Annotated in this window: 107 protein-coding genes (2 of these 107 running past the window's edge); 54 read left to right on the top strand and 53 right to left on the bottom strand. The window is 66.5% G+C overall.

Annotated elements, in window-relative coordinates:
* The 3 genes from A4F85_RS21420 to A4F85_RS21410 all read right to left on the bottom strand — a co-directional run.
* Nucleotides 1–910, bottom strand: the 5' portion of a protein-coding gene (locus A4F85_RS21420; protein ID WP_063327663.1) for a phospholipase A. Its footprint begins 311 nt before the window's first position; only the first 910 of its 1,221 coding nucleotides appear in the window; its start codon is at nt 908–910; its stop codon lies beyond the left edge, outside the window.
* A gap of 88 nt (nt 911–998) precedes the next feature.
* Complete coding sequence (locus tag A4F85_RS21415) at nt 999–1,487, bottom strand: hypothetical protein (protein ID WP_063327662.1); 489 nt, start codon at nt 1,485–1,487, stop codon at nt 999–1,001.
* Nucleotides 1,488–1,504: 17 nt separating this feature from the next.
* Nucleotides 1,505–3,574 (bottom strand): ATP-dependent helicase, encoded by a 2,070-nt coding sequence (locus tag A4F85_RS21410; protein WP_043780446.1) that lies wholly within the window; start codon nt 3,572–3,574, stop codon nt 1,505–1,507.
* Nucleotides 3,575–3,855: 281 nt separating this feature from the next.
* On the opposite strand from A4F85_RS21410, the gene A4F85_RS21405 reads away from it, so the two are divergent.
* The 9 genes from A4F85_RS21405 to A4F85_RS21365 all read left to right on the top strand — a co-directional run bounded on the left by A4F85_RS21405 (nt 3,856) and on the right by A4F85_RS21365 (nt 11,106).
* Nucleotides 3,856–4,602 carry a hypothetical protein gene (locus A4F85_RS21405; RefSeq protein ID WP_063327661.1) on the top strand — a complete coding sequence of 249 codons (747 nt, stop codon included), beginning with the start codon at nt 3,856–3,858 and terminating at the stop codon, nt 4,600–4,602.
* The gene (locus tag A4F85_RS21400; protein WP_013800311.1) at nt 4,599–5,162 is read left to right on the top strand and encodes a GTP-binding protein; all 564 of its coding nucleotides are present in this window, start codon (nt 4,599–4,601) and stop codon (nt 5,160–5,162) included. Before A4F85_RS21405 ends, A4F85_RS21400 begins: the two co-directional genes overlap by 4 nt.
* On the top strand, nt 5,159–5,560 hold the full coding sequence (locus tag A4F85_RS21395) for a roadblock/LC7 domain-containing protein (protein ID WP_012202489.1): 402 nt from the start codon (nt 5,159–5,161) through the stop codon (nt 5,558–5,560). Before A4F85_RS21400 ends, A4F85_RS21395 begins: the two co-directional genes overlap by 4 nt.
* A gap of 98 nt (nt 5,561–5,658) precedes the next feature.
* Nucleotides 5,659–6,018 carry a hypothetical protein gene (locus A4F85_RS21390; RefSeq protein WP_012202490.1) on the top strand — a complete coding sequence of 120 codons (360 nt, stop codon included), beginning with the start codon at nt 5,659–5,661 and terminating at the stop codon, nt 6,016–6,018.
* 128 nt (nt 6,019–6,146) lie between these two features.
* Complete coding sequence (locus A4F85_RS21385) at nt 6,147–7,097, top strand: AEC family transporter (protein WP_063327660.1); 951 nt, start codon at nt 6,147–6,149, stop codon at nt 7,095–7,097.
* Between the two features lie 100 nt (nt 7,098–7,197).
* A complete protein-coding gene (locus tag A4F85_RS21380; RefSeq protein ID WP_063327659.1) occupies nt 7,198–8,817 on the top strand; it encodes a glycosyltransferase family 39 protein in 1,620 nt (539 codons plus the stop codon).
* A complete protein-coding gene (locus A4F85_RS21375; protein ID WP_012202493.1) occupies nt 8,814–9,818 on the top strand; it encodes a glycosyltransferase family 2 protein in 1,005 nt (334 codons plus the stop codon). Before A4F85_RS21380 ends, A4F85_RS21375 begins: the two co-directional genes overlap by 4 nt.
* Nucleotides 9,819–9,820: 2 nt before the next feature.
* On the top strand, nt 9,821–10,243 hold the full coding sequence (locus A4F85_RS21370) for a GtrA family protein (RefSeq protein WP_063327658.1): 423 nt from the start codon (nt 9,821–9,823) through the stop codon (nt 10,241–10,243).
* On the top strand, nt 10,240–11,106 hold the full coding sequence (locus A4F85_RS21365) for a ChbG/HpnK family deacetylase (protein ID WP_063327657.1): 867 nt from the start codon (nt 10,240–10,242) through the stop codon (nt 11,104–11,106). Before A4F85_RS21370 ends, A4F85_RS21365 begins: the two co-directional genes overlap by 4 nt.
* Nucleotides 11,107–11,282: 176 nt before the next feature.
* Here A4F85_RS21365 and A4F85_RS21360 read toward each other — a convergent pair whose 3' ends face one another.
* From A4F85_RS21360 to hemE, 3 genes are all read right to left on the bottom strand, one after another.
* Nucleotides 11,283–12,419 carry an asparaginase gene (locus A4F85_RS21360; protein ID WP_043824343.1) on the bottom strand — a complete coding sequence of 379 codons (1,137 nt, stop codon included), beginning with the start codon at nt 12,417–12,419 and terminating at the stop codon, nt 11,283–11,285.
* Nucleotides 12,420–12,642: 223 nt separating this feature from the next.
* Nucleotides 12,643–14,832 (bottom strand): replication restart helicase PriA, encoded by a 2,190-nt coding sequence (priA, locus tag A4F85_RS21355; protein WP_063327656.1) that lies wholly within the window; start codon nt 14,830–14,832, stop codon nt 12,643–12,645.
* Nucleotides 14,833–15,356: 524 nt separating this feature from the next.
* Complete coding sequence (gene hemE / locus A4F85_RS21350; protein ID WP_013800317.1) at nt 15,357–16,469, bottom strand: uroporphyrinogen decarboxylase; 1,113 nt, start codon at nt 16,467–16,469, stop codon at nt 15,357–15,359.
* Between the two features lie 177 nt (nt 16,470–16,646).
* Between hemE and A4F85_RS21345 the strand changes: the two genes are divergently transcribed.
* The 9 genes from A4F85_RS21345 to A4F85_RS21305 all read left to right on the top strand — a co-directional run bounded on the left by A4F85_RS21345 (nt 16,647) and on the right by A4F85_RS21305 (nt 26,056).
* Complete coding sequence (locus A4F85_RS21345) at nt 16,647–17,636, top strand: tripartite tricarboxylate transporter substrate-binding protein (RefSeq protein WP_063327655.1); 990 nt, start codon at nt 16,647–16,649, stop codon at nt 17,634–17,636.
* A gap of 231 nt (nt 17,637–17,867) precedes the next feature.
* Nucleotides 17,868–18,650: an enoyl-CoA hydratase-related protein gene (locus A4F85_RS21340; RefSeq protein WP_063328051.1), complete on the top strand. Its 783-nt coding sequence runs from the start codon at nt 17,868–17,870 to the stop codon at nt 18,648–18,650.
* A gap of 11 nt (nt 18,651–18,661) precedes the next feature.
* Nucleotides 18,662–19,129 carry a hydroxyphenylacetyl-CoA thioesterase PaaI gene (gene paaI / locus A4F85_RS21335; RefSeq protein ID WP_012202501.1) on the top strand — a complete coding sequence of 156 codons (468 nt, stop codon included), beginning with the start codon at nt 18,662–18,664 and terminating at the stop codon, nt 19,127–19,129.
* 11 nt (nt 19,130–19,140) lie between these two features.
* On the top strand, nt 19,141–20,445 hold the full coding sequence (gene paaK / locus A4F85_RS21330; protein WP_063327654.1) for a phenylacetate--CoA ligase PaaK: 1,305 nt from the start codon (nt 19,141–19,143) through the stop codon (nt 20,443–20,445).
* A 17-nt stretch (nt 20,446–20,462) separates the two neighbouring features.
* Nucleotides 20,463–21,122 carry a TetR/AcrR family transcriptional regulator gene (locus A4F85_RS21325; RefSeq protein WP_063327653.1) on the top strand — a complete coding sequence of 220 codons (660 nt, stop codon included), beginning with the start codon at nt 20,463–20,465 and terminating at the stop codon, nt 21,120–21,122.
* 35 nt (nt 21,123–21,157) lie between these two features.
* Nucleotides 21,158–22,309 carry an ABC transporter substrate-binding protein gene (locus tag A4F85_RS21320; protein ID WP_013800322.1) on the top strand — a complete coding sequence of 384 codons (1,152 nt, stop codon included), beginning with the start codon at nt 21,158–21,160 and terminating at the stop codon, nt 22,307–22,309.
* 83 nt (nt 22,310–22,392) lie between these two features.
* Nucleotides 22,393–23,421: a branched-chain amino acid ABC transporter permease gene (locus tag A4F85_RS21315; protein ID WP_012202505.1), complete on the top strand. Its 1,029-nt coding sequence runs from the start codon at nt 22,393–22,395 to the stop codon at nt 23,419–23,421.
* Nucleotides 23,418–25,310: a branched-chain amino acid ABC transporter ATP-binding protein/permease gene (locus tag A4F85_RS21310; RefSeq protein ID WP_063327652.1), complete on the top strand. Its 1,893-nt coding sequence runs from the start codon at nt 23,418–23,420 to the stop codon at nt 25,308–25,310. The genes A4F85_RS21315 and A4F85_RS21310 overlap by 4 nt, the downstream gene beginning before the upstream one ends.
* Nucleotides 25,307–26,056, top strand: coding sequence for an ABC transporter ATP-binding protein (locus A4F85_RS21305; protein WP_043824332.1), 750 nt, complete (start codon nt 25,307–25,309; stop codon nt 26,054–26,056). The genes A4F85_RS21310 and A4F85_RS21305 overlap by 4 nt, the downstream gene beginning before the upstream one ends.
* A 70-nt stretch (nt 26,057–26,126) precedes the next feature.
* Here A4F85_RS21305 and A4F85_RS21300 read toward each other — a convergent pair whose 3' ends face one another.
* The 4 genes from A4F85_RS21300 to A4F85_RS21285 all read right to left on the bottom strand — a co-directional run bounded on the left by A4F85_RS21300 (nt 26,127) and on the right by A4F85_RS21285 (nt 30,290).
* On the bottom strand, nt 26,127–27,098 hold the full coding sequence (locus A4F85_RS21300) for a Bug family tripartite tricarboxylate transporter substrate binding protein (RefSeq protein WP_034397991.1): 972 nt from the start codon (nt 27,096–27,098) through the stop codon (nt 26,127–26,129).
* 104 nt (nt 27,099–27,202) lie between these two features.
* The gene (locus A4F85_RS21295) at nt 27,203–27,469 is read right to left on the bottom strand and encodes a DUF2783 domain-containing protein (protein WP_013800326.1); all 267 of its coding nucleotides are present in this window, start codon (nt 27,467–27,469) and stop codon (nt 27,203–27,205) included.
* 31 nt (nt 27,470–27,500) lie between these two features.
* On the bottom strand, nt 27,501–29,192 hold the full coding sequence (locus tag A4F85_RS21290) for an FAD-dependent oxidoreductase (RefSeq protein WP_034397993.1): 1,692 nt from the start codon (nt 29,190–29,192) through the stop codon (nt 27,501–27,503).
* A gap of 132 nt (nt 29,193–29,324) precedes the next feature.
* Nucleotides 29,325–30,290, bottom strand: coding sequence for an MBL fold metallo-hydrolase (locus A4F85_RS21285; RefSeq protein ID WP_013800328.1), 966 nt, complete (start codon nt 30,288–30,290; stop codon nt 29,325–29,327).
* Nucleotides 30,291–30,439: 149 nt separating this feature from the next.
* Between A4F85_RS21285 and A4F85_RS21280 the strand changes: the two genes are divergently transcribed.
* Nucleotides 30,440–31,258, top strand: a complete 819-nt coding sequence (locus A4F85_RS21280; protein ID WP_174549409.1) for an IclR family transcriptional regulator — start codon at nt 30,440–30,442, stop codon at nt 31,256–31,258.
* 19 nt (nt 31,259–31,277) lie between these two features.
* Here the strand turns inward: A4F85_RS21280 and A4F85_RS21275 are convergent, their stop codons facing one another.
* Nucleotides 31,278–33,110: a methyl-accepting chemotaxis protein gene (locus A4F85_RS21275; RefSeq protein WP_063327651.1), complete on the bottom strand. Its 1,833-nt coding sequence runs from the start codon at nt 33,108–33,110 to the stop codon at nt 31,278–31,280.
* A 308-nt stretch (nt 33,111–33,418) separates the two neighbouring features.
* Between A4F85_RS21275 and A4F85_RS21270 the strand changes: the two genes are divergently transcribed.
* Nucleotides 33,419–34,252: a GNAT family N-acetyltransferase gene (locus A4F85_RS21270; protein WP_043780457.1), complete on the top strand. Its 834-nt coding sequence runs from the start codon at nt 33,419–33,421 to the stop codon at nt 34,250–34,252.
* Nucleotides 34,253–34,507: 255 nt separating this feature from the next.
* Here A4F85_RS21270 and A4F85_RS21265 read toward each other — a convergent pair whose 3' ends face one another.
* The 4 genes from A4F85_RS21265 to A4F85_RS21250 all read right to left on the bottom strand — a co-directional run bounded on the left by A4F85_RS21265 (nt 34,508) and on the right by A4F85_RS21250 (nt 39,502).
* Complete coding sequence (locus A4F85_RS21265) at nt 34,508–34,975, bottom strand: CoA-binding protein (RefSeq protein ID WP_034397998.1); 468 nt, start codon at nt 34,973–34,975, stop codon at nt 34,508–34,510.
* Nucleotides 34,976–35,003: 28 nt separating this feature from the next.
* The gene (gene nhaA / locus A4F85_RS21260) at nt 35,004–36,275 is read right to left on the bottom strand and encodes a Na+/H+ antiporter NhaA (protein WP_063327650.1); all 1,272 of its coding nucleotides are present in this window, start codon (nt 36,273–36,275) and stop codon (nt 35,004–35,006) included.
* A gap of 235 nt (nt 36,276–36,510) precedes the next feature.
* Nucleotides 36,511–37,044 (bottom strand): hypothetical protein, encoded by a 534-nt coding sequence (locus tag A4F85_RS21255; RefSeq protein WP_013800334.1) that lies wholly within the window; start codon nt 37,042–37,044, stop codon nt 36,511–36,513.
* Nucleotides 37,045–37,237: 193 nt separating this feature from the next.
* Nucleotides 37,238–39,502 carry a protein-disulfide reductase DsbD family protein gene (locus A4F85_RS21250; RefSeq protein ID WP_063327649.1) on the bottom strand — a complete coding sequence of 755 codons (2,265 nt, stop codon included), beginning with the start codon at nt 39,500–39,502 and terminating at the stop codon, nt 37,238–37,240.
* Nucleotides 39,503–39,716: 214 nt separating this feature from the next.
* Here A4F85_RS21250 and A4F85_RS21245 point away from each other — a divergent pair, with 214 nt between their 5' ends.
* Both A4F85_RS21245 and A4F85_RS21240 read left to right on the top strand, forming a co-directional pair.
* Nucleotides 39,717–40,694 carry a Bug family tripartite tricarboxylate transporter substrate binding protein gene (locus tag A4F85_RS21245; RefSeq protein ID WP_063327648.1) on the top strand — a complete coding sequence of 326 codons (978 nt, stop codon included), beginning with the start codon at nt 39,717–39,719 and terminating at the stop codon, nt 40,692–40,694.
* A 41-nt stretch (nt 40,695–40,735) separates the two neighbouring features.
* A complete protein-coding gene (locus A4F85_RS21240) occupies nt 40,736–41,599 on the top strand; it encodes a creatininase family protein (RefSeq protein ID WP_063327647.1) in 864 nt (287 codons plus the stop codon).
* Nucleotides 41,600–41,948: 349 nt separating this feature from the next.
* Here the strand turns inward: A4F85_RS21240 and A4F85_RS21235 are convergent, their stop codons facing one another.
* From A4F85_RS21235 to A4F85_RS21215, 5 genes are all read right to left on the bottom strand, one after another.
* Nucleotides 41,949–42,923 carry a Bug family tripartite tricarboxylate transporter substrate binding protein gene (locus A4F85_RS21235; protein WP_013800338.1) on the bottom strand — a complete coding sequence of 325 codons (975 nt, stop codon included), beginning with the start codon at nt 42,921–42,923 and terminating at the stop codon, nt 41,949–41,951.
* A gap of 119 nt (nt 42,924–43,042) precedes the next feature.
* Nucleotides 43,043–43,726, bottom strand: a complete 684-nt coding sequence (locus A4F85_RS21230; RefSeq protein ID WP_034398008.1) for a histidine phosphatase family protein — start codon at nt 43,724–43,726, stop codon at nt 43,043–43,045.
* Nucleotides 43,727–43,817: 91 nt separating this feature from the next.
* The gene (locus A4F85_RS21225; protein WP_063327646.1) at nt 43,818–44,777 is read right to left on the bottom strand and encodes a PhzF family phenazine biosynthesis protein; all 960 of its coding nucleotides are present in this window, start codon (nt 44,775–44,777) and stop codon (nt 43,818–43,820) included.
* A gap of 210 nt (nt 44,778–44,987) precedes the next feature.
* Nucleotides 44,988–46,166, bottom strand: a complete 1,179-nt coding sequence (locus A4F85_RS21220) for an aminotransferase-like domain-containing protein (RefSeq protein WP_063327645.1) — start codon at nt 46,164–46,166, stop codon at nt 44,988–44,990.
* Nucleotides 46,167–46,399: 233 nt separating this feature from the next.
* Nucleotides 46,400–47,002 (bottom strand): LysE family translocator, encoded by a 603-nt coding sequence (locus A4F85_RS21215; protein ID WP_034398013.1) that lies wholly within the window; start codon nt 47,000–47,002, stop codon nt 46,400–46,402.
* A gap of 237 nt (nt 47,003–47,239) precedes the next feature.
* Here A4F85_RS21215 and A4F85_RS21210 point away from each other — a divergent pair, with 237 nt between their 5' ends.
* Nucleotides 47,240–48,691: an aminotransferase-like domain-containing protein gene (locus A4F85_RS21210; RefSeq protein ID WP_034398015.1), complete on the top strand. Its 1,452-nt coding sequence runs from the start codon at nt 47,240–47,242 to the stop codon at nt 48,689–48,691.
* Nucleotides 48,692–48,903: 212 nt separating this feature from the next.
* On the opposite strand, the gene A4F85_RS21205 is transcribed toward A4F85_RS21210, so the two are convergent.
* From A4F85_RS21205 to motA, 9 genes are all read right to left on the bottom strand, one after another.
* Nucleotides 48,904–49,617: an RNA polymerase sigma factor FliA gene (locus A4F85_RS21205; RefSeq protein ID WP_012202528.1), complete on the bottom strand. Its 714-nt coding sequence runs from the start codon at nt 49,615–49,617 to the stop codon at nt 48,904–48,906.
* Nucleotides 49,618–49,622: 5 nt separating this feature from the next.
* Nucleotides 49,623–50,504 (bottom strand): hypothetical protein, encoded by an 882-nt coding sequence (locus A4F85_RS21200; RefSeq protein ID WP_012202529.1) that lies wholly within the window; start codon nt 50,502–50,504, stop codon nt 49,623–49,625.
* Complete coding sequence (gene flhF / locus A4F85_RS21195) at nt 50,497–52,152, bottom strand: flagellar biosynthesis protein FlhF (protein WP_034398017.1); 1,656 nt, start codon at nt 52,150–52,152, stop codon at nt 50,497–50,499. The genes A4F85_RS21200 and flhF overlap by 8 nt, the downstream gene beginning before the upstream one ends.
* Nucleotides 52,149–54,248 carry a flagellar biosynthesis protein FlhA gene (gene flhA, locus A4F85_RS21190; protein ID WP_012202531.1) on the bottom strand — a complete coding sequence of 700 codons (2,100 nt, stop codon included), beginning with the start codon at nt 54,246–54,248 and terminating at the stop codon, nt 52,149–52,151. Before flhA ends, flhF begins: the two co-directional genes overlap by 4 nt.
* Nucleotides 54,245–55,420 (bottom strand): EscU/YscU/HrcU family type III secretion system export apparatus switch protein, encoded by a 1,176-nt coding sequence (locus A4F85_RS21185; RefSeq protein ID WP_013800346.1) that lies wholly within the window; start codon nt 55,418–55,420, stop codon nt 54,245–54,247. The genes flhA and A4F85_RS21185 overlap by 4 nt, the downstream gene beginning before the upstream one ends.
* 221 nt (nt 55,421–55,641) lie before the next feature.
* Nucleotides 55,642–56,256: a protein phosphatase CheZ gene (locus A4F85_RS21180; RefSeq protein WP_012202533.1), complete on the bottom strand. Its 615-nt coding sequence runs from the start codon at nt 56,254–56,256 to the stop codon at nt 55,642–55,644.
* 10 nt (nt 56,257–56,266) lie between these two features.
* The gene (cheY, locus tag A4F85_RS21175) at nt 56,267–56,653 is read right to left on the bottom strand and encodes a chemotaxis response regulator CheY (protein ID WP_012202534.1); all 387 of its coding nucleotides are present in this window, start codon (nt 56,651–56,653) and stop codon (nt 56,267–56,269) included.
* Between the two features lie 124 nt (nt 56,654–56,777).
* On the bottom strand, nt 56,778–57,815 hold the full coding sequence (gene motB / locus A4F85_RS21170) for a flagellar motor protein MotB (protein ID WP_063327644.1): 1,038 nt from the start codon (nt 57,813–57,815) through the stop codon (nt 56,778–56,780).
* Between the two features lie 24 nt (nt 57,816–57,839).
* On the bottom strand, nt 57,840–58,700 hold the full coding sequence (gene motA, locus A4F85_RS21165) for a flagellar motor stator protein MotA (RefSeq protein ID WP_012202536.1): 861 nt from the start codon (nt 58,698–58,700) through the stop codon (nt 57,840–57,842).
* Nucleotides 58,701–58,925: 225 nt separating this feature from the next.
* Here motA and A4F85_RS21160 point away from each other — a divergent pair, with 225 nt between their 5' ends.
* The 3 genes from A4F85_RS21160 (at nt 58,926) to A4F85_RS21150 (ending at nt 63,254) form a co-directional block, all read left to right on the top strand.
* A complete protein-coding gene (locus tag A4F85_RS21160; RefSeq protein ID WP_231890587.1) occupies nt 58,926–60,083 on the top strand; it encodes a glycosyltransferase family 2 protein in 1,158 nt (385 codons plus the stop codon).
* Between the two features lie 310 nt (nt 60,084–60,393).
* The gene (locus A4F85_RS21155) at nt 60,394–62,046 is read left to right on the top strand and encodes an O-linked N-acetylglucosamine transferase, SPINDLY family protein (protein ID WP_063327643.1); all 1,653 of its coding nucleotides are present in this window, start codon (nt 60,394–60,396) and stop codon (nt 62,044–62,046) included.
* Nucleotides 62,043–63,254: a DegT/DnrJ/EryC1/StrS family aminotransferase gene (locus A4F85_RS21150; RefSeq protein WP_063327642.1), complete on the top strand. Its 1,212-nt coding sequence runs from the start codon at nt 62,043–62,045 to the stop codon at nt 63,252–63,254. Before A4F85_RS21155 ends, A4F85_RS21150 begins: the two co-directional genes overlap by 4 nt.
* Before the next feature lie 30 nt (nt 63,255–63,284).
* Here A4F85_RS21150 and A4F85_RS21145 read toward each other — a convergent pair whose 3' ends face one another.
* The 8 genes from A4F85_RS21145 to A4F85_RS21110 are packed head-to-tail and all read right to left on the bottom strand — an operon-like array spanning nt 63,285 to nt 69,721.
* Nucleotides 63,285–64,505: an FkbM family methyltransferase gene (locus A4F85_RS21145; protein WP_197485503.1), complete on the bottom strand. Its 1,221-nt coding sequence runs from the start codon at nt 64,503–64,505 to the stop codon at nt 63,285–63,287.
* Nucleotides 64,506–64,519: 14 nt separating this feature from the next.
* Nucleotides 64,520–65,146: a UDP-3-O-(3-hydroxymyristoyl)glucosamine N-acyltransferase gene (locus tag A4F85_RS21140; protein ID WP_063327640.1), complete on the bottom strand. Its 627-nt coding sequence runs from the start codon at nt 65,144–65,146 to the stop codon at nt 64,520–64,522.
* Nucleotides 65,136–66,275 (bottom strand): aromatic ring-hydroxylating oxygenase subunit alpha, encoded by a 1,140-nt coding sequence (locus A4F85_RS21135; RefSeq protein ID WP_063327639.1) that lies wholly within the window; start codon nt 66,273–66,275, stop codon nt 65,136–65,138. The genes A4F85_RS21140 and A4F85_RS21135 overlap by 11 nt, the downstream gene beginning before the upstream one ends.
* A gap of 27 nt (nt 66,276–66,302) precedes the next feature.
* A complete protein-coding gene (locus A4F85_RS21130; protein ID WP_063327638.1) occupies nt 66,303–66,944 on the bottom strand; it encodes an acetyltransferase in 642 nt (213 codons plus the stop codon).
* Entirely contained in the window at nt 66,944–67,654 is a 711-nt protein-coding gene (locus A4F85_RS21125) for an SDR family NAD(P)-dependent oxidoreductase (protein WP_231890621.1), read from the bottom strand. The genes A4F85_RS21130 and A4F85_RS21125 overlap by 1 nt, the downstream gene beginning before the upstream one ends.
* Before the next feature lie 26 nt (nt 67,655–67,680).
* Nucleotides 67,681–68,442: an SDR family NAD(P)-dependent oxidoreductase gene (locus A4F85_RS21120; RefSeq protein WP_063327637.1), complete on the bottom strand. Its 762-nt coding sequence runs from the start codon at nt 68,440–68,442 to the stop codon at nt 67,681–67,683.
* Entirely contained in the window at nt 68,439–69,491 is a 1,053-nt protein-coding gene (locus A4F85_RS21115) for a ketoacyl-ACP synthase III (RefSeq protein ID WP_043822576.1), read from the bottom strand. The genes A4F85_RS21120 and A4F85_RS21115 overlap by 4 nt, the downstream gene beginning before the upstream one ends.
* 5 nt (nt 69,492–69,496) lie before the next feature.
* A complete protein-coding gene (locus tag A4F85_RS21110) occupies nt 69,497–69,721 on the bottom strand; it encodes an acyl carrier protein (RefSeq protein WP_063327636.1) in 225 nt (74 codons plus the stop codon).
* Nucleotides 69,722–70,219: 498 nt separating this feature from the next.
* Here A4F85_RS21110 and A4F85_RS21105 point away from each other — a divergent pair, with 498 nt between their 5' ends.
* From A4F85_RS21105 to A4F85_RS21085, 5 genes are all read left to right on the top strand, one after another.
* Nucleotides 70,220–71,071, top strand: a complete 852-nt coding sequence (locus A4F85_RS21105; protein WP_063327635.1) for a flagellin domain-containing protein — start codon at nt 70,220–70,222, stop codon at nt 71,069–71,071.
* Nucleotides 71,072–71,358: 287 nt separating this feature from the next.
* Nucleotides 71,359–72,246, top strand: a complete 888-nt coding sequence (locus A4F85_RS21100) for a flagellin domain-containing protein (RefSeq protein WP_063328049.1) — start codon at nt 71,359–71,361, stop codon at nt 72,244–72,246.
* A gap of 181 nt (nt 72,247–72,427) precedes the next feature.
* Nucleotides 72,428–73,843, top strand: coding sequence for a flagellar filament capping protein FliD (gene fliD / locus A4F85_RS21095; protein ID WP_034399134.1), 1,416 nt, complete (start codon nt 72,428–72,430; stop codon nt 73,841–73,843).
* A gap of 100 nt (nt 73,844–73,943) precedes the next feature.
* Nucleotides 73,944–74,357 carry a flagellar export chaperone FliS gene (gene fliS / locus A4F85_RS21090; protein ID WP_034399135.1) on the top strand — a complete coding sequence of 138 codons (414 nt, stop codon included), beginning with the start codon at nt 73,944–73,946 and terminating at the stop codon, nt 74,355–74,357.
* 2 nt (nt 74,358–74,359) lie between these two features.
* A complete protein-coding gene (locus A4F85_RS21085) occupies nt 74,360–74,659 on the top strand; it encodes a flagellar protein FliT (RefSeq protein WP_012202553.1) in 300 nt (99 codons plus the stop codon).
* Between the two features lie 146 nt (nt 74,660–74,805).
* Here A4F85_RS21085 and A4F85_RS21080 read toward each other — a convergent pair whose 3' ends face one another.
* The 12 genes from A4F85_RS21080 to flgB all read right to left on the bottom strand — a co-directional run bounded on the left by A4F85_RS21080 (nt 74,806) and on the right by flgB (nt 86,982).
* Nucleotides 74,806–76,098, bottom strand: a complete 1,293-nt coding sequence (locus A4F85_RS21080) for an HDOD domain-containing protein (RefSeq protein ID WP_063327634.1) — start codon at nt 76,096–76,098, stop codon at nt 74,806–74,808.
* A 21-nt stretch (nt 76,099–76,119) separates the two neighbouring features.
* Entirely contained in the window at nt 76,120–77,352 is a 1,233-nt protein-coding gene (gene flgL / locus A4F85_RS21075; protein WP_063327633.1) for a flagellar hook-associated protein FlgL, read from the bottom strand.
* A gap of 23 nt (nt 77,353–77,375) precedes the next feature.
* Complete coding sequence (gene flgK, locus A4F85_RS21070) at nt 77,376–79,340, bottom strand: flagellar hook-associated protein FlgK (RefSeq protein WP_063327632.1); 1,965 nt, start codon at nt 79,338–79,340, stop codon at nt 77,376–77,378.
* Nucleotides 79,341–79,354: 14 nt separating this feature from the next.
* A complete protein-coding gene (gene flgJ, locus A4F85_RS21065) occupies nt 79,355–80,317 on the bottom strand; it encodes a flagellar assembly peptidoglycan hydrolase FlgJ (RefSeq protein ID WP_034398047.1) in 963 nt (320 codons plus the stop codon).
* A complete protein-coding gene (locus A4F85_RS21060) occupies nt 80,314–81,462 on the bottom strand; it encodes a flagellar basal body P-ring protein FlgI (protein ID WP_012202558.1) in 1,149 nt (382 codons plus the stop codon). Before A4F85_RS21060 ends, flgJ begins: the two co-directional genes overlap by 4 nt.
* A gap of 20 nt (nt 81,463–81,482) precedes the next feature.
* Complete coding sequence (locus tag A4F85_RS21055) at nt 81,483–82,190, bottom strand: flagellar basal body L-ring protein FlgH (RefSeq protein ID WP_063327631.1); 708 nt, start codon at nt 82,188–82,190, stop codon at nt 81,483–81,485.
* Nucleotides 82,191–82,391: 201 nt separating this feature from the next.
* Nucleotides 82,392–83,174 carry a flagellar basal-body rod protein FlgG gene (gene flgG / locus A4F85_RS21045; protein ID WP_013800362.1) on the bottom strand — a complete coding sequence of 261 codons (783 nt, stop codon included), beginning with the start codon at nt 83,172–83,174 and terminating at the stop codon, nt 82,392–82,394.
* Between the two features lie 177 nt (nt 83,175–83,351).
* Nucleotides 83,352–84,092, bottom strand: a complete 741-nt coding sequence (locus tag A4F85_RS21040; protein ID WP_013800363.1) for a flagellar basal body rod protein FlgF — start codon at nt 84,090–84,092, stop codon at nt 83,352–83,354.
* Nucleotides 84,093–84,121: 29 nt separating this feature from the next.
* Entirely contained in the window at nt 84,122–85,396 is a 1,275-nt protein-coding gene (gene flgE / locus A4F85_RS21035; RefSeq protein WP_034398048.1) for a flagellar hook protein FlgE, read from the bottom strand.
* A 40-nt stretch (nt 85,397–85,436) separates the two neighbouring features.
* Complete coding sequence (locus A4F85_RS21030; RefSeq protein ID WP_012202563.1) at nt 85,437–86,099, bottom strand: flagellar hook assembly protein FlgD; 663 nt, start codon at nt 86,097–86,099, stop codon at nt 85,437–85,439.
* Between the two features lie 34 nt (nt 86,100–86,133).
* Nucleotides 86,134–86,538, bottom strand: coding sequence for a flagellar basal body rod protein FlgC (flgC, locus tag A4F85_RS21025; protein ID WP_012202564.1), 405 nt, complete (start codon nt 86,536–86,538; stop codon nt 86,134–86,136).
* A gap of 30 nt (nt 86,539–86,568) precedes the next feature.
* A complete protein-coding gene (gene flgB, locus A4F85_RS21020) occupies nt 86,569–86,982 on the bottom strand; it encodes a flagellar basal body rod protein FlgB (RefSeq protein WP_013800365.1) in 414 nt (137 codons plus the stop codon).
* Nucleotides 86,983–87,216: 234 nt separating this feature from the next.
* Here flgB and flgA point away from each other — a divergent pair, with 234 nt between their 5' ends.
* The 3 genes from flgA to A4F85_RS21005 all read left to right on the top strand — a co-directional run bounded on the left by flgA (nt 87,217) and on the right by A4F85_RS21005 (nt 88,828).
* On the top strand, nt 87,217–87,981 hold the full coding sequence (flgA, locus tag A4F85_RS21015) for a flagellar basal body P-ring formation chaperone FlgA (protein ID WP_013800366.1): 765 nt from the start codon (nt 87,217–87,219) through the stop codon (nt 87,979–87,981).
* 78 nt (nt 87,982–88,059) lie between these two features.
* A complete protein-coding gene (gene flgM, locus A4F85_RS21010; protein ID WP_012202567.1) occupies nt 88,060–88,380 on the top strand; it encodes a flagellar biosynthesis anti-sigma factor FlgM in 321 nt (106 codons plus the stop codon).
* Nucleotides 88,381–88,456: 76 nt separating this feature from the next.
* Nucleotides 88,457–88,828 carry a hypothetical protein gene (locus tag A4F85_RS21005; RefSeq protein WP_012202568.1) on the top strand — a complete coding sequence of 124 codons (372 nt, stop codon included), beginning with the start codon at nt 88,457–88,459 and terminating at the stop codon, nt 88,826–88,828.
* Nucleotides 88,829–89,266: 438 nt separating this feature from the next.
* Here the strand turns inward: A4F85_RS21005 and fliE are convergent, their stop codons facing one another.
* The gene (fliE, locus tag A4F85_RS21000) at nt 89,267–89,584 is read right to left on the bottom strand and encodes a flagellar hook-basal body complex protein FliE (protein ID WP_013800367.1); all 318 of its coding nucleotides are present in this window, start codon (nt 89,582–89,584) and stop codon (nt 89,267–89,269) included.
* A 177-nt stretch (nt 89,585–89,761) separates the two neighbouring features.
* Here fliE and fliF point away from each other — a divergent pair, with 177 nt between their 5' ends.
* The 13 genes from fliF (at nt 89,762) to fliR (ending at nt 101,367) form a co-directional block, all read left to right on the top strand.
* The gene (gene fliF / locus A4F85_RS20995; protein ID WP_063327630.1) at nt 89,762–91,471 is read left to right on the top strand and encodes a flagellar basal-body MS-ring/collar protein FliF; all 1,710 of its coding nucleotides are present in this window, start codon (nt 89,762–89,764) and stop codon (nt 91,469–91,471) included.
* Between the two features lie 27 nt (nt 91,472–91,498).
* A complete protein-coding gene (gene fliG / locus A4F85_RS20990) occupies nt 91,499–92,494 on the top strand; it encodes a flagellar motor switch protein FliG (RefSeq protein WP_012202571.1) in 996 nt (331 codons plus the stop codon).
* Entirely contained in the window at nt 92,487–93,398 is a 912-nt protein-coding gene (locus A4F85_RS20985; protein ID WP_063327629.1) for a FliH/SctL family protein, read from the top strand. The genes fliG and A4F85_RS20985 overlap by 8 nt, the downstream gene beginning before the upstream one ends.
* Nucleotides 93,388–94,830 (top strand): flagellar protein export ATPase FliI, encoded by a 1,443-nt coding sequence (gene fliI / locus A4F85_RS20980; protein WP_012202573.1) that lies wholly within the window; start codon nt 93,388–93,390, stop codon nt 94,828–94,830. The genes A4F85_RS20985 and fliI overlap by 11 nt, the downstream gene beginning before the upstream one ends.
* A gap of 65 nt (nt 94,831–94,895) precedes the next feature.
* A complete protein-coding gene (gene fliJ, locus A4F85_RS20975; protein WP_063327628.1) occupies nt 94,896–95,360 on the top strand; it encodes a flagellar export protein FliJ in 465 nt (154 codons plus the stop codon).
* Between the two features lie 3 nt (nt 95,361–95,363).
* On the top strand, nt 95,364–96,875 hold the full coding sequence (locus A4F85_RS20970) for a flagellar hook-length control protein FliK (protein WP_063327627.1): 1,512 nt from the start codon (nt 95,364–95,366) through the stop codon (nt 96,873–96,875).
* Between the two features lie 252 nt (nt 96,876–97,127).
* Entirely contained in the window at nt 97,128–97,703 is a 576-nt protein-coding gene (locus tag A4F85_RS20965; protein ID WP_012202576.1) for a flagellar basal body-associated FliL family protein, read from the top strand.
* 18 nt (nt 97,704–97,721) lie between these two features.
* Nucleotides 97,722–98,726: a flagellar motor switch protein FliM gene (gene fliM / locus A4F85_RS20960; protein WP_012202577.1), complete on the top strand. Its 1,005-nt coding sequence runs from the start codon at nt 97,722–97,724 to the stop codon at nt 98,724–98,726.
* A complete protein-coding gene (gene fliN / locus A4F85_RS20955) occupies nt 98,716–99,147 on the top strand; it encodes a flagellar motor switch protein FliN (protein WP_013800372.1) in 432 nt (143 codons plus the stop codon). Before fliM ends, fliN begins: the two co-directional genes overlap by 11 nt.
* 10 nt (nt 99,148–99,157) lie before the next feature.
* Nucleotides 99,158–99,493, top strand: a complete 336-nt coding sequence (locus A4F85_RS20950) for a FliO/MopB family protein (protein ID WP_012202579.1) — start codon at nt 99,158–99,160, stop codon at nt 99,491–99,493.
* Entirely contained in the window at nt 99,486–100,271 is a 786-nt protein-coding gene (fliP, locus tag A4F85_RS20945) for a flagellar type III secretion system pore protein FliP (protein WP_012202580.1), read from the top strand. Before A4F85_RS20950 ends, fliP begins: the two co-directional genes overlap by 8 nt.
* A 26-nt stretch (nt 100,272–100,297) precedes the next feature.
* Nucleotides 100,298–100,567 (top strand): flagellar biosynthesis protein FliQ, encoded by a 270-nt coding sequence (fliQ, locus tag A4F85_RS20940; RefSeq protein WP_012202581.1) that lies wholly within the window; start codon nt 100,298–100,300, stop codon nt 100,565–100,567.
* 29 nt (nt 100,568–100,596) lie between these two features.
* A complete protein-coding gene (fliR, locus tag A4F85_RS20935; protein ID WP_012202582.1) occupies nt 100,597–101,367 on the top strand; it encodes a flagellar biosynthetic protein FliR in 771 nt (256 codons plus the stop codon).
* A gap of 48 nt (nt 101,368–101,415) precedes the next feature.
* On the opposite strand, the gene A4F85_RS20930 is transcribed toward fliR, so the two are convergent.
* Nucleotides 101,416–102,045: a response regulator gene (locus tag A4F85_RS20930; RefSeq protein WP_012202583.1), complete on the bottom strand. Its 630-nt coding sequence runs from the start codon at nt 102,043–102,045 to the stop codon at nt 101,416–101,418.
* Between the two features lie 39 nt (nt 102,046–102,084).
* Nucleotides 102,085–103,233 carry a hybrid sensor histidine kinase/response regulator gene (locus A4F85_RS20925; RefSeq protein WP_063327626.1) on the bottom strand — a complete coding sequence of 383 codons (1,149 nt, stop codon included), beginning with the start codon at nt 103,231–103,233 and terminating at the stop codon, nt 102,085–102,087.
* Nucleotides 103,234–103,352: 119 nt separating this feature from the next.
* Between A4F85_RS20925 and A4F85_RS20920 the strand changes: the two genes are divergently transcribed.
* The 7 genes from A4F85_RS20920 (at nt 103,353) to A4F85_RS20890 (ending at nt 109,893) form a co-directional block, all read left to right on the top strand.
* The gene (locus A4F85_RS20920; protein ID WP_012202585.1) at nt 103,353–103,799 is read left to right on the top strand and encodes a hypothetical protein; all 447 of its coding nucleotides are present in this window, start codon (nt 103,353–103,355) and stop codon (nt 103,797–103,799) included.
* A 52-nt stretch (nt 103,800–103,851) separates the two neighbouring features.
* Entirely contained in the window at nt 103,852–104,214 is a 363-nt protein-coding gene (locus A4F85_RS20915; RefSeq protein WP_012202586.1) for a response regulator, read from the top strand.
* Between the two features lie 39 nt (nt 104,215–104,253).
* Nucleotides 104,254–106,452: a chemotaxis protein CheW gene (locus tag A4F85_RS20910; protein ID WP_063327625.1), complete on the top strand. Its 2,199-nt coding sequence runs from the start codon at nt 104,254–104,256 to the stop codon at nt 106,450–106,452.
* Between the two features lie 115 nt (nt 106,453–106,567).
* Nucleotides 106,568–107,056, top strand: a complete 489-nt coding sequence (locus A4F85_RS20905; protein WP_012202588.1) for a chemotaxis protein CheW — start codon at nt 106,568–106,570, stop codon at nt 107,054–107,056.
* 26 nt (nt 107,057–107,082) lie between these two features.
* Entirely contained in the window at nt 107,083–107,973 is an 891-nt protein-coding gene (locus tag A4F85_RS20900; RefSeq protein ID WP_013800375.1) for a CheR family methyltransferase, read from the top strand.
* A gap of 33 nt (nt 107,974–108,006) precedes the next feature.
* Nucleotides 108,007–108,744, top strand: a complete 738-nt coding sequence (gene cheD, locus A4F85_RS20895; protein WP_012202590.1) for a chemoreceptor glutamine deamidase CheD — start codon at nt 108,007–108,009, stop codon at nt 108,742–108,744.
* 15 nt (nt 108,745–108,759) lie between these two features.
* A complete protein-coding gene (locus tag A4F85_RS20890) occupies nt 108,760–109,893 on the top strand; it encodes a protein-glutamate methylesterase/protein-glutamine glutaminase (RefSeq protein WP_013800377.1) in 1,134 nt (377 codons plus the stop codon).
* 77 nt (nt 109,894–109,970) lie between these two features.
* On the opposite strand, the gene A4F85_RS20885 is transcribed toward A4F85_RS20890, so the two are convergent.
* Nucleotides 109,971–111,344: the 3' portion of an ATP-binding cassette domain-containing protein gene (locus A4F85_RS20885; RefSeq protein ID WP_063327624.1), read on the bottom strand. Its footprint extends 504 nt past the window's final position; the window shows 1,374 of its 1,878 coding nt (coding positions 505–1,878); its start codon lies off the right edge, out of view; it ends in the stop codon at nt 109,971–109,973.

The raw sequence follows: 111,344 nt of genomic DNA, 5'->3' as shown, positions 1-111,344 counted from the left end.
GCCAGGCCTTGGCGTGCAGCTGCCAGCGGTTGTCCAACTCGAAGCCGGTCATCAGATACCAGCGGTTCCAGCTGCGCGACAGCGGATCGCTCTGGCCGTTGGACTGGTGCACCAGGCCCACGCCGCTGTAGCGCCAGCGCCAGCCGAAGGGCAGCCGGGCATCGGTGGGGTAGACGTAGAAGATCTCGGGCTCGTGGTCCGTGTTGCGGAAGGGCCGCGAGATGGCGGGGCTGAACAGCTGCCAGTACGACTGCTGGGTGTAGCCGACCCACAGCGAGTCCTTGCCCGCCGAGGTGCTGCTGGTCAGCAGGCCCTGGGCGACCTTGGTGCGCACGGACAGCTGCACGCGCATTTCCTCGGTCTTGTAGGGCTGCGACTGCGCAGGGTCCTTGCCGGGCGTGGTGGGCTGCCGGTTGACATGGTCGGCCGTCACCACGGACACGGACATGGGCCGGTAGCCGCGGAAGCTGAAGGTGCCGCAGTCGCTGCCCGGTTCCAGCTCGAAGTAGCGCGACAGCTCGCTGTAGCGCGGGTCGCGGCAGCCGCCGTTGGTGGGGGTGGTGGGCAGCGCCAGGCCCTGGCCGCTGTCGGCCGTCACCACGGGGGCGGGCGTGGGCAGGGCGCCAGGATCGGCTGCGGCGCTGGCGGCCGGGGCACTCCAGCCGGTGGCCGGCGGCGCGGTCAGCGGTTGCTGCTGCTGGGCCCAGGTGTCGAAGCAGGCCAGGCGAGACTGGTTGTCCGTGGTGGCGGCGCACTGGCGCCAGGCGTCCTCGGCCAGGGGGCGGGGCGCGGTCTGCGCCTGGGCGCCGAGCCAGGGCGTGGCGCCCAGTCCCATGGCCAGGGCCCACTGCAGGGGTGTCGGCGTGCGGCTTGGGCGCTTGCGGCGATCCAGGTGTGTAGGAGTCGTCATGGCTTGGGTCCGGTGATGGAAGGAGCGAAGAGTAAGGGGTAATGCGTGAAGAGGGGGCAGGGGGCTCGTGTGCAGGCTCGGGGGCCGGTCACGGCGCGAGCTTGCGCAGCACGAAGGGCCGGGGCGCCGCATCGTCGCCTTCGATGAAGTTGCCGCGGATCTCGCGGGCGCAGCTGCCTTCGACGACATCGCCCAGCCAGGTGGCGGTGATGCGCTTGCCGTCGGCGCTTTCTTCCAGCGTGATGTGGTCATCGGCCACGTCGCCGACCATGGGGCGGGTGTCTGTGCCGCGCGCAATCGTGCCCTTGACGTTGCCCTTCCACTGGGGGTGCGGCCCCAACTGCAGGCGCACGGGCTGGGACTGGCCTTCGACGGTTCCCGTCCATTCGCCCTGCAGCTGGCTGTCCTTCATCTCCTCGTCGCCGGGGCATGGGGCGTGTGGCAGGGCGGTGGCAGCGCGGGCGGCCTTGGGCGCGGCCTGGAGGGTGGGCCGGGTGGTGGTCTGCAGGTCCGTGCTGGAGCAGGCGGTGGTCACGGCCACCAGCGCCAGGCTGAGAACGGGGCGGTAAAAACGCATGCGGTGTCTTTCTGGAATCAGGAGTCGGCGGGCGTGGACTGCTGCGCCTTGAGGGCGAACTCGGCGCGCAGCTGGCGCAGCTTCTCGCGCGGGTCCTCGCGCGAGGTGGCGGCGTCCAGGCCCATTTCCTTGATGAAGCGGCTGGGCAGGGTGGAGACCATCTCGCGCCCCTTCTTGCGGCGCTTGGTCCAGCTCACGGCCAGCGAGCGCCGGGCGCGCGTGATGCCCACGTACATGAGGCGGCGCTCTTCCTGCAGGCGCTGGGCGGTTTCGTCGCTGACCTTCTGCTGGCGGCCGTTGTCGTCGTCGAGCTTGAAGGGCAGCATGCCCTCGGTCACGCCGACCAGCATCACATGCGGCCATTCCAGGCCCTTGGAGGCATGCAGGGTGGACAGGATGACCATGTCCTGCTCCTTCTCGCGCTCGCTGATGGTGGACAGCAGGGCGATGTTGCGTGCCACTTCCAGCAGGCTCTTGACCTCGGTGTGCGTGGTCGTGCCCGCCGCGTCCTCGATCTGGCCGCCGGCGCGCTGGGCCATCCAGTCGCAGAACTCCAGCACGTTGCTCCAGCGCGCGGCGGCGACCGATTCGCTGTCCTCGCTGTCGTAGAGGTACTGCTCGTAGCCGATCTCCTTGAGCCAGTCGAGCATGAAGCCGCGCGACTGCTCGGCGCCCAGCGTGTGGCGGGCGCGGTATTCGAGGTCGTTGATGTAGCGGCCGAACTCCAGCAGGCTGTCATGCGCCTTCTTGGGCAGGGCCGCTTCCAGCATGTGCGCGAACAGGGCGCCGAACATGCTGAGCTTGTGCTGCGAGGAAAACTCGCCCAGCTTGCCCAGCGTGGTGTGGCCTATGCCGCGCCTGGGCGTGCCGATGGCGCGCAGGAAGGCGGGGTCGTCGTCGTTGTTGATCCACAGCCGGAACCAGGCGCACAGGTCCTTGATCTCGGCGCGGTCGAAGAAGCTGGTGCCGCCCGAGACCTTGTAGGGAATGCTGGCCTTGCGCAAGGCCTTCTCGAAGGGCTTGGCCTGGTGGTTTGCTCGGTAGAGGATGGCGAAATCCTTCCAGTCCGGCGGCGGGTTGCTGGCCGCGCGCAGGCTCTGGATGCGGGCGACGGCGCGCTCGGCCTCGTGCTCCTCGGTGTCGCAGTCCACGATGCGCACGGGCTCGCCCTCGCCCAGCTCCGAGAACAGCGTCTTCGGATAGAGCTTGGGGTTGGGCTGGATGACGTTGTTGGCCGCGCGCAGGATGGCCGAGGTGGAGCGGTAGTTCTGCTCCAGCTTGATCACCTTGAGCTGCGGGAACTCCACCGGCAGCTTCTTGAGGTTGTCCAGCGTGGCGCCGCGCCAGCCGTAGATGCTCTGGTCGTCGTCGCCCACGGCGGTGAAGTGGGCGCGGCTGCCCACCAGCATCTTGAGCAGCTCGTACTGCGTGGCGTTGGTGTCCTGGTATTCGTCCACCAGCACATGGCCCAGCAGGCGCTGCCATTTCTCGCGCACCTCGATGTGGTTCTTGAGCAGGCGCATGGGCATGCCGATCAGGTCGTCGAAATCCACGCTCTGGTAGGCGGTCAGGCGCTCTTCGTAGCGCTGCATGATCAGCGCCGTGCTGCGCTCGTTGTCGTCCTGGGCCATGGCCAGGGCCTTGCGGCTGTCCCAGCCGGCGTTCTTCCAGTTGCTGATGGTCCACTGCCACTGGCGCGCCGTCGCCAGGTCGGTGGTGCCGCCCGAGCAGTCCTTGAGGATGCCCGTCACGTCGTCGGCGTCCAGGATGCTGAACTGGGGCTTGAGGCCCAGCACATGGCCGTCCTCGCGCACCATGCGCACGCCCAGGGCGTGGAAGGTGCACACCAGCACGTCCTTGGCCTGGCGGCCGATGAGGCCGGCCGCGCGCTCGCGCATTTCGGCTGCGGCCTTGTTGGTGAAGGTGATGGCCGCGATGCGGCGCGGCGCCATGCCCATCTCGATCAGGCGCCCGATCTTGTGCGTGATCACGCGTGTCTTGCCCGAGCCCGCGCCGGCCAGGACCAGGCAGGGGCCTTCGGTGTAGTGGACGGCCTGGAGCTGGGCCAGATTGAGTCCTGCGGACATGGGTGCGTTGCGCGGGGAAAGGCGTGAAAGTGAGGGAAGCGGGAGCATACCGCTTCGGGGATCGAGGCTATCAGGCCATGTGTAAGCACCCTTGGAATTCGGCGACAAATCTCGCGGCCACTCTGGTCCGTACTGTGGCGGCGTTGGTCTAAATAGAAAAGTTCACATTAAATCAAGTGAGTAATGTGTAAAAACTATCCAAAATATCAGTCTTCGCCGATGTTCTGTCACGGGCGAATCTGGTTTGTCCATTTCAGTTCCTATCCGGTGAGGTGTCAAAGATGGCTCGCACTACAGACGAGATCGGCCTGGCTGCCGAGCTGTGGTCTCCTCTGCTCAAGCAGCGTTTCGAGGCATTGTTCGCCGTGGCGTCCCGCAAGTCGCTGCGCGGCTGGCGGCAGGTGCCCCTGGTCAGCGCCCAGGTGCTGGTCGTCGATGGCAACATGCCCGCGCCCGAGGCTGCAGGGTGGATGCCCTGCGTGGTCTACGTGGGTGGAGTGCCCCAGGGACAGCACCTGGAGCGCACGCAGCAGCGACTGGCCACCTATCTGGACATGAATTTCACGCTGTCCGACCTGATCGACATGCTGGACCGGGCGGCCGTCTTCCTCATGGACTGGACGGTGCGCCAGCAGGTGGCGACGTCGCATACGCTGGCGCGGGCGCTGGACGATCTGCAGCAGCAGGGCGTGGACTGCCGCTACCGCTTCCAGCTCAAGGCCTGGGTGGCGCTGCCCGCGCCGTGGAACAACTCCGAATGTCTGCGTGCCCTGGCCATGCTGTGCCGTGGCCCCATGGAGGTGGCCCTGCTGTGCGAGCACAGCGGCATGCAGGCTCGCGCCGTGGCCGAACTGCTGCGCCATCCCCGGCTGCGCAGCCTGCTGGAGTGCAGCCTGCGGCCCGCGCGCGAAGACGATCTCCCGCCGCTGCGCCGCAGCCGCGCACAGGCGCCCGACGCGGTGGCCGGCCTGCCGCGCCAGTGGGTGCAAAAGCTGGCCGGATGGATCCGGCGCGGAGGAGTGGCATGAGCCTGTGGATGAACGCGCAGCCTGCTGCCGGGTTGGTACGGGTGAGCCTGGTGGGCCCCATGGGCATAGGCAAGACCACGGCGCTGCGCAGCCTGTGCGGCGCGTTGATGGCGGCGGCGGATGTGCCCAATCTGGACCGGGCCTCCCATTCCAAGGAGTTCACCACGGTGGGTGCCGAGTTCGGCGAGATCGACCTGGGCGGTGGAGAGCGGCTGCAGCTGGTGGGCAGCCCGGGGCAGGAACGCTTCGACTTCGTGCGCCGCTGGGTGCTCAATGCCTCGGTGGGCGTGCTGCTGATGGTGGATGTCTGCGACGCCCGCGCACCGGACTACGCGGCACAGTGCCTGGCCGAGATCGCCTCCCTGGAATCCGGGCCCCTGGTGGTGGTGGTCAGTTGCCGTGATGCCAGCGAGCAACAGCAGGAAGCATTCAGCAGCGCCTTGGCGGACAGAGGTCACGGTATAGTGCCTGTCATCCAGGCGGACCCCCGTGACCGGCAGCAGTTGCTGGATGCGCTGGGGGTGCTCGTTTCCTTGCTTTCCTTGCAAAGTCAGGTATGAAGACACCAACGCTTCCCCGGATTCCTCCCTCTCTGATCGAAGCTGGCAGCGATGTGCTCCACCGCGTGGTGGCGCCCCTGGAGGGCGTGCACATCGCCTTGCTGTGCACGCCTGACGGCTTCGAGATCACCTCCCTGCGGGTCAGGAGCGAACTGCCGACGGAGCGCCTGTCGGCCATGGCGGGCTCGCTCATGGCCATGGCCAGGGCCGTGGCCACCGAGATAGGCCACAAGTCCTGCCGGCGGCTGACCTTCGAGACCGAGCTGGGCACCGTCCTCTTCCAGGCCGTGGCCGGCAACCAGCCGGCCATCCTGTGCATGGTGGTCGATCAAAGCGCCCTGCTGGGCCGCGCGCTGTGGGCGGCGGGCGAAGTGGCCTCCGAACTGTCCCGTTCCTGATCCGCGGCATCCGCTGCAGAAGTTTGGTTTTCTTCCCCCGAGGAGCGGGCGCGGTGGTCCATCGCACAGCCTGCCCTTGCTATTTGAAAAGGTGGCATATGGCTTCGATACATGATTCTCTGAACGGCCTGCTGGGCATCGATGGCGCCCTGTGCGCGGCCCTGGTGGACAGCACCAGCGGCATGCTCATGGGCAGCGTGGGCTCCGGCCTCGACATGGAGCTGGCCGCTGCCGGCAACACGGAGGTGGTGCGCGCCAAGCTCAAGACCATGCGCATGCTCAAGCTCGATGACGCCATCGACGACATCCTGATCACCCTGACGCACCAGTACCACATCATCCGGCCCGTGGCCGCCCATGAAGGCGTGTTCTTCTACCTGGTGCTGGACAAGAGCCGCTCCAATCTGGCGCTGGCCCGCCGCAAGGTGCAGGACGTCGAGAAGGACCTGGCGCTGTAAGCGCACGCGCTTGTTGCGCTCACGCCCGACCTGCCGGATGCGGATTCCGGCAGGTTTTTTTTCGTCCGGCGTCCGCGCGGTGACACGGGCGCGCGGCAGCGGCACCGGCTTGCTGCCAGAATCGCCGCGTGCTGTCCGTCCTGCTGATCACCTTCCCCTTCTTCGCGCTTGTGGCCTGCGGCTTTGCGGCCACCTGGCGTGGCGTGCTGCCGCAGGCGGCGATACCGGGGCTCAACGCCTTCGTGCTGTATTTCGCGCTGCCCTGCATGCTGTTCCGCTTTGGCGCGCAGACGCCTATTGCCCAGCTGCTGGATGTGGGCGTCACCGTGGTCTACCTGCTGTGCGCGCTGCTGATGGTGGGCGCCACCGTGGCGCTGACCGTGCGGCGCGTGGGCTGGAACGATGCAGCCTTTGGCGCGCTGGTGGCGGCCTTCCCCAATACCGGCTTCATGGGCGTGCCCATGCTGGTGGCGCTGCTGGGCGAGCGTGCGGCGGGCCCGGTCATCGTCACCATGGCCATCGACATGGTGGTGACCACTTCGCTGTGCATTGCGCTGTCGCGCCTGGGGCTGCCGGGCGGGCATGGCGTGTCCGTGGCGCTGCGCAGGGCGTTTGCCGGCATGGCCGCCAATCCCATGCCCTGGGCCATCGTGCTGGGTGGCGTGGCCTCGGCGGCAGGCTGGACGCTGCCCGGCCCCATCGACCGCACCGTGGCCATGCTGGCGGGCGCGGCATCGCCCGTGGCGCTGTTCACCATTGGCGCCGTGCTGGCGCGCTCGCAGATGAACAGCCACGAGCGCGTGGCTGCGCGCGACTACGTGCCCATTGCGCTGGCCAAGCTGCTGGTCCACCCGCTGCTGGTCTGGGCCATGGCCCGCGCGGCCATGGCGCTGGGCCTGCCGCTCGGTGAAGAGGCCTTTGTGGCGCTGGTGCTGCTGGCTGCGCTGCCCAGCGCCAGCAATGTCTCGCTTCTGACCGAGCGCTTCGGGGCGCACGGCGGGCGCGTGGCCCGCATCATCCTGGTGTCCACGGTGCTGGCCTTCCTGAGCTTCTCGGGCGCCGTGGCGCTGATGACCTGAGCAGGCCCGGGCACACCTGAGCGGCAGGCCCGGGGCGCACGGGCATGCTGGTGCTCACTACAATCCCGCCCATGTTTTTTCACCACCTCGACGGGATCGCATGAAATCCTCCCCCTCTGCCCCGGCAGGCGTTCCCACGGGCGCGGCCCTGCTCTGGATGGTGACGCTGGCCTGCCTGCTCTGGGCCCTGGTGTCCTGGCTGGCCAATGGCAATCTGGACGGCTACCACGACATGCTGGAGAACTATGCCTGGGCCCAGCCGCTGCAGCTGGGCACGCACAAGCATCCGCCGTTCTTCGCCTGGGTGGTCGGCCTGTGGTTCATGGTGTTCCCGCAGAACGACGGCTTTTATCGCCTGCTGTCCTATGCCAATGTGGGCGTGGGCATCTGGGGCGTCTACGTGCTGGGCAGGCGCCTGGGGCTGGCGCGCCTGGCGCCGCTGGGCGCGGCCCTGTTGCTGTGGTGCTTTCCGTATACGACGCTGGCCGGCAAGTTCAACGCCAACAGCCAGCTGCTGTCCCTGTGGCCCTGGGCGGCGGCCCTGCTGCTGGCCAGCTGGCAGGAAAAGGGCGCGCGCGGCGTGGCCTTCAGCGTGGCGCTGGGCGTGGTCTCGGCCGCCTGCATGCTCAGCAAGTACTACAGCGGCGTGTTCCTGGCCGGTTTCCTGCTGCCCATCTTCCTGGTGCGTGAAGGGCGCCAGTGGCTGCTCACACCCCGGCCCTACGTGGCGCTGGCAGCCTTTGGCCTGGCGCTGGCGCCGCATGTGGCCTGGATTGCCCACCACCAGTGGGTGACGCTGGGCTATGCCATGGACCAGGGCGGCGGGCAGGTGGTGTGGGGCTATGTGCTGCGCTTTGCGCTGGCGCCCATCTTCTACTGGCTGCCGGCCTGGCTGGCCGTGTGCCTGGTGTATGGCTTCATGCAGGCCCGCCAGCAAGGCGGCGGCTGGCTGCGCTGGAGTGCGCGTTTCCTGCGCCGCAGCTGGTGCTGGCAGGGGCGCGGCGACACGCTGTTCTGGCTGGCCCTCATGCCCTGGCTTGCGACGCTGGGCTTTGGCGCCACCGGCGTGGTGGAGCTGTCCACGCCCTGGGCCATTCCCATCGGCTATGCCTTCGTGCTGCTGTGGCTGCGCAACCTGGACGCCGAGGCGCCCGCCGTGACGCAGGCCGCCCTGGCCGCGCTGCGCTGCGCCTGGTGGCCGAGCATGGCCGTGGTGCTGGTGATTGGCGTGGCCGCGGGTTGGGGCAATGCGCGCAAGAGCAGCTCCGACTACTACCGCCCCGCGGCCGATGCGGCGCAGGCCATCGTGCTGTCCTGGAACCAGCGCCACCCGCAGCAGCCGCTGCAGTGGGTGGGCGGCGACTGGGCGGAAAACGCCATGCTGTCTTTCTATGCCCAGCCGCATCTGCGCACCATTCCCGGCCTGCCCGACAGCGAATATGCGCGCGTGCTGGCGCTGCCGGACTGGCGCCAGCAGCCCGGGCTGCTGCTGTGCCCGCGCGGCCCGGTGGCCAGCGAGCCCGGCCCGACCGCGAAATCGCGCGACTGCGAGCAGCAGGCGCAGGCCTGGCTGGCGAAGCTGGGCCTGCCGCAGGAGGCGCGTGTGCTCACGGTGCAACGCTCGGGCTGGCGTTTTCCTCGGCCCAGTCCCTATGCCTATGCGGTTTTTGACGTGTTGCCGCGCGCGGGCAGCCAGCCCGCTGACAATGCTGGCCTATGACCGAATTGCATGCTGACATTGCTCCGGCCGCTCCCAAGGGGATGCTGCCGCGCCCCCCGCTGCGGCTGAGCTGCGTGGTGCCAGCCCACAATGAAGAGGGCAACCTGGAGGCGTTCCTGCGCGCCCTGGACGCGACGGTGCGCACGCTGACGCCCGACTACGAGCTGATCGTCGTCAACGACGGCAGCCGTGACGCCACGCACGAGATCGCGCTGCGCATGGCCCAGGAACTGCCCGTGCGCTATCTGGCGCTGTCGCGCAACTTCGGCAAGGAGGCGGCGCTGTCGGCCGGCATAGACCATGCGCGCGGCAACGCCGTTGTGCTGATCGACGCCGACTTCCAGCATCCGCTGGAGATGCTGCCCCAGATGTGCGAGCTGTGGCAGTCCGGCTACGACATGGTCTATGGCGTGATCGCCGACCGGGGCGCCGAAAGCGGCGCCAAGCGCGTGGGCACCAATCTGTTCTACCGGCTCATGAATGCCGGCAACCTGGTGAAGATCCCGCCCAATGCCGGCGACTTCCGCTGGCTGGACCGCTGCGTGGCCGACGCGCTCAAGGCCCTGCCGGAGAGCCACCGCTTCATGAAGGGCCTGTACGCCTGGGTGGGCTTCAAGGCCGCGGCCCTGCCGTTCGTGCCGGCCGACCGCACGGCCGGGGCGTCCAGCTTCAATTTCCGGCGCCTGGGCTCGCTGGCCCTGCTGGGACTGACCTCGTTCACCACCTTGCCGCTGCGCGTGTGGAGCGTGGTGGGCGGGATCATCTCGCTGGCGGCCCTGCTCTACGGCCTGTGGATCACCATGGAGACGCTGATCTTCGGCAACCCGCTGGACGGCTGGCCCACGCTGGCGGCCAGCATCATGCTGTTCTCGGGCGTGCAGCTGATGTCCATCGGCATCCTGGGCGAGTACATCGGCCGGATCTATGACGAGGTCAAGCGCCGTCCCACCTACCTGCTGGCGCGCGACGAAGACCGCAGCCCGCTGGCGCCACGGGACTAGCCATGCACGAAGTGATCGCACAGCTGCGCCGCCTGCCGCAGGCGCTGCAGTTCGTGCTGGTAGGGGGCTGCGCGGCCGCCACGCACCTGGCCGTGGTCGCCCTGCTGGTGCAACGGGTGGGCATGGCGCCGCTGCATGCCAACGTGCTGGCCTTTCTCGTGGCCTTCGTGGTCAGCTACAACGGCCATGCGCTGTTCACCTTCGTGCAGGCCGGGGCGCAAGGCTGGGCCGTGGCCGGCAAGTACTTCGCCGTGGCCTGTGCCTCCTTCGTGGCCAACGAGCTGCTGTACTGGGTGGCCCTGCACTGGCTGCACTGGCACTATTTCTGGAGCCTGGCCCTGGTGCTGGTGCTGGTGGCGGTGGGCACCTTCGTCTTCGCCAAGTTCTGGGCCTTTGCGGCCCCCGGCCGCAAGGAATCCTCATGAACACCGTACCTGCCAGAAACAACGGGGAGAAGGCCTTGGCCAGAACCGTCGTCCTGTGCGCCGACGACTATGCGCTGCACCCCCTGGTCGATGAAGCCGTGGAGCAGCTCACGCTGCAGGGCCGGCTGTCGGCCACCAGCTGCATGACCACCTCGCCGCACTGGAGGCAGGCCGCCAGGCGCCTGCCCGCGCTGCGCCCGCGCCTGTCGCTGGGCCTGCACTTCAACCTGACCGAAGGCCACGGCCTGCAGCCCGCCGCCGGCATCGGTGCCGTGATCGCGCGCGCCTATGCCGGCGCACTCGGCGGCGGCGCCATGCGCGACGCCTGGCGCCGCCAGCTCGACGCCTTCGAGGACGCGCTGGGCATGGCCCCCGACTTCATCGACGGCCACCAGCACGTGCACCAGCTCCCCGGCGTGCGCGCCGCGCTGGTGCAGGAATTGCGCCAGCGCTATGGCGACAACGCCGACGACCTGCCCTGGGTCCGCTCCACCACCCCGGCCGGCCAGCTCTGGCGCGACCCCAAGGCCGCCATCATCGCCCTGCTGGGCGGCTGGACCACCACCCGTCGCCTGCGCCGCCAGGGCGTGCCGCTCAACCACGGCTTCGGCGGCGTCTACGCCTTCGACCAGCCCACGCCCGAAGGCTATGGCCGCCACATGGCCCAATGGCTGGCCCAGCTGCAGCCCGGCAGCCTCATGATGTGCCACCCCGCCACCGCCCCCGTCCAGGGCGACGCCATAGGCGCCCAGCGCGCCGTGGAATACGCCTACCTGCGCTCCGACGCCTTCGCCCAGGCCCTGGAACAAGCGCACTGCCACATCGCCCAAGGCCCCCTCACCCCGCTGTTCACATCGAACTAGCAAGCGGCAATAGAAAAAGCCCCGCGAACGGGGCTTGGGACGAGGCTGCAAAAACCGGCGCGGCCCAAAGCGAGGGACACCGAGCAAGGGCCGCCCCGCAGCAAGGGTGTCGTCCCCCTCCCTTGCGAAGCAAGTAGAGAGGGGGAAGGCGCGCCAGCGCCTCAGGGGGTGCTTTATCAGTACTCCCAGAAGATGCGCTGCAACTGCTTCGTGTCCTGCGTCTTGGTCAGGGCCACGGCGGCCAGCAGGCGTGCCTTCTGTGGGTTCAGGTCATGGGCGACGACCCAGTCGTACTTGTCATCGGGCTGCTCGGCATTGCGCAGCACGAAGCCGGCCGGCACGCGCGAGCTGCGCACCACGATCACGCCCTTTTGGCGCAGTTCGTTGAGCTTGGGCACGATGCGGTCGGCCACCGAGCCATTGCCCGTGCCTGCATGCACGATGGCCTTGACGCCGGCCTTGCCCAGCGCGTCGATGGCCGTGGCGGGCACGTTGCCGTAGCCATAGACGATGTCCACGGCGGGCAGGTCGGTGATCTGCTCGATGTTGAACTCGCTGCCCCTGGTGTGGCGCTTGACGGGGGCGCGGAACCAGTAGGTCTTGCCCTCGACCACCATGCCCAGCGGGCCCCACTGGCTGGCGAAGGCATTGGTCTTGATGTTGGTGAGCTTGGCGACATCGCGTGCGGAGTCGATGTTGTCGTTCATGCTGACCAGCACGCCCTTGCCCGCCGAGTCCTTGGACGCGGCCGTGGCCACGGCGCCCAGCAGGTTCAGCGCGCCGTCGGCCGAGATGGCCGTGCCGGGGCGCATGGAGCCGACCATGACGATGGGCTTGTCGGTGGGCACCACCAGGTTCAGGAAGTAGCCGGTTTCCTCCAGCGTGTCCGTGCCGTGGGTGACGACGATGCCGTCCACGCCGGGCTGCTTGGCCAGCTCGTTGACGCGGCGTGCCAGCGTCAGCAGTTCCTTGTTGGTGAAGCTCTCGGAGGCGATCTGGAAGACCTGCTCGCCGGACACGTTGGCGATGTTGCTCAGCTCGGGCAGGCCGGCCAGCAGCTTGTCCACGGGCACCTTGGCGGCCGTGTAGGTGGCGCTGTTGACGGCGCTGGCGCCCGCGCCGGCAATGGTGCCGCCCGTGGCCAGGACGACCACGTTGGGCTTGCCGGCCTGTGCGGTGGGAGCGGGTGCAGGGGCGGTCGCCGTGGCGGGCGCTGCGGCTGCGGGGGCCTGGCTGGCGCCGGGCTGGGACGCGCAGCCTGCCAGCGCAAGCGCGACGGCCATCAAGGTCATACGGAAGGGGGTGAACGGCATGTATCGCTCCTGGAAAGGCATTGAATGATCCAGCCTTGTGGGCTGAATGCGGCACGATGCAATAAACATGCCCCGCCTGCATCAGCGCAAATCCCGATGGGAGCCGTGCGGCGAATGCGCTAAAAGCGCTTCCGAAAAAGGAGCGGTGAACGCTTTGCGGGATTGCGCCCAAGGCCTGAAAGGCTTGAGGTTTTTTGGGGCCGTTCCAAAGGCCGTGCCACGCTCAGATGGCCAGCGGGTCCACGTCCACCAGCCAGCGCACCAGGGCGCGGTGCCCGGGCTGTGCCCTGATCCAGTGCAGGTGCGCCTGCCAGGCCCAGAGAAAGCGCAGCAGGGCGGGCCGCTGGGCCGACTCGATCAGCATCTGCGCGCGCTCCACATTGGCCACGCGCTGCACGGACATGGGAATGGGCGGGTAGAGAAAGACATCGTCCACATGGGGCAGGCCGGCCTGGCGGGCGGCCTCGGCCGCAGCGGCCAGGAAGGCCTGGGCGGCTTCCTGCGTGCGCGCATCGGCCCGCACGATGGCCTGGAAGGCGAAGGGCGGCATGCCCGCATCGCGCCGCTCGCGCAACTGGCGCGCGGCGAAGGCCGGGTAGTCGTGCGAGCGCAGCGCGGTGTAGACGGGGTGGGACGGGTCGTGCGTCTGTATCCACATCTCCGGGTGGCTGCCCTGGGCGGCCACGTAGTGCGCGTCGCGCCCTGCGCGGCCGGCGGCCTGCATCAGCAGGCTGAACAGGCGCTCGGGCGCTCGGTAGTCGCTGGAGAAAAGAGCGCTGTCGGGCTGCACGGCCGCCACCAGGGTGATGCGCCGGAAGTCATGGCCCTTGGCCACCATCTGGGTGCCCACCAGCACGTCGATGTCGCCCGCATGCACCTGGGCCAGTTGCTCCTCCAGCGCGCCCTTGGCGCGCGTGGTGTCGGCGTCGATGCGCGCCACGCGGGCGGGCTCGCGGTCGGGGCGCTGCACATTGCGCAGCAGGCGGGCCAGTTCTTCCTCCAGCTGCTCCGTGCCCTTGCCCAGCGGCAGGATGTCGGGATTGCCGCAGCCAGGGCAGGCCATGGGCACGCGCTGGGTGTAGCCGCAGTGGTGGCAGCGCAGCGTGCGGTCGGCCTTGTGGAAGACCTGGTGGGCGCTGCAGTGCGGGCAGTCGCTTTTCCAGCCGCAGTCGGCGCAGAACAGCACGGGCGCGAAGCCGCGGCGGTTGAGCAGCACCAGGCTTTGCTCGCCGCGCTGCACGCGCTCGGTGATGGCATCGATCAGCGGCGGCGAGAACACGGCCTTGCGCGGCTGCTGGCCCATGTCCACCAGGCGCACGCGCGGCAGGGCGGCCGCGCCGATGCGGCTGGGCATGTGCAGGCGCAGGTAGCGGCCGCCCTGCGGCTCGTCGGCATTGGGCGGGCGGCTGGCGTGCCAGCTCTCCAGCGACGGCGTGGCACTGCCCAGGATGACCTTGGCGCCGGTATCGCGCGCGCGCCAGATGGCCAGGTCGCGCGCCGAATAGCGTGCGCCTTCCTGCTGCTTGTAGCTGGCGTCGTGCTCCTCGTCCACCACGATGAGCGACAGGCCCGGCAGGCTGGCGAAGACCGACATGCGCGTGCCCAGCACGATGCGCGCCACGCCGGTGTGCGCGGCCAGCCAGCTCTTGAGCCGCTGGGGGTTGGTCATTGCGCTGTGCATGCTGACCACGCAGGCGGCGCCGTACTGCGGCGCGAAACGCTCCGTGAAGCGCTGCTCCAGCTGGGGCGTGAGGTTGATCTCGGGCACCATCACCAGCACCTGGGCGCCGGGGTCGGCGTCCAGTGCGGCCTGGGTGGCTCTCAGATAGACCTCGGTCTTGCCGCTGCCCGTGCTGCCGAAGAGCAGAAAGGGGCCGGGATGGGCGGCGATCTGCGTGAAGACGTCGGCCTGCTCGGCGCTGAGGACGATGGGGGGAATGTCTGCGGCGGCCGGGGCCGGTGCGAGCGCTGATGCAGGCGCCTGTTCCGCCTGTTCCTCTTTTGCAGCCTTGGCCGCTCTCTTCGCCGCGGCCTTGGTCGGCCTGAGCCGGCGCGCCAGTTGCTCGGCCGTCATCTCGCGCAGTTGCGGGGGCAGGGCCGTCACGGCGATTTCGCCCACGCTGCGCTGGTAGTAGTAGGCGGCGAAGGCCACCAGCCGGCGCCAGGCGGCTGGCAGCGGCGCAATGCCCTGCAGCACGGCGGCGATGGGGCGCAGCTCCACGCCTTCGGGCATGGCTGCGGGGCGGGGCGGGGCGTCCCAGACCACGCCCAGCAGGTCCCGGCGACCCAGGGGCACACGCACCAGGGTGCCGGCCTCCAGGGGCTGGTCGCAGGTGTAGCTCAGCAGTTCGCCCACGGCGCTGTGCGCCGGCGTCTGGACGGCGACATGGACGGTGTGGGCGGGGAGGGACATGCGAATGCGGGGAAAGCGGGGCCTGAAAACGCGGGCGCCGCACGGCAGGGCCTGCAGCAACCAAGCCGCCAAGCATAAGCCTTTGGCGCTGCCCGGGACCTGGGTGCGGCGTTCTACACCAGACGCCCCGGCCGGTGACTGCGGGTTTCTGGGTATATCGTCAATTTCTGTGGATAACTTTGTGGGGATTATTCGGATCTATGGGCATGCACCTGCTTATCCGGCCTTGCCAATCGGTGCATGCTGAAAATGTTGCTATCAAAAAAATTATTCAAAAACAATGGCTTATATCGATATGTCGCCGGCGTGCAGGCGCGGATGACAACTGCCACTCCTAGGGCCTCGCTCGGATTTTTCTGTGCATAAGATGGTCTGTGGCCATCTTGTGCAGCAAGCGGCTGTCGGGTACCCGGCTTGTGGACAGCGGGGCCTTGCCGGGCCGTTGGCGGCCCCGGCAGGGGCCGGCGCTGCGCTGGCGTCCGGCCCTGGGGTTCGGGAGAAGCGGGGGCGGGGAGGCGGCTCGCTCAGCGCTGGCGCAGGGCGCGCGAATGGCTGTGCACGGTCTCCACCAGGGCCGCCACATGCTCGGGCGGCGTGAACTGGCTGATGCCGTGGCCCAGGTTGAAGATGTGCGTGGGGCCCGTGGTGGTCCTGTCGGTGTGCGGAGCGCCGAAGCTGTCGAGCACGGCGCGTGCCTGCTCGGCCACGCGCTCGGGCGGTGCGAACAGCACATTGGGGTCGATGTTGCCCTGCAGCGCCTTGCCGGGTCCGCCCACCTCGCCGCCGACGATGGCGCGGGCGCGGGCCAGGTTGGCCGTCCAGTCCAGGCCCAGCACCTCGCAGTCCAGGTCCTTCATGTCGGGCAGCCAGATGCCGCCGCCCTTGGTGAAGACGATGCGCGGCACGTCCTGCCCATCGACGCCCGTGCGCTTGAGTCCGGCCAGCACGCGCTTGGTATAGGCCAGGCTGAATTCCTGGAAGGCGCCGTCGGCCAGCACACCGCCCCAGCTGTCGAACACCATCACGGCCTGGGCGCCCGCATCGATCTGGGCGTTGAGGTAGGCGGCCACGCTGTCGGCGTTGACGGACAGGATGCGGTGCATCAGGTCGGGGCGCGCATACATCAGGCTCTTGACCAGGCGGTAGTCGTCGCTGCCCTTGCCCTCGACCATGTAGCAGGCCAGGGTCCAGGGGCTGCCCGAGAAACCGATCAGCGGCACGCGGCCATCGAGCGCGCGGCGGATGCTGGTCACGGCGTCGAACACATAGCGCAGCTTGTCCATGTCGGGCACGGCCAGCTCGGCCACGGCGGCCTCGTCGCGCACCACCTTGGCAAAGCGCGGGCCTTCGCCTTCGGCAAAGGACAGGCCCAGGCCCATGGCGTCGGGCACGGTCAGGATGTCGGAGAACAGGATGGCCGCGTCCAGCGGGAAGCGCTCCAGTGGCTGCAGCGTGACCTCGGTGGCGTAGTCCACGTTGGTGGCCAGACCCATGAAGCTGCCGGCCCGGGCGCGCGTGGCCTTGTATTCGGGGAGATAGCGGCCCGCCTGGCGCATCAGCCACAGCGGCGTGTAGTCGGTGGCCTGGCGCCGGCAGGCGCGCAGGAAGGTGTCGTTGGTCAGGGGGGCGAAGCTCATGGTGGGCGATTGTCGCCGAGTCGGCTTCGCCAGGCTGTCGCGATGCCCGAGCGGCGCAGGGCGTCTTGCCTCGGGTTAACCCTGGTCAATATCGGCGGCAACGGGCTTTTTGAGGCCGCTACATTGTGCGGCGTGCGTTCCGCACGGGAATCCGTCCATGCAAGGAGAGAGTTTGCGATGCAGCGAAGAACCCTGACCCAGATCCTGGCCCTGGCCCCGGCTGTTTCGGCCGCCAGCTGGCTGGCTGGAAGTGCCACGGCGGCCGAGCCGCTGTTTCCGGGCAAGGCGCCGCTGCGCATCGTCGTGGGCTACCCGCCCGGTGGCGCCACCGACCGCGTGGCGCGCATCGTGGCCGACAAGCTGCAGGCGCGCGTGGGCTCGCCCGTGGTGGTGGAGAACAAGCCCGGCGCGGGCGGCCGCCTGTCGGCCCAGTATGTGAAGAACGCGCCGGCCTCCCAGCCCGCGCTGCTGCTGGCCAACCCGGCCGTGATGCTGGTGGCGCCCCTGGTGTTCCCCGACTCGGGCTACGACCCCGACAAGGACTTCCGCCCGGTCAGCGAGGTCAATCGCTACGAATTCGGCGTGGCCGTGGCCAGTGCCGTGCCCGTCAGGCAGCTGTCGCACCTGCTGGCCTGGCTGCGTGCCAATCCGCAGCAGGCCAACGTGGGCGTGCCGGCCACGGGCAGCCTGCCGCACTTCTTCTCGCTGATGCTGGGCGAGGCCGCCAAGGTCCGGACCGAAACCGTGGGCTACAAGGGCTCGGCCCCGCTGCTGACCGACCTGGTGGGCGGCCAGGTGCCGCTGGCCATCGACACCTTCGACGTGCTGCTGCCCCAGCACGAGGCCGGCAAGATCCGCGTGCTGGCCGTGTCGGGCGAGCGCCGCAGCACCATGGCGCCGGACATTCCCACGCTCAAGGAATCGGGCCTGAACCTGTCGGGCATGGGCTGGAACACCTTGTTCGCGCCGCAGAGCATGGCGCCCGACGTTGCCGAGCGCCTGTCGCGCATGGTGCAGGAGATCATGAAGGAGCCCGACACGCGCCAGAAATTCGAGGCCAGCCGGCTGACCCCGGTCTCCAGCAGCAGCGCGCAGACGGCCGAGATGCTCAAGGCCTACCGCGCGCAGTGGACGCCGGTGGTGCAGCGCTCGGGCTTCAAGCCCTGAACCTTCGACAAAAATGGCCCGTGCGGGCCTTTTTTCATCGCCGGGCCGCCCCAAGATGAAAAACGCCCCCTCGGGGGGCAGCGTGGGGGTCATTTTTCATGGGGCCTAGGGGTTTCCTCGGTGCCTGGGCGCTTGTGGTGGAAAGGGTCTGGCGACTAACATTTACCGACCATTCGGTAAATTATGTTTGATCTGCCGCATAAAGACGGCAGACAGGCCACGGAGACTTTCATGCCCCCATCGCTGGTTCTGGTTGAGCAGCACGACGCCGTCCGCACCCTGGTGCTGAACCGCCCCGACGCGCTCAACAGCTTCAACGCGCAACTGCACGAGCAGCTGCTTTCGGCCCTGGAGCAGGCCGCCGGCGATGCCACGGTTCGCTGCGTGGTGCTCACGGGCGCGGGGCGCGGCTTTTGCGCGGGCCAGGACCTGTCCGACCCCGAGGCCGCGCCCGACCAGAACCTGGGCGACCTGATCGAGCGCCGCTACCAGCCGCTGTGCCTGCGGCTCAAGTCCATGCCCGTGCCCGTGGTGGCCGCCGTCAATGGCGTGGCCGCCGGTGCGGGCGCCAATATCGCGCTGGCCTGCGACCTGGTGCTGGCCGCGCGCTCGGCCAGCTTCATCCAGGCCTTTGCCAAGATCGGCCTGGTGCCCGACTGCGGCGGCACCTGGCTGCTGCCGCGCCTGGTGGGCCGTGCGCGTGCCCTGGGCCTTGCGCTGCTGGGCGACAAGCTGCCTGCGGCCGAGGCCGAACGCATCGGCCTGATCTGGCGCTGCGTGGAAGATGCCGATTTGCGCAGCGAGGCCCAGGCCCTGGCCCAGCGCCTGGCCGCCATGCCCGTGCGGGCCCTGGCGCGCACGCGGGAGGCCATGGACTCGGCCCAACTGCTGGACTACGAGCATGCGCTCACGCGCGAGGCGCGCCAGCAGGGCCAGCTGGGCGCGGCCCACGACTACCAGGAGGGCGTGGCCGCCTTCCTGGGCAAGCGGGCTGCCGTGTTCTCGGACCGTTGAGGAGCGGCGCCATGCAAGACACCCATACCCCGGACGAAGCCGCACAGCGCCTGGCCGAACAGGTGCGCGACGGCATGCTGGCGCGCGACCGCGCCGCGCAAGGCCTGGGCCTGCGCATCACGGACATCGCCCCCGGCGCGGCGCGCATGGAAATGGCCGTGCGCGACGACATGCTCAACGGCTTTGATATCTGCCACGGCGGCTTCATCACGGCGCTGGCCGACACGGCCTTTGCCTATGCCTGCAATGCGCGCAACGAGATGACGGTGGCCTCGGGCCTGAGCGTGGACTTCGTCGCGCCCGGCCGGCCCGGCGACGTGCTCACGGCCCAGGCCCGCGAAATCTCGCGCGCAGGCCGCACCGGCGTCTATGACGTGCAGGTCACCAACCAGCGCCAGGAAGTGATCGCGCTGTTCCGTGGCCGCTCGCACAGCTTCAAGGGCCGGCCCACCGTGCCCGGCCTGACAGAGCCCGCCTGAAGAGGTCCGCCATGTCCCTGCAGCGCCCCGCCCCCGGCGAACTCGACCCCATCGAAACCGCCAGCCGCGACGAGATCGCCTCGCTGCAGCTGCTGCGCCTGCGCTGGTCGCTGCAGCATGCCTACGACAACGTGCCGCACTACCGCCGCGCCTTCGACGAAAAGGGCGTGCATCCGTCCGATCTGCGCACGCTGTCCGACCTGGCCCGCTTTCCCTTCACCACCAAGAAGGACCTGCGCGAGAACTACCCGTTCGGCATGTTCGCCGTGCCGCGCCAGAAGGTGGCGCGCGTGCATGCCTCCTCGGGCACCACAGGCAAGCCCACGGTCGTGGGCTACACGTTGAATGACATCGACAACTGGGCCAACCTGGTGGCGCGCTCCATCCGCGCGGCGGGCGGGCGGCCCGGCGACATGGTGCATGTGGCCTATGGCTACGGCCTGTTCACGGGCGGCCTGGGGGCGCACTACGGCGCCGAGCGCGCGGGCTGCACCGTGGTGCCCATGTCGGGCGGGCAGACCGAAAAGCAGGTGCAGCTGATCCAGGATTTCCGGCCCGACATCATCATGGTCACGCCCAGCTACATGCAGGTGATCGTGGAGGAGATGCAGCGCCAGGGCCTGGACCCGCGCGCAAGCTCCTTGAAGATCGGCATCTTCGGCGCCGAGCCCTGGACCGAGGCCATGCGCCGCGAGATCGAGGGCAAGGCGGGGCTGGATGCCGTGGACATCTACGGCCTGTCCGAAGTCATGGGCCCAGGCGTGGCCAGCGAATGCGTGGAGAGCAAGGACGGGCCGGTGATCTGGGAAGACCATTTCTACCCCGAGATCATCGACCCGGACACGGGCGAGGTGCTGCCCGACGGCAGCGAGGGCGAGCTGGTCTTCACGTCGTTGAGCAAAGAAGCCATGCCCATCGTGCGCTACCGCACGCGGGATTTGACCCGGCTGCTTGCGCCGACCTCGCGCAGCTTCCGGCGCATGGGCAAGATCGTGGGGCGCAGCGACGACATGCTCATCATCCGCGGCGTGAACCTGTTTCCCACGCAGATCGAGGAGATCGTGCTGCAGAACGCCCAGCTGTCGGGCCAGTACCAGCTGGTGGTCACGCGCGACGGCAACCTGGACCGGCTGGCCGTGCGCTGCGAGATGCAGCCGGGCACGCAGGGCGACACCGAGGCGCTGGCACTGTGGGTGCAGCAGCGCATCAAGACCCTGGTCGGCGTGAGCGCCGAGGTCGAGGTGCTGCGACCCGATTCCATAGAGCGCACCCTGGTGGGCAAGGCCCGCCGCGTGATCGACCACCGCAGCCGCTGAGCGCGCACAGGAGTCCCATGGCCCGAGGCCGATCTTCCGGATACGACGACCAGCGCGAACTGATCCTGGGCCATGCCGCCGCGCTGTTCGCGCGCAGCGGCTACCCCGGCACTTCGATGAACGAGGTGGCCCAGGCCTGCGGCCTGTCCAAGCCCACCATCTACCACTACTTCCGCGACAAGTACGCGCTGCTGGTGGACATCACCGATGGCCACATGACGCGGCTGCAGGCCCTGGTGGACGAGGTGCAGTCCATGGGCCTGCCGCCCGAGCCGCGGCTGCGCATGCTTATCGAGCGCTTCGTGCAGGAATACGCCCATGCCCGCCATGCCCACCGCGTGCTGACCGAGGACGTGCGCTTCCTGCAGGACGACGACCGCCAGCGCGTGCTGGGCAAGGAGCGCGCCGTGGTCGAGACCTTTGCCCAGGCGGTGGCCCAGCTGCGGCCGGACGCCGATGGCGCGGGCCTGTCCAAGGCGCTGGCCATGCTGCTGTTCGGGATGATGAACTGGATGTTCACCTGGCTGCGGCCCGATGGCTCGCTGGACCACGAGGCCATGGCCCCCGTGGTGGCCGACCTGTTCCTCGGAGGCCTGCCGGCCGTGCAGACCCCAGGCAAACCCGGGCATCAAACCGCTGGCAAAAAAATAGTTACCACGGTAAATTGTGGCGCCTGAAGGTGCCACGCCCCATCCAACACAAGGAGACAGACATGAAGCGTTTGACGAAACTGGGCCTGCTGGCCGCGACCCTGGCCACGGTCTGGGGATCGGCCCTGGCCGACATCAATGTGGGCGTGGTGGTCTCGGCCACCGGACCGGCGGCCTCCCTGGGCATTCCCGAAAAGAACACCGTGGCGCTGATGCCGCGCACGGTGGCGGGCCAGAAGGTCAACTACATCATCCTGGACGACGCCTCCGACACCACGGCGGCCGTGGCCAACACGCGCAAACTGATCAGTGAGAGCAAGGTCGATGTCATCCTGGGCTCCAGCATCACGCCCAACTCGCTGGCCATGGTGGACGTGGTCTCCGAGGCCAAGACGCCCATGATCACGCTGGCGGCCTCGGCCAAGATCGTCGAGCCCATGGATGCCAAGAAGTTCTGGGTCTTCAAGACGCCCCAGCACGACGCCATGATGGCCGCCGCCATCGGCGAGCACATGGCCAAGGCCGGCATCAAGACCGTGGGCTACATCGGCTTCAACGACGCCTACGGTGAAAGCTGGCTGCAGGAGTTCCGCAAGGTGGCCGAGGCCAAGGGCATCAAGCTCACCGCCACCGAGGCCTATTCGCGCAGCGATACCTCGGTCACGGGCCAGACGCTCAAGCTCATGTCCGCCAAGCCCGATGCGGTGCTGATCGCAGGCTCGGGCACGCCGGCCGCGCTGCCGCAGAAATCGCTCAAGGAGCGCGGCTACCAGGGCAAGATCTACCAGACCCACGGCGTGGCCAATGCCGACTTCCTGCGCGTGGGCGGCAAGGATGTGGAAGGCACGCTGCTGCCCGCCGGCCCCGTGCTGGTGGCCCACCAGCTGCCCGACAGCAATCCGGTCAAGAAGTCTGCCGTCTCCTATGTGGAGGCCTACGAGGCCGCCAACGGCAAGGGCACGGCATCGACCTTTGGCGCGCATTCCTGGGATGCGGGCCGCGTGCTCGAAGCGGCGATTCCCGCCGCGCTCAAGAAGGCCCAGCCCGGCACGGCCGAGTTCCGCGCCGCCCTGCGCGATGCGCTGGAGCAGACCAAGGACGTGGCCGGCGCCCACGGCATCTTCAACATGACGCCCACCGACCACCTGGGCCTGGACCAGCGCGCGGCCGTCATGGTCAAGATCGAGAACGGCACCTGGAAGTACCAGCCCTGAACCTGCGGGCCTGAGGCCGCAGCGGCTGCCGCACCTGGCGGCGGCCGCTGTGGCGCTCGGCCGCGCCTGCTCGAAAGTCGATCATGGATCTGCAAATCGCCCTGCTGCTGGGGCAGGACGGCATCGTCAACGGCGCCGTCTACGGCCTGATGGCGCTGGCCCTGGTGCTGGTGTTCTCGGTCACCCGCATCATCTTCATTCCGCAGGGCGAGTTCGTCGCCTTCGGCGCGCTCACCCTGGCCATGATGCAGGCCGGCCGCGTGCCCACCACGCTGTGGCTGCTGCTGGCCCTGGCCGCCGCCGTGCTGGTGGTGGACCTGCTGCGCTGGCGCGCGGGCAGCCAGGTGAGCTGGCCCGCCACCTTCCTGTGGTGCCTGGCGCTGCCGGCCATTGCCGTGGCCCTGGCCTGGGGGCTGCGCCCGTCCTCGCTGATGTTGCAGGCGCTGGCCACCCTGGTGCTGATCACGCCCATGGGGCCGCTGCTGTACCGCCTGGCCTACCGGCCGCTGGCCCATGCCTCGGTGCTGATGCTGCTCATCGTCTCGGTGGCCATGCACGGCGTGCTGGTCGGCCTGGGGTTGCTGTTCTTCGGTGCCGAAGGCTCGCGCACCCCCGCGTTTTCCGAGGCGCAGCTGCGCCTGGGCGACATCACGATCTCGGGCCAGTCCCTGGTGGTGGTGGGCGTGACCCTGGTGCTGGTGGCCCTGCTGTTCGTGTTCTTCGAGCGCTCCATGATCGGCAAGGCGCTGCGCGCCACGGCCATCAACCGCGTGGGCGCACGCCTCATGGGCATTCCCACGGCCATGGCCGGCGACGTGAGCTTTGCGCTGGCCGCGCTGATCGGCGCCATCTCGGGCCTGCTGATCGCGCCGCTGACCACGGTGTACTACGACACCGGCTTTCTGATCGGCCTCAAGGGCTTCGTGGCCGCCATCGTGGGCGGGCTGGCCAGCTACCCGCTGGCCCTGGCCGGCGCGCTGCTGGTCGGGCTGCTGGAGGCCTTCTCGTCGTTCTGGGCCAGTGCCTACAAGGAGGTGCTGGTGTTCACGCTGATCATCCCGGTGCTGTGGTGGCGATCGCGCAATAGCCACCATGTGGAGGAAGAAGAATGAGCGCCCCCGTTTCCTCGCAGGCCGCGGCGCCTGCAAAGGCCGCCTCGGGCGGCATCAGCACGCGCGTGCTCACGGTGGCGGCCATTGCGCTGCTGGCCGCGTCCTGGGGCTTTCTGCCCGATTTCACCGTCGTCATCCTCAGCTACATCGGCCTGTTCGCCATGGTGGCCGCAGGCCTGGTGATGCTGACCGGCGTGGGCGGCATGACCTCGTTCGGCCAGGCGGCCTTCGTGGGCATCGGCGCCTATGCCACGGCCTGGGTCTGCACGGCGCCTGCCTCGGTGGCGGCGCTGGGCGGGCTGGTGGGCGCGGCGGGCCTGCCCTGGGTGGGCCTGGCGCTGGGCCTGCTCATCACTTTCGTCGTGGCCTGGCTGCTGGGCGCGGTCACGGTCAAGCTGCAGGGCCACTACCTGCCGCTGTGCACCATCGCCTGGGGGCTGAGCCTGTACTACCTGTTCGGCAACATGGAGTTCCTGGGCGGGCAGACCGGCATCACGGGCATTGCGCCGCTGGTGATCGGCGGCGTCTCGCTGGCCTCGCCGCGCGCCATGGGCGTGGTGATCTGGGCCGTGCTGCTGGTGGCGCTGTGGCTGCTGCACAACCTGCTGGACTCGCGCGAGGGCCGGGCCATCCGCGCGCTGCGCGGCGGCCGCGTCATGGCCGAGTCCATGGGCATCGACACGGCGCACTACCGCGTCAAGCTCTTCGTGCTGGCAGCCCTGCTGGCCACGCTGTCGGGCTGGCTCTACGCCCACATGCAGCGCTTCGTGAGCCCGGCGCCCTTCAACCTCAACGTGGGCATCGAGTACCTGTTCATGGCCGTGGTCGGCGGCGCCGGCCACCTGTGGGGCGCCGTGCTGGGCGCCACGCTGATCACCCTGGTCAAGCAAAAGCTGCAGGACATATTGCCGGCCCTGCTGGGCACCAGCGGCAACTTCGAGGTCATCGTCTTCGGCCTGCTGATGGTGCTGGTGCTGCAGCGCTTTGCAGAAGGCCTGTGGCCCACGCTGCAGGCGCTCACGGCACGCTGGGTGCGCCGGCCCGTGTCCGATCTGAAGCTGGCGGACGCGGCGCCGCTGGCGCAGCGCGCGCTGCCCGCGGCGGGCCAGGTGCTGCTGGCGGCCGAGCATGTGACCAAGCGCTTCGGCGGCCTGGTGGCCAACAACGATGTGGCCATGACGCTCAAGGCCGGAGAGGTGCATGCGCTGATCGGCCCCAACGGCGCGGGCAAGAGCACCTTCTTCAACATGATCTCGGGCGTGGACTCGCCCACCGAGGGCCAGGTGCGCTTCATGGACCAGGCCATGAACGATGCGCCCTCGCGCCGCTTCGCCGCCCTGGGCCTGGGCCGCACCTTCCAGCATGTGCGCCTGCTGGGCCAGCGCAGCGTGCTGGAGAACGTGGCCGTGGGCGCGCACCGGCGTGCGCACCGGGGCTGGCTGGCCTCCATGCTGCGCCTGGACCGGGCCGAGGAGGCCTCGGTGCTGGCCGAGGCGCGTCGCCAGATCGAGCGCTGCGGCCTGGGCGCCTTCGCCGACGTGCCGGCCGCCTCGCTGGCCCTGGGCCAGCAGCGCATCGTGGAGATCGCACGCGCCCTGGCCGGCCAGCCTGCGGCCCTGCTGCTGGACGAGCCGGCCGCCGGCCTGCGCCACCTGGAAAAACAGGCCCTGGCCGACCTGCTGCGCCAGCTGCGCGCCGAGGGGCTGGGCATTCTCGTCGTGGAGCACGACATGGAGTTCGTCATGAATCTTGCGGACCGCATCACGGTGCTGGAGTTCGGCACCGTGATCGCCGAAGGCACGCCGGCCCAGATCCAGGTCAACCAGCGCGTGCTGGATGCCTACCTGGGCGGCGGCGACGACGACGAGGCAACCGGAGAGACGGCATGAGCGACACCCTTTTGCAGCTCAAGGGCCTGAGCGTGTCCTACGGTCCCGTGGAGGCCGTGCACCAGGTGGATCTGGATGTGCGCAGCGGCGAGATCGTCACCGTCATCGGCCCCAACGGCGCGGGCAAGACCACGCTGCTGTCGGCCGCCATGGGCCTGCTGCCCTCGCGCGGCGAGATCCATCTGGACGGCAAGCGCATCGCACGCCCCGGCGTCGAGGTCATGGTGGCCAACGGCGTGGCCCTGGTGCCCGAAAAGCGCGAGCTGTTCGGCGAGATGTCGGTGGAGGACAACCTGCTGCTGGGCGGCTTCTCGCGCTGGCGCCGGGGCCTGCGCGACCAGGCGCAGCGCATGGACGAGGTCTTTGCCATCTTCCCGCGCCTGAGGGAGCGGCGCCCGCAGATGGCCTCCACCCTGTCGGGCGGCGAGCGCCAGATGCTGGCCATCGGCCGCGCGCTGATGGCACGCCCGCGCCTGCTGCTGCTGGACGAGCCCTCGCTGGGCCTGGCACCGCTGATCGTGCGCGAGGTGCTGCAGGTCGTGGCCGGCCTGCGCGACCACGGCGTCTCGGTGCTGCTGGTCGAGCAGAACGCGCGCGCCGCCCTCAAGGTGGCCGACCGTGCCTACGTGCTGGAGATGGGCGCCGTGGCCCTCAGCGGCGCGGCCAGGGAGCTGCTGCACGACCGGCGCATCATCGATACCTATCTGGGTATGGGGCGCAGTGCGGAGGCGGTGGCGGTGGCCTGAGACGCAACCTCCCGCCACAACGAAAAAAGGCTGCCGGACCGGCAGCCTTTTTGCATTTGCAGCGGGGCGCTCAATCCAGCTTGATATTGTTGGCCGAGATCACCCGCCCCCACTTGCTGCGCTCGGCGCGCACGAACTGGCCCATCTGGTCGGCGCTGCCGGGCATGGGTTCCACGCCCATGGCGGCCAGGCGTGCCTTGGTGCGGGTGTCGGCCAGGGCCTGCTGCAGCGACTGGCTGAACTTCTTGACCACCTCGGCCGAGCTGCCCGTGGGCACGACGATGCCCTGCCAGGCATAGCCCTCGAAACCTTTCAGACCCTGCTCCTGCAGCGTGGCGATCTGGGGCAGAACGTCCACGCGGGCGGGGCTGGCCACGCCGATGGCCTTGAGCTTTTTCTCGCTCAGGAAGGGAATGATGGTGGCGCTGTCGGCCCACATGGCGGGAATCTGGCCGCCGACCACGTCCTGCACGGCCGGAGCGGCGCCACGGTAGGGCACATGGGTCATGTTGCTGATGCCCGCCTGTTCGCGGAACAGCTCGCCCACCAGGTGGTGGGGGCTGCCCAGGCCGGCCGAGCCCCAGCTCACGCCGGTCTTTTGCTGTTTGGCCCAGGCCAGGAATTCGGCGAGGTTGGTGGCGGGCACCTCGTTGTTGACCACCAGCAGCATGGGAAAGCGCACCAGCATGCCCACGGGCTTGAAGTCGCGCTCGGCGTTGTAGTTGAGCTTGCTGAACAGGAAGGGGTTGGCCGCCAGCGTGGCGAAGTCGGCCGTGAACATGAGGTTGCCGTAGTCGCGCGAGCGGGCGCTGTACTCGGCCGCGATGTTGGTGCCCGCGCCGGGCTTGTTGTTGATGACGATGACCCGCTCCATGTTGCGGCCCATGGCTTCGGCGATGACGCGGGCGACCACGTCCGAGCCGCCGCCGGCCGCATAGCCCACGACCCATTCCAGGGGCTTGTCCTGTGCCAGGGCGGCAGGCCCTGCGGCCAGGGCCAGGCCCGAGCAGGCCAGTGCGGCCAGAAACTGCTTGCGTTGCATCCTTGTCTCCATGTTGTATGCGGCGCCCTTGTGAGATATCCAAGGTGTGAGGCGGGCGCCTTTGTGGGGATGGCAGGCCGCCGCACGGGCGGCGGCGCGCGGCTTCAGGCGGCCGCGTGCACCGGGGCGACCGGCGTCACGGCGCCGCGCTCGGCCGGGTCCGCGCCGGCAGGGGCAAGTCCTGCGCTGGCGCGGGCCAGTTCGAGCGCATGCAGCAAGGTGCCCTGGTGGCCAATGTGGTTGGCAAGCAGCAGCACGAGGCGGGCATTGAGGGCATGGCTTTGCGCGGTATCGAGCCCCTGGTGGGTGGCGATCAGGGCTTCGTAGAAATCGTCGCAGGCCTGCAGGTTGGGGTGGGTGGACAGCAGCATGGCGGTCTCCTGTGGATGGGGCGTAAGAGGTTCAGGCCGTGGCGGCGGCGCCGCAGGCTCTTTGGAGAGCGGCGCGCACGCCGGCCTCGTCGGGGCGGCGCCAGCGCGCGCAGACATGCTGGTCAGGCCGCAGCAGGTAGCTGGTGCCGGGGCGCGCATCCAGGCGTTTGGCCGCCAGGCCGCGCGCATCGATGAGATCGGCGTCTGGCGCATGGGCCTCTCCCTCGGCCGCGATGGACAGGTTGAGCACGCCGGGCAGCGCCTGTGCCCAGGCCGGCGTGGGGCCGAAGTGCAGCAGCGTGAAGTCCGGTCCCAGAGCGCGCAGCAGCCATGCCGTGCCGTCTGCGCCGGGCCGGCGCATGGGCGCATCGGCCAGCACGGCGCCGGGCAGCTGCGTTCCGTCGAAGGTGTCGGTGTCGGGCGTATTGAGCGCGGAGCCATGCAGCGTGGCCGGCACGGACAGCCGCCCGCTGTTGACGATGCGGCGCGCGAATTCATGGTCGCGCGCCAGGTCCAGCACGGCGTCGCGGAACAGGCGGCTGATCTCGCTCTTGGGCGTGATGAAGTCGGTGGCGCGCGTGGAGTTGCGGATGTTCTCGTCGGCCGCGTATTCGCGTTCGGCGCCGTAGGTGGCGATCAGCGAGGCATCGGCCTGGCCGCGCAGCACGCGGTCCAGCTTCCAGGCCAGGTTCTCGGCATCCTGCACGCCGCTGTTGGCGCCGCGTGCGCCAAACGGCGAGACGCCGTGGGCGCTGTCGCCCGCGAAGACCACGCGGCCATGGACGAATCGGTCCATGCGCAGGCAGGCGAAGGTGTAGACGCTGGCCCATTCCAGCTCGAAGGGCGCGTCCTTGCCCAGCAGGGCGCGGATGCGCGGCACGATGTTCTCGGGCTTTTTCTCTTCCTCGGGGTCCGCGTCCCAGCCCAGCTGGAAGTCGATGCGCCAGACATCGTCGGGCTGGCGGTGCAGCAGCACGCTCTGGCCCGGGTGGAAGGGCGGGTCGAACCAGAACCAGCGCTCGGTGGGGAATTCGGCGTGCATCTTCACGTCGGCGATCAGGAAGCGGTCGCGGAAGATGCGGCCATGGCTTTCCTGGCCCAGCAGGCCACGCAGCGGCGAGCGCGAGCCGTCGCAGGCCAGGACCCATTGCGCATCGATGCGGTAGCTGCCGTCAGGTGTCTCCACGGTCAGCAGCGCGCCCTCGGCCTGCGGCTCCAGTGCCGTGACCTTGCTGTGCCAGCGCAGGTCGATCAACGGCAGCTGCAGTGCGCGCTCGACCAGGTAGGCCTCGGCGTAGTACTGCTGCAGGTTGATGAAGGCCGGGCGCTCATGGCCGTCCTCGGGCAGCAGGTCGAAGCGGTACAGCGGCTGGTCCTTGAAGAAGACCTTGCCCAGGTTCCAGGACACGCCCTTGTCCACCATGGGCTGGCCCACGCCCAGGCGGTCCCAGATCTCCAGCGTGCGCTTGGAAAAGCAGATGGCGCGCGAGCCCGTGGACAGCCGGCAGTCGTTGTCCAGCAGCACCACGCGCTGGCCGCGCTGGGCCAGGTCGATGGCCAGCGACAGGCCTACGGGGCCGGCGCCGACGATGACCACGGGATGCCGGGCGGGCGTGTCCGCACCGGCGTCCTGGTCGGCATGGCGCTCGTAGGGAATGTGGATGGACTGTATGTCTGCGCCGCTGCCGCGCAGCGCTTGCAGGGAGATGGCGGGGTGGGACATGGTGTTCGTCCTCTGGCGTGGGCAGTGTGGAAAAAAGGGCGCAGCCATCCCCGCCGGCGCGCCAGGGCGCCGGTTCACGGACGGGTGCGAGGGGCGGGCGTGCCGGTGTTCAGGCCCGGACGCCGCCGTGCATCAGCCTTCGAGTGCCAGCCACATCTGGCGGTCGCGCTCGGCGGTCCAGATGCGCGGGTCTGCGTGGCCCGATGCCTCGTCATAGGCGCGGGTCACATCGAAGGGCATGCAGTGGTTGAAGATCACCCACTGGCCGTACTTGGGCTGCAGCTTGGCGAAGGCGGCTTCGTAGACCTTGCGCAGGTCCTGCTGGGCGTCGGCGCCGGCCTTGACCTCAGTCCACAGGTCGCTGATGAAGTCGCGCGTGCCGGCCAGGCCGGCCTGCACCTCGGCCGGCGTCTGCAGCGCGGCGCCCCGGCCGGGCACGAGCTTTTCGGGCTGCAGGGCGGCAATGGCGTCCAGCGTGTGCGGCCAGTCCTGGAAGTAGGCATCGCCCGCGTAGGGCGTGGCGCCGAACTCCACTAGGTCGCCGCTGAACAGCACCTTGTCCTGGGGCAGCCAGACCACGGTGTCGCCCTTGGTGTGGCCGCGGCCCAGCTGCAGGATCTGCACCTCGAGCTTGCCCAGCCACAGCGTCATCTTGCCGGTGAAGGTCAGGGTGGGCCAGGTCATGCCGTCGGGCACGCTTTCCACGTTCTGGAACAGGCGGGGAAAGCGGCCGATCTCGCTGGCCTTGTCCTGCTCGCCGCGCTCCACGATCAGGTCATAGGTGTCCTGGCTGGCAATGATGTGCTCGGCGCCTTCCGCGAAGAAGGCCGAGGCGCCCAGCACGCGCACCGCGTGGTAGTGCGACAGCGTGACGTACTTGATGGGCTTGTCCGTGACCTCGCGGATGCGGCGGATCACGTCCTGGGCCATGACGGGCGTGGCCTGGGTGTCGATCACCATCACGGCGTCGTCGCCAATGATGATGCCGGTGTTGGGGTCGCCTTCGGCCGTGTAGGCATAGGCGTGCTCGGAGAGCTTGTCGAAGCTGACCTGCTTGATTTCGAGGTCGGCGGCGGAGGCAAAGGTCTTGGTGGTCATGGGCATCCTGCTTTTGAGATGGACAAATGCATTTGTTTTTATCGAATGCCTGAATGCTAGGGAAAAATTCAACATTGAACAATTCATTTGACATAGTGAAAAACCCTCGGAGCCGCAAACTCCGGGTTCCAGCCTTCACAATGCCTGCCATGTCCGATGCCGCCTCCTCCCCGAACGACCCCGTCTTCCCCTCCGACAGCGCCGATGACGAGCCCGCGCGCGGCCCGCGCGGCATCCAGAGCGTGGAGGTCGGCGGCCAGCTGCTCAAGGCGCTGGCGCGCACGGGCCGGCGCATGGCGCTGAAGGATCTGGCGCGCGAGGCCGGCATGACGGCGGCCAAGGCCCATCCCTACCTGGTGAGCTTCTGCAAGCTGGGCCTGATGGAGCAGGACCGCGCCAGCGGCCACTACGGCCTGGGGCCGCTGGCCATACAGATGGGGCTGATCAGCTTGCAGCAGGCCGATCCCGTGCGCCTGGCGATCGCCGAGCTGCCCGCGCTGGCGCAGGAGGTGGGCAGCACGGTGTCGATTGCCATGTGGAGCGGCCAGGGGCCGACCATCATCCGCGTGGAAGAGGGGCCCACCCATGTCTATGTGGCCATGCGCCACGGCACGCCCGCATCGCTGCGCCACACGGCCACGGGAAAGATCTTTGCGGCCTTTGGCGAGCCCGGGCGCATCGCACCCCTGCTGGACGCGGAAGGCCACAGCCTGGAAGAGCCCGCCTTTGCAAAGGAGCTGGCCGCCATCCGCGCCAGCCGCCTGAGCCGGGTCGAGAACCAGCTGCTGTCAGGCGTGAGCGCGCTGGCCGTGCCGGTGTTCGACGGCTTTGGCCAGTTGGTGCTGGCCATTGCCGCCATCGGCCCTTCGGCCACGCTGGACCTGGACCTGCAAGGCCGGCCGGCCCTGCTGCTGCAGGCCCAGGCGCGCAGCCTGTCCCAGCGCCTGGGAGCGCCGGCCCAGGCCTGAGCCCGTCGCGTGCTGCGGCTCAGTTGGTGAGCAGCAGCTGATCCCGGGCAGGCGCACGCCCTTCCAGCGTGAAGCCGGCCACCGTGCGCGACAGGTGGTGGGCCTGCTCGTTGAGCACGGACGATGCGGCGGTGGACTCCTCCACCAGCGCGGCGTTCTGCTGGGTGGCGCGGTCCATGTCGGCCACGGCCTGGTTGATCTGGCCGATGCCCACGCTCTGCTCGGTCATGGCGCCGTTGATCTCGACAATGATCTGGGAGACGCGCTGGATGCCGTCCACGATCTCGCCCATGGTCTGGCCGGCCGCGCGCACGCGGTCCGTGCCCATGGCCACGCTGGCGCCGGAGGCGTCGATCAGGGTCTTGATCTCCTTGGCGGCCGCCGCGCTGCGGTGGGCCAGGCTGCGCACTTCTGCCGCCACCACGGCAAAGCCCCGGCCCTGCTCACCGGCGCGGGCTGCCTCGACGGCGGCATTGAGCGCCAGGATGTTGGTCTGGAAGGCGATGGCGTCGATGACGCCGATGATCTCGCCGATCTTGGACGAGGCCTTGGAGATGTCGTCCATGGTGCTCACGGCGCTGCCCACCACGTCGCCACCCTTGGTGGCCGAGCTGCTGGCCGACTGGGCCAGGCGCGTGGCCATGGCGGCCGCCTCGGCCGACTGGCGCACATTGGCCGTCAGCTGCGACAGCGAGGCCGAGGTCTCCTGCAGGCTGCTGGCCGAGGACTCGGTGCGGTTGGACAGGTCCAGGTTGCCCAGCTTGATCTCGTCGGTGGCGGTCTTCATGGACTCCACGCCGTTGCGCACATCCTTGAGCACGGTGCCGATCTGCTCGACGAAGCCGTTGAAGGACGAGGCGATCTGCGCCACTTCGTCATTGCCCGACACCGGCAGGCGCTGCGTCAGGTCGCCGCCGCCCGAGCCGATCTTGTCCATGGCGTCGCGCACCTGCGACAGGCGCCGGAAGGACTGGGCCGTCAGCGCCGCCGCCACGGCCGTGGCCAGGCAGGCCAGCAGCACGATGGCAATGGCCAGCGTCTTGAGCACGCTTTGCAGTCCGGTCGTGGCCTCGGCCTTGTCCAGCGCCACCACCAGCAGCCAGTCCGTGCCCTGCACGGGGCGGGCCTTGAGCAGCTTGGCGCTGCCGCCCAGGTTCACTTCCAGCGGCGCCGTGGCGCTGGCCAGCGCGGTCAGCGCGGCCGGCGTCAGCAGCTCGGAGAGGTCGGAGGTGGGCTTGAGCAGCAGCTTGGCATCGGCATGCGCCAGCACCTGGCCGTCACGGCTGACCACAAAGCCCAGGCTGCCGGGCGTGGGGCGGATGGCCGAGACCACCTCGCGCACGCCCTCCAGCGGTACGGCGCCGCTGATCACGCCCTGCAACGCGCCGCCGCGCAGCATGGGCGCCACGAAGGCCACATAGGGCACGCCCGTGGTGGAGTCGCCATAGGGCTTGGTCAGCGTCAGCTTGCCGGCCTGCACGGCGCTCTTGTACCAGGGGCGGGCCGTGGGGTCGTAGTCGGGCGGGGTGCTGGTGGTGGACTTGTAGGTCTTGTCCTGCCAGCCCACCGTGGTGATGGGGAAGCCGCTGGCCTGGCCCATGTGGGCGGCAAAGCCCTGCGGGTCGCCATGCTCGATCACGGCGGCGGCGGCGCTGACGGCGCGTGCCTTGGAGGCCACCCACTGGTCGATGGCCATGGTGTTGCCTGCGGTGATGGCGTCCAGATCCTGTTCGATGGTCTGGAACGTGCTGCCGCGGACGATGTGGTACGTGGCGGCCCCCGTGATGGCAAGGGCGCCGACCACGGTGGCTGTGCTGATGGCAAGAATCTTGGAGCGAAGGGTCTGGAGCATGGCGCGGCAAGGGAGGGCTGATGACTTACGCATGCCGCGATGGCCGGGCATGCGGCCCCGCCATTAACGCACAATTTGTTTCATTCTTGACGACATGCCAACCCTGGGATGGCGTGCACCAACTTGCGCGCAACACCTGTCATAGAGGCATTTGCTGCAGTGCACCATTGCAGTGCGGTGTGACATGTTGCTGTAACGCAACCGTCGCGGGACTTTCATGGCAGCTTTCCACAATGGCGGCACGCAGGCAAACCGAGTGGCACAGGCAGGTCACCGACTGCGTCCAACATGACGAGGAAGGCGGGCATATGGACGTTCTGGACACCCTTCGCAACGCGGCGATCGACGTCGCCAAGCCCCCGCTTTCCGCGCTTCTCCAGCCACCCCAGGCCGCAGACAAACCGCTGCGGCTGGACGTGCGCTGGGCCCGGCACCTTGACGAAGTGCGACAGGTGCAGCGCCTGCGCCACGCGGTGTTCGCCGCCGAGATGGGCGCCGTGCTGCAGACGCCGCTGGCCGGACACGACATCGACGCCTTCGACGATTTCTGCGAGCACCTCATGGTCTGCGATGCCGACAAGGGCGTGGTCATCGGCACCTATCGCCTGCTCACCCCTACCCAGGCGCTGCGCGCCGGCGGCCTGTACTCCGACCAGGAATTCGACCTCGCCCCGCTGCACGCCTGGCGCCCGCGCATGGTGGAGCTGGGCCGCAGCTGCGTGCATGCATCGCACCGCCAGGGCGGCGTGATCCTGGCGCTGTGGGGCGCCCTGGCCGAATTCATGCAGCGCAACCAGTTGGACGCCATGGTCGGCTGCGCCAGCATTCCCATGCAGTACCCGGGCCTGGCCCACGGCGAAGGCCCGGCGCGCGTCTGGCAGCAACTGCGCCAGACCCATCTGGCCGAGCCCGAGCTGCAGGTGCGTCCCCGCGTGGCCCTGCCCGAGGAGTTGGCCTCGGTCAGCACCAGCGGCATGAGCGTGGAGCCGCCCGCGCTGATCCAGGGCTATCTGCGCACGGGCGCCAAGGTGCTGGGCGCGCCGGCCTGGGACAGCGACTTCAACACGGCAGACCTGCCCATCATGATGCGCATGCAGGACCTGCCTTCGCGCTACATGCGCCTGTTCACGCGGCGCGGCTGAGGCCGTCCCGGCGCTTGGGGGGAATCGGGGTATTTTCGGAAAGAGAGGGCGGATCCGGCTTCTTGTGCAGTGAGCCGGACCGTGATGTGCATCACAGGGCTGTCACAAAGACCGTGCATGATGCTGGATGTGGGCTGAAGCAGACACCCGGACGGAGGCAGGTAACCTGCACCGGACTGACCGGGCCTTGGTCCACGCCAATTGCAGGCCGCAGCCTTTCAGGGGCTGCGGCCTTTTTCATGGGCAATTCCTGAGCTACCGGGCAGCGGCTGGGGCATCGGCCAGCAGGCGCTGGTGCTCGATCTTCACGCAGCGGTCCTGCACGGTCCACAGGCCCGCAGCGCGGGCCAGTTCCAGGGCTTTGTCGTTGACCACGCCCAATTGCAGCCACAGGCAGCGCGCGCCGATGGCAACGGCCTCGGCGGCCAGCGGCGGGATGTCCTCGCTCTTTCGGAAGCAATCGACCATGTCGATGCGCAGGCCCTGTGCGGCCAGCGCGGCCGCAGCGTCGGCCAGGCTGGCATGGACGGGCTCGCCCAGGATGCGTCCGCCTTCGCGTGCGACCACGGGGTTCACGGGAACGATGCGGTAGCCGTGGCGCTGCATGTACTGCGACGCCTGGTGGCTGGGCCGGTCGGGCTGCGGCGACAGGCCGACCACGGCCAGGGTGCGGCACTGCACGAGGATGTCACGCAGGCGGGAGTCTGTGGCTGTATCACTCATGCGCCGCAGTGTACGCAGCGCATGCGGATCAGGCCGGCTGCACTGTCGCGGCCGCAGCATGGCGGCGGCGCAGCACCAGGCCCCAGGCCAGGCCCAGCACGGCGGCCGTGGCCGAGGCCATCAGCACCCCCAGCTTGGCGGCATTGAGCAGGGCCTCGCTGTCAAAGGCCAGCGTGGCGATGAAGATGGCCATGGTGAAGCCAATGCCTGCCAGCAGGCCGGCCAGCAGCGCGTCGCCCCAGCCCATGCCCGGCGGCAGTGCGCACATCCGCAGGCGCACGGCCAGCCAGCAGCTGAGCAGCACACCCAGCGGCTTGCCCAGCACCAGGGCCAGGGCCACGCCCCACATCACGGCCGACGTGCCCGCCACATCAATGCCAGCGGTGCCCGCGCCCTGCAGCGGCACGCCGGCATTGGCCAGCGCAAACAGCGGCATCACGCCAAAGGCCACCCAGGGATGCAGGTCCGCCTGCACGCGCTCCACGGGCGCGGCGCTTTCGCGGCCGGCCAGCGCATGCACGGGCGTCACCAGGCCCAGCACCACGCCGGCCAGCGTGGGATGGGCGCCGGTCTGCCAGATGCCCCACCAGAGCACGGCGCCCGGCAGCACATAGGCCCAGGCGCGGCGCACGCCCAGCGACTGCAGCAGGAACACGCCGGCCAGGCCGGCGGCGGCCACCAGCAGCTGGTCCCACTGCAGCCCGCCCGAATAGAACAGCGCAATGATGAGCACGGCCACCAGGTCGTCGATGATGGCCAGCGCCAACAGGAACACGCGCAGCGCGGGCGGCAGGCCCCGGCCCAGCAGGGCCAGCACGCCCATGGCAAAGGCGATGTCGGTGGCCGTGGGCACGGCCCAGCCGTTGCGCAGCGGCGGCGCGGCATTGAAGGCCAGGAAGATCAGGGCCGGCGCCACCACGCCGCCCAGCGCGGCCATCACGGGCAGCAGCGCTTGGCGCGGCTGGGCCAGTGCACCGGAATGCATCTCGCGGCGTATCTCCATGCCGACCACGAGAAAGAACACGCTCATCAGCGCATCGTTGACCCAGAAATGCAGGGATTGCGACAGCTGCCACGGGCCCAGGCCCAGGCTCAGCGGCGTGTGCCACAGCGCCTCATAGGAACCGGCCCAGCTGGAGTTCGCCCAGAGCAGGGCGGCGGCCGCTGCCAGCAGCAGCACGATGCCGCCCGCAGCCTCGGCATGGGACCAGCGGGACAGGAAGGCGCCGACGCGATCGGCGAAAGACAGGAAAAGGGGCGTGCGCGGGCCGGACGGCCGCGGGGTCGTGTAGGTGTTCATGTGCAAAGCAGCAAAGGGGCCTTGCGGCCCCGGTGCGCAGGCGGCCCGACCTGCGCTATCAACACCTGTCCTGCCGCCCCATGCGGTCTGGACACCCAGCCGCCATTATAAAAGAAGCCCCCACTCCCTTTGCTGCGCAAGGTCCGCTGCCCCCCCGAGGGGGCCGCTTTTTGCCTTGGGGCGGCCCGGCGGCAAAAAATCGGCGGCCGGGACTCTTGCGCAAGACCCTGCGGATTCAGGGCCTGGGCGGCTCATTGCGCGCAACGCATTCGGCCAGCAGGCCCAGCGAGGACAGCGCAATCATGAAGACCAGGAACACATAGGCCGCCGTTGCCACGCCCAGGCTCATGCTGAAGCCCCATTGCAGCACCGAGCAGGCCATGCCGGTCTGCGGATACATCGCCGTGCATTGCGATGCGGCGGGCATGTGCACGTACCAGGTGACGGCGATGAACATGGCGCCCGCCACCATGGCGGCATTGCCCCAGGGATGGGTCTGCGGGTGGTAGAGCGCATAGATCAGCGCCACGGGAACGGCCAGGCCCCAGGCGAACATCATCAGCCAGCTGAACACTGGCGAGACCGCCAGGATGGACTGCAGCCATCCCATCTTGGGCAATCCGTTGACGAAGCCCAGCAGGTCCCAGACAAAGGGCAGGACGATCCCCGCCACGGCCAGGCTGGCAAGCCCCAGCGCCAGCAGCAAACCCTTGCCGCGTGAACGATGGTGCACCCCCGAAGGGTGCGAATGGGTGATCAGTGCATGCATGGCCCACCTCCTGTGTCGTGCAGGGCGGGCAGTTGCCGCGCGGGCGGGTCTCCGGAGTCGGGCGGCAGCCGCGGCGCCTAGCGTTCGGATTGCGGTATTCCCCGGATGCATCCAGTCTAGGACGGCGTGCGCTGCAACAAATGTAGGCCTGGGACCTACCCAAAATCGGGGTTTGTCCCAGGAGGGCGTGCCGTCAAAGCGCGGCCAACGCCCCCAGCACCTCGCTCTTCGATAGCAGCTCGCTGAGCACCACCGGGGGCTTGCCCGGCGCATGCAGCACATAGACGGGCACGCCGCTGCGGCCCAGTTGCTGCAGCGCAGCGGTGATGGCCGGGTCGCGCCGCGTCCAGTCGGCGCGCAGCAGGGTCACGCCGTGCTGGTCGAAGGCGGCCAGCACCTCCTCATGGTTGAGCGTGGTGCGCTTGTTGACCTGGCAGGTCACGCACCAGGCGGCCGTGTAGTCCACGAACACGGGCTTGCCCGCCGCCTGCAGCTCGGCCACGCGGGCGGCCGACCAGGGCTGCCAGCGCTCGCCTGCAGCGGACGCCGTGCCCGTGTCCTCCGCCTGGGCAGGCGTGGTGATCAGGGGCGCGGTGGTGGCCAGCAGCGCGCCTGCCAGCACCACGGCCAGCGTGGCCAGCACGGCGCGCGTGCGGCCCTTGAGCGTCAGCGTCCAGACCAGGGCGCTGAAGGCCAGCAGCAGGGCCAGCAGCGCGGTGGCGGCGTCGATGCCGCTCTGGTGCCCCAGCACCCAGACCAGCCAGACCACGGTGGCGAACATGGGGAAGGCCATGGCGCGGCGGAAGGTATCCATCCAGGCGCCCGGGCGCGGCAGCCAGCGCACCACGGCGGGGACGAAGCTGGCCAGCAGATAGGGCAGGGCCATGCCCAGGCCCAGGGCGGCGAACACCGTCAGCGCCTGCAGGGCCGGCATGTCGATGGCAAAGCCCAGCGAGGCGCCCATGAACGGCGCCGTGCAGGGCGAGGCAATGGCCACGGCCAGCACGCCGGACAGAAACGCATCGGCCACCGGATGGCGCGCATGGGCCGCAGCCCAGCGGCCGGGCAGCATGGAGCCGAACTCGAACAGGCCTGCCAGGTTCAGCCCCAGCAGCGTGAACAGGGCTGCCAGCAGGGCCACGATGGCCGGCGACTGCAGCTGAAAGCCCCAGCCCAGCTGCTCGCCCGCCGCGCGCAGGGCCAGCAGCAGTCCGCCCAGGGCCAGGAAGGACAGCACCACGCCCGCCGTATAGGCCAGCCCGCCCAGGCGCTGGGCGCGGCGGTCCTGTCCATGGCGTGCAAAGCCCAGGATCTTGATGGCCAGCACCGGGAAGACGCAGGGCATGAGGTTCAGGATCAGTCCACCCGCCAGACCGCCGAGCAAGGCCATCCACAGGCTGGTGGCGCTGGCAGCAGGCGCAGCGGCCTGGTTGGCCGCCAGGGCGGCGGCCAGTGCGGGGGAAACGCTGGCCATGGCGGCGGCCGTCCAGCGGCCCTCGACCGGGGCCTCGGCGCGCCAGGCCACGGGCTGGCCCTGCTCCAGCGCTGCGGCGCGCTCGGCGGATGGCAGGGCCAGAACCACGGGCAGCTTGGCCGGGGTCTCGCCGCGCATGTCGGACAGGGGCAGCTCTGCCACCCAGGCCGCGCCGTCCCAATGCTGCTGCCAGTCCTTGCCCAGTTCTGCCGCGTGGTGGAAGGTGTCGGAAGATTCGGGATAGAAGTCCAGCGTGCGGCCCTGCAGGGATTCCGGCAGGCCCTCGATGCGCAGCTGCACGCGCTCGTCGGGCGTCCTGCCTTGTGCGGCAGGCTGGCTGGCCGGCACCACCTTGGCCTGGGCTGGCGCAGACAGTGCCTGGGGCTTGAGCGCCCAGGCCTGGGTGAAGGCCTGACCCTGGCCTGCCGTGCTGCCCTGCACGGGCAGCTGCAGCTGGAAATCGCCTTCCTCGGGAATGCACTCCACGCGGCAGACCAGCCAATTCGCATGCAGGCGCAGGTCCAGCATGCCGGACGCGGGCGGCTGGAAGTCGGCGGCCACCTGCACGGGCACGGGCAGCAGCACCTGGCCCTCATAGCCGTAGTTGAGCAGCGGGCCCACGCGCAGCGCCTCGGGCACGGGCCACTGGATCTCGCCAGCCGTCAGGCCTGCAGGCAGCTGCCAGTTCAGCTCGGTGGCCAGGCCGGAATCACCGGCGTTCTTCCAGTAGGTATGCCATTCGGGCTGGTGGGTGATCAGCAGGCCCAGCCACAGCGTCTTGCCGGGTTGAACGCCTTCGGGTGCCTGGGCCACGAGCTCGGCCCGCACGCGTGGCGTGTCCACGGCCGCCCCGCTGCCGGTCTTCAGGCGCAGCTGCGCGCCGGCAGGGGTGGCAAGCAGGCTGGCGGCGGCAAGGAAAAAGGCGAGGAGCCAGAAGGCGAGGTGCTGGGGGGCAGTGTGGCGAAGAGGTGGTTGGTGCGGCATGGCGGACTGTGGGAGCCAGGGGCATGGTCTTTGGTTCCCCCGGCTGCAGGCTGCGATGGTAGCGGGCCGTCCAGAGAGATCGCCTGTGGCCGGCTGCAGGACGATTGGCAAAAGATATCGTTGCATAGGCGCTTGGTATTGGACAGGCGATATGTCCGTTGCCCATCATGGACCGGCCACCCATTCGGGATAGAGCAACACAAGGAGACAAGCCATGCAGGAGACAACTCGCCGCCACTTCCTGGCCGCTGGCGCGGCAGCGGCCGCAGCCTGGGGACTGCCGCAGCACGCGCGCGCAGCCGCCGCCTATCCCGACAAGTCCGTGCGCGTGATCGTGCCCTTTCCCGCCGGTGGCACCACCGACGTGGTGGCGCGGCTGGCCATGCAAAAGCTCGGGGAGCTGACCGGCCAGTCCTTCGTGGTGGACAACAAGGGCGGTGCCAACGGCGTCATCGGCACGGAACTGGCCGCCCGCGCCGCGCCCGATGGCTATACCCTGCTGATGAACACGGCCGGCGCGCAGACGCTGAGCCCCGTGCTCTACAAGACCAGCTACGAGGCGCTGTCCAGCTTCGAGCCCATCAGCCATCTGTGCGACGTGGGCTTCGTCCTCATCGCACGCAAGGACCTGCCCGTGAACAGCCTGCAGGAGCTGGTCGCCATGGCCAAACAGGGCAAGCCGTTGAGCGTGTCCTCGGGCAGCAGCATGATTTCGCTGATCACCGAGCAGTTCAAGAAGGTGATTGGCGCGCCGGGCATCGTCAACGCCCAGTACAAGGGCACGGCGCCGCAGATGCAGGCCGTGGTGGCGGGCGAGGTGGATTTCTCGTTCGACTCCTTCACCTCGGTGGAGATGATCCGCACGGGCAAGGTCAAGGCGCTGGCCGTGCTGCTGCCCCAGCGCGCCGAAGTCTTTCCCCAGGTGCCCACCATCAAGGAGGCCGGCGTGGACGGCATGGGCTTCAGTTCCTGGTCGGGCCTGCTCGCGCCCAAGGGCACGCCCCGCGACATCGTGGCCCAGCTCGCGCAGCAGATGGACAAGGTCATGCAGATGCCCGACGTGCTGGCCAAGCTGCGCAGCTACAGCTATGTGCCGCGCCGGGGAACGCCCGAGGAGTTCGCGCGGCTGATCGAGTCGGACAACGAGCGCTGGAAACGCATCGTCAAGGAATCCAACTTCAAGGCCGAGTGAGGAGGGCTCCGGCAGCCCATGGATGGCCCTAATATCGGGCCATGCAAGACTCCCCGCCCGAACAGATATCCCCCGGCGCCTGGCCTTCCCGCTGGTGGGCCGAGGCCTCTGCACGCGACTTTGCGCAGGCCCAGGCCAGCGGCCTGGCTGCCGAAACCATCGCCGTGCTGCCCGTGGCCGCCGTGGAGCAGCACGGTCCGCACCTGCCGATGTCCGTCGACGCCCGCCTGCTGCAGGGCGTGATCGATGCGGCCCTGCCGCTGCTGCCGCCCGAGCTGCCCGCGCTGTTCCTTCCCCCGCAGAACATCGGCTTCAGCGTGGAGCACCAATCCTTTGCCGGCACGCTGACGCTGTCGCCCGCCACGGTGATCGCGCTGTGGACCGAGCTGGGCGCCTGCGTGGCGCGGGCCGGCGTGCGCCGGCTGCTGCTGCTCAACGGTCATGGCGGACAGGTCAGCGTGATGGACATCGTGGCGCGCGAGCTGCGCATGCGCCATGGCCTGCTGGTCTACAGCAGCAGCTGGTTCGGACTGGTGGACGATACGGCCAATGCGCAGTTCAGCGCGCATGAGCACCGCTTCGGCATCCATGGCGGCGAGGTGGAGACGTCGATGATGCTGCACCTGGCGCCGGAGACCGTGCGCATGGAGCATGCGCGGGACTTTCATTCCACTTCGGAGGATAGGGCGCAGCGGCATGCCTTGCTGGGCAATGGGCGAAGCGCCAAGATGGGCTGGGCCATCGAGGACTACAACGTTTGCGGGGCGGTGGGGAATGCTGCGGGGGCTACGGCCGAGCGGGGGGCTTTGATGGTGGAGGCTTCGGCTCGGGGGCTGGTGCGGTTGTTGTCCGAGATGGTTGCGCTGCCTGCGGATACTGTCGGAAGGGCGCCGGAGCCTCTTTAGTTTTGGGTCTTTTTTGGACCCTGCCGGGTGGTGGTTTTTCGAGGCCGGGATTCGGCCCGGCGGCCGACCTACTTTCTTGCCGCGCAGCAAGAAAGTAGGCAAAGAAATGCGCCCAAATGTCCGCGACCCCTTCGCTGCGCTGCGGGGCCACCTGCGTCGTGGCGGCTGCGGGGTTCGCCGTGAAACTCTCTTCGCGCTGCGCGCTACGTTCAAACATCACGGCGAGTCAGATCACGAAGCAGTCCTGTCCTTCGGCAGGACTGCAACCCCGCAACCGCCACGACGCAGGCGCTGACATACGGGGAGTTTGCTCGGGCCTTTGCTTCGCTCGGCCTATTCCTTTATTGCTTTATTGCTTGGGGATCTTGGCCTGGACGATCACGTCGCCCCAGCGCTTGATTTCCGATTGCAGCAATTGCGCGGTCTGCTCGGGCGTGCTGGACTGGGCCTGGACGTTCATTTCGCGCAGTTTCTGCGTGACTTCGGGGGAGTTCACGGCGGCGGCGATTTCCTTGTTCAGGCGGGCGATGATTTCCGGAGGGGTCTTGGCGGGGGCGGCCAGGGCGTTCCAGGAGGAGGCGACGAAGCCCTTGACGCCTGACTCCTGGGCCGTGGGCACGCCGGGCAGCAGGGCCGAGCGCTTGTCGCCGGTGATGGCCAGCAGGTTGACGGCCTTGGAGTTGATCTGGCCCATGATGGGCGTGAGGATTTCCACGGCCGCGTCGATCTGCTTGCCGCGCAGGGCCGTGACCACGGCAGGGGTGCCGTTGAAGGGCACGATCTGGGCGTCGATGCCGGCGGTGGTCTTGAACAGTTCGGCTGCCAGGTGCTGGGTGCTGCCGATGGCGATGCTGCCGATGTTGAGCTTGCCGGGGTTGGCCTTGGCCCAGGCCACCAGCTCGCCCAGGTTCTTGAAGCGCGAGTCGCTGGCGGTGAGCACGCCGATGTCGAAGTAGCCCAGGGTGGAAATCGGCGTGAAGTCCTTGACCATGTCGAAGGGCAGCTGGTTGAACAGCCCCACGGTGACGGCACTGCCGTTGGACATGAGGAACAGCGTGTGCCCGTCGGGCGCGGACTTGGCCACGGTGTCGGCCGCGACGATGCCGCCTGCGCTGGGCTTGTTGTCGATGATGACGGGCTGGCCCAGCTGCGAGGCCAGTTTTTGCGCAACGACGCGCGAGGTGACGTCGGCCACGCCGCCTGCGCCAAAGGGCACGACGATGCGGATGGGCTTGTTCGACAGGGGCTGGGCCTGGCTGGTGATGGCGGCCAGCAGCAGGGCCGCGCAGGCCAGGGCGCTGCGCGTGAAACGGCGTTTGTTCATGGGTCTTTTGTCTCCTGGCCGGCGAGTTTGGCGCAAAAGCGCAGGCCGGCCCAGAGCGCCCGTGTTCTGGCTGCTATGCCTTGGCGCGATAGCTGTGTGACAGCCTTGCCGGTGCCGTATCAGGCGTGCGTGATCCAGCTGCGGTGCTCGTCCGTGTCCAGGTGGTTGAGCGTGTTGAAGGTCTGCAGCATCAGGCGCTTGGGGCTGGTGGTGAACTCGGTCACGGCGCTGTTGCGGATGCGCATGTTCAGCGCAATGGTGACCTCGGGCGAGGTGCCCAGCACATGGCCCACGGCGGTGGAGATGGGGCCGCCGCTGCTGACCAGGAGCACGTTTTCGTCGGCATGCTCGTGGCGCACGCGCTCCAGCACCTGGCGCACGCCGCCAGAGAAATCATCCCAGCTGGGCATGCCTTTGGGGCTGATGGTGCCGGCCATCCACTGGGCCAGGGCATCGCACAGCAGGCGGAAGTGGTGGCGGTACAGCTCGGGCGTGTCGGGCTTGGGCAGGGGCGCCGGATGAATGGCCTGCAGCAGCGCGCCGCTGTCGTATTCATCGAGGCCTGCAAGCGCCTGGGTGCGGTGCTGCTCGGCAGGCAGGCTGCCCAGGCCGTCGGCGATGCCGGCCAGCGTCTGCGCATGGCGGCGCAGCGTGCCCGTGTAGACCGCGTCGAAGCGCAGGCCGCGCTCTCGCCAGTAGGCACCCAGCCTTTGCGACTGCGCCGTGCCGCGCTCGCTGAGCTGGTCATAGTCTTCGGCACCAAACGAGGCCTGGCCATGGCGCACAAGATAGAGGGTTCCCATGGCGCGGATTGTGGCCAGCGCTGGCGCTGGCGTTTGTCCTGCGGGCGACTGGCTGCCGCCTTGGCGACAGATTCCGACAACCCGGCAGGCCCTACAACAGCACCTGGCCGCTCACGCATTCCACGACATGGCCGCCTATCCACAGCGCGCCCTGAGCGTCCTCGCTGACGTGGACGCGCCCGTCGCGCCCCACGCAGCAGCCCTGGCTGGCGATGTAGGGCGCGCGCAGCAGGCCTTCGCCGCGCAGCCACAGGGCCAGACTGGCATTTAGGCTGCCGGTGACGGGATCTTCAGTGACGCCGACGGGGCTGGCGAAGCCGCGCACTTCCAGGCTGGGGGCGGCATCCGTCTCGGCTGCGGCTGGCCGCTGGCCCGTGGCAAAGGCGCGGGCCTCGCGGCTGCTGCGGCCGATCAGTGCCGGTGCATCTTGCGCGCTTTCGTACAACGCGCAGGCGCCCACCTTGGTGTTCAGCGCCTTGAGCCTTGCATGGTCGGGCTCCAGCGACAGCACTTGGTCGGGGTGTTCGAAGAGCACGCCCATCCAGCGCGGGCCGTTGTCCAGCCAGGCCGCACGCAGGATCTGGCCGCGTTCTGCGCCTAGCGCGGCCGCCACGTCATCCAGCAGGCCGGGCTCCACGTCGCTGATGTCGGTGGACGGTGCCTGAAAGGCCAGGCGCCCGTCCTGGCGCTCGATGCCGATCAGCCCCTTGGCGCACTCCTGCACGATGCGCTGGGCCTGCTGCGGCACGCCGCCCTGCGCCAGCCAGGCATGGCAGCTGCCCAGCGTGGGATGGCCGGCAAAGGGCAGCTCGCCGCCCGGCGTGAAGATGCGCACGCGGTAGTCGGCGCCTGCAGCGCGGCCCGCCTCGGTGGGAGGCAGCACGAAGGTGGTCTCGGACAGATTGGTCCAGGCCGCGAAGGACTGCATCTGCGCATCGGTCAATCCGGTGGCGTCGAGCACGACGGCCAGCGGATTGCCCAGGTAGGGCCGTGCCGTGAACACATCCACGGTCATGAAGGGGCGCTGGCGGGAGACGTATGCAGATGTCATGGCAATGGGCAGATGGAAGGGAGGATGGAAAAGCCGACAGCAAGCCGGACTTTGGTTCGACTGCGTGTCGGCTTCCCCCTGGCCCAAGCAGGTAACTGGCCCAAACACCAGGGACGCCGAGCAAGAGCCGCCTCGCGGCGAGGGCGTCGTCCCCCTCCCTTGCGAAGCAAGTAGAGAGGGGGAAGCGGCGCTAGCCGCTCAGGGGGTGGTTTACATCGTGGAGCGGATGGCGTCGGCCAGGGCGGCGATGCCCTTGTCGATCTGCTCGGCCGACACCGTCACGTAGGACAGGCGCAGCGTGTTGGCCTGGGGCTCGTCCGCGTAGAACGGCGCGCCGGGCACGAAGGCCGTGCCGCGTTCGACGGCGGCGGGCAGCAGCTTTTGCGCATCCATGCCCTTGGGCAGGCGAACCCACAGGAACATGCCGCCCACGGGACGGGTCCACTGCACGTCCAGGCCGGCCATTTCGCGTTCCAGCGCGGCCAGCATGGCGTCGCGCTGGCGCTTGTACATGGCGCGGATGGTGGGCACATGGCGGTCCAGGAAGCCGTCCTTGATGACTTCGGAGACCACGCGCTGGTTGAATCCCGGCGTGTGCAGGTCGGCCGCCTGCTTGGCCTGCAGCAGCTTGTTGTAGACGGACTTGGGCGCCACCAGGAAGCCGATGCGCAGGCCCGGGGCCAGCACCTTGGAAAACGAGCCCAGGTAGATCACGCCTTCGGGGTTGCGCGCGGCCAGCGGCAGGGCAGGGGCCTGCTCGAACCACAGGTCGCCGTAGGGGTTGTCCTCGATCAGCGGGATGTTGAGTTCGCGCGCCTTGTCCACCAGGGCCTGGCGGCGTGCCTCGGCCATGGTGCGGCCGGTGGGGTTCTGGAAGTTGGGCAGCACGTAGGCCAGGCGGGCCTTGTCGGCGCCGGTGCCGGCCTTGTCGGCGAAGTCCTCGACGAGGATGCCGTCGTCATCGCTGTCCACGCCCACGGGAATCGGTTCCTGCGGTGCAAAGGCCTGCAGCGCGCCCAGGTAGGTGGGCTTTTCGACCAGCATGCGGCTGCCACGGTCCAGGAAGACCTTGCCGATCAGGTCCAGCGCCTGCTGCGAGCCGGTGGTGATCAGCACCTGGTCGGGGTCCACTTCCCAGGGCAGGAAGTCGGCCACGGCCTGGCGCAGGGGGGCGAAGCCCTCGCTGGTGGCGTACTGCAGGGCCGAGGCGCCATCGCGCTGCATAACGGTCTGGCAGGCCTGGGTGAACTCGTCCAGCGGGAAGGCCAGCGGCGAGGGCAGGCCGCCCGCCATGCTGATGATGCCGGGACGGTCGGTGAGCTTGAGGATTTCGCGGATGGCGGAGGGGTTCATCTTGGCAGCACGGTCTGCCAGCGTCCAGGTCGTCATAAAAAAAACAGTTCCAGGTCTTGCGGTGCCCGCCATGCGGGCGGGCTGGTATGGATTGCCATGCCGTCGTGGGGCACGGGCCGGCCGCATGTGAAGAGCGGAGTGCGGATAGTGCGCTCGCTCTTGCGCCGGCAATGAGGGTATTTTGTCGCGGGCGTGAAGGGTCTGCGCATCCTCCCTTCAATAGCTGGGCAGGCCAGTACGGCCTTTGCCTGGGCGTGGGTGGAGGACCCTCATGCGGCCACCATCCACATCGCCGTCAGCGCCAGCATGGTCGCCATGGCACGGTTGAACCACAGCAGCCTGCGTCCCTGGGCCAGCCAGTGGCGCAGCAGTGCGCCCACGCAGGCATACAGCAGATTGCTGAAAAAGGCATAGGCGGCCATGACGGGCAGCACCACGGTCAGGCGCTCGGTCAGGTCGTCGCGCCCGGCCAGCCAGCCGGCCACGATGGCCAGGGCCAGCAGCCAGGCCTTGATATTCACGAATTGCAGTCCCACGCCCTGCCAGAAGCCCACCTGCAGCTGCTGCGGCGATTGCAGCGAAGCCATCTGCGCGCTGCGGCTCAGGCGCCAGGCCATCCACAGCAGGTAGCCGATGCCGGCGGCCTTGACCAGCCACAGCAGCAGCGGCGCCGCGACAATGGCCGCGCCCACGCCGGCCGTGCTCAGCACCAGCAGCACGCACCAGCCCACGGGCACGGCCAGGACGAAGCGCAGCGCCGGGCGCAGGCCGTGGTTGGCGGCCAGGGCCGTGGACAGCGTGGTGTTGGGACCGGGGCTGAAGCTCATGGAAGCGGCGAGCAGCAGCAAGGCGGTGAGTTCGGACGGTGGCATGAGGCGGTGGCCCCGAAGGTCTCCATACAGGCGGCAGGGGCTGTTGGGGAGGAGGGCACGGCAGGCCTTCTCCGCAGCACGAATGCATGAAATATAGGTGCAAGACCTGTACAGTGCCAATACAGTTGGACCCTCAATTGCATGTTCTGTATTGGTGCCTATCCCGATACAGTGACTTTCTGGTGACCCATTCACAGCCGTTTGCAGCCGTTCGCACCCGTTCACACCCGTTTCCGTATGACCGTTCCCCTCTCGCGGCTGGCGCCGCAGACCCTGAGCACCCAGCTGGCCGAACGCCTGGGCGAGCGCATCCGCATGCGGCTGCTGCCTGCGGGCGCACGCCTGCCTTCGGTTCGCGAATGCGCGCGCCAGCAGGGCGTGAGCACGCACACGGTGGTGGCCGCCTATGACCTGCTGCAGGCCCAGGGCCTGGTCGAGGCGCGGCCGCAAAGCGGCTTCTTCGTGCGCGACTTCGTGCAGGATGCGCCGCTGCTGCAGCCCGAACAGGCCCGTGCGGTCCCCGCCGAGGAGGCCCCTGGCGTGCCCAAGGGCACGCGCATCAATGCCTCCATGCTGGTGCGCGGCATGTTCCACCAGAGCGTGGGCGGCAGGCCGCAGCCCGGGGCGGGCGTGCTGCCGGCCGAGTGGCTGGAGGCCGGCTTCCTGGCGGCGGCCATGCGCAAGGCCTGCTCGGGCAAGTCCCTGCACGACTCCTGCGTGGGCTACGGCGACCCGCTGGGCGACATCGGCCTGCGCGAGGCGCTGTCGCGGCGCCTGGCGCGCCTGGGCATTGCGGCGGCGCCGCAGCACATCATCACCACCATGGGCGCCACACATGGGCTGGACGTGGTCAGCCGCGCCCTGCTGCAGCCGGGCGACCCGGTGATGGTGGAGGAGCCCGGCTGGGCCGTGGAATTCGCGCGCCTGGCATCGCTGGGCATGCGCGTGCTGCCCGTGCCGCGCGGCCCCGACGGGCCAGACCTGGCCGTGATGCAGCGCTACTGCGAAAGCTGCGCACCCAAGCTCTACGTCAGCGTGAGCGTGCTGCACAACCCCACCGGCTACAGCCTGTCACCGGCCAGCGCCCACGAGGTGCTGCAGCTGGCGCGGCGATTCGGCTTCTACGTGGTGGAGGACGATACCTATGGCGAGATCGCGCCCGACCACGCCGCGCGCATGACCGTGCTGGACCGCCTCAGCCACAGCATCTACGTGAGCGGCTTCGCCAAACTGCTGGCGCCCAACTGGCGCGTGGGCTACCTGGCGCCCCCGCCCGCCCTGGTGGAGCGCCTGGTGGACACCAAGCTGCTGTCCACGCTCACCACCCCCTCGCTGATGGAACGCGCCCTGGCCCACTGCATGGACCAGGGCCAGCTGCGCCGCCATGCCGAGCGCCTGCGCCAGCACCTGGCCCAGGCCCGCATGCGCAGCGTGGCACTGGCCCAGCAGGCCGGCGCCCGCTTCGCGGCCGAGCCGGCCGGCATGTTCGGCTGGGTGGACACCGGCGTGGACACCGAAACCCTGGCCCAGCGCCTGCTGGACGCCGGCTACTTCATCGCCCCCGGCGCCATGTTCCACGCAGGCCGCCAGCCCAGCACCTGCATGCGCATCAACTTCGCCACCACGCAGGAACCCGCCTTCTGGCGCATCTTCGAACGCGAAGTCCAGGCCATGCGCGGCAGCGCATAGAAAAGGGAATGGGAGAGGGGAGAGGGGGCGGAAGGCGGGGAAGGCTGTATCGACCCGCAAACATAGATCAGACCAGCAGCGCAAAAAACCGGCGAGGCCCAAAGCGAGGGACACCGAGCAAGGGCCGCCCCGCCGCGAGGGTGTCGCCCCCTTCCCCCGCGAAGCGGGTAGAGAGGGGGAAGGCGCGCAAGCGCCTCAGGGGGTGCCCCCAGTCAATGCGCCCGCATCTTCGTACGCAAGCGCGCAATCGCCTGGCTGTGCAGCTGGCACACGCGCGATTCGGTCACGCCGAGCACGGCGGCGATTTCCTTGAGGTTCATGTCGTGCTCGTAGTACATGCCCATGATGTACTGCTCGCGCTCGGGCAGGGCCTTGATGGCTTCGACCAGGGCCACGCGCAGGCGGTGGTCGCGCAGCAGCGCAAAGGGATCGGCGCCGCTGTCGGCCACGTGGCGTTCGAGGAAGTCCTCGCCCTCGTCGCCGCCCGACATGTCCTCCAGATACACCAGCTGCGTGCCGCGCACCTTGCCCAGCAGCGACTGGTAGTCGTCCAGGTCCATGCCCAGTTCGTCGGCGATCTCGGATTCCAGCGGCGTGCGCCCCAGGCGCTGCTCCAGGCGGTGCAGCGCGTGCTCGATGTCCTTTTGGCTCTTGCGCGAGCTGCGGCTCATCCAGTCGCCTTCGCGCAGCTCATCGAGCATGGCGCCACGGATGCGCTGGCTGGCGAAGGTCTCGAATTGCACGCCCTGCTCGCTCTCGAAGCGGGACAGGGCTTCGGCCAGGCCGATCATTCCGACCTGTATCAGATCATCAAGCTCCACATTGGGAGGCAGCTTGGCGATCATGTGCAGCGCGATCCGGCGTACCAGAGGTACATGCCGACGGATCAGTGCATCGCGGTCGAGTTGGCCTTTGGCGGTGTACATGGCAGTCAGTGGCTCCAGGCATGGGATGCGGGCAGCGGCGCGAAGCCGGCGGCCAGATCCTGGCCGCCATGTGGCAACACGCTGCCCGCATGGTTGAGCAGTTGCAGCGCCAGGCGCTGCAAGTCCGGTGCATGGTGCAGGCGCACGGGCAGCAGTCCCGGCGCATGGCCCAGGTGGCGTTGCGCGCAGCGCATCAGCGCGTCGATCTGGGATTGCAGCTGTTGCGCATCCTCGGCCTGGCTGCGGGCGCCGGTCTGTCCACGGCGCCAATCGTAGCTGGTCACGCCCAGGTCATCGGCGCTGGGCAGCAGCGGCGCCAGCAGGCAGCGCAGGCCGGCATGCACTGCCAGCTGCTTGAGCTGGCGGTAGCAGCCCAGCACGCGGGTGCCTTGTTCGGGCAGCACCATCAGCGGGTGCACGGCCTGGCCGGCCAGGTTGCTGGCCAGCGTGTCGGCATTGGCATACAGCATGACGATGGCGTAGCCGCGCACGTGGCGCTGCAGCCATTGCATGGGCGTCATGCCGGCCTGGCGCGCCTGTTGGGGCAGCAGATCCAGGCCCTGGCGCGCCGGCAGCACGGCCACCGAGCTGTGGCGGGGATCGGGGTGCAGGCCGGTACGGGCCTGCCAGGCGCTTTGCTGCAGCAGCTGCGCCAGGCCCGGTGCATCCGGGGACTCGCCCTGGCTGGCGTCCAGCACCAGAACGGGCAGGCCCAGGCGCTGCAGGCTGGCACAGACCGGCCACAGCAGGGATTGTTCGGCCAGGCCCTGCGGGTCGTTGGCCGTGTCGCGCAGCATGGCCAGCACACGCAGACCCATGGGCGCGGCGGCGCCGGGCTGGCCGTGCAGGCCCAGGCCCTGGTGCAGCTGGGGGAAGGTTTCAAGCATGGTGGATCTCGCCTTCCGTGCTGGGGCTGGACGGGGTGAAGAAGAAGTCCAGGTCCAGCGCCTTGGGATCGAAGGCCGAGCGGGTGGCGGCGCGCATGGAGGCGGACACCAGTTGCTGCGCATCGGCGCGTTCCCAGTCTTCGGGCACGCGCTGGCCGTTGGTCACGCCGCGCAGCTGCATCTGGTGGCGGATCAGTGTGTCCACCGACGGGCCCAGCTTCACGGCCTCGTCCACCTTGGTGAGGATGGCTTGGCTGGAGCCGCGCGCCTTGAAGGCCTGCATCACATCGTCCAGCGCATCGCCCTGGCCGGCCGCGTTCACGGCCAGCAGTTTCTGGATGCCGGGCAGGTCCAGCAGGTCGAGGATCTCGTCCTTGCGCGGATCGCGCGGGGCCACGCCCGTGGTGTCGATCAGCACCAGCTGCTTGTTGGCCAGCAGGCCCAGCAGGTCCTGCAGCGCGGCGCGGTCATGGGCCAGGTGGGCCACCACGCCCAGCATGCGGCCGTAGGAGCGCAACTGGTCGTGGGCGCCGACGCGGTAGGTGTCCAGGGTGATCAGGCCGACGCTGGCGGCGCCGTACTTGGCTGCGCACAGGGCAGCCAGCTTGGCCGTGGTCGTGGTCTTGCCCACGCCGGTGGAGCCCACCAGGGCGAAGACGCCGCCTTGCTCGTACAGCGGGGCCTGGTCGGCGTCGGTGCGCAGATTGCGTTCCAGCACCTGCATCAGCCAGCGCACGGCGTCGCCGGCGGACAGGTCCTGGGGCATGTGCTCGACCAGGGCGCGGGCCAGCACGGGGGAGTAGCCCGCGCGGATCAGCTTGTGCGTGAGGTTGGCGTGGATGGGGTTCTGGCGCGTCTGGCCCAGCCAGGTCAGGGTGTTGAAGCGCTCTTCGATCAGGTCGCGCACGGACTGCAGCTCATCGCGCAGTGCCTGGGAGGCCATGGTCGGTGCGGGCTCGCTGCGCAGGGTCTCGCGCAGCGGCGCTTCGGCGCTGGCGCGCAGCGGGTTGTGGCGGGCCACGGAAGGCGCAGGCTGTGCCTTGAACGGCTGCTGTGCAGCCGTGGGCGCGGCGGCCGGTGCTTCGCGCAGGGCGTCGCCCAGGCTGCGGCGCTGGGCAAAGCTGGGCAGCGGCTCGTCAACGCCGGCCTCGTGGCGGCGGCGCAGCATGCGTTCGCGCACATAGTCCTGGAAGGACAGGGTGCTCATGGCGAGCTGTTCGGTGTCTTCCTGCACGCTTTGGCGCAGGCCGGCCGGCTCGGCACCGTCTGCCGACAGCGAGGCTGCCTGCGAGATGGCCTGCGCAATCGCCGACGACGTTGCCTGGGAAGCACGCGATGGAGCCGCCTGTGCGGCCTGCAGTGCCGGCTGCGCCGTGCGCGGCTGGGTCTGCGCCTGGATCAGCTTGGCCTGCACCTGCGGGCGCAGGCCCGTGGTTTCCTCTGCAGAGCGGCGCTCGATGGCCTGCTGCAGCGGCGTGCTGCTGGCAGCGGCCTTGCTGTGCTCCAGCGTGTCCTCGGCCGTGGCCATGACCTCGACGCCATCGGGCGTGTTGCGGTTGGACAGGATCAGGGTGCCCGCTCCGAAAGCCATGCGCGCCTTGGCCAGGGCCTCGCGGGAGGTGGGGGCGTAGAAGCGTTTGATGTTCATGCGGATGCACCTTTAAGAATCGAGCCGATGCGGATGGTGTGCGTTTCGGGGATCTCGCTGTGGGCGAGAACCTGCAGACGCGGCGCCACGCGACGCACCAGGCGGGCAATGGAATTGCGGATGGAATCGGGAACCAGCAGGCAGGCAGGCAGGCCCAGCTCTTCTTGCTGGTTGGCCATGTCGGCCGCCTTCTGGGTGAGGATCTCGGCCACGCCGGGATCCAGTGAGGGGGAGCCGGGGTTGGACAGGGCCTGCACCAGCAGGCGTTCGAGTCCGGGCTCGATGGCGATGACGTTCAGCTCACGGGTCGGGCCGTAGATCTGCTGGACGATGGACGGCGACAGCGCAATGCGCACGCGGCGGGCCAGCTCGACAGGGTCCTGCGTGGTCGAGGAGTGCTCGGCCAGCGTCTCGATGATGGTGCGGATGTCACGCACGTGCACCGAGTCTTCCAGCAGCAGCTGGAGCACTTTCTGGAACGTCGTGATGGACACCATTTTCGGAATGACTTCTTCGATCAGCTTGGGAGCCAGTTTGGCCACATGCTCCACCAACTGCTGCGTCTCGGTACGGCTGATCAGCTTGGCGGCATGCACTTGCATCAAGTGTGACAAATGGGTGGCCATCACGGTTTCCGAATCAACCACGGTAAAGCCTGCCATTTGTGCCGCTTCCTTCTGGCGTTCGTCGATCCAGTGGGCGGGCAGGCCGAAGGCCGGGTCGGTGGTCTGGGTGCCGATCAGCGGGGTGCTGATGCCGCCCGGATTGATGGCCAGGAACATGCCGGGGAAGGCCTCGCCCTCGCCCACCATCACGCCGCGCAGGGTGATGCGGTAGGCGCTGGGCTTGAGCTCCAGGTTGTCGCGCACATGCACCGCCGGGGGCAGAAAGCCCACTTCCTGGGCGAACTTGCGGCGCACGCCCTTGATGCGGGTCAACAGGTCGCCCTGGCGGCCCTTGTCCACCAGGGTGATCAGGCGGTAGCCCAGCTCCAGGCCGAGCAGGTCCACCGGCTGCAGGTCGTCCCAGGTGGCTTCGCCGTCGCTGGGCGCGGCCACGGGTGCGGGCGCCTGGGTCTGCTGGGAGGCGCGTTCCTGCTGGCGGCGCGAGAGCATCCAGGCCAGCCAGCCCAGCAGCGCGCCCGTGCACAGGAACACGACGTGGGGCATGCCCGGAATGACGCCCAGCAGGCCCAGCACGCCGGCCGTGATGCCCAGCACCTTGGGCGACATGAACAGCTGCTGCGCGATCTGCTGGCCCATGTCGGTTTCCTTGCCCACGCGCGAGATCACCATGGCCGCGGCCACCGAGATCAGCAGGCCGGGGATCTGCGCGACCAGCGCATCGCCCACGGCCAGCAGGATGTAGCTGTCGGCGGCCTGGCCGGCCGACAGGCCGTGCTGGATCATGCCGATGGCGAAGCCGCCGATGATGTTGATCACCAGGATCAGAATGCCGGCGACCGCGTCGCCGCGCACGAACTTGCTGGCACCGTCCATGGAGCCGAAGAAATTGGCCTCTTCCTGCACCTCGGCGCGGCGGCGCTTGGCTTCCTTTTCGTCGATCAGGCCGGCGTTCAGGTCGGCGTCCACGGCCATCTGCTTACCGGGCATGGCGTCCAGGGTGAAGCGGGCCGAGACTTCGGCGATACGCTCGGCACCCTTGGTGATCACCACAAAGTTGATCACCACCAGGATGGCGAACACGATCAGGCCGACGGCGAAGTTGCCGCCGATCAGGAAGTGGCCGAAGGCCTCGATCACCGCGCCGGCCGCGCCGGGGCCGGTGTGGCCCTCCAGCAGCACCACGCGGGTGGAGGCCACGTTCAGCGACAGGCGCATCAGTGTGGTCAGCAGCAGCACCGATGGGAAGGCTGCGAAGTCCAGCGGCCGGATCATGTAGGCCGCCACCATCATCACCATCAGCGCCACGGCGATGTTCAGCGTGAAGAAGGTGTCCAGCAGCCACGGCGGAATGGGCAGCACCATCAGCGCCAGGATGGCCACCACCAGCAGCGGCGCCATCAGGCCCTGAGCGAACTTGGCGTTCTCGCTCGACCACATCGATTGCAGGGATTGGAGCGGATTCGTCGTCATGGAGCAGTACCTTCAGTGGTCGCGGCGGCGCCTGGCGCGCGGCGGCCCTGGTGCGGATCGAGTTCGGCGGGCACGACGGGTTCGCCGAGATCGCCAGGCATGGGGCCTTCGCCGCGCAGCGCGGCCTTCAGGCGGTAGACATAGGCCAGGACCTGGGCCACGGCCGTGTACAGCGCGGCGGGAATGGCCTGGTCCAGGTCGGCGTGCGCGTACAGGGCGCGCGCCAGCATGGGGGATTCGAGCACCGGGATCTTGTGGGCGCCCGCGACTTCGCGGATCTTCAGCGCCACCAGGTCCGTACCCTTGGAGATGACCTGCGGGGCGGCCATGGTCTTTTCGTCGTAGCGCAGGGCCACGGCGTAGTGCGTGGGGTTGGTCACCACGAAGTCGGCGCGCGGCACGGCGTTGACGCTGGCGCGGTCGGCGATCTCGCGCTGCTTCTGGCGGATCTTGCTCTTGATCTGCGGGTTGCCGTCGGATTCCTTGTGCTCCTGCTTGACTTCCTCGTGGCTCATCTTCAGGCGCGACTTGAACAGGTAGGCCTGCAGCGGCACGTCGATCACGGCCATCAGGAACACCACCAGCAGCAGCAGGGCCACGCCGCTGGCCAGCCATTGCCCCGTCATGGACAGCGCCATGGCCGAGGGCTGTGAGGAGATGGCGGCGATCTCGGCGAGATGGCCGCTCAGGAACTTCCAGGCCACGAAGGAGAGGATGGCCGTCATCACCACCATCTTCACCACGGTCACCATCTGCTGCTTGGAAAACAGGTTGGTCAGGCCCGACAGCGGATTGAGGCGGTTGAACTGCGGTTGGATGGGCTTGAGGCTCAGGATCCAGCCGCCGGCCAGCATGCCCGACACCAGGGCCGCACCCGTGGTCACGGCGGCAACGACCAGGGAAATCTTCAGGCCCAGGCTGCCCATGGACAGCATGCGCTCCATCATCAGGGCCGGCGTCTTGGCCGTGTGCGCGTCGAAGGCCAATTGCTGGGCCAGTGCCATGCGCAGGTGCTGGATCAGGGGCTCGGCGCCCATCAGCATCATCAGCGCGCCCGTGCCCAGGATGGCCAGGTGCGACAGGTCCCGAGAGCGCGCACCCTGGCCGTCAGAACGCGTTTTCTGCAGTTTGCGTTCGGTGGCGGGAAGGCTTTTGTCTTGGCTGGAGTCCATGGCGCAATGACGGAAGGATTTGCGTCATTGTCGGAACAAGCCAGGCAGGCGAAGCCCCGATAAGCGGGGCTCAAGCGGCGCTTATGTGCTGTCTGCACAAGGGGAGGAACGGCCGCCGCATGGTGCAAGGGCGTCGCGAAGATGGCAGTCAGCCCCTTGCGCCCAAGCGAAAGAGGCTGCCGTGCAATGAGAGGGGAGGCGCCGGGCGCCCCCCGGGGTGATCAGAATCCCAGGCTGGCCAGGAGATCGTCCACCTGGGACTGCGAAGTCACCACGTCGGGCGTCTTCTCGGGATCGACCACGGGGCCGGCGAGGTGCTCCTTGGGCTTTTCCAGGGGCTCCAGCGCCGTCTGCTGCGGGTTGGGCGAGGTCTGGATGAGCAACTGCACCAGCTGGTCCTCCAGATCGGCGGCCAGCGAGACCACGCGGGCGATGACCTGGCCCGTGAGATCGTGGAAGTCCTGGGACATCATGATCTCGGTGAGGTGCTCGTCGGCCTGCTGCGTGCCCTGCTCGACTTCCTCCAGGAAGTTCATCACCCGGCCCTTGGCCACGGCCGCCACGGGGTCCTCGACCATCTGTGCCCGCATGGCGCGTACACGCTCGGCCAGCCGGTCCTGCTGGACCTTGGCCAATTCGACGCGGTTCAGAACCTTCTCGGCGGCTTCTCCGGTCAGCCGCGCGATGTAGGAAAGGCGGCTTTGCGCGTCCGGCAGCTCTCCCATGCTGCCGCGCAATCGGTCCGCATAGCCCAGCTCGTTGAGCGAGTCATGCAGCTGGCGCGTGAGAACGCCCACCTTGTAGTGGACGCTGTCGGGGACATCCGGGTTGCTCATGGCGCGTGCCCTACAGGCCCAGCTTTTTGAGGATCAGGTTGACTTTCTCTTCCAGCGTGGCCTTGGTGAAGGGCTTGACGATGTAGCCTGCCGCGCCGCCCTGGGCCGCTGCCACGATGTCCTCCTTGCGTGCCTCGGCCGTCACCATCAGCACGGGAAGGTGCTTGAGTTTGTCGTCCTGCTTGATTTCGGTGAGCAGCTGGAAGCCGTTCATGTTGGGCATGTTGATGTCCGTCACCACGAAATCAAACTTGCTGTTGCGCAGCTTGTGCAGTGCCACGACGCCGTCTTCGGCTTCATCGGCTTCGGGAAAGCCGCTCTCCTTGAGCAGATTGCGCACGATGCGCCGCATGGTGGAGAAGTCGTCAACGATCAAAAAACGCAGGGCATTAGCCACGTGAGGCCCTTTCGGTCGGTAGGTGCTCGGTACTGGTAAGAATCCGCCGCGATGGTAACAATATGAAACCTTCTTGGCGCAATGTGGGAATTTTCCTGCTTTTCGGCAGCATCGGGCGCAAACCTTAATTTGTTACACGATCAGGTGACGCGGGCGCAGACGGGGCAGCTGCAGGCGAGGTGGCGGCGGGCTGCGCAGCGGTCTCGCCGGTTGCGGATTCGGTGGTGGCCGCATTCGCCGTGCCGCCATTGCCGCCGGCCAATGAGGGCGGCAAGGCGTTGCGTGTCACAGGTCCGCGGTGGCCCAGCAGGCGCTTTTCAGCCTCCTGCGTGAGCACGGTGATGGTGATGCGCCGGTTCTGCGGGGCACGCGGATCATCGGGCAGCAGCAGGTCGCTGCTGGCCAGGCCCGTGATGCGGGCCAGCTGGTTCAGCGGCATGCCGGCCGCCACCAGCTCGCGGCGCGAGGCGTTGGCACGGTCGGAGGACAGCTCCCAGTTGCTGTAGCCGCGGTCGGCGTTACCGTAAGGGGCGGCATCGGTATGGCCGGACAGGCTGATGCGGTTTTCCGCGCCCGCCAGGGCCGCGCCCACTTCGCGCAGGATGTCGCGCATGTAGGGTTTGACCATGGCGCTGCCGCTGTCGAACATGGGGCGGTTTTGCTCGTCCACGATCTGGATCTGCAAGCCGTCGGGCGTCACGTCGGTGCGGATCTGCGAGCGGAATTCGTTGAGGCGCGCATTGCTGGTGATCATCGCGTCCACCTTGGCCTTGAGCGCCTTGATGCGGTTGGAATCCACCTGGGCCTGGTCAGCGCGGCCTGCATCTACGCTGGTGCGCCGGTTGGAGCTGTCCGCCGCCTCCGAACGCCGCACCTGGCCGTGCACCTTGGCCAGGTCGTTGCCGCCGCCGGGAATCACGCTGGAGCTGTTGCCCGCACCGTCGCCGCCGGCCATCGCCACCTTCAGCGGCGAGGAAAAATACGCCGCAATGCCCTGCAGCTCACCCTTGGCCGTGGAGCCCAGCAGCCACATCAGCAGGAAGAAGGCCATCATCGCGGTCACGAAGTCGGCATAGGCGATCTTCCAGGCACCGCCGTGGGGTGCATGCGCCGTCTTCTTGACGCGCTTGATGATGATCGGCTGTAACTTTTTCTCTGCCATGGCTTGACGCTGCTGGACGCAGGATTACTTCTTGCCCTTGACGTGGGTTTCCAGTTCAAGGAACCCGGGACGTTCGGTGGAGAACAGCACCTTGCGGCCGAACTCGATGGCCGTGGCGGGGTTGTAGCCCTGCATGCTGGCCAGCAAGGTGGTCTTGATGCACTCCAGTTCCTTGGCAGCATCCTGGGCGCGTTGCTCCACCAGGCCGGCCATGGGCTCCACCAGCGCATAGGCCAGCAAAATGCCCAGGAAGGTACCGACCAGGGCCGAGGCGATCATGCCGCCCAGCACGGAAGGCGGCTGGCCCACCGAGCCCATGGTGTTCACCACACCCAGCACGGCCGCAATGATCCCGAAGGCGGGCAGGGCGCCGGCCAGGCGGGTCAACGCATTGACCGGGGCATGCGCTTCGGCGTGATGCGCCTCGATCTCGCTGTCCATCAGCGACTCGATCTCATGGGAGTTGAGGTTGCCCGACACCATCATGCGCAGGTAGTCGGTCAGGAACTCCACCACATGGTGGTCGGCCAGCAGCTCGGGGTACTTGGTGAAGATGGGCGACTCGTTGGGTGCCTCCACATCGCTTTCGATGGACATCAGGCCCTCCTTGCGGGCCTTTTGCAGAATCTCGTACAGCAGGGCCATCAGCTCCATGAAGCGGGCCTTGGTGTAGCGCGAACTCTTCATCACGCCAGGGATGGCCTTGGCCGTGGCCTTGAGCACCTTGGGCTGGTTGCACACGATGAAGGCGCCGATGGCGCCGCCGCCGATGGTCACCATCTCGAAGGGCAGGGCCTTGAGAATGACCTGGACGTTGCCCCCGTGCAGCACATAGGTGCCGAAGATGCAACCGAAGGCGACGATGTATCCGATGATGACAAGCATGGGAGTGGATTGTGAGCGCGCGCGGTGACGGCGTTGGGCTGAAAAGTCGGGTGATTGCTTGTTAGATCGGCAGCTTGGGCCAGGGATGTAGGGTTCACCCGGTGAAGATGCGATCAGACGCATGCATGCTACATGCGCGCTTCGCAATGAAAGCTGGAGAATTCAGGTGTTCGTCGGTCAGATCGCAGCTTCGGCGCGGGCATCTGAGAAGACATTAGTGGGTACATGTCGATTTCGATGTCGATGCCCCTGCGCGATCGACGGGTCGGCCTGCTTGCAGGCCTGGAGGCAGCCAGCATTTGCCTGACTCCGACGTTCTTTTCCATTCATATGCCCCAGACTGCTCTTGTCATCATCGCGCGCGATGAAGAACGCTCAATAGCCCGCTGCATTGACAGCGTCAAAGACTTCGTGGATGAAGTCCTGGTGCTGGATACGGGCTCCGTGGACCGCACGATGGAGATCGCCCGCAGCTGCGGTGCGCAGGTGCATCGCTTTGAGTGGTGTGATGATTTCGCCGCTGCCCGCAACCGGGCCCTCGATCTGGCGGATGCGAACTGGAACCTGGTTCTCGACGCCGATGAATGGTTGGTTGAGGGCGGCGCGTGGTTGGCAGGGTTGCCGACGATGGAGCGCCAACTCGGAGTTGCCGACGTCCAGAGCCTGTACGAAATGGGCGTGACCGGCTCGGTGAGCCGTTCGCGGATTACCCGGCTTTTGCCACGGGGAGTGCGCTATCAGGGTGTCGTCCACGAACAACCCATGTCTGATCTGCCACGTGTGCTGGTGCCGCTGGTCATTCGGCATGACGGATATCTGCCTGAGCAGATGTCGCGCAAGCAGGGGAGAAACCAGCGCCTTCTTCTGCAGGAGTTGAGTAGAAATCCTCGTGATGCCTATATCAACTACCAACTGGGCGTGGACTTCGAACTGAATAGGGATCTCTCCAAAGCGTGCGCACACTATGGTGTGGCGATGGAGCAACTTGAAGTGTCGAGTGGCTATGAGCACGATCTGTGCGTCAGATACCTTTATTGCCTGGGGCAAGCGGGCCGCCATGAAGAGGGCTTGGCCCTGGCGCAGGCCCAGATGCCGAAATGGCAGGATTCGCCCGATTTCTTTTTCACTCTGGGCGGTGTCCTGCTGGATGCGGCCATTGCCAAACTTGATGGTCAGGTTGAGCACTGGCTTTCGATGGCTCAGGCTTCCTGGGAACGCTGCCTGGAGATCGGAGAGGTGGATGCGGGCCCGCATGGCGGGGTGGCGGGGCGGGGCAGCTATCTTGCGGCGCACAACCTGGCAGTGATGCATGAGCAGCTCGGAAATCTGGACGAGGCCCGGGCTCTGAGGCTGCGCCACCCGATGCCGGCTTCGGGTTCCTGAGATGAGAACTCGGCTCGACAGAGCGGGCGATCAAAAGCGTTAAGAGCTTGTGTCTTTCCGAAGCTCCAGCAGGTGCTTGCCTGTGGGGTCGTGGCTTAGCGGCTTGTGTGTCTCGGGGTGACCAACTGGGCGGTGTGATGTGTCTGGCCGGTTGCAGATGGTGTGGCAAAAGCTGCAACTACACCTGGAAACGGTGTCTGTTTGTGCGTTGCAACTAGGCTGCTTAACAGCGGATTGGTCGGCGGGCAAAAGTGGATAGTTGCCAAAGCTCCATCCTGCCGTGCCATAGCGCATTCTCTGGTCCATAGCCATGCCTTCTTCCGTACTCGCCGAAACTTCCTCGCCACCAGTCAGCATCCCTCAGGAGCTTGCGCGTGTCCGCGCCATGGTCGAGCAAATGCAGTTCATACAGGCGCTGGGTGCACTGTCGCAGCTGGTGGTCCAGGAGCCGCGTAACGCCCATGTGTGGCTGCACATAGGGTTTGTCTATGTGCGCATGGCCATCTGGCACAAGGCCGTTGATGCCCTGCAGGCGGCCCTGGAGATGGAGCCTCGTATGCCCGATGCGCAGCGCCTGCTGGCCCTTGCGCTGTTCAGCACGGGCCAGCGCGAGCAGGCCTGCGACCTCATTGACGAGGCCTGTCGGCACAAAAAGAACGATGGGCAGCATTGGATGATGCGTGCCTACATCCATTCGCACACCAGCAGCGATTCGGCGCGATCGCTGCAAGTGGCCGCTGATTGGGGCAGGCGCTTTTCTGATCCGCTGACGCGCAAGTCAGTGCCGCTGCCAGGGCGCGACCGCAACCCGCGCAAGCGTCTCAAGGTCGGATACGTGACGGCGGATTTTCGCGAGCACTCGGTGGCGTTCTTCATGCGTCCTGTGCTGGCCCACCATGATCCCGAGAACGTCGAAATCCATGTCTACTCCAGCGGCAAGCCCGATTGGGTGACTGCGCAGTTGCGCGCGTTGGTACCGAATTGGCGCGAGGTTGCCGATCTGACCGAGGTGCAATTGGTTGACCAGATACGTGCTGACGGCATCGACATCCTCGTGGACCTGTCGGGCTTTACCCTGGGCCACCGGATGGAGGTGTTCGCCCGGCGTGCGGCACCAGTGCAAGTGACCTGGCTTGGGTACATGCACACTCTGGGCATGAAGGCCATGGATTATCGTCTGGTGGATGCCGGCATCGCTCCCCCCAGCCATGCTCCTTACTATTCAGAGGCACTGTTCCAACTGAGTTGCATGGCCAGCTATGCGCCACCTGAGTACTCGCCCTTGTGTGAGGAGCCGCCCATGCTGCGCAACGGCTATCCCACGCTGATATCGCTCAATAGTTCATCCAAGATTACAGACCAGATGTTGTCCGTTTGGGCGCGCATACTGAACGAGCGCCAGGACGCACGGCTGATCATCATGGTCAAGGAGCAGGAGCCTGAGGCCGCCCAGATCCATATGCTGCCACGCGTGCAAAACGCTGGCATGCCGTTGGATCGTGTCTCGGTGCTGCATCAGCAACCACTGGACCGCTTCATGGAACTGGGGCATATCGCCGATGTGGCGCTGGATACATCACCTGTTTCCGGTGGCACCACTACGTTGCACGCCCTGTGGATGGGGCTGACCATCGTGGCACTGGATGCCGAGCGGGGTGTTGACGCCTCGACAGCACGAACCCTTGTCGGCCTGGGCTTCGGTGGAGAGGTCACCAATAACGAGCAGGAATATGTGCAGGCCGCATTGCAGCTGATGAACGATCCCGAGCGTCTGCGCCAACAGCGACTGACCGCGCGCGCCAGCATGGAGGCCAGCGTGCTGATGAACTATCCCGAGCGGACGGCCGAGCTGGAGAAGGCCTTCCGTCTGATGTGGCTCAACTGGCTGAACGGTGATCGCCGCAATTTGAGTGCGGCCGTTGATCTGGACGCCCTGCTGGCCGAAGCGGACGCTGTCGCATGAACCTCAATCGACCCACGAACATGGATCCCATTCCGCTCCTGGTGCCCGACATGCCTGCGCCGCAGGCCTTGTTGCCTTGGTTGGAGCGCATGCATGCGGCGCGGCACTATTCCAACTTTGGCCCGTTGGTACAGGAGTTGGAGGCGGCGTTCGCTCATCGATTTGCTGTGCCCAGTGATGCTCTGACAACGGTGGCGAATGCCACGCTGGGGCTGGAGCTGGTGCTGCAGGCGCTGGATCTGCCCCGCGGCTCACGTGTGCTGGTCCCGTCCTTGACTTTTGTGGCCACTGCCACTGCGGTGATCCGTGCAGGCCACGTGCCCGTGATCGGTGATGTGGATCCTGCCAGCTGGATGCTGACCCCTGCCATTGCATACGCGGCCTGCAAGCAGATGCGCATCGATGCGGTGTTGCCCGTCGCCACTTTTGGTATGCCCTATGACATGCAGGCATGGCAGCAGTTTGAATTGGACACCGGATTGCCCGTAGTCATCGATGCAGCTGCTGCCTATGGAAGCCAGTGGTTGCAAGGCGCGCAGGGCACCTTGGTCTTCAGTCTGCACACCACCAAAAGCCTGCCGGCCGGCGAAGGCGGGCTCATCGTTTCCACACGCCCAGGCTTGGCTGCCAGGGTGCGTCAACTCTCCAACTTCGGCATCAATCTGGACCCCGCTGCAGGATTGCCAATCGGTTCGCTGGCTTCCATGGGCAGCAATGCCAAGATGAGCGAATACCATGCAGCAATCGGCTTGGCGTCGCTGCAAGTCTGGGAGGCGCACGCAGGGCAAAGGCGTGAGCTGCAGGCGGAACTGATCTCTGCCTTGAACAACGTCAGCGGCCACCGCCTGTCCTGGCAGGCACAGGGTAGCGGTGGTCCCTTGGCCGCGCCTTCCTTGCTGTGCGTTCGCCTGCAAAGCGGGGCGGCGCGCGCAGCACTGGAGGCTGCATGCCAGGCGGATCGCATCACAACCCGCCGCTGGTATCAGCCGCTGCTGCAGCAGATGCCGGTGCTGGAGTCTCAGTGTCTGCGGCTGGAAATACGCCATGCAGGCCCGTTGGCAGAGACGCTGCTGGGCTTGCCGTTCTTTCTGGGCATGACTCGGGATCAACGCCAGCGTCTGTGCGACGTGGTGGCTAAGAGCCTGCCTGGAGAGTGTCCCAGGTCCGAGCCAGCCGGGGCTGGCGCCCATCTCAGCCACGCGGGCTGATTCAATCGGCGCCTATATGCTCCGCGCCGATCATTGATAGAAGTACAGGCAGGTGTCCCAGCGGAAATGGCCGTGGTGGCGCAGTCCTATCTTGTATCCGGGCTGCTGCTGCATGACATAGTCCGTGATCTCCAGCAGATCGGATGTCCGGTGGTAGGCGGAGATGGCCAGCTTGGGCGCATGGTTCTTCAGTGATTGGCGAGCACCCTTGAGGGCAGACAGCTCTGCGCCTTCCACATCCATCTTGATGAAGCTGGGCGCATCGTCAACGATTTCATCTATGGGGCGCACATCGATCATGTCCTCCTCGCTGCACGCCACATCGGCCGTGTGGATGGAGCTGCCATAGCCGCCTTCGTGCTTGAAGGCGACCCTGCATGGAGCTTCGCCCACGCCGCAGCCGTGGATGCTGATTTTCGAGGCCAGAGGCGTGCCTGCGTAACGGCGGCGCAAATCCTGCAGTTTATGGATATTGAAGCGGTCTGGCTCGACCAGCCAGCTATGGGCGAAATCTCCGTCGGTGGCCTCGGCAAGACCCATGAACGCTTCACCTGCAGAAGCTCCGCAGTCAACCATCTTTTCCGATTTTCCAAAACTCAACAGGCCAGACCTGAAATAAAGGGCTGAATAGGGGCGCTCGATTTCATAGTAGTAGCTTGGATCGCAGGTAAGTCGGTAATTCAGGACCGAATAAAGTGTTTGTACTGAATAATCATCCGCCAGGCGTTGGGCCAGTTTCTGGTATCTCTCGACGTTGTCTGCGATATATGGGCCCCAGTCTTCGATTCGGAAATCGAGCAGGCTGCTAATACCAAATGCTCTGACGAATTGCTCAAAACTCATGTGCGAAATTCCATTGGTGCGGCACACATGGTTGAAGAAGAACTTGGGCTTGTCGTAGCCGCAGGTGTTGATCGCCACCACATCATGCTGCCCGCGGACTTTGGAAACAAAGGCTTCGGTGGAGATCAGCGGAGTGCCATGAAGGTTGGACTCCTTCTGGCAGAGAAAATCGTCCACTACGGCCTCGACAATGAAATTTCCCTCTCGAGCGATAGCGATGATATGTTCAGAAAATCCCTTGCTGCCCAAGAGAAAGAGTCGCACGGATGGAGCATGCTTGGCAACGATGTCGCAGAGATCCTGGGGAATGCCAAAGAATGGGTTATTTCGCAGTGCTGCCGCTGATTCGAGAAATTGCATCTCCATTTCATGAGTGCGGTGATCTGAATGGATTTGATTTTTTTTCATGATGCGGTGCTTGCCTATGTGCCTGGGTAAACGTATATCGGCTCGTCATATCTCAGATCGAAAACCGTTTTGCTAGGAATGTCTTCATGATAAAGACGGGGCCAACCCAACTCACAGCCATCTCCCACTGTGGTTCCTTTCTTGATCATTGCCCCCATGCGTAAAATGCCATGTGCACCGATTTCTACGTTATCGCCCACTTGCACGCCGCTTTCAATCCAGCAGGACGCGTTTATCGTGCTGTGGATGCCAATCTGGACGCTGTTGTGGATGACGGTATTGAAGCCTATTCGGCTGCCATGGCCGATGCAGGCATGGTGGCCGATGAAACTGTTGGGGCCGATGGCAACATCGGTGGCCACGTTGGCCATAGGACTGATGAACGGCTCCAGGTTCAGACCATGATCAATGGCTGCCTGCATCAACTCCAAGCGCTTAAAGTTGCCAAAGCGCTCGTTGAACGCAATGAAGGCACTACCTTTAGCAGGGTCTAGAGTATCGAGCACGGAGCAATCGAAGGCGTAGTCTGCATTTTGCCGGACCTCGACCCGTTTAATCAGCTCATCGGGGCGGAATTGCTTCCAGGCATGAAAAGCGGTATCTAAAAAGTCACCGCAGCCGACGATCCATCTATATTTCATGGTCTGTCTCCATCAGGGTGGTGTACCAACGCTCGATATGACGATTGGCATACTCGTAAGCGCCCTGGGTGGGAAGGGGCGCTTTTTCATGCAAGACGGCCTGTACTGCTTCAAGAATAGCAATATCTTCTCCAACGACTTGCTTGCTGTAGTGCATTTGGGACAAAAGCACCTGCGCCGAATCGGCGTACGACACCTTTTTTCGGGCCGCAATGAAGAAAATCTCGACATCGGTCTCGCCCGGGGACACAGGCACGTGGTGTTCAATAGTGAAAGAGTAGCCCCCATTTCCGCTCGCTATGTGCAGATTGGGGTAGCTCAGCCAGTTGAAATAGGCATCGGTATCGCCCCAGCGCTCCACCTTGTCCAGCCAGGGAACCCAGCGAATGGGTTCGATCGTCCCTTCCGCTCCTCCATAGCTAAATGTGCGCATATTCTTTCGCAGGCCGATTGGAGAGCAGTCCAGCTCCATCTGCTCCATGGACGCACCGTCTTTTGTGGAAAATGGAAAGCTGGCAACTTTGGCCAGACTCTTGCCATGGAGGTATTTCACATGGTTGGCGTCGCGCAGATTCTCATAGACAAGCTTCCAATTGAATTTGGCATGCCAAGTGGTCATCATGACTTCGCTGTCATAGGATTCGGCACTGCTTTGCAGTAGTTCGATGAATTGGGCAGAGAACTGCTCCTCGAACTTCATGGGGTCGGATGACAGATTGATGAACAGCAGGCCGCCAATCTGCCTGAGAGAAAATTCCCGTAATTTCAGGGATTTTTTTTCGCAGGCATCGAGTCGATAGATTGCATCGCAATCCGGGATATTCTTCACCTGACCTTGGCTGTCATAGCTCCAGGCGTGATAGGCGCAAACCAACGGACGTGTGCCCATGAAACCTTGCTGCAACGGTGCGCTGCGATGCAGGCAGATGTTCTCGAAAGCGCGCAACTCTCCGTTGAAATTCTGAATGACTACGGGAATGCCCGCGATCTTGCGTGTGATGAAAGAATGGTTCTTGGGTAACAGTGAGGCAAGGCCTGCGAACAGCCACACCTTGCGAAAGATCTTTTGCTGTTCGCGCTCGAAGATTTCCTGAGACAAATAATATTTTGGGTGCATGCGCGAGCGCATAAGAGATTTCCTGTCGGCTTCGGGTTTTTAGAAGATCACGCGTGCAGGATTGCCGAACACGGTGGAGCCGGCGGGCACGTTCTTGAGCACTACAGAACCGGCGCCCACGGTCGCGCCTTCGCCAACTTTGACGCCCGGCGTGATCGTGGCGTGCGGATGCACGATGGCATAGTCGCCGATTTGTGCACCTCCCCCGATGAAGGTCATGGCGCCTATCTGCGCATAGTTGCCGATATGCACGTCATGACCTATGACGGTGCCGCTGTGGATGTTGGCAAAGTCGCCGATGTGGACATCAGGGCTGACTTGCACGCGTGGCGCCCAGAAGCAGCCTGTTCCAAGATGCACGCGCACGCTCATGTAGCCTACGGTGTTGTAAGGGGTGCGTACGTGCATGAATTCACCCCCTTTATCCAGTATGGGCTGGGAAAACTGCTGGCGTGGGCGTGGCAGGCCGATGGCGCAGACGAATGCTTCGTCCGGCTGCGGCATATGGGTCAGGGGGCTTCCGACGATGGTCACGCCGCAGTCAATGCCGTTGAGCATGTGGGGCCGTGTATCCAGAAAGCCGGCGATCTTCCAGTCCTGGCCATGCTCGACCGCATCACACATCTGGACAAGGACTTCCCGGCCCCAGCCACCAGCACCAATGATGTAGACCCTTTTCATCAGTGCGCTGCTCCGCCATCCAGGATCAGGCTGGTTCCTGTCACCCACCGGCTGGCATCGGACAGCAGGTAGATGGCTGCATGGGCAACGTCATCGGGCGTGCCATGGCCCAGCGGATGGAGAGCCTTGTCTGCCACCAGGATCTGCTGGCCCGACTCGGCAGGCGGCGTGCCAATGACTGCGGGTGAGATGCCGTTGACGCGGATTTTCTGAGAAGCCTGTTCCAGTGCGAGGCATTTGATGAGACCCCACAGCCCGGCCTTCATGGCTGCATAAGGGCCTAGCCGTTCCATGCCGCTGTGCGCAGCGGTGGATAGCATGAAGACGATGGAGCCTTTTTGCGCCACGGCGCCGACCTGCAGCAGGTGCTGGGTGAGCATCACAGGAGCCAGGAAATTGATCTGGTACATGCGCGTCATGAGTTCTTCGGTCAGTGCATTGACAGGGGTTGCCTGATGCAGTCCTGCGCAGTGCAGCAGACCATGGATGCCAATGCTGGCCTGGACCACGCGGTCCCGGTCCTTGGGCAGGGTCAGGTCAGCCGTGATCTGCACATGGCCTTCGCCTTGCAGAGCTTCATGGCATTGCCTCAGCCTGTCCGCATCACGCCCGGTGATCACCAAGCGAGCACCTCTTCGCGCCAGTGTGATAGCGATGTGCCTGCCCAGGCCTGAAGAGGCACCTGTGACCAGCACTGTCTTTCCTTGCATGGAAAAGGGAGAGATGGCCGCGCTGCTCATGCGTAGATGTCCATTGAGGTACTCAGTCCTCCGTCCAGGATGAAGTAGTTGCCGGTGATCCAGCGGCTGGCATCTGCGAGATGGAAGGCCGCGGCATAGGCTATATCCTGAGGATCGCCCAGGCCCAACGGTGTCTGCTCAATCAGGCGCTCCATCTGGGCACCGCCTTGGCTCAGTCCGTTCAGCATGGGGGTGCGAACGTAACCTGGTGCGATGCAGTTGGCACGTATGCCATGCTTGGCGACTTCGATGGTCAGTGAACGCATGGCTCCCAGCAGGGCCGATTTGCTTGCGGCATAGGCTGCTGTGGCCTGGGCCCCGCTGTGTGATGCCAGGGCAGAAATGAACACGATGGAGCCGCCGGCCACCACACGCTTTTTGCCCAGTAGCTCCTTGGTCAGCATCATCGGAGCATAGGTATTGTGTTCAAACATCTCGCTCAGATGCGCCTGGCTGATCATGCGAAAAGGCACCAGCCTGGAAATGCCGGCAGCATGCACCAGACCGTTGATCACGCCAGTTTGCTCGACCAGCCGAGCCAGATCGACAGGTTGTGCAAGATCAGCAATCACCGCCAAGTGGCCGCTGCCGGGCAGTTCATCGGCTGTGGCTTGCAGGCGTTGCGGGTCCCGTCCGGTGATGATCAGTTGCGCTCCCATGTCGGCGCAACTCAGCGCGACCTGCCGGCCTATGCCCGAAGACGCCCCCGTGACCAGAATGCGTTTCCCCGCCAGGGAGAACGGATCCTGATCCATCATGCCTCGACCAGTGCAGGAAAGCAGGCAGATTCCACTTCCACAATGGCTCCGCCCCAGGAAAGACCCACACCGAAACCGCACAGCAACAGCCGCTTTTTTCCCTCGGCCAGCGCATCGCGCAGGCGCGTGGTCATGGTGACCGGCAATGAAGCACCGCTGGTATTGCCGAACTCCTGCAGGGATGACGGCACTTTCTCGGCGGGCAGGCCGAGCTTCTTGCGTATCGTCTCGTTGATCATGCGGTTGGCCTGGTGAAAGATGAAGTAGTCCACCTCTTCCTTGTTCCTGCCGGAGTACTGCATCAGGCGCTCGACCATGGGCGGGACGCGCTGTGTGGAAAAACTCAGCACGGCAGGGCCGTCGAGCACCAGGTCCAGGTTGGAGTACCAGAAGCCATCTTCACCCTTGCGCGCAATCGCATGTTCGAGTTCAAAGGGCTGGCGATGCCCGCCTACCGGGACCATGATGGCCTTGTGTCCGCTGCCATCGCTGTTCAGGTCGAAATGCATGGGGGGTGCTCCGGGCTGGTATTCCAGCGCTGTCGCCGTGGCGGCATCGGAGAACAGCGGGTCCTTGAGCGAGTCCCTGTGCTTGTAGCTGGACCGGTCTCCCAGCAGGATCAAGCCCTTCTTGACGACGCCCGAGGCCACCATGGAGCCCAGGATCTGCACCGCGAACGGATAGCCGGAGCAACCCAGGTTGACATCAAAGGCCACGGTGCCGTGCGGCAGTCCCAGGCGGTCCTGCAAGATGATGGCCGTGGCCGGGGTCAGGTAGTCCGGCGACTGGGTGACCACGATCAGTGCATCAACCTCTTCGCGGGCCCATTGCAGCTCGGTGAGCAGCTTTTCGGCTGCATCGAACGCCAGGTCCGAAAAGCACTGCCAACTCGGACAGACCCTGCGCGTCAGTATGCCGATGTTGCGCACCAGGCGCTCACGTTCTGAACGCAGATGGGGGGGGACGTCGTTGATGTTGTGTACGACTTGCCGTGGCACGCAGCTGGCCATGCCCGCGAATCGCACGTTGTGCAGGGTGGACAGCGTCATGTCGTTCAGCCCAGCAGTTGGTAGAGGTCGTTGATGGTCGCGCAGTTCTTGAGATCGTCGCCCGTGATGGTTTTGCCGAAATCGACGTCGAACATGACGATCACGCCCAGTGCGGCCAGCGAGTCCCATTCGGGCAGGCGCTTGAGTTCGGTCTCTGGCGTCACTTCCACGACCTCCTGGAAGTCCACGGCGGTCAGAAAGCTTTCGATGAATTGTTCAATGGAGGGCATGGACGGTGTTCCTAGTGAAAAACATCGTGCCCGGGCTTGGCCGCCAAGTCGCTTGGGCGGCTGGGTGGGCTTCGCCCATGCAGGCACGAAATACGACGGATTCTGGCAGAGCCGCTCGGGCGCGAACGATGGAACTGGACAGGAAAGTGCGGTTTGTTTTGTGTACTGCCGCAGGTGCCGTGCTTCTCGGGCATCCGTGCCTGGCCGCAGGCCCCAGGAGTTGGTGCGGGCGCATCTATATCTTGTATGGCGGTTCGGGAGGGGTCGTCTGGGCAAAGTGTCAGGCTGGCATCAAAAAATCTTTGCAACGCCCCTAAAGTTCGCCGGGGCAGCTCCGAAAACCAACTCAGCAGAGGGACAAAAAGTCCTGAGCCCACCAAAAGCCGTTGCAAATCAATGTGAAAACGGCCGATGGTTGGATTGGGCCGCCGCCGCCCGCCTTGCGATAAGCGAGGGCACCGTGGCGGCGACGTATTGATTTCACTAGGAGCTGTCACCATGGCCATGACCATCAACACCAACATGCAATCGCTGAACGCCCAACGCAACCTGGGTGCTTCGCAAAGCTCGCTGTCCACCACCATGCAGCGCCTGTCTTCCGGCCTGCGCGTCAACAGCGCCAAGGATGACGCCGCCGGCCTGGCCATCGCTGAACGCATGAACGCCCAAGTCCGCGGCATGAACGTGGCTGTGCGCAACGCCAACGACGGCATCTCCCTGTCGCAGACCGCAGAAGGCGCGCTGGGCAAGATCGGTGAGAACCTGCAGCGTATGCGTGAACTGGCAGTCCAGGCAGCCAACGACACCAACGGCACGGCCGACCGCGGCTCGATGGACAAGGAATTCAAGCAGCTGGCCGAAGAAAACGCCCGCGTGATCAAGAACACCAAGTTCAACGGCCAGGAGCTGCTGACAGGTTCGGGTGGCAATTCCGGCACATTCCAGTTCCAGATCGGCTCCAACACGGCAAGCGATAACCAGATCTCCATCACTACTTCGGATCTTGCCTCTGCCATGGGCGATGTGGCTCAGGGTACAGGCGCTAATGCAACCCTGGGTTCCACGGCTGCCACGGCCCTGGCGGCAGTCACCGCCCTGGACGATGCCATCGATGCCGTCAACGGCAAGCGCGCTGACTTCGGTGCTTCGCAGAACCGTTTCGATGCAGTGATCTCCAACCTGCAGGTGGCGTCCGAAAACACCGCGTCGGCACGCAGCCGCATCACCGATGCCGACTTTGCATCGGAAACAGCCAACCTGAGCCGTGCGCAGATCCTGCAGCAGGCAGGTACAGCGATGGTGGCCCAGGCCAACCAACTGCCCCAAGGCGTTCTGGCCCTGCTGCGCTGATAGTGCGAGTCCGGCGGCCTTCCCAAGCAGGAGGCGGCCGGAATTCTCCAAGCCCCAGGCATCTGCCTGGGGTTTTTTTATGGGCGAAAGGGTTGGCCAAGAGGGTGTTCGAAGGGTGAATTGGCGCCGGATCATGGGCTTTATCGGCGCTTTGGTGAGGGGGCTTTTCCGCACAATCGTCTACATCAGATAGGCAGGGCTGGAAGTTCTGGCGTGCTGTCTGGCGTTCTGGCGGCTTGGGGTCGTCGAACGGTTGGCTATTGTTCATGCCTAACGAGGAGCTGCCCATGGCATCCATCATCAACACCAATCTTGTTTCGCTTAACGCCCAGCGCAATCTCAGCACGTCCCAGTCGTCGCTGAGCACGACCATGCAGCGCCTGTCTTCGGGTCTGCGTGTCAACAGTGCAAAGGACGACGCGGCGGGTCTGGCCATCGCCGAGCGCATGAACGCTCAGGTACGCGGCATGAATGTGGCCATGCGCAATGCCAACGACGGCATTTCCATGGCGCAGACGGCCGAAGGCGCGCTGGGCAAGATCGGCGATAGTCTGCAACGCATGCGCGAACTCGCTGTTCAAGCTGCCAACGACACCAACGGTTCCACGGACCGTGACTCGTTGAACAAAGAGTTCCAGCAGCTGGCGCAGGAAATTGCACGTATCGTTGGAAGCACAAGCTTCAACGGTCGTCCTCTTCTGAACAGCTCCAGTCCGACAGTCTTCCAAGTGGGCGCCAACACTGGTGCCGACAATCAGATCACGATTTCCGCAGTGGATTTGACAGGCTCCGCTCCAGGTGGATTGGATATCAATACAGGAACGACGCCGCCTTCGTTGAATGGGTCCCTGGGTTCTTTGCTCGGTTCGGGCGGCACTCCTGCTGGCACTGCTGGCGACGCACGCCTTTCGATGGCCGCGATCGATGCGGCGTTGGACGAAATCAACAATACACGCGCCACTTTTGGTGCTGCCCAGAATCGCTTTGAGGCTGTGATCTCGAACCTGCAGGTGGCGGCCGAAAATACATCGGCGGCACGATCGCGCATCATGGATGCCGACTTCGCGGCCGAAACCGCCAACCTGAGCCGCACGCAGATCCTGCAGCAGGCCGGTACAGCGATGGTGGCCCAGGCCAACCAGCTGCCCCAGTCGGTGCTCAAGCTGATCCAGTAAGAGGGAGCCCGCGGGGCTTTTGAGCCTGGCTGCGCGGCGCGCGGCCACGAAAAGCCTCAGGTTCCAGAACAACCGGTCGATAAGATACCGGGGAATGCCCTCGGGCATTTGGTGTGCGTGTTCGCAAGGACGCGTTCTGCGCTGTGGCGCGGAGGTGTTCTGCACTTAGAAAGGGATGGTCATGGCCACCTTGAGTTCAGCTGGCATCAGCGGCAGCGGCCTGGACGAGACGATGATCGCCAAACTGGTGGCCCTGCAAAAGCAGTCACTGGTTCCGCTTCAGCAAAAAGCGTCTGTCCTGGATTCCAAGATATCCACGTTCGGACAGATCAAGTCCCTGATGTCCACGCTTCAGGACGCGGCCACTTCGCTGGCCAATGCCGATACGTGGCGTTTGACCAATGCTGCCACGACCAATACGGCCGTGGCGGTTTCGGTGACGGACGCCAATGCACTGCCGGGGTCTTCGGTGATCTCGGTGGACAAGCTGGCGCGAAGCCAATCGGTGGCCACCGGCATCATGCCTGCGGCCACGCAGTTCGGCGCGGGCAAGCTCACCATCACCATGGGCTCCTGGAACGCGGACGGAACCCAATTCAGCAATCCTGGAACGCCCCTGGATATCGATATCGCGGCGGGCGCCAAGCTGGAGGACGTGGTCCAGGCCATCAACAGCAAGGGCGCCGGCGTGGTGGCTTCGGTGCTCAAGGACGCCCAGGGCGAACGCCTTGTGCTGCGCTCGCGCAGCACAGGTGCGGATGCGGGCTTCACGGTCGGCTCCAGTGGAGATGCCAGCCTGTCGGCCCTGGCCTTCAATGGCAAGGCCACCACGGGTTCCGTGGCGCAGTACGCCCAGAACGCCGAGATCAATGTCAACGGCATCACGGTGCAATCGACAACCAACGAATTCAAGCAGACCCTGCCTGGACTCAATATCACGGTGACCCAGCAGACCACAGCGCCCGTCACGGTGACGGTGTCTTCGGACACTGAGGGCATGAAGAAGAAGATCCAGGCCTTCATGGATGCCTACAACGCGCTCAACGATGCGCTGGGCAGCTCCACCAAATACGACGCCGAGAGCAAGGTGGCTGGCGTGCTGCAGGGAGATGCCACCACGGTGGGCATGACCAACAGCCTGCGCAGCGTGCTCTCGGGCTCGGTCGTGGGCGGATCCGACACGCTCAAGCGCCTGTCGGACATGGGCATACAGATCCAGAAGGGCGGAAAGCTGGCCTTCGGGACGACGGCCAGTGACAAGACCAAGTTCGAGGCAGCTCTGAAGGACCCTGAGTCCATGAGCAAGATGTTCGCCTCGGCTGGCACCGATGGGCAGCCCAATACGCAAGGCCTTGCTGCGCGCATGAAGGACTTCACGAAGAAGGCCCTGGAGTTCGAAGGAACCTTCGACAACAAGAACAAGAGTCTGCAGGCGCTCAAGAAGGACAACGGCAAGTCCCAGGACCGGGTCAATGACCAGGCCGATTTGCTTGAAAAGCGCCTGCGTGCGCAGTATGCGTCCCTGGATGCCAAGATGGGCAGCTATTCCTCGCTGAGCGCTTACATGAACCAGCAAGTGGCACAGTGGAATAAATGATGGCAGGGCGGAGCGGCGGACGTGTTTTCTGTAACCAATGCTCGATGCCTCTACATTTTTGAGCATTGCAGCCGAAGAACAAGACATCAAGGAAACGAACATGTACACATCGCTCAACCGCCGTGCTGCAAGTGCCTACGCCCAGGTCGGCGTCCAGTCCTCCGTGGACGGCGCATCGCCCCACCAGCTGATCCAGCTGCTGTTCGACGCGCTTGAAAAATCGCTGAACGCGGCCAAGGGAGCCCTGCAGCGTGGCGACATCGGTGAGAAGGGAGTGCAGATCGGAAAGGCCGTTCGCATTCTGGAAGAAGGCCTGAAGGCCTCCGTCAATCCCGATGAAGGTGGCGAACTGGCCCAGAACCTGATTTCCGTCTACGACTACAGCATTACCCAGCTGACGCTGGCCAATCTGCGCAACGACGCGGCGCTGCTGCAAAGCGCGCAGGATGTGCTGGCTCCGATTGCCCATGGTTGGCGCGACATCGCCAACACGCCAGCCGTTGCCGGGACCTAGAAATGGAGCTGACATTGATTGACTTTTACCGTGCCATAGAAGACAGCAGCGCCAAGATGCTGCAGGCCGCACAGAACAAGGATTGGGAGGGGGTGACGCGCTACGAGGGCACCTGTGCCGTGCTGATCGAGCAGCTGCGGCTCAAGTCGCATGACGAGCCGCTGGCGCCCGATCAGCGCAAGGAGAAGGCCCGCATCATGCAGCGCATCCTGCGCAACGATGCCCAGATCCGCACGCTGGCCGAGCCCTGGCTGGCACAGTTCGAGCACATGTTCGACGGCCAGCCCCACGCCATGCATTGAGCAGGGCAGATCGGCAGGAGCTGCATCCGCAGCCTTCCTGCCGGCCAAAAAAAGCCGCCTGATGTTCAGGCGGTTTTTTTATGGGCGGAATCTGCGGATGCCAGGGGCGGCTGAGGCTTCCCCCCCCCCCGGCCGCTGTGGACTGATCAGGCCGCAGGCGGGGGCTGCACCTGCAGTTCGCTGAGCATGCGCAGCAGGATGCGGTTCACGTCCTCGATCTCGAAGGCGTGCTCTTCGCGCAGCTGGCGAATCGGTGCGGGATCGTCGGACTCCAGCGCAATGGCCATGAGCAGGGCCGGCGCGTAGGGGCCGGTGCGCGTTACGGCGGCGTCGAAGACGCGCTCGGACACGGGAATGCGGCGCAGCGCGGTGGGCAGGGGCTCGCCCAGCAGCTGGTCCAGCTGCGAGAGCAGGCCCAGCAGATAGACCTCGCGCTGCAGGTCGTGGCTGATGCCGGCCTCGATCAGTCGCTCGGTCAGGCTGGCGCGCAGCCGGATGGCGGTGCGCACGGGCACCAGGCTGGGCTCGGTGCAGGCGTGGGGCAGCTGGTCGGACAGCCAGCGCTGCAGCGTGCCGTATCCCAGCATCACCAGGCCGCGGCGCAGCGAGTCCACATTGCCCCGCAGGCCCAGGGCTGCGGAGTTGGTGTAGAGCATGAAGCGATAGGCCAGGATGGGGTCCTCGCCCAGGATCTGCTCGAAGGCCTCGATCGATTGCTCGGCATCGACGGCGCGCATCAGTGCGAGCACGGTGTCGCGGCTGGGCAGGGCGGCGTGATGGCGCTGGGCATGCAGCGTATCGGCCACGGGCCAGCCGGCGATGGCGCCCGCATGGAAGCTGTCCAGGCACAGATCGGTCAGGGCCAGGCTGTCCAGCCCCTCGTACATCTGGCCGCCCAGCAGTTGCAGGGGCGGCAGGGTGGGTGTGGGCCTGGCGGCCTGCTTCAGGGCCTGCAGCTTGGTCGGTGCCTGGGCTGCCTGCGCGGCCTGTTGCAGCGCAAGCGCTGTCTGGTTTTGCATGCCCGAAGCGCCTTCGGGCGGCAGGTGCAGCAGGCTGCTGGCAAACCAGTGGGCGGCCTGGGCGTCGGGCACATCGGACAGCGGCCCGCGCCACACCAGCATCAGGCCGCGCGCATGGGCCTGGCGCACCAGGTCGTAGATGGCTGAGTCCTGCAGCCAGTCGCCGCGCACCTCGATCCAGGGGCTGCCCTTGGAGGCGTTTTCCAGCAGGTCGCACAGCACCTGGCGCGACTGGGGCGACAGAAGTACCGGCGGCGACTGCGTGCCCCAGGTCTCGCGCAGTATGCGCAGCAGGTGGGCCACGTCGGCCTGGACGCCGGGTTCCTCGTGAAGATAAAGCTGAACGCCCGCCAGACGGCGGGCCTGGTTCCAGAGCGGCCTATAGCCGAGGGTCAGAGAGCTCAGGACGGACTGGACCATGGATGCATGCGCGGGTGGCTATCAGTTGATGAAGTTGAACAGTGACAGTTTCTGGATCGAGGCATAGGACTGCAAGGCAGCCTGCATGCCCACCTTCTGCATGTCCACATCGGAGAGGGCCTTGATCATATCGATGTCTTCGGCCCGCGAACGCGCCGCTTCCTGCTGGTCCGCCTGGTTCTTCATGTCGTCTTCAAGGCGGTCGGCGCGGTTGAGCTGGTCGCCGGCGAAGCTGCGCATGGCCTGGACACGGCTCATGCCGGCATCGAGTTCATTGAGGCCGCGTGCCAGCCCTTGCTGCAGGCCGCCAGGGTCCGTGCCGCCGTTCTTGACTGCGGAAATCACGCCGTCGAGCACACTGAACAGGTCGGTGCGCTGGCTGGGCGCCAGCTTGAAGGTGTCGCCGGTGGCCGGGTTGCCCGAAATGCCGACGGACATGCCGTCCACGGTGAGTTTGCCGTCGGCGGGGAAGGCCGTACCGGCGGGAACCTTGTTGGTTGTGGTGCCCCCGGGGGCGGGCAGGGGGTTGAAGGCGTCGATGCTATAGGTGACGGCGTTGGTGACCGGGTCCTTGACGAAGGCAATGGTGTAGGTGTCACTGGTCAGTTGACTGGGATCCGTTACGGTACCCAGGCTCGCGTAGGCGGAACTGCCGGCCACCGACTGGCGCGAGACGGAAAACACGCCGTTGCCCGTAGGCACGTTCATCCAGGTCGAGAACCCGTCCAGCGCGATCGGCAGCCCGTTCTCGCCGCCTGTGCTCTGGCCTGCCTGCAGCTGGGAGCTCGCGCCAGGCGTGGCGCTGGTCAGGGGGTCTTCCTTGCTGCCCAGTCCCCGGAAGAGAGGCATGCCATTGGAGTCCTTGGCATTGGCGTAGCTCAGGACCTGGTCGCGCAGGCTTTGGAGTTCCTGCACCAGCGCATCACGGGCCTTTTGGTCATAGGAGCCGTTGCCTGCCGCCAGGATCTTGTCGCGGAAGTCCTTGAGCGCGTCCTGGGCCGTGCCCAGCTTGGATTCGCCCTGGGCCATCACATCGCGCTGCAGGCCCAGCACGCGCTGGTCGTTTTCCGAGCGGGAGATGCGCGTGAGTGCGCGTTCGGCCTGTGCGGCGGCCACGGGGTCGTCGCTGGCGCGCACCACGCGCTTGCCGGAGGTGGTCTTTTCCATCAGGTCCACCAGACTCGTGTTGCGCGAGTTCAGGTTGTTGATGGTGCTTTCGTACATGTTGGCCGTGCCAATGCGGGAGATGCTCATGGTGGAATGCTCCTGTCCTGTGATCAGCGGCCCACGGTCTGCAGAACGCTGTCGAAAATGCTTTGCGCGACCTGCAGCATCTTGGCCGAGGCCTGGTAGGACTGCTGGTACTGCAGCAGCTTGGCGGCCTCTTCGTCGAGGTTCACGCCCGAGACGGCCGTGCGGTCCGCCTCCAGGTTCTTGGCAATGGTCTCGGACAGCTTGGCCGCGTACTGCGCGCTCTGCGTGCGCGTTCCGACCTGGGCCATGGCGGTGGAAAAACCGTCGCTCAGCGTGGTCGAGCCATCGAAGAGCTTGCTGTCGCGCAGCGCCAGGAAGGAGCTGGCATTGCCCGCATCGCGCTGATAGGCCGTGCCGTATTGCGGGTCGGTGGCCTTGCCCAGCGTGACCTTGTCGCTGGTGGTTCCGTTGATGGCGGGCGTGCCGGTGATCTTGACCTGCAGGCCCGGTGCCAGCTGGATCGGCTGGCCGGAGGTGTAGAGGCCGGTGGCGGGAATGCCGCCTGCGGGTGCCGGGGTGATGGTGTATTCCAGCTGACCGGTGGCGTTCTTGCTGAACGACACCTCGGCGCCGGCAAAGCCCGCCAGGTTGAAGCCGGCACTGACCTGGATGCCGCCCATTTGCAGGGTCGCATCGCCCAGCGATTTGATGCTGGCCGCCACGGGGTTGGCCACGGCCAGGTCATTGGGCGAGTGCACGGCGGCCTGGATGTCGTGGGCGCCCGCCGCCATGGGGCGGAACAGCACGGTGTTGCCTGACACGCCTTCGGCCTTGAGGTCGAAGCGCAGGCCGTCGATCTCCTTGGAGCTCAGGTCGGTCATGTCGGTGAAGTCCGTGACCTTGCCGTCCGACAGGCGGATGACCTTGCCTGCTGGCGCCGTGCTGCCGAAGACGATCTGGTAGTCGGATGCCTTGAGCTGGCTGGAGTCGACCACCGTGGTCGTCGGCGTGGTGGCGCCTGTCCACTGCGCACCCGTGGTCGAGCCGTTGCTGACCATGGACAGCTTGAACAGATTGCTGCCGCTTTGTCCCGACAGCGTCAGGCCCAGGTTGTTTTGCTCGTTCAGCGAGTCGCCAATGGCCAGTGCCATGCGGCCCAGCAGGTTGCGGCCCTCGGTCAGGTCGCTGCCCTGGAACTGCAGCAGGCCGGCGATCTCGCCGCCACCCAGCATGGAGGGCGTCAGTTCCACGTTCTGGCCGCCGGGCTGCTGGAAGTACAGGGCCATCTTGCCGCTGCCCGGGAACTCGGTGGCTTCCTTGAGCGTGAGCTGGGCGGAATTGGGGCCCAGCACCAGCGGCTGGCTGCCGCCCACGAACAGGCTGATGCTGCCGTCGTCCGCAGGGATCTGGCTGGTCTGCACGTATTTGTTGATGTTGCGCACCAGTTGGTCGCGCTGGTCCAGCAGGTCGTTGGGCGTCTGGCCCGAGGCGATGGAGCGGCTGATCTGCGCATTGAGCGTGGCCACCTGGCCGGCCAGGCTGTTGACCACGGTCACATCGTTGCCCATCTGCTGCTTGGCGCTGTAGTCCAGCTCGTCCAGCTGCGCCGATGCCGAGCGAAAGCGCGCCGCCAGCTCGTTCATGCGCGTGAGCACCACCTGGCGCGCCGACGGGTCGGTGGGCGCACCGGCCACGTCGCCGAACGAATTCATCATGTCGGTGATCGCCGCGCCCAGGCCAGTCTTGCCGCCGCCGAACACTTCCTGCATCTGCGCCAGCGAGGTGGCACGCGCCGAGTCGGCCGCCGACACGGCGCTGGCCGTGGCTGCCTGGCGGTTGAGCAGGTCATTGAAGTTGCGCAGGATGGTGTTCACATCCACGCCATTGCCGATGTAGCCGCTGCCCATGTTCTGGCCAGGCGAGGTCTGGAAGGCCACGCTCTGGCGCGAATATCCGGCCGTGTTGACGTTGGCGATGTTGTGGCCTGTGGTCTGCAGGGCGATCTGGTTCGCCATCAGGGCGCGGGACCCGACGTTCAAAAGGCTCATGACGTGTTCTCTGGTTAGGCTTGGGCACGTGCCGCGCTCTGCACGGCGCTCTGGATGGCGCGGCTGAGCTTGCTGGCGTATTCGGGATCGGTGGCGTAGCCGGCTTTCTGCAGCTCGGTCGCATAGGCCAGGGCCGAGTCGGTCTTGCCCATGGCTTTCTCGTAGCGCGGATTGCTGGTGATCAGGCGCGCGTAGTCGCGGAAGGACTCCTCGTAGGAGTCGTAGGCGCGGAACTTGGCCGTGACCTTGCGCGCCACGCCGTCGATGTATTCGGTGGTCGTGACCTCGGCGACCTTGCCCGTCCAGCCCTTGCCGGCCTTGATGCCGAACAGGTTGTGGGCATTGCTGCCATTGGCATTCTTGATTTCGCTCTTGCCCCAGCCGGTCTCGTGTCCGGCCTGGCCCAGCATGAAGGCGGCCGGAATGCCGCTTTCCTGCGCCACGCGTGCAGCGGCGTCGCCATGGTGGGCGACGAAGTTGTCACGGCCCTTGGGCGCGGGCGCGTAGGCGTTGACGGACTGGGCCGCGCTGCTGCGGCTGCCGCTCCAGGCCGCTGTGGTGCCATTGGCGCTGCCGGCCGTGCTGCGCCAGGCGATGCGGCTCATGCTCAGTGTGGAGGGCACGGAGATCTCGGCATCCTCGGCGGCTTCCGAGCCCATGGTGCGGGCCAGCTGGCGCGTGATGGCATCCGACAGGCCGCCGGGCTGGCCCGACATGGCCACCGACAGCTGCTGGTCCAGCATGTCGGTGCTCAGATTGCCCTGTGCGCTGTCGAGCAGGCCGGACTTCATGGTGGCCTCGCGCATGCTCTTGATCATCTCGCGCATGAACAGCGATTCCAGCTGCTTGGCGGTTTCCTTCGCGGCCTGCGGACTGTTTTCGCCGGCCGCGAATTTGAGTGCGTTGAGGGACCGGGCGTCGGCCGCCAGCGCATTGCTGGCCGCAGTCTGCGATCCGTTGGGAAGTGCGATGCTCATATCACCTCCAGTTCGGCGTTGAGGGCGCCTGCTGCCTTGATGGCCTGCAGGATGGCCAGCAGGTCCTGGGGCGTGGCGCCCAGCGTGTTGAGTGCGCGCACCACGTCGGTCAGTTGCGGGGAGCCGGGCATGTTGATGATGTTGCCGGGCTCCTGCTTGATCTGGATGTCGGACTTCTGGGCCACCACGGTCTGGCCCTGCGAGAAGGCGCCGGGCTGGCTGATCACCGGCGTGGTGCTGATGGTGATGGCCAGGTTGCCATGCGCGATGGCGCAGGGGCCCAGGGTCACGGCCTGGTTGAGCACGATGGAGCCCGTGCGTGCATTGATCACGACCTTGGCCGAGGGCTTGGAGGTCTCGATCGGCATCTCCTGGATCTCGGCGATCATGCGCACGCGCGATCCCGGGTCCTGGGGCGCGGACACGCGCACGGTGCGCCCGTCCAGCGCCTGTGCGACGCCCTGGCCCATGCGCTGGTTGATGGCGCGCACCACCTTGTCGGCGGTCTGGAAATCGGTGGCGTTCAGGCCCAGCGTGATGCTGTCGCCTTCATTGATCGGTGTGGGTACGGCGCGCTCGACCTGGGCGCCCTGCGGCACGCGGCCTGCGCTCAGGTGGTTGATCTGTACCTTGGAGCCGCCAGCCGAGGCGCCGGCGCCGCCGACCACGAGGTTGCCCTGGGCCAGCGCATAGATCTCGCCATCGGCGCCGCGCAGCGGCGTGGCCACCAGGGTGCCGCCCTTGAGCGACTTGGCATTGCCCACGGAGGAGACCACCACGTCGATGGCCTGGCCCGGCTGGGCAAAGGCCGGCAGTTCGGCGGTGACGATCACGGCTGCCACGTTCTTGAGCTGCAGCTGGCCCGAATTGCCTGTGGCGGGCAGCGAGATGCCCATCTGCTCCAGGTAGTTGGCCAGGGCCTGCTTGGTGTAGGGCATCTGGGTGGTCTGGTCGCCCGTGCCGTCGAGGCCGACCACCAGACCGTAGCCGGTCAACTGGTTGCTGCGCACGCCCTGGATGGCAGCGACCTCTTTGATGCGTGTTGCATGCGCCGGCAGGGTCAGCATGCTGGCGCCGAGGGCGGCTGCAACCCAGAAGGGGCGCTGCGCTTGGCGCAATGTCAGGAGCATGGACAGTACTTTCATGCTGTCCATTCTCCGGAGAATCAGAACGGCATAACGTTCAAAAAGAACCGGGACAACCAGCCAATTGACTGCGCTTCCCCGGCCTGTCCGCGGCTGCGCGATTCCACGCGCACATTGGCCACCTGGGTCGATGCGACCAGGCTGCCGGGCTGCATCGTGCGCGGGTCCACCGTGCCCGTGAAGCGCAGCACATCCACGTTGTGGTTCACGCCGATCTGCTTTTCTCCGGCGATCACCAGATGGCCGTTGGGCAGCACATCGACCACCGTCGTGCTGATGGCGCCCGTGAACGTGTTGTCGCTCGACGTCGAGCCCGAGCCCGTGTAGTCGTTGTTGTTGTTGAAACCGATGTTCGAGCGGTCCTTGAGATTGGCCAGCGCATTGCCCGAGAACAGCGGCAGCGCAGAAATCCCCGCCGTGGTCTTGTTGGACCGCTTGAGGCCCGAATCCGACTTCTGGCTGGCCGTCACGCGCTCCACGATCTGCACCGTCACCATGTCCCCCACCAGGCGCGCGCGCCGGTTCTCGAAACCGGGGCGGTAGCTGGCGGCATTGAACAGGCTGCCCGTAGGGCTGCCCGCCACGGGCGCGGCCGGCATCAGCACCGGAGGCGCAGTGGACGGCATGTCCACGGGCGGCGGGTCATTAAGCGTCGTGCAGCCCGACAGGACTGCCGCCAGCGCCAGGCATGTGCCCGTCGCGGAAAGGGAGAAGATTCGTTGGGTCATGGCGATGTTCCCGGTGTTTCAGTGATCCATGCTTCGCATGAACCTGGCGAGCCATAGGCATGTGGCGCGACCCCGGAGACCGGCGCGGCCCAGGTCAGGGACGCCGAGCAAGGGCCGCCCCGCAGCGAGGGCGTCGTCCCCCTCCCTCGCGAAGCGAGTAGAGAGGGGGAAGCGGCGAAGCCGCTCAGGGGGAGAGATCAATTACAGCTGCGCCAGCTTGGCCAGCATCTGGTCCGAAGTCGTGATGGCCTTGGAATTCATTTCATAGGCGCGCTGGGTCTGGATCATGGTCACCAGCTCCTGCACCACGTTCACGTTCGAGCCTTCCAGGTAGCCCTGCTTGATCATGCCCATGCCGTTGACGCCGGGCTGGCCCTGCTGGGGCTGGCCCGAGGAAGCGGTCTCGGTGAACAGGTTCTGACCACGCGGCTCCAGGCCGGCCGGATTGATGAACTGGCTCATCGCGATATTGCCCACCTGCTGGGGCGCGGCCTGTCCGGCCATGGTCACGCTGACCACGCCCTCGGGGCTGATCGACACCTTGGTCGCGCCCTGGGGAATGGTCACGCCGTTGGCGATGGGCATGCCGCTGGCCGTCACCAGCTGGCCCTGCGCATCGACCTGGAAGGAGCCGTCACGGGTATAGGCCGTGGTGCCGTCGGGCATGTTGACCTGGAAGAAGCCGTTGCCGTCGATGGCCACGTCCAGCGCATTGTTGGACTGCTGCAGGGCGCCCTGCAGGAAATTGCGCGAGGTGGCCACCGTGCGCACACCCAGGCCCAGGTGCAGGCCCGTGGGCAACTGGTTCTGCTCGGTCGTCTGCGAGCCGGACTGGCGCAGGTTCTGGTAGATCAAATCCTCGAACACCGCGCTGGCGCGCTTGTAGCCCGTGGTCGAGACGTTAGCCAGGTTATGGGAAATCACGTCCAGCTGGGTCTGCTGGGCTTCCATGCCGGTCTTGGAGATGAACAGTGAATTGATCATGGCGTTTTCCTTCAGTTTTCCGTGGCGACTTGCGCCGTCTCAGCGTTTGAATCCTTGGCACATCGCGCGGGACTGGCACGATCCAGGCCAGGGACGCCTAGCAAGGGCCGCCCTGCAGCGAGGGCGTCGTCCCCCTTCCAGGGGGAAGCGGCGCAGCCGCTCAGGGGGTGATCTGTCTCAGCCGTTCATGCTCAAGAGTTGGCTGGCCGTCTTGTCATTGGTTTCTGCCGTCTGCAGCAGGCGCATCTGGGTCTCGAACTGGCGGGCCGCGGCAATCATGCCGACCATGGTCTCCACCGAGTTCACGTTCGAGCCTTCGATGGCGCCGGACAGCAGGCGTGCGTTCTCGTCGTTGGGCAGCGGATCGCCGTCGCCCGTGCGGAACAGGCCGTCATTGCCGCGCACCAGCGCGGCGTCCTCGGGCGGCGTGGCCAGCTTGACGCGGCCCACGGCCACGGGCAGCTGGTTGCCGGTCTTGGCGGTCAGCGTGCCGTCCGAGCCCAGCGTGATCGTGGACTCGGGGGGAATGTCGATGGGGCCGCCGCCGTCGGACAGCACGGCCTGGCCGTTGCTGTTGACCAGCTGGCCCTCGGGGGAAACCTCGAACACGCCGTTGCGCGTGTAGGCCTCCTGTCCATCCAGGCCCTGGACGGCGAACCAGGCGCGGCCCATGGCCATGGCGTCCAGTGCGCGGCCCGTGCGCTGGGTGGGTCCGGGCGTGTCCACGTAGCCGGAGGTCGCCTCCAGCGCGAACACGCGCGTGCCCGCACCGCTGCCCTGCAGGGGCACGGAGCGGAAGGTGGACATTTCGGCCCGGAAGCCGTTGGTGCCGGCATTGGCCAGGTTGTGGGCCAGCACGGACTGACGCTGCGCCGCTGCGTTGGCGCCCGTCATGGAGGTGTAGATGATGCGGTCCATGCCGGCTCTCCTGACTCAGTTCTTGGCTATCAGCGCAGGTTCACCAGGGTCGAGAAGACCTGGTCCTGGGTCTTGATGGTCTGGGCATTGGCCTGGTAGGCACGCTGCGCGGTCATCATGTTCACCAGCTCGGCGGTCAGGTCCACGTTGGAGTCTTCCAGCGCGCCCGAGCGCAGCGAGCCGAAGGTGCCCGACTCGGCCGTGCCGTTCAGCGCCGGGCCCGAATCCGAGGTCTCCACCCACTTGTTGTCGCCCACGGCGCCCAGGCCCTGGGTGTTGGTGAAGGCGGCCAGGGCCAGCTGGCCCTCGGTGCGCGTCACGCCGTTGGAGTAGGTGGCCACGATGGAGCCATCGTTGCCGACATTGATGCCGGTGAGCGCGCCTGCGGTGTAGCCGTCCTGCTTGAGGCTGCTGACCGCGAACTTGGAGCCGAACTGCGAGACGTTGGAGAAGTCCAGCGTCACGCCCGCCGTGCCGTTGATGGTGCCGGGCGTGGGCGCGTTGGGGTTGCTGCTCTTGATCTGCACGCCAGTCACAGGGCTGCCGCTGGTGATCTTGCCGGAGGCATCGAACACCAGGGTGGTCAGCAAGGTGGCGACCTTCGGGGGCGATGCCGTCGGATCGTCCAGGCCGTCGTAGACCTTCCAGGTGTTGGAGGCTGCGTCCTTCTCGAAGTACATCTGCACCGGCGTGGGCACGCCCTGGCTGTCATAGACGTTGATCGAGGTGCCATAGGTGGCGCGCGGCGTGGCGGGCACGGGCGGCGTGGCGGTGGAGTTGCCGGCTGCGGGCGTGGCGCGCGCATCGAGGTTCAGCGACACGTCGATCTTGGTCGTGGTCTTGGCAGCGATCGGCTGGCCCGAAGGAAAGACCATGGGAACTGGCTGGCCGCCGGCCAGCACCTTGCCCGTGGTGGCGTCCACGGGGTAGCCCATGACGTTGTCGCCCTGCACGGTCTTGAGGTTGCCTTGCTTGTCCAGGCCGAAGTTGCCGGCGCGCGTATAGGCCGTGCTGCCGTCGGGCTGGCGCACGACGAAGAAGCCGTTGCCGTTGATGGCCACGTCCAGGTTGTTGCCCGTGGTGGTGATCGGGCCCTGGCGGAACTGCTGGGTCACGGCGGCCACATTGACGCCGATGCCGCTGTTCTGGCCGCTGGCCGAACCCACGGCGCTGGCCACGGCCTCGGCGAACTCGGCGCGCGAGGACTTGAAGCCCGTGGTGTTGGCGTTGGCGATGTTGTGGCCGATCACGTCCAGGTTCTTGCTGGCGGCGTTCAGACCCGAGAGGCCTTGTTGGAATCCCATGGTGTGCTCCTGCGATGTATTTGGGTGGATGGTGCGGGGGTCAGTACACGGCCTTGACGGAGGCGTAGGCGACGTTGGTGCCGTCGTCCAGCTCCAGCGTCAGCTTGCCGTCGGTGGTGCCTGTGGCGAGCACCGCATGGGGCGACAGCGTGGTCGAGGCCACGACCGTGTCGGCATTCGTGGCCTGCACCGTGTAGCGCAGCTGGCTGGCGTCGCCCGTGTACTTGCTGCCGTCCCAGGTGAAGTAGTTGCGGCCAGCGGTGCCGCTGCCCAGCTCGACGGTGTCCACCAGCTCGCCGCTGGCGGTGGTGATCTGCACCTTCACGTCGGCGGCCGGGCCTTCGAGGTCGAAGGCAGCCGTATAGGACTTTTCCTTGCCCACGCCCAGGGTGTTGCCTTCGGTCAGCACGGTGCGGCCGATCATCTGCGTGCCCTGCAGCACCTGCATGGCGGTGAACTGGCCGGCCATGCTTTCCATGGTCTTGTTCAGCTGCTGGATGCCGGTGACGGTGTTGATCTGCGCCATCTGCGAGGTCATCTGCGCGTTGTCCATGGGATTCATGGGGTCCTGGTTGTTCAACTGCGCGACCAGCAGCTTCAGGAAACGGTCCTGCGCCGCCGCGGGGTCGGTGGTCGAATTGCTCGTGGCGGACTTGTTGTTGATGTCGGCCGTGCTGGCGACGCTGCCTGCGCCATAGATCATGGGAGTGGCTCCTGGAAAGTGGTGCGGACGGGGCTCACTGGCCCATCTGCAGGGTTTTGAGCAGCAGCGACTTGGTCGTGTTCATGACCTCGACGTTGTTCTGGTAGGAGCGCGAGGCCGAGATCATGTTGACCATCTCGTCCACGGCGCTGACGTTGGAGTGCGTCACATAGCCTTCGGCATCGGCCAGCGGGTGCTGGGGGTCGTGGATGCGGCGGCCGGGCGTGTTGTCCTGGCTGATGGCGCTGACGCGCACGCCAGAGGAGCCTTCCTCGCCCATGGCTACGGTCTGGAAGACCACCTGGCGCGCCTGGTAGGCCTTGCCGTCGGGGCCGGCCACGGCATCGACGTTGGCCAGATTCGAGGCCACGACGTTCAGGCGCTGCGATTGGGCGCTGACGGCACTGCCGGAGATGCTGAAGATGGAGAACATGGACATGGGAAAGCTCCTGTGGTCTGTGGCGCCGGCTTACTGGCCCTGGATGGCCGACAGCATGGTCTTGGCCTGGCCGTTCAGAAAGCGCAGCGTGGCTTCGTAGCGCACGGCGTTGTCGACGAAGTTGGCGCGTTCGCGGTCCAGGTCCACGGTGTTGTTGTCCATGTTGGTCTGGGCCTGCACCGAGTAGCCGAGATGGCTTTGCGCGCTCTGCCCCGAGGCGGCGGCAGGCAGGGGAATGTGTCCGCCCTGGCTGACGCTGGCCAGCGTCATGGGCGAGGGGCCGGAGGTAACGGCCGTCAGCGCCTCGCGAAAATTGAAGTCGCGCGCCACATAGCCCGGGGTGTCGGCATTGGCGATGTTGCTGGCGATTGCACGCTGGCGCTCGGCGCGCAGCACCAGCGCCTTGCTCTGGAAGTCCAGTCGTTCAGTCATCTTGTCGAGCATGTCGGCCTCGCCCTCTGGGATTTGCGGTGATCGGTTGACGAAATGGCGGCAGCCCACGGACTGCGGCATGCGTCGATTATGGAAATCGGGCCCGAACGCTAAAGCGCGAAGAAAGCGCGTTTGCCTGCGCAGTTCGGCGCTTCGGAAAAGAGCGCTCGCCCTATATTTGCTGGCATCGCTCCAGGTGTCCCACCCATCCTGACGGGAGGCCGGAGCAAGTCAGGAGCCACAGCCATGCCGAACTTCAGCACCGCCCATTCGCCATCCGCCGTCCGAGCCCTCGCTCGCGCCGCCGCATGCGCTGCGCTTGCCGCTGGAGCGTCGCTGGCAGGCCCTGCCTTCGCGCAAAACGCTCCTGACGGTGCAGCCCAGCTCAGCCAGATCGGCCAGCGCTTTGCCGACGAGGCCCTGCAGCAGGGCATGGCCGGCGCGGGCGCCTTGCCCCTGCGCATGGAAGTGCAGATGGGCCAGCTCGATCCCCGCCTGCGCCTGGCCGCCTGCGCCAAGGTCGAACCCTATTTGCCCGCAGGCTCGCGCCTGTGGGGCCGTACCCGCCTGGGTCTGCGCTGCCTGCAGGGCGCCGTGGCCTGGAATGTGTTCCTGCCCATCACGGTCAAGGCCTGGGGGCCGGCCTGGGTGCTGCAAAACGGCGTGCCTTCGGGCCGCCCGCTGTCGGCCGACGATGCCGTCCAGGCCGAAGTGGACTGGGCCGAGGAATCGGCCGCCGTCTACGCCAACCAGCAGGACTGGGTGGGTTTGGTGGCTTCCCGCCCGCTGGCCGCAGGCCAGGCGCTGCGCCAGAACATGCTGCGCACGCCGGCCCTGTTCGCGGTGGGTGCCGAAGTGCGCGTTCTGGTCAACGGTGGTGGTTTTTCCGTCACATCGTCGGGCAAGGCCATGTCGGCCGCCGGCGAAGGCCAGACCGTGCGGGTTCGCATGGATAATGGCCGGCTCATCTCCGGGGTGGTGAATCCCGAGGGCGTGGTGCTGGTCCAGTAAAAAAACCTCAAGTTTTGTTCCAGGCAGTCGAAAGCTAGGCACAGCGCCTCACGCCGCCAGGGCGATTGGAGAATCAAGATGAAGATAGGTCAAAAACCGGAACTGCCCGCCGCTGCCTCCCAGGCCGCCGCCAAGCAGCCCAAGACAGCCAGCACCATTGCCACCGAGGAATCCTCCGCCCAGGCCCAGCCTGCCAAGGCGGCCGGTGTTCCCGTGTCGTTCTCGACCTCGGCCCGCGCACTGGACCAATCTGGTCGCGCCACGGCCGACTTCGATGCCAACCGCGTCAAGGAAATCCGCGAAGCCATTGCCAACGGCACCTTCCGCGTGAACGCCGACGCCGTGGCCGACAAGCTACTGGCCAACTCCGAAGAATTCCTCTCGCACTCGCGCGTCTGAGCGCGGGTTCGGTTCTTTCTCGGTTTTTTCCTTCCGGCGCGAGCACGCGCTTTCTTTTTTCAGCAAGGCCTGTCCCATGACTCTCAGCGAGATGCTCGATTCCCTGGACGCGGTGGTCCGGATGGTGTCCGCCTCGCTGCAATCGAAGGATGCGGTCGCGCTGGAGCAGTCCAGCACCCGGCTGCGCGATGCCATGGCGGCGTTCTCCGAGCTGGCCCGGCGCTTCAGCGCGGCCGACTGGACGCAGGAGCTGCGCGAACGCGCCCAGGCGCTGGGCGAGCAGATGGCCATGCAGCGCGACCAGCTGGCACGCATGGCCGTGGTGGCCCAGAGCCAGGCGGCGGCGCTGATTCCCCAGACTTCGGACCAGGCCACGTATGGACGCGACCTGTATGGACATCCCCATGCCGGACCGGGCAAGGCGCGCATCTACCACTCGGCCAGCTGAAGCCGCGTCCCTTTTTTCTCTCTTCTCTCTCTCTTCTTTCTTCCCGCTGCTCAACCCTCCGGCATCCGTGCCCGAGGGTTTTGTCTTTTCCGGGCTGGGATTCGGTTGAATGAATCTGCGCAGCGGGCGCAGACATGGCTGCAGCTCGGGCGTACCCATCCATGCGCGGGATGAGGCTGCGCTTGGTCAAAGAGGTGGAGGCGGGGAATGCTTGATGGCCGTGCGCAGGAAGGGCGGCCAGGAATGAGGGACGGCCAGAGGCCAGATCCGGGGAAAACGAAGCAAGGACCCTGAAGACGGCAAGATCCGAAATGCGCGGAAATGACGCTGCCATGCAATGGCAATGCAATGGCAATGGCAATGGCGCGCGCAAATCCCGTTCGGTCTGCGGTCTGCGATCCGAGGAGGCAAAGAGGGTCCGGCTGGGGCCGGACGTCCTCACACCTGCATGTTCATCACGTCGGTATAAGCCTGCACGAGCCGGTTGCGCACCTGCATCGTGGCCTGGAAGCCGATCTGCGCCTTTTGCATGGCGATCATGGTTTCTTCGAGGCTGACGGCCGGGTTCTCCAACTGCACCTCACGCTGCAGCTGGCTGGAGTTGTTCTGGGCTGAACTGACGGACTGCAGCGCGCCTTGGAGGGCCTGGCTGAAGCCGCCAGCCGCCACTTTGGTCGATGCGTCGCCTGCGCCCACGCCTTTGGGGAGCTGGGTGCCGTACAGGGGAGAGGTGGTACTGGGGATGCGAAGGTCCATGACACATTCCATCGGAGTTAGCAAGATGACGAGATCGTAGGGCGGCAGGGTTTTCGCATCGCGGCAAATAGACGGCCAAACGGCGCGCTTATCGGGCGAATGTGAAGCGGCGGACTTCGAATAATCGACAGCACGCTAGGGTCCTGTGTGTGCAGGGCTCGAACACCTGGAACCAAGATGTCTGCTGTCGCTGAAATCCCTGTCCCTCAAGCCACTCCCGTGCCCCAGCCTGCCTTGCAGCAGCGCTGGACGGCCATGGACCGTGGCGCGCGCCTGCGTTGGGGCGCGATCGCCGTGCTGCTGGTCGTCGCCCTGGGTGCGGCGGCCATGTTCTACCGCCAGCCGGACTACAAGGTGCTGTTCTCCAACCTGAGCGACAAGGATGGCGGCGCCATCGTCGCCCAGCTGTCGCAGATGAACGTGCCTTACCGCTACACGGAAGGCGGCGGTGCCATCCTCATCCCGTCCGACCGCGTGCACGATGTACGCCTGAAGCTGGCCACCCAGGGCCTGCCCAAGGGTTCGGTGACGGGTTTCGAGCTGATGGAGAACAGCAAGTTCGGCATCACCCAGTTCCAGGAACGCCTCAATTTCCAGCGCGGCCTTGAAGGCGAGCTGACGCGCTCCATCCAGGCCCTGGCCGCCGTGCAAAGCGCACGCGTGCACCTGGCCCTGCCCAATCAGAACGGCTTTTTCCGCGAGCAGCAAAAGCCCTCGGCCTCGGTGCTGCTGAGCCTGTACCCGGGCCGCGTGCTGGACCGCACGCAGATCGCGGGCATCGTGCACCTGGTGGCCTCCAGCGTGCCCGAGATGGCGCCCACGGCCGTGAGCATCCTGGACGACTCGGGCAAGCTGCTGTCGCAGTCGCCCGACGGCAACGCCAACGCCGTGGACATGCAGCAGCTGAACTACACCCAGCAGATCGAGCAGCAGTACGTGCGCCGCATCCTGGAGATCCTGGAGCCCGTGGTCGGCAAGAACAATGTGAAGGCGCAGGTCTCGGCCGAGATGGATTTCAGCCAGACCGAATCGACTTCGGAGCAGCACCGCCCCAACCAGTCCTCCGACGCGGGCGTGGTGCGCAGCCAGCAGGTGGTGGAAAGCTCGGGTGAGCAAAAGCCGCCCCAGCCCACGGGCATTCCCGGCGCCACCAGCAACCAGCCGCCCCAGAACGCTTCCGCGCCCGTCAACGGCGCCAATCCCGCGCCCCAGGCGGCCGACGGCCAGAACGCCGCCCGCGCTGCCAGCAAGCGCGAGTCCATCACCAATTACGAAGTGGACAAGACCGTGCGCCACACACGCGGCAGCACGGGCAGCATCAAGCGCCTGACGGCCGCCGTGGTCATCAATGCGCCCCTGGTGGCTGCCCCTGCGCCGGCCGCTGCCGGTGCGGCCGGTGCGGCAACCGATGCAGCCACCGTCGCTGCCGCCGCACGCGGCCTGACGGCGGCGCAGCAGGCGCAACTGCTGACCCTGGTGCGCGAGACCGTGGGCTACAGCGCCGAACGCGGCGACTCGGTCAACCTGGTCAGCACGCCCTTTGTGCAGGACGAAGTGCCCGCCGATGTGCCGCTGTGGCGCCAGCCCGAAGTGCTGGCCATGGCCCGCAGCCTGGGCGTGCCCATCGGCCTGGCCCTGTTCGGCGCCATCTTGCTGCTGGGCCTGGTGCGACCCATGCTCAAGGGCCGCAAGACGGTGGCCGTGGGCGGACAGCTCAATGCCATCGAAGGCGAGCAGCTGGACCGTCCGGCGCTGGCTGCACCCGCTGTCGATCTTTCGCCCACGCAGGAGCAAGTGCGCCTGGAGCAGGCGCGCCAACTGGCCAAGCAGAACCCGATCGCGGTGGCCAACATCGTCAAGACCTGGATCAACGGCGAGGCCACCTGAGCCTCTCAAAACACGGATTGCTGAGATATGGACGAACGAGGCCTGAACGACGCCGCCATCTTGCTGGTCTCCCTGGGCGAGGAGGAAGCGGCCGAGGTGTTCAAGCACCTCACCCCGAAGGAAGTGCAAAAGCTCGGCGAGACCATTGCGCACATGCGCGGTGTCTCGCGCGAGAAGGTGGACTTCGTCATCAACCGCTTTGCCGATGACGCGGCCGCGCAAAGCCTGCTGGTGGACGACGCCAGCGGCTATGTGCGCTCGGTGCTCAAGCGCGCCCTGGGCGACGACAAGGCGGCGCTGCTGATCGACCGCATCCTGCAGGGCGGCGATGTCTCCGGCATCGAAAGCCTCAAGTGGATGGACCCGCTGTCCGTGGCCGAACTGCTGCGCGGCGAGCATCCGCAGATCGTGGCCGCCATCCTCGTGCACCTGGAGCACGAGCAGGCCGCTGCCGTGCTGATGCAGCTGCCCGAGCGTTTCCGCAGCGAAGTCATGCTGCGCGTGGCCACGCTTGAAGGCATTCAGCCGACCGCGCTCAAGGACCTCAACGAGGTGCTGTTCCAGGTGCTGGCCGGCGGCGACAAGATCCGCAAGACCTCGCTGGGCGGCGTCAAGACGGCGGCCGAGATGATCAACAACCTCGGCGGCAACGCCGACGTGGCCGTGCTGGACACCATCCGCAACTACGACCCGGACCTGGCCCAGAAGATCATGGACAAGATGTTCGTGTTCGACGACCTGGTCAAGCTGGACGACCGCTCGGTGCAGCTGGTGCTGCGCGAGGTGGTGTCCGAGACGCTGATCATCGCGCTCAAGGGCGGTTCGATGGAAGTGCGCGACAAGATCCTGGCCAACATGTCCATGCGTGCCGCCGAGTCGCTGCGCGAGGACCTGGAAGGCCGCGGCCCGATGCGCCTGTCCGAAGTGGAAGCGCAGCAAAAGGAAATCCTGAAGGTGGTGCGTCGCCTGGCCGAAGAAGGCCAGATCACCATCGGCAGCGGTGCGGAAGACAGCTATGTCTAATGGCATGAACTCGCGCTTCATCCCTTCCGAGGAGATCGACGAGCGCCAGGTGGTGCAGTGGCGCTTCGGCGCCGTGGACCACATGGGCGGCCTGAAAAGCCTGCCCAGCCTCGCGGGGCTGCCGGACATCCAGGGTGCGCCCGCCGCATCCGGTGCCCAGGCTGCGCATGGCGGCGCGGGCATGGCGCGCGCGCCTGCTTCCTCGTCGGGCTTTCACAGCCTGTCGCTGCCCGGCCGCTCCGATGCGCCCCGGCTGGAGGCCGACTCCATGGTGCTGGATGTCGAAGCCGACACGCCGGGCGCCCTGGCCTCCACCGCCCCCGCAGTGGATGAGGAACAACTGCATGCCCTGCTGGAACAGGCACGCGCCGAAGGCCATGCCGAGGGCCTGGAGCAGGGCCGCCAGGAAGCCCAGCAGCAGTGGCAGCAACACATGGATGACTATGTCTCCGGCACAGGCCGCGAGACGGCGCAGCGCGTGGACGCGCTGCTGTCCGGCCTGGATGCCGGCTTCAAGCAGCTGCAGACGGATGCAGCGCAGGAACTGCTCAACCTGGCCTGCGACATTGCGCGCCAGGTGGTCCGCCAAGAGCTGCGCAGCCAGCCCCAGGCCCTGTTGCCCGTGGTGCGCGAGGCGCTGGACATGCTGGCCGCCGACGGCCGCGCCGCCACCGTGCGCCTGAACCCCGCCGACTTCGCCGTGCTGGACGAGGCGCTGCGCGCCGAGCATGGCGCCCAGTCCAAGGTGCAGTGGATCAGTGACGCCTCCGTGGCCCAGGGCGATGTGCGCGTGGAATCGGGCGGCGCCCAGGTCGATGCCGGCATGGACAAGCGCTGGCGCCGCGCCGTGGCCGCGCTGGGCCTGGTCTCCACCTGGTATGACGGAGAACGCGATGCCGGTTGACGCCCCGCTGGCCGACGCCGCCAAACTGACCCCCGAGCCTGCCGCCAGGCCCTGGCAGCAACTGCTGTCCAATGCCCGCGCCCGCCTGCAGGGCGACATTCCCCTGGAAACCCACGGCACGCTCACGCGCCTGACCGGCCTGGTGCTGGAGGCCACGGGCCTGCAGGTGCCCGTGGGCTCGCAGTGCTGGATACGTCAGCAGGGCCAGGACCCGGTGCTGGCAGAGGTTGTCGGCTTTGCCGGCGAGCGTGCGTTTCTCATGCCTGCGGGCGACATCCAGGGCCTGTCCAGCGGCGCCATCGTGACGCCGGCCGAACCCTTTGTCGCACCGCTGCGCTTTGGCGACGGTGTCGAGCCGCCCGTGTCCCTGGCGGCCGGCGTGCTGCGCCTGCCCATTGGCAGCGGCCTGCTGGGCCGTGTCGTGGATTCGCAGGGCCAGCCCCTGGACCATGGCGGCCCGCTGGCCGACGTGAGCGCCGATCTGCTGGACCGCAACCCCATCAACGCCATGGACCGCGACCCGGTGCGCGAGACGCTGGACACCGGCGTGCGCTCGCTCAACGCCCTGCTCACCGTGGGCCGGGGCCAGCGTCTGGGCCTGTTCGCGGGCTCGGGCGTGGGCAAGTCCGTGCTGCTGGGCATGATGGCGCGCTACACCCAGGCGGACGTGATCGTGGTCGGCCTGATCGGCGAACGCGGCCGCGAGGTCAAGGAATTCGTCGAGGACATCCTCGGTGCGCAGGACCGCAGCCGCGCCGTGGTCGTCGCCGCCCCGGCCGATGCGCCGCCGCTGCTGCGCATGCAGGGCGCCGCCTATGCCACGGCCATTGCCGAGCATTTCCGCGACAAGGGCCAGCATGTGTTGCTGCTCATGGACTCGCTCACCCGCTATGCCATGGCCCAGCGCGAGATCGCCCTGGCCATTGGCGAGCCACCGGCCACCAAGGGCTATCCGCCGTCGTGCTTTGCCAAGCTGCCGGCCCTGGTCGAGCGCAGCGGCAACGGCCTCAACGGCGTGGGCTCGATCACGGCCTTCTACACCGTGCTGTCCGAAGGCGACGACCAGCAGGACCCGATTGCCGACGCGGCGCGCGCCATTCTGGACGGCCACGTCGTGCTGTCGCGGGCGCTGGCCGAGTCGGGCCACTACCCGGCCATCGATATCGAGCAATCGGCCTCGCGCGTGATGCACAACGTGGTCTCGCGCGAGCACTTCGAGCTGGCACGGCGCTTTCGCGCTGTCTATTCGCGCTACCAGAAGGGGCGGGACCTGGTCCAGGTCGGTGCCTACATGGCGGGCTCTGACCCGCAGATGGATGAGGCGATACGCCTGCAGCCGGCCATGGCGGCCTTTCTGCAGCAAAGCATGTTCGAGTCGGCTTCCATGGACGAGAGCATCTCGGGCATGGCTGCCGCACTCGGTGGGCAGTGACGCGGCGACGCGGCACTGCCAAAACGCGACCAACGCGATAACGAACACAGGGAGGAAACCCCGGTATGTCGTCCTTGAATGCCTTGATAGTGGCCATCGATGCCGCGTCGCGCAAGCGTGACGAGGCGCGCCAGGCGGTGCAGGAGCGCCTGCGCTCGCAGCAGGCCGCGCAGACGCAAATGGAGCAGCTGCAGCACTATGTGCAGGAAATGCAGACGCGCTGGGGCGCGCAGGAAAACCAGTCCGTGCAGCCCGAGGTCATGTTCCACCAGTACCAGTTCATGGACCGCCTGCAGCACGCCATCGGCCTGCAGACGCGGGTGCTGGCCGACCTGGCGATCCGCCTGGAGGCCGCGCAAAAGGCCTTGATGGCCTGCGAGCTGCGGGTCAGCAGCCTGCGCAAGGTCGTCGAGGTGCGCCGCCGCGATCTGGCGCTGAGCCAGATGCGCCGCGAGCAAAAGGAGACCGATGAACGTGCGGCCATCCAGTTTTTCCGTCGCAGCTTCGGGCTGACATTCCAGGAGGCTTGACGCATGTCCACCAACCAGATCGAACAGCGCGCCGAAGCGCGCAGCGCCATGCAGCGCGCCATGGAAGGCGTTCGCTCCGCGCGCGGCACGCAGCCGCCCTCCAACGACCAGGCCGCAGGCTTTTCTTCGTTGCTGGCGGCGATGGACGGCATTGGCGGATTGCCGGCGCTGGCCTCGGGCGCCCTGGGCCAGGCCTTGGGCGAGGACGGCAGCGCCGCTCTTTCCGCGCTGTCCAGCCTCAAGGGCGCAGCCAAGGACGGCCTGAAGGATGCCGCAGACCTGCTGGCCGATCCCGGCCTGGCGCAGGGCCTGCTGCAGCAGCCGCAACTGCCGCTGCAACCGCAGGCGGAGCCGACCGATATGACCACCTCGGCGCAGGCCGATGCCATGGCGCTGGCTGCCAACGGCCAGGCGCCCTGGCTCAGTCTGGTCGGGCAGACCGCCCATCTGGACGGCAAGGGCGACCGCGACATGCTGCAGGGCGTGGCGGGCGACTGGCTGTCCGGCCGGGGCAGCGCTGCCATGATGGCCCTGCGCCAGGAGCAGGGCGCTGTGGCGCACGCGGCCTTCCTGGCTCCGCAGTCCGCAGCCGGTGATGCCGCAGGCACGGCGCTGGCCACGGCCAGCGCCAATGCTGCGGCCCTGGCTGCCGCTGCGGACCCCAATGCGGCCGGGGCCCTGACCGATGGCGCTGCGCGCCGTACCCAGGCACAGGCCCAGGCCGCCGATGTGCTGGCCGCCGTGCAGTCCGATGCGGCACTGACGGCCGCCGCCGCACGCACGGCAACCACCGCCCAGGCCACGCATGACCACACGCCCCAGGCCCTGGCGGGCGGTGTGCGGCAGGACGTGGCCCTGGCGTCGGGCATTGCGCTCAACGGCATGGCCGCAGTGCGGCCCGAAGAATGGCGCGGCCTGTTCGAGCGAGCCCGGGAGGGCGGCACCGCCTCCACGGAGTCGGCGGCGAACGGACTGCACGGCGTTGCGGCTGCCGTGGGCGCCGCCCATGCCGGCCAATCCCTGGGCCAGCAGGCGGCCGGCCAAAATGGCGCGGCCTTTGCCCAGCCCGACGCCCAGGCCCAGCCAGGCAACTCCACCGAGCGCGAGCAGCAGGTGTCCGAGCAGGTGGCCTTCTGGGTCCACAACAAGAACCAGAACGCCTCGCTGTCTGTGGAGCATGAGGGCCGGGCCATCCAGGTGCAGGTCAGCCTGCAGGGCAACGAGGCCCATGTGCGCTTTGGCGCCAGCGAAGCCCAGGCGCGTGACTGGCTGGGCAATGGTGCCGACCAGCTGCGCGAGCTGCTGCAGGCCCAGGGCCTGCAACTGGCCGGCGTCAGCGTGGATGCGGGCGGCCAGTCCGGCAGCGGCGATTCGGCAAGACAGGGGGCGGACGCCCAGGCGCGCCAGGGCCGCGTGAGCGCCATGGTCGATGCCGCCGGTGTCACGGGCGGCAATGGTGCCGCACAGGCCGGCGGTGGCCGCGCGGCAGCGGGCGGGGTGGATCTGTTCGTCTGATTCTTCCTGCGCTTCCTGCGGGGCGGCGCATGCGCCGTTCAGGGTTTTCACAACAGGCCGGGTGGCGACAAGCTGCCCGGCCTGTGGCGTTTGAGGGCCATCAAGCCAGCGAGAAACCGGGGTTTCATGCGCTTATTCAGGCCATGGTCCGGGGTCCAATCGCCGAATAATTCCTGCCATGGGCCTGCTGCGTCATGGCGCCGCGCATGAAGCGCGAGCGCGTGGCGGTCCCGCTCACCCAGAGGAATTCCAGTGTCTGCCACACCCAATGCCGCCAACAATGCAGCTCCCGCCCCGGCCAAGGGCAAGAAGCTGATCGTGCTGATCGTCATCATTGCCGTCCTGGCCATAGGCGCGGCCGCTGCCTTCATCCTGCTGTCCAAGCGCCACAGCAGCGGCGATGAGGAAGAAGGCAGCGCCAGCAAGGCGGCCGTGACCGTGCCCACCTTCCTGCCGCTGGACAACCTGGTGGTCAATCTGTCCGATACGGGCGGCGACCGCTTCGTGCAGATCGGCATCACGCTGGAGCTGGCCGATGAGAAGACCGCCACCACGGTCAAGCAATACCTGCCCAGCATCCGCAACGGCATCCTGATGCTGGTGTCCCAGCGCACGGCCGAGGAGCTGCTGGAGCGCGAAGGCAAGGAGCGCCTGGCCGCCGACGTGCTCAACGAAGTCTCGGCCCCGCTGGGCTACGGCAACCAGGCCAAGGCCAAGAAGCGCAGCCGCGACGAGGATGCCGAGGACGAAGACGGCGAGCGCCGCCGCTCCTCCGCTGGCAAGAACCCGGTGCGCCGCGTGCTCTTCTCCAGCTTCATCATCCAGTAACCGGGGAGGCCAGGCGCCATGAGCGATTCGTTTCTCTCCCAGGAAGAAGTCGATGCCCTTTTGGAGGGTGTGACCGGCGAGAGCCAGAAATCCACGACCGAGGAGGTCGAGGCGGGCATCATCCGCCAGTACGACATCTCCAGCCAGGAGCGCATCGTGCGCGGGCGCATGCCGACGATGGAAATCGTCAACGAGCGCTTTGCCCGCAACTTCCGCATCGGCCTGTTCAACTTCATCCGCCGCAGCCCCGAAGTGTCCGTGGGCACGGTGTCGGTGCAGCGCTACAGCGCCTTCCTGCGCGAGCTGGTGGTGCCCACCAACTTCAACATCGTCGCCATCCGTCCGCTGCGCGGCAGCGGCCTGGTGGTCTGCGACCCCTCGCTGGTGTTCGGTGTCATCGATACGCTGTACGGCGGCACGGGCCGGCTGCAGACGCGTATCGAAGGACGTGACTTCTCGCACACCGAGCAGCGCGTGATCAACCGCCTGGTCAACGTGATCTGCGAGGAATACAAGAAGGCCTGGCACGGCATCTATCCGCTGGAGCTGGGCTACCAGCGTTCGGAGATGCAGCCGCAGTTCGCCAACATCGCCACGCCCAGCGAAATCGTCGTGTCCACGGCCTTTCAGCTGGAGATCGGCGACATCTCGGGCTCCATCCACATCTGCATGCCCTATGCAACGCTGGAGCCCATCCGTGATGTGCTGTATTCCTCGACACAGGGCGACTCCATCGAAGTGGACCGCCGCTGGGTCAAGGTGCTCAAGCGCGAGATCCAGGCCGCCGAGGTGACCCTGGTGGCCGAACTGGCACGTGCCGACGCCACGGTGGAGCAGCTGCTGGCCATGCGCCCCGGCGATTTCATCGAACTCGACCGCGAGCCGCTGATCCGCGCCTCCATTGGCGGCGTTCCGATTTTCGAGTGCCAATACGGCACTCACAACGACAAGTACGCAATCCGCGTCGAGAACTGCCTGCGTGGCGCCGACGCTGGCTGGATGGGAGAAAACAATGGCAACTGAAGATACGCAAAAGCCCGCTGGCGATGATCCGTTCTCGGGCTGGGCAGAGGCATTGGACGAGCAGCGCGAGCGCGACGCCAAGCTGGAAGAGGAGCAGGGCGGCCCGCTGACGGGCGAGCCCGTGCGTCCCTACGCCGGTGGCGGCGATGTGCCGGTCAACGACATCAACATGGTGCTGGACATCCCGGTGCAGCTGTCGGTGGAGCTGGGCCGCACCAAGGTGCCGATCAAGTACATCCTGCAACTGGCCCAGGGCTCGGTGGTCGAACTCGACGCACTGGCCGGCGAGCCCATGGACGTGCTGGTCAACGGCTACCTGATCGCCCAGGGCGAGGTGGTGGTGGTCAACGACAAGTTCGGTATCCGCCTGACCGACGTGGTCACGCCGTCCGAGCGCCTGCGCCGGGTCAGCCGTGGCTGAGAGCGCTGGCATGGGCCCGCTGTGGCCGACCCTGCTCACGGTGGTGGCCCTGGTCACGGCCATGGCCGCTCTGCCCTGGCTACTGCGCCGCTTCCAGCAGCGCACGGCTGCGCTGCGCGGTGCCGCCGGCCTGCAGTCGCGGGTGCTGGGCGCCGTGGGCGTGGGCCCGCAGCAGCGGGTGGTGACGGTGGAAGTGGGCGAGGGCGCGCAGACCGTGCGTCTGGTGCTGGGCGTCACGGCGCAAAGCATCCAGTGCCTGCATGTGCTGCAGGCCCCTGCCCCTGCTGATTTTTCGGCTGCGATGGCGCAAGCGCGCAGCCTGCCTGCGGACGGTGCGAATGTCTGAATATTCCTGCAAGCGCCCGGCGCGCACGCTGAGCCAGGCCGCTGGCGCCGCAGCGCTGGCGCTGTGCTGCGCCACGCCCCTGGCCTCCTGGGCACAGGGCGCGCCCGCCAGCCTTCCGCTGGTCATCGGCCAGGGCAGCGGTGGCACCAGCTTTTCGGTGCCCATCCAGACCCTGCTGTTCTTCACGGCGCTGTCCTTCCTGCCGGCCATCCTTTTGATGATGACGGGCTTCACCCGCATCGTCATCGTGCTGTCGCTGATGCGCCAGGCGCTGGGCACGCAGTCGGCGCCGCCCAACCAGGTGATCATCGGCCTGTCGCTGTTCCTGACGCTGTTCGTCATGGGCCCCACCCTGGACCGCGTGTACCAGGAGGCCTACGTGCCCTACACCACGAATGCCGTGACCTTCGAGCAGGCCATTGAGAAGGCCGAGGCGCCCATGCGCGACTTCATGCTCAAGCAGACGCGCCAGTCGGACTTTGCGCTGTTCGCGCGGCTGGCCAAGCTCGATGCAGGCGTCACCAGCGAGACCGCACCGCTGCGCGTGCTGGTGCCCGCCTTCGTGACCAGCGAGCTGAAGACCGCGTTCCAGATCGGCTTCATGATCTTCATTCCCTTCCTGGTCATCGACATGGTCGTGTCCTCGATCCTGATGTCCCTGGGCATGATGATGCTGTCGCCCGTGCTGGTGGCCCTGCCGTTCAAGCTCATGCTCTTCGTGCTGGCCGATGGCTGGAACCTGCTCATAGGCTCGCTGGCGGCCAGCTTCGCCGTCTAGCCCCGCTCTTTTTTGGAAATCCTTCCATGACCTCCCAATACGTGCTCACCTTCGGCCGCGAGGCACTGACCTTGCTGCTCATGATCTCCATGCCCGTGCTGGGCGTGGTGCTGGCCGTGGGCCTGGCCGTCAGCGTCTTCCAGGCGGTGACCCAGGTGCATGAGGCCACGCTGGCCTTCGTGCCCAAGCTCATCTCCGCCGTGCTGGTGTTTGCCATTGCCGGTCCGTGGATGCTGAGCACGCTGGTGGACTTCATCCGCCGCACCATCGAGACCATTCCGCAGGCGGTGGGCTGAGCCCTGCGCCGCGCACTGGAAACGCCACTGTGATCACCTTCAGCGAAGCCCAACTGGTGGCGTGGCTGTCGCCCGTTCTCTGGCCGTTTCTGCGCGTGCTGGCCATGTTCTCCGTGGCCCCCGTGTTCTCGCAGCGCGTCATTCCCATGCGTCTGAAGATCGGCCTGGCCTTTCTGGTGGCGGTGTGCGCGCAGCCCGTGCTGGGCGACCAGCCCGTGATCGGCATCAACTCGCCGCAGGCGCTGGGCACGCTGATTCAGCAGGTCGGGGTGGGGCTGGCCGTGGGCTTTGCCGTGCGCCTGGTGTTTGCCGCCGTGGAGGTGGCGGGTGAGGTGGTCGGCCTGCAGATGGGCCTGAACTTCGCCAGCTTCTTCGATCCGACCACGAATGCCCAGCTCAGCGCGGTGGCGCGCTTCATGGTCCAGATTTCCACGCTGCTGTTCATCGTCATCAACGGGCACCTGCTGGTGCTGATGGCCGTGCTCAAGAGTTACGAGGCGTTTCCTGTGGACGGCAGCTTCCTGCAGGCCATCAACCAGATGCGGCTGCACGAGATGGGGGCGGCGGTCTTCGCCAGTGCCTTCTGGATCGCCCTGCCCATGGTCGCCATGCTGCTGTTCGTGAACCTGGTGCTGGGCATCATTTCGCGCGTGGCACCGCAGATGAACATCTATGCCGTGGGTTTTCCGGTCACGCTCACCGTGGGCCTGACGGGATTGATGGCCACGCTGCCGCTGCTCGAGCAGCCCCTGGTCGCCTTGCTGCAGCGCGGCATTGCGGTATTTGGCACTTCAATGTAAGCAGTTGTGAAAAACAACAGATTTACAGGCCTGTCGGCCGCAAAAGCCTCAGATCAGCTGGTTGTGGATGGCGTAGGCCGTGAGTTCGGCATTGCTGCTCATCTGCAGTTTTTCCAGCACGCGCGCCCGGTAGACGCTGACGGTCTTGGGGCTGAGCATCAGCTCGGTGGCGATGTCGGTCAGCCGCTGGCCGGCCGCGATCTTGATCAGCGTCTGCAGCTCGCGCTCGGACAGGCTTTCATGCGGCACCTGGGGTGCGGGCTGGGCCAGGCTGTCGGCCAGCATCTGGGCTACTTCGGACGTCAGGTACTTGCGCCCCGTGGCCACGGTGCGCACCGCCTCGATCAGCAGCACCGGGTCGCCTGCCTTGTTGGCGTAGCCCTGCGCGCCCGCCTTCAGGCAGCGCAGCGCGTACTGATCCTCGGGGTACATGGAGACCATGAGCACCTTGATCAGCGGATGGGTTTCGCGCACGCTGGCCAGGGCTTCCAGGCCACTGCGGCCGGGCATGTTGATGTCCAGCAGCAGCACGTCGCAGGTGGCGGTGCGCAGCTGTTCGCGCAGCTCGGCATAGCTGCCTGCTTCGGCGGTGACGCTGATGTCCACTGCCTCGGCCAGGGTGTCACGGATGCCCCGGCGCAGCACCGCATGGTCGTCGCACAGCACCACGTGGATCAAAGTCGGCCTCCTGGAAAAAGGGTCACGCCGCCATGGCGTTCAGCATTCATTGCCCGGGATATTAGGGCAAGTGCCGCCATCGTCCAGCGGAATGGAGACGATGACCGAGGTTCCTCGCCCGGCTTGACTGCTGACATCCAGCCAGCCCTGAACGGTGCGCGCACGCTCGCCCAGACCGCGCAAACCGAAGGATTCGGGCTTGTCGCGCGCGCCTTCGGCCAGGCCCACGCCGTCGTCCGTCACCTCCAGCGTGAGAAAGCCTTCGCGGTCCGAGAGATCGATGTCCACATGGCGCGCCTGGGCATATTTGCCGACGTTGGTCAGCGCCTCCTGGGCCGTGCGGTAGGCCACGACCTGGATGTCGGGCGCGATGTCCATGCTCTCGCGGCTGCTGCGCACCCGGGTGGGCACGCCCGTGCGGCGCTCGAAATTCTCGGCCAGCCATTGCACGGCGGCCACCAGTCCCTGGTCCAGCACGGGCGGGCGCAGGTTCATCATGATGCGCTGGCTTGCACCCAGCGCATGCTCCAGCATTTCCAGCGCGGCCAGCGCATGCTCGCGCAGTCCGCCCTCGGGCGCATTGCGCGCAATCCAGGCCACATCGAACTTCACCGAGGTCAGCGAGCCGCCGATGTCATCGTGGATCTCGCGGGCAATGCTGGCGCGCTCGCGCTCGGTGGAGGTCTGCAGATGCTCGGTCAGGTCGGCCAGGCGCCGCTCGGACGCCGCCAGCTCGGCCGCCGCGCGGCGGCGCGCCAGGCGGGCCTCGTGCACTTCCAGCGCATGCGAGACCACATGGGGCAGGCGCGTGATGTGGTCCTTGAGCAGGTAGTCGCTGATGCCCTCGCGCATCACGTCCACGGCGGCCGACTCGCCGATGGCGCCGGACAGCAGCACAAAGGGCGGATGCCCGGGCTGGCTGCGCACCAGCTCCCAGGCGTCCAGCGCCGTGAAGCCGGGCAGGTGGTAGTCGGCCAGGATGAGGTCGAATGCCTGGCTCTGCAGCGCGGCTGCGGCATCATCGAGCAGGTCGACCGCGACAATCTCGCAGACCAGCCCGCCGCGCAGCAGGCTCAGCCGCGCCAGCGCCTGGTCGGCCGCCGAATCCTCGATGTGCAATATGCGCAAGGGCTTGTGCGGTGGTCTGGCATCCCCGAGGGCGCTATCATGAGATACATTTTGGAACATAAATGCAAGTGGTCGTGTATATCAAGGGATGCGCTGCATTCCTGGGGACGATTGACAAGGGCTGGCCATGCTGCAGAGCATGGCGAACATTGGGCTGAAACGCTGGTGGTGGAGTAACAATGCAGTCAATGCACAAGCCTTCGGGCGAGCCTGCCGTCCCCATGCCCGTCATGGTGGCCGCAGACCTGCAGGATGCCTTGCTGGTGGCGATGCGCGATCTGCAGCGCCTGGAAGGCCTTCTCAATCATGCAACGCAGAACCTGCTGGACCGTTTCGACGAGACCCACGGCCAGCTGGCCGGTGAGGCGCTAGGCGCCTTGCCCGAGCTGGACGCCGCGCGGTCCACGCTTCGGTTGGCGGTGACCGAGTTGCAGTTTCACGACATGTCCTCCCAGTTGATCGCCCATATTACGAAGATTTTGCAAGGCTGCGCGTTCCAGTTGGCCGCAGCCACCATGGGCGTGGACGAGGGGGAGGACGATTCCCTGGGCCTGCCGGCGATACCCGACCGGCCCAATCCCGTCACGCAAAGCGAGATGGATGCTGGCTCGGTCGAGCTGTTCTGACCACTGACCATGCACTCTTCTACCTTTTATTGCCCGTCTGTTGGAGCTATACATGCGATCGATTCTGGCTGTTGATGATTCCCCCTCGATGCGAAAGATGGTGGCGTTCACCCTCGCAGGGGCGGGATTTCGCGTTGTGGAGGCGGTTGACGGCGTGGATGCGCTCGAGAAGGCACAGCTCGAACAAGTCGACCTGGTGCTGGCCGACCAGAACATGCCGCGTCTGGATGGCATCGGTCTGACCCGCAAGCTGCGCGAAGACCCCAAGTTCCAGAACACGCCGATTCTCATTCTCACCACCGAATCCAGCGATCAGATGAAGCAGGCCGGACGCGCCGCGGGCGCCACGGGCTGGCTGGTCAAGCCCTTCGATCCAAACCGTTTGATCGAAGTCATTCAGAAAGTAATGCGTTGAGCCGATAAGTACGGGCAACAGGAAACAGCAGGACCAAAGATGGCGGATCTACACCAGGATGGGGCAGGAGCGGGCGCAGACTTCGACCTGAGCCAGTTCTATCAAATCTTCTTCGAAGAAGCGGCCGAGAACCTCGACCAGATGGAGCAGATGCTGCTGAATCTGGATCTGTCAGCGGCCAATGACGAGGAACTCAACGGCATCTTCCGATGCGCGCACTCGATCAAGGGCGGGGCGGCCACCTTCGGCTTTGCCGACGTGACCGAGCTGACACACCGCATGGAGTCGCTGCTCGACCGGCTGCGCCGGCACGAGATCACACCGATTCCGGAGATGGTCGATGTGTTGCTGGAGTCGGCTGATGCCAGCCGCAGCCTGCTGGCACGCCACCAGGCCGGCAACGAGGGCGAGGCCCTGTCCACCACGGATCTGGTGGCACGCATCGAGACGCTGGCGGAAGGCCGCAGCGCCGTACCTGCAGCGGCAGCGCCGGCTCCCGCACCGACCCCGGCTCCAGCCCCTGTGGCTGCGCCGGCGCAGGCTCCGGCCCCGGTTGCTGCAGCACCTGTCCCGGGCGGCGCCGTCGGCACGGCACCCAGCAGCGGCGGACGTTCGCTGCATATCCTGATCGGTCCGCTGGAGCGCCTGGAGATGGCCGAGGCCATCAAGGAGCTGTTCCGCGACATTCCCGGCCTGGGACGCATCGAGGACCTGGCCTGCGATCAGCCGCAAAGCCGCCTCTTTGACGTGCAGACCTCGTCCACCGACGACGACCTGCTCGATCTGTTCGCCTTCCACGTGGCCAAGGAGCAGGTCCGCATCACGGCGGCCGGAGCCCCTGCCGAGGCAGCACCCGCAGCGGTGGCGGCGCAAGCCCCGGCCGCTGAAGAGCATGCGCACGACCCCGATGCCGCCCTGGCCTCGGCCGCCATTCCGCCTGCCGATGAGGCCTATGGCTTCTTCAACGGCGCGCCCGGCATGCCCCAGGCCGATGGCGCGCTGGCCATCCAGCCGGCCGGCGCCGTGGCCAAGCCCGCCGCCAAGACGGCGGCCCAGACGCAGCAGGCGCAGATGGAGTCCACCAGCATCCGCGTGTCGGTGTCCAAGGTCGACCAGCTCATCAACCTGGTGGGCGAGCTGGTCATCACCCAGGCCATGCTGGCGCAAAACAGCCACGGACTGGACGCATCGGCCTACCAGCAACTGCTGGCAGGCCTGGCCGACCTGGATCGCAATACGCGCGATCTGCAGGAATCGGTGATGTCCATCCGCATGATTCCCATGTCCACCGTGTTCAGCCGTTTCCCGCGCATGCTGCGCGACCTGGCCGGCAAGCTGGGCAAGAAGATCGACCTGATCACGCTGGGCGAGGCCACGGAGCTGGACAAGGGACTGGTCGAAAAGATCACCGACCCGCTGACCCATCTGGTGCGCAACAGCGTGGACCACGGCATCGAAATGCCCGAGGACCGCCTGGCGGCCGGCAAGTCCGAGCACGGCACGCTGACGCTGGCAGCCTCCCATCAGGGCGGCTCCATCGTCATCGAGGTGCGCGACGACGGGCGCGGCATGAACCGCGAGCGGATTCTGCAGAAGGCCCGCGAGCGCGGCATGGATGTCTCGGACAACATGCCCGATCAGGATGTCTGGCAGCTGATCTTCGCGCCGGGCTTCTCCACGGCCGACGTGGTCACCGACGTGTCCGGGCGCGGCGTGGGCATGGACGTGGTCAAGCGCAATATCGCGGCGCTGGGAGGCTCGGTCGAGATCGAGTCCACCCAGGGCAAGGGCATGCGCGTGGCCGTTCGCCTGCCACTGACCCTGGCCATCATGGATGGCATGTCGGTCGGCGTCAGCGACGAGGTCTACATCCTGCCGCTGTCCTCGGTGGTCGAGTCCTTCCTGGTCAAGGCCGAAGACGTGAACACCGTGGCCAACGGCACGCAGCTGGTCAAGGTCCGCGACGAGTACATGCCCGTGTTCGCGCTGGAAAAGACCTTCCGCGTGCCGCGCAGCGACACCAGCCAGTCCAGCAACATCATGGTGGTGGTCGAGTCCGACGGCAGCCGCGTGGCCTTGCTGGTCGACGAGCTGCTGGGCCAGCACCAGGTGGTGGTCAAGAACCTTGAATCGAACTACCGCAAGGTGCCCAACGTTTCGGGCGCCACCATCCTGGGCGATGGCACGGTGGCGCTGATTCTGGACACCGGCGCGCTGGTGCGTCGTGCACGCCACTGAACGGGACAGGGATACCTGACCACAATCGACGGCGCCGCAGGCAGTGCCTGCGCGCCGCCAAGAAACCATGGCCTTCGCCACCACGGCGCGGGCCCGACAGTTGAGGAGCTGAGCAATGAGCGTGATCGCTAAGACCGCAGAAGGCGTCGCCACCGGCGCGCGCGAGTACCTGACCTTCCGCCTGGACCAGGAGGAATACGGCATCGACATCCTGAAGGTGCAGGAAATCCGCGGCTACGAGCCGCCGACCCGCATCGCCAATGCGCCGGAATTCATCAAGGGCGTGGTCAATCTGCGCGGCACCATCGTGCCCATCGTGGACATGCGGCTGAAGTTCAACTGCTCCCAGGTGGAATACAACAGCTTCACTGTCGTCATCATCCTGAACCTGCGCAACCGCGTTGTGGGCATCGTGGTGGACTCGGTCAGCGACGTGATGGAACTGGCTCCCGAAGCCGTGCGCCCCGCGCCGGACATCGAAAGCGCCATCGACAGCGGCTGCATCCTGGGCCTGGGTTCCGTGGGCGAGCGCATGCTCATCCTGCTGGACATCGAAAAGCTCATGAACAACGTGGACATGGGCCTGGTCGCCTCGGTCGACTGAGACCCGTTCTTGCACTGAGCGCCCTCATGCGATCCGGCTCATCCAATGCGGCACTGGCCGCACGTCCCGTCGCCGACGACGGGGATGCCAACGGGCCCCTGGCCCAGGGGCGCGAATTCGAATGGTCGTCGCGGGACTTTGCCCGCGTACAGGCGTTGATCTACCAGCGGGCCGGCATCAGCCTGCACGATGGCAAGCACGCCATGGTCTACAGCCGCCTGTCGCGGCGCCTGCGCGAGACGGGCTACGACAGCTTCTCCACCTACCTGGACTGGCTGGAGTCGCAGTCCGACGGCGTGGAGTGGCAGGAGTTCGTGAACGCGCTGACCACCAATCTCACGGCGTTCTTTCGCGAGCAGCACCATTTCGAGATCTTTGCCCAGCATCTGCGCAGCAAGCCGGCCGGCACGGCCTGGAAGGTCTGGTGCAATGCTGCCTCGACCGGGGAAGAGCCTTACTCCATCGTCATGACGGCGCTGGAAGCGCTGGGTGCCACGCCCAGCTTTCAGCTGCAGGCCAGCGACATCGACTCGCGCGTGCTGGACACGGCATCGGCCGGCGTCTACCGCGCCGAAAGCATCAAGGGCATGAGCGCCGAGCGCCTGCACCGCTTTTTCCTGCGGGGCAAGGCCGGCAATGCGGGCCTGGTGCGCGTCAAGCCCGAACTGCGCCGCCTGGTGGAGTTTCTCAACGTCAACCTGATCCGTGACGACTGGCCGTTCCGCGACCCCTTCGACGTGGTCTTCTGCCGCAACGTGATGATCTACTTCGACGCGGCCACGCAGCGCCGCGTGCTGGAGCGCATCCACCGCGTGATGAAGCCCGGTGGCCTGTTGTTCGTCGGGCATGCCGAGAACTTCAGTGAATCGCGCGATCTGTTCACGCTCAAGGGGAAGACCGTCTATGAGCGCCGCTGACGCAGGTCCTGCCGCACGCCAGGGGGTGCTCCCATGATCGGAGACCGCCCTGCCTTCGCACCGCCACCGGCGCCCTCGGAGCGTCGCCGCATGCCGCGCATCAACAGCTATACCGCTGCAGACTATCCGGCGCCGGGCGATCCGGTGCCGCGTTCCTCGCTGGAGCAGCTCAAGCGCCAGCAGCGCTACCCTGGCGAGGCTTCGTTCTTCTATTACGACCCGCATTTCCAGCACAACGCCGTCAAGGTCCTGCCCGGCGAATACTTTGTCTCCAACGAGGACGTGATCCTGGTCACCGTGCTGGGCTCTTGCATCTCGGCCTGCATCTGGGATCGCACCATGCGCGTGGGCGGCATGAACCATTTCATGCTGCCCGACGGCGACTCTGCCGATGCATCGGGCCGCTACGGCTCGTACGCCATGGAGTTGCTGATCAACGAAATGCTCAAGCTCGGTGCCCGGCGCGAGTCGCTGCAGGCCAAGATCTTCGGCGGCGGGCAGGTGATGCACAACTTCACCACCATGAACGTGGGCGAACGCAATACCGCCTTCGTCACGCAGTACCTGCAGACCGAACGCATCCCCATCGTCTCGGAGGATGTGCTGGATATCTACCCTCGCAAGGTGGTGTTCTTCCCCGCCAGCGGCAAGGCCATGGTCAAGCGCCTGGCACATGCCCATCCGGAGGAGCTGGTACAGCAGGAATTCACACGCGGCAATGCAGCCGTCGTGGCACGCAATACGGCAGGCGGCTCGGTCGACCTGTTTTGAGGAAGGTTCGAAGGAATGGACAGGAAAATCAGGGTGATCGTGGTGGACGACTCTGCGCTGGTGCGCAGTCTGCTGTCCGAGATCATCAATCGCCAGCACGACATGGAATGCATCGGCTCGGCCAATGACCCACTGATCGCACGCGAAATGATTCGCGAGATGAATCCCGACGTGATCACGCTCGATGTGGAAATGCCGCGCATGGATGGCATCGACTTCCTGGGCCGGCTCATGCGCCTGCGTCCGATGCCGGTGGTCATGATCTCCACGCTGACCGAACGCGGCGCCGAGGTCACCATGCGTGCACTGGAGCTGGGCGCCATCGACTTCGTGGCCAAGCCGCGCGTGGGTGTCTCCAACGGCCTGCAGGAACTGGCCGCGCAGATCGTGGACAAGATCCGCGTTGCTGCCGTGGCCCAGGTACGGCGTCTGCCGGTCGCTCCCCGCAGTGCAGCCTCTGCCGCAGGCAGCGCGGCAGCGCCGGTCGCTTCCTCTGCAGGTTCGGCCGTGCCGCGCCAGGCTGCGCCGACGTCGCTGCTGGGGCGGCTTTCCACGGAGAAGCTGGTTGCCATCGGCGCCTCCACGGGCGGCACCGAGGCCATCCGCGAAGTGCTCACCCATCTGCCGGCCGACTGCCCGGCCATCGTCATCACCCAGCACATGCCGCCGGGCTTCACCACCAGCTTCGCGGCCCGGCTCAACAGCCTGTGCCAGATGACCGTGAAGGAAGCGCAGCACGGCGAGCGCCTGCTGCCCGGTCATGCCTATATCGCCCCGGGTGGCAAGCATTTCTCCGTGCAGCGCAGCGGCGCCAACTATGTCGCCGTGGTCGATGACAGCCCGCCGGTGAATCGCCACAAGCCTTCGGTCGAAGTGCTGTTCAAGTCGGTGGCCGCCTGCGCGGGCCGCAACGCCTACGGCATCATGCTCACCGGCATGGGCGCCGATGGTGCGGTCGCCATGCGCGAAATGCGCGATGCAGGCAGCTACAACCTCGTGCAGGACGAGGCCAGCTGCATCGTCTTCGGCATGCCGCGCGAGGCCATCGCCCACGGCGCTGCCGACGAAGTGCTGCCCCTCAACCAGATCGCCGCCGCCTTGCTGGGCAAACTGCGCATAGGTTCGGACCAGGTGCACCACCGCATCTGAGCGCAACGGCCGGCTCTGGCGGCCTCCATGAAAAAAAGAGCGCATGGCGCTCTTTTTTTGTCAGTTCGACACGGTGCTTACTCGGACAAGGCGCTCCAGCGCTCCAGTGCCTCCATCAGCTGCTCATCGATCTCGCCATCGCGCTGGTGCAACTGAACGGCGCGGGAGTTGTCGTTGGCATACAGCGAGCCGTCGGCCAGGGACTCGCGAATGGATTTCTGCTCCGCCTCCAGCGATGCAATGGTCTCGGGCAACTGATCGAGCTCGCGCTGCTCCTTGTAGCTGAGCTTGCGCTTGGGCTTGCTGTCGCTGCGCACCGCCGTCGGCTTGGGCTCTTCCTTGGCAGGCTTGGGCTGTGCAGCCTCGGCCAGATCCTGGCTGCGGCGCGACTGGTCCAGCCAGTCCTGCACGCCGCCTTCGTATTCGCGCCACTTGCCCGGCCCTTCCCAGGCAATGGTGCTGGTGACCACGTTGTCCAGGAAACTGCGGTCATGGCTGACCAGGAACACCGTGCCGTCGTAGTTCTGCAGCAGGTCTTCCAGCATCTCCAGCGTCTCGATATCGAGGTCGTTGGTCGGCTCGTCCAGAACCAGCACATTCGCGGGGCGGGCAAACAGGCGTGCCAGCAGCAGGCGGTTGCGTTCGCCGCCGGACAGTGAACGCACAGGAGAGTGAGCGCGTGCCGGAGAGAACAGGAAGTCCGACAGATAGCTCTTCACGTGCTTTTTCTGGTTGCCGATCTCTATCCACTCGCTGCCGGGGCTGATGAAGTCCTCCAGCGTGGCATCCATATTGATCTGGTGCCGCATCTGGTCGAAGTAAGCCACCTGCAGATTCGCACCCAGCCGCACGTTGCCGCTGTCAGGCGCCAGTTCGCCCAGAATCATCTTGAGCAGCGTCGTCTTGCCGGCACCGTTGGGCCCGATCAGTCCCACCTTGTCACCGCGCAGGATGGTGGCGCTGAAATGCGAGACGATCTGCTTGTCGCCAAAGGACTTGGCCACATCGGTCAGCTCGGCCACGATCTTGCCCTGGTAGCCATCGCCCCGGCCCGAGGCAATGTCCATCTTCACCCCGCCCAGCACATCGCGGCGGGCAGCGCGGTTGGCCCGCAATTGCTCCAATCGGCCGATGCGGCTCTGGCTGCGCGTGCGGCGCGCCTCCACGCCCTTGCGGATCCACACCTCCTCCTGGGCCAGCAGCTTGTCGGCCTTGGCGTTGATCACGGCTTCCTGGGCCAGCTGATCTTCCTTGGTTTGCTGGTACTGAACGAAATTGCCGGGATAGGAGCGCAGCGTTCCACGATCCAGCTCAACGATGCGCGTGGAGACGCGGTCCAGGAAGGAGCGGTCGTGGGTAATGGTCACCACGCTGCCCTTGAAGTTCAGCAGCAGCTCCTCCAGCCACTCGATGGCATCCAGGTCCAGGTGGTTGGTAGGCTCGTCCAGCAG

The organism is Delftia sp. GW456-R20 (assembly GCF_001622915.1).
Classification (GTDB): Bacteria; Pseudomonadota; Gammaproteobacteria; order Burkholderiales; family Burkholderiaceae_C; genus Comamonas; species Comamonas acidovorans.
This window is presented reverse-complemented; position numbering and strand designations above follow the sequence as displayed.

Coding starts and splice junctions, on each gene's coding strand:
- A4F85_RS21240 (WP_063327647.1), top strand. CDS start 40,736: ATGCAAGACTCCCCGCCCGAACAGATATCCCCCGGCGCCTGGCCTTCC.
- A4F85_RS21135 (WP_063327639.1), bottom strand. CDS start 66,275: ATGCGCTCGCGCATGCACCCAAAATATTATTTGTCTCAGGAAATCTTC.
- A4F85_RS21390 (WP_012202490.1), top strand. CDS start 5,659: ATGGCTTCGATACATGATTCTCTGAACGGCCTGCTGGGCATCGATGGC.
- A4F85_RS21120 (WP_063327637.1), bottom strand. CDS start 68,442: ATGATGGATCAGGATCCGTTCTCCCTGGCGGGGAAACGCATTCTGGTC.
- flgK (WP_063327632.1), bottom strand. CDS start 79,340: ATGAGCCTTTTGAACGTCGGGTCCCGCGCCCTGATGGCGAACCAGATC.
- A4F85_RS21005 (WP_012202568.1), top strand. CDS start 88,457: ATGACTCTCAGCGAGATGCTCGATTCCCTGGACGCGGTGGTCCGGATG.
- motB (WP_063327644.1), bottom strand. CDS start 57,815: ATGGCAGAGAAAAAGTTACAGCCGATCATCATCAAGCGCGTCAAGAAG.
- A4F85_RS21085 (WP_012202553.1), top strand. CDS start 74,360: ATGGAGCTGACATTGATTGACTTTTACCGTGCCATAGAAGACAGCAGC.
- A4F85_RS21295 (WP_013800326.1), bottom strand. CDS start 27,469: ATGCTGCTGTCCACCCACCCCAACCTGCAGGCCTGCGACGATTTCTAC.
- A4F85_RS21380 (WP_063327659.1), top strand. CDS start 7,198: ATGAAATCCTCCCCCTCTGCCCCGGCAGGCGTTCCCACGGGCGCGGCC.
- A4F85_RS21140 (WP_063327640.1), bottom strand. CDS start 65,146: ATGAAATATAGATGGATCGTCGGCTGCGGTGACTTTTTAGATACCGCT.
- A4F85_RS21340 (WP_063328051.1), top strand. CDS start 17,868: ATGCCCCCATCGCTGGTTCTGGTTGAGCAGCACGACGCCGTCCGCACC.
- A4F85_RS21400 (WP_013800311.1), top strand. CDS start 4,599: ATGAGCCTGTGGATGAACGCGCAGCCTGCTGCCGGGTTGGTACGGGTG.
- A4F85_RS21415 (WP_063327662.1), bottom strand. CDS start 1,487: ATGCGTTTTTACCGCCCCGTTCTCAGCCTGGCGCTGGTGGCCGTGACC.
- flgB (WP_013800365.1), bottom strand. CDS start 86,982: ATGCTCGACAAGATGACTGAACGACTGGACTTCCAGAGCAAGGCGCTG.
- A4F85_RS21180 (WP_012202533.1), bottom strand. CDS start 56,256: ATGAGCAACCCGGATGTCCCCGACAGCGTCCACTACAAGGTGGGCGTT.
- cheD (WP_012202590.1), top strand. CDS start 108,007: ATGATCGGAGACCGCCCTGCCTTCGCACCGCCACCGGCGCCCTCGGAG.
- A4F85_RS21315 (WP_012202505.1), top strand. CDS start 22,393: ATGGATCTGCAAATCGCCCTGCTGCTGGGGCAGGACGGCATCGTCAAC.
- A4F85_RS21125 (WP_231890621.1), bottom strand. CDS start 67,654: ATGCAAGGAAAGACAGTGCTGGTCACAGGTGCCTCTTCAGGCCTGGGC.
- priA (WP_063327656.1), bottom strand. CDS start 14,832: ATGTCCCTCCCCGCCCACACCGTCCATGTCGCCGTCCAGACGCCGGCG.
- A4F85_RS21255 (WP_013800334.1), bottom strand. CDS start 37,044: ATGCATGCACTGATCACCCATTCGCACCCTTCGGGGGTGCACCATCGT.
- A4F85_RS21265 (WP_034397998.1), bottom strand. CDS start 34,975: ATGAGTGATACAGCCACAGACTCCCGCCTGCGTGACATCCTCGTGCAG.
- A4F85_RS20910 (WP_063327625.1), top strand. CDS start 104,254: ATGGCGGATCTACACCAGGATGGGGCAGGAGCGGGCGCAGACTTCGAC.
- A4F85_RS21395 (WP_012202489.1), top strand. CDS start 5,159: ATGAAGACACCAACGCTTCCCCGGATTCCTCCCTCTCTGATCGAAGCT.
- fliD (WP_034399134.1), top strand. CDS start 72,428: ATGGCCACCTTGAGTTCAGCTGGCATCAGCGGCAGCGGCCTGGACGAG.
- A4F85_RS21200 (WP_012202529.1), bottom strand. CDS start 50,504: ATGCTTGAAACCTTCCCCCAGCTGCACCAGGGCCTGGGCCTGCACGGC.
- A4F85_RS20985 (WP_063327629.1), top strand. CDS start 92,487: ATGTCTAATGGCATGAACTCGCGCTTCATCCCTTCCGAGGAGATCGAC.
- fliG (WP_012202571.1), top strand. CDS start 91,499: ATGGACGAACGAGGCCTGAACGACGCCGCCATCTTGCTGGTCTCCCTG.
- A4F85_RS21080 (WP_063327634.1), bottom strand. CDS start 76,098: ATGGTCCAGTCCGTCCTGAGCTCTCTGACCCTCGGCTATAGGCCGCTC.
- fliP (WP_012202580.1), top strand. CDS start 99,486: ATGTCTGAATATTCCTGCAAGCGCCCGGCGCGCACGCTGAGCCAGGCC.
- paaK (WP_063327654.1), top strand. CDS start 19,141: ATGTCCCTGCAGCGCCCCGCCCCCGGCGAACTCGACCCCATCGAAACC.
- hemE (WP_013800317.1), bottom strand. CDS start 16,469: ATGAGCTTCGCCCCCCTGACCAACGACACCTTCCTGCGCGCCTGCCGG.
- A4F85_RS21205 (WP_012202528.1), bottom strand. CDS start 49,617: ATGTACACCGCCAAAGGCCAACTCGACCGCGATGCACTGATCCGTCGG.
- flgM (WP_012202567.1), top strand. CDS start 88,060: ATGAAGATAGGTCAAAAACCGGAACTGCCCGCCGCTGCCTCCCAGGCC.
- A4F85_RS21160 (WP_231890587.1), top strand. CDS start 58,926: ATGTCGATTTCGATGTCGATGCCCCTGCGCGATCGACGGGTCGGCCTG.
- paaI (WP_012202501.1), top strand. CDS start 18,662: ATGCAAGACACCCATACCCCGGACGAAGCCGCACAGCGCCTGGCCGAA.
- flgJ (WP_034398047.1), bottom strand. CDS start 80,317: ATGAGCATCGCACTTCCCAACGGATCGCAGACTGCGGCCAGCAATGCG.
- A4F85_RS20890 (WP_013800377.1), top strand. CDS start 108,760: ATGGACAGGAAAATCAGGGTGATCGTGGTGGACGACTCTGCGCTGGTG.
- A4F85_RS20925 (WP_063327626.1), bottom strand. CDS start 103,233: ATGTTCCAAAATGTATCTCATGATAGCGCCCTCGGGGATGCCAGACCA.
- A4F85_RS21410 (WP_043780446.1), bottom strand. CDS start 3,574: ATGTCCGCAGGACTCAATCTGGCCCAGCTCCAGGCCGTCCACTACACC.
- A4F85_RS21290 (WP_034397993.1), bottom strand. CDS start 29,192: ATGTCCCACCCCGCCATCTCCCTGCAAGCGCTGCGCGGCAGCGGCGCA.
- A4F85_RS21155 (WP_063327643.1), top strand. CDS start 60,394: ATGCCTTCTTCCGTACTCGCCGAAACTTCCTCGCCACCAGTCAGCATC.
- A4F85_RS21320 (WP_013800322.1), top strand. CDS start 21,158: ATGAAGCGTTTGACGAAACTGGGCCTGCTGGCCGCGACCCTGGCCACG.
- A4F85_RS21325 (WP_063327653.1), top strand. CDS start 20,463: ATGGCCCGAGGCCGATCTTCCGGATACGACGACCAGCGCGAACTGATC.
- A4F85_RS21360 (WP_043824343.1), bottom strand. CDS start 12,419: ATGCCGTTCACCCCCTTCCGTATGACCTTGATGGCCGTCGCGCTTGCG.
- flgC (WP_012202564.1), bottom strand. CDS start 86,538: ATGTCCATGTTCTCCATCTTCAGCATCTCCGGCAGTGCCGTCAGCGCC.
- A4F85_RS21310 (WP_063327652.1), top strand. CDS start 23,418: ATGAGCGCCCCCGTTTCCTCGCAGGCCGCGGCGCCTGCAAAGGCCGCC.
- A4F85_RS21210 (WP_034398015.1), top strand. CDS start 47,240: ATGACCGTTCCCCTCTCGCGGCTGGCGCCGCAGACCCTGAGCACCCAG.
- A4F85_RS21235 (WP_013800338.1), bottom strand. CDS start 42,923: ATGAACAAACGCCGTTTCACGCGCAGCGCCCTGGCCTGCGCGGCCCTG.
- A4F85_RS21220 (WP_063327645.1), bottom strand. CDS start 46,166: ATGACGACCTGGACGCTGGCAGACCGTGCTGCCAAGATGAACCCCTCC.
- fliF (WP_063327630.1), top strand. CDS start 89,762: ATGTCTGCTGTCGCTGAAATCCCTGTCCCTCAAGCCACTCCCGTGCCC.
- A4F85_RS21060 (WP_012202558.1), bottom strand. CDS start 81,462: ATGAAAGTACTGTCCATGCTCCTGACATTGCGCCAAGCGCAGCGCCCC.
- fliI (WP_012202573.1), top strand. CDS start 93,388: ATGCCGGTTGACGCCCCGCTGGCCGACGCCGCCAAACTGACCCCCGAG.
- A4F85_RS21110 (WP_063327636.1), bottom strand. CDS start 69,721: ATGCCCTCCATTGAACAATTCATCGAAAGCTTTCTGACCGCCGTGGAC.
- A4F85_RS21030 (WP_012202563.1), bottom strand. CDS start 86,099: ATGATCTATGGCGCAGGCAGCGTCGCCAGCACGGCCGACATCAACAAC.
- A4F85_RS21280 (WP_174549409.1), top strand. CDS start 30,440: ATGTCCGATGCCGCCTCCTCCCCGAACGACCCCGTCTTCCCCTCCGAC.
- A4F85_RS21300 (WP_034397991.1), bottom strand. CDS start 27,098: ATGCAACGCAAGCAGTTTCTGGCCGCACTGGCCTGCTCGGGCCTGGCC.
- A4F85_RS21375 (WP_012202493.1), top strand. CDS start 8,814: ATGACCGAATTGCATGCTGACATTGCTCCGGCCGCTCCCAAGGGGATG.
- nhaA (WP_063327650.1), bottom strand. CDS start 36,275: ATGAACACCTACACGACCCCGCGGCCGTCCGGCCCGCGCACGCCCCTT.
- fliE (WP_013800367.1), bottom strand. CDS start 89,584: ATGGACCTTCGCATCCCCAGTACCACCTCTCCCCTGTACGGCACCCAG.
- A4F85_RS21365 (WP_063327657.1), top strand. CDS start 10,240: ATGAACACCGTACCTGCCAGAAACAACGGGGAGAAGGCCTTGGCCAGA.
- A4F85_RS21405 (WP_063327661.1), top strand. CDS start 3,856: ATGGCTCGCACTACAGACGAGATCGGCCTGGCTGCCGAGCTGTGGTCT.
- A4F85_RS21040 (WP_013800363.1), bottom strand. CDS start 84,092: ATGGACCGCATCATCTACACCTCCATGACGGGCGCCAACGCAGCGGCG.
- A4F85_RS21345 (WP_063327655.1), top strand. CDS start 16,647: ATGCAGCGAAGAACCCTGACCCAGATCCTGGCCCTGGCCCCGGCTGTT.
- fliN (WP_013800372.1), top strand. CDS start 98,716: ATGGCAACTGAAGATACGCAAAAGCCCGCTGGCGATGATCCGTTCTCG.
- motA (WP_012202536.1), bottom strand. CDS start 58,700: ATGCTTGTCATCATCGGATACATCGTCGCCTTCGGTTGCATCTTCGGC.
- A4F85_RS21145 (WP_197485503.1), bottom strand. CDS start 64,505: ATGAAAAAAAATCAAATCCATTCAGATCACCGCACTCATGAAATGGAG.
- flhA (WP_012202531.1), bottom strand. CDS start 54,248: ATGACGACGAATCCGCTCCAATCCCTGCAATCGATGTGGTCGAGCGAG.
- A4F85_RS21130 (WP_063327638.1), bottom strand. CDS start 66,944: ATGAAAAGGGTCTACATCATTGGTGCTGGTGGCTGGGGCCGGGAAGTC.
- A4F85_RS20970 (WP_063327627.1), top strand. CDS start 95,364: ATGTCCACCAACCAGATCGAACAGCGCGCCGAAGCGCGCAGCGCCATG.
- A4F85_RS20920 (WP_012202585.1), top strand. CDS start 103,353: ATGCAGTCAATGCACAAGCCTTCGGGCGAGCCTGCCGTCCCCATGCCC.
- A4F85_RS21100 (WP_063328049.1), top strand. CDS start 71,359: ATGGCATCCATCATCAACACCAATCTTGTTTCGCTTAACGCCCAGCGC.
- A4F85_RS20900 (WP_013800375.1), top strand. CDS start 107,083: ATGCGATCCGGCTCATCCAATGCGGCACTGGCCGCACGTCCCGTCGCC.
- fliS (WP_034399135.1), top strand. CDS start 73,944: ATGTACACATCGCTCAACCGCCGTGCTGCAAGTGCCTACGCCCAGGTC.
- A4F85_RS21215 (WP_034398013.1), bottom strand. CDS start 47,002: ATGCCACCGTCCGAACTCACCGCCTTGCTGCTGCTCGCCGCTTCCATG.
- A4F85_RS21245 (WP_063327648.1), top strand. CDS start 39,717: ATGCAGGAGACAACTCGCCGCCACTTCCTGGCCGCTGGCGCGGCAGCG.
- A4F85_RS21270 (WP_043780457.1), top strand. CDS start 33,419: ATGGACGTTCTGGACACCCTTCGCAACGCGGCGATCGACGTCGCCAAG.
- A4F85_RS21230 (WP_034398008.1), bottom strand. CDS start 43,726: ATGGGAACCCTCTATCTTGTGCGCCATGGCCAGGCCTCGTTTGGTGCC.
- fliM (WP_012202577.1), top strand. CDS start 97,722: ATGAGCGATTCGTTTCTCTCCCAGGAAGAAGTCGATGCCCTTTTGGAG.
- A4F85_RS21055 (WP_063327631.1), bottom strand. CDS start 82,190: ATGACCCAACGAATCTTCTCCCTTTCCGCGACGGGCACATGCCTGGCG.
- A4F85_RS21370 (WP_063327658.1), top strand. CDS start 9,821: ATGCACGAAGTGATCGCACAGCTGCGCCGCCTGCCGCAGGCGCTGCAG.
- A4F85_RS21105 (WP_063327635.1), top strand. CDS start 70,220: ATGGCCATGACCATCAACACCAACATGCAATCGCTGAACGCCCAACGC.
- flhF (WP_034398017.1), bottom strand. CDS start 52,152: ATGAACATCAAACGCTTCTACGCCCCCACCTCCCGCGAGGCCCTGGCC.
- A4F85_RS21185 (WP_013800346.1), bottom strand. CDS start 55,420: ATGGACTCCAGCCAAGACAAAAGCCTTCCCGCCACCGAACGCAAACTG.
- A4F85_RS21115 (WP_043822576.1), bottom strand. CDS start 69,491: ATGACGCTGTCCACCCTGCACAACGTGCGATTCGCGGGCATGGCCAGC.
- A4F85_RS21250 (WP_063327649.1), bottom strand. CDS start 39,502: ATGCCGCACCAACCACCTCTTCGCCACACTGCCCCCCAGCACCTCGCC.
- A4F85_RS20950 (WP_012202579.1), top strand. CDS start 99,158: ATGGGCCCGCTGTGGCCGACCCTGCTCACGGTGGTGGCCCTGGTCACG.
- flgG (WP_013800362.1), bottom strand. CDS start 83,174: ATGATCAATTCACTGTTCATCTCCAAGACCGGCATGGAAGCCCAGCAG.
- flgL (WP_063327633.1), bottom strand. CDS start 77,352: ATGAGCATCTCCCGCATTGGCACGGCCAACATGTACGAAAGCACCATC.
- fliQ (WP_012202581.1), top strand. CDS start 100,298: ATGACCTCCCAATACGTGCTCACCTTCGGCCGCGAGGCACTGACCTTG.
- flgA (WP_013800366.1), top strand. CDS start 87,217: ATGCCGAACTTCAGCACCGCCCATTCGCCATCCGCCGTCCGAGCCCTC.
- flgE (WP_034398048.1), bottom strand. CDS start 85,396: ATGGGATTCCAACAAGGCCTCTCGGGTCTGAACGCCGCCAGCAAGAAC.
- A4F85_RS21305 (WP_043824332.1), top strand. CDS start 25,307: ATGAGCGACACCCTTTTGCAGCTCAAGGGCCTGAGCGTGTCCTACGGT.
- fliJ (WP_063327628.1), top strand. CDS start 94,896: ATGTCGTCCTTGAATGCCTTGATAGTGGCCATCGATGCCGCGTCGCGC.
- A4F85_RS21150 (WP_063327642.1), top strand. CDS start 62,043: ATGAACCTCAATCGACCCACGAACATGGATCCCATTCCGCTCCTGGTG.
- A4F85_RS20915 (WP_012202586.1), top strand. CDS start 103,852: ATGCGATCGATTCTGGCTGTTGATGATTCCCCCTCGATGCGAAAGATG.
- A4F85_RS21285 (WP_013800328.1), bottom strand. CDS start 30,290: ATGACCACCAAGACCTTTGCCTCCGCCGCCGACCTCGAAATCAAGCAG.
- A4F85_RS21275 (WP_063327651.1), bottom strand. CDS start 33,110: ATGCTCCAGACCCTTCGCTCCAAGATTCTTGCCATCAGCACAGCCACC.
- A4F85_RS20905 (WP_012202588.1), top strand. CDS start 106,568: ATGAGCGTGATCGCTAAGACCGCAGAAGGCGTCGCCACCGGCGCGCGC.
- A4F85_RS21225 (WP_063327646.1), bottom strand. CDS start 44,777: ATGACATCTGCATACGTCTCCCGCCAGCGCCCCTTCATGACCGTGGAT.